The sequence below is a fragment of the Rhizobium sp. NPDC090275 genome (genome assembly GCF_044772225.1).
GTDB lineage: Bacteria > Pseudomonadota > Alphaproteobacteria > Rhizobiales > Rhizobiaceae > Rhizobium.
Genome location: NZ_JBIVYL010000003.1, coordinates 553,234 through 661,269, shown reverse-complemented (window position 1 = coordinate 661,269; position 108,036 = coordinate 553,234). Strand labels below are relative to the sequence as shown.

Here is a 108,036-nt window from a genome sequence, read left to right as displayed (position 1 = left end):
ATGGTCGTGGCGCCGAGCGAGGGCGAGACCAGCGGCGGGGCCGTATAAGTCCCCAGCGGCTCGACCATCCAGTACCAGCCGGTCTTCGGCTGGGCGAAGCGCAGGTCACCGAGCTGCGGGCTGCCCGACAGCGCACCCTGATCGCCGATCGCCACCGAGTTGATGACGTTATAGAGCTGCGCACGAAGCAAATCCTGAAAGCCGCGCTCGGCGCTCTTGCGATAGAGCGTCGAGATCAACAGGCCGATTACGACAAGCGCCACGGTCGACCAGATCGTGGTCAGAAGCAGGACGCGTGCGGTAAGAGACTTAATTCGCATTGGTCGGCGCTTGGATGCGGTAGCCGAGACCGCGCACCGTTTCGATCAGATCGACGCCCATCTTCTTGCGCAGGCGACCGACGAAGACTTCGATCGTGTTGCTGTCGCGGTCGAAATCCTGGTCGTACATGTGCTCGACCAACTCGGTGCGCGACACCACCTCGCCCATGTGATGCATGAGATAGGCCAAGAGACGGTATTCGTGCGAGGTCAGCTTCAGCGCCACGCCGTTGACCACCGCCTTCGAGGTCTTGGTGTCGAGGCGAACGGGGCCGCAGACGATCTCGGACGAGGAATGGCCGGCGGCGCGGCGGATGAGCGCGCGGATGCGGGCGAGCACCTCTTCGACGTGGAAGGGCTTGGTGACATAATCGTCGGCGCCTGCGTCGATGCCGGCGACCTTGTCGCTCCAGCGATCGCGGGCCGTCAGGATCAGCACCGGCATGCCGCGACCGGCGCCGCGCCACTTTTCCAGAACGCTGACGCCGTCGAGTTCGGGCAGGCCGATATCGAGGATGATCGCGTCATAGGGTTCGGTGTCGCCGAGGAAGTGTCCCTCCTCGCCGTCGAACGCCTGGTCGACGACGTAGCCGGCCTCTTTCAGGGTTTCGCTCAGCTGACGATTCAGATTGACGTCGTCTTCGACTACCAGGATGCGCATCGGTCCGCTCTACTCCGCGTTATGTCTTCGATGTCTAAATAGGGCGATTCTGCCTACATCGGAACCTTGACGGTTACTTTACGCGGTCGCTGGCCGTTGCCCTGGACGAGCACGGTGATGATGCAGCTGTCGCCGGAGGGCTGAACGGAGAGCAGCTGCCCCCCGGTCTTCTCGACAACCTGCTGGGCGGCTTCACTGCAATCGCCTGCTACGCGCACCAAAAGGTTGTGCGTATTATCCGGTGAGGGCGACGGTACCGTCAGCCAAACGGCCAACGCTGCGACGCTCAGAGGAGAGGCCATGTGCTATGCTTTCAATGGATACCAACTTGACCTGACTATGTACTCAGGAGACCTGAATGGCAAATGAATGCAAGGTAATGTCGGGTCCCTGGGGGTGCCTGAGGGCATGCCGCAAGGCACCCGACGCCGCGGCTGTGGCCGGAAAGGCACGGTTGACGGCGGCATTCGCGCCACCGTGCCGCTATCGCCCCCGGACTCAGGGCTTGATCGCGGACTTCGCCGTCACCCGGCCATAGACCGCCAGCAGACCACCCAGCGCGCCGGCGATATTGACGATCGCATCGACGATCTGGCCGCGATCGCCGGATGCGATATCCACACCCGTAAAGTGCAAAGCCGAAGCGAGGATCGCAACGACCGCGCCCCAGATGGTCTTCGAGCTGTACCAGTTTTTCAAATCAGGCATCGTCCTTCTCCTTGGGTTGAAATGTCACGTCTGAAAGATCGCCCGGGCGGGCAATCCCAGCGGCACGCGCTCGCCGAGCTGGCGGATCGTCACCGCAAGGCTCGCCTGCCGCCCGCCGAAATCGAGCACTTCGTCGGCCAGCGGATAGGTCCATTCCGGCGTCTGGACCTCAACGGCGCGGATTACGGCGTCGGCGCCATCAAGCACTTCCACCCGGTAGCGCTCGAAGGGCTCGTCGAGCGGGATGTCGGCACCGGTCCAGCTGTCGGCATTGTCGCGCCCGCGCCGTGTCCAGGAAATGAGCGCATCGTCGGCATCCGTACGCCGGCAGCGCAGATGAACCGGGGCGAGCGGTGTGGCGGCGCGCAGGCCGCCCGCGAACACGAACGGCCCCGCCATCGCAAGCGAACCGGCCGCCTCGGCGATCCAGTTGAGCGACAGGCCAGCCTCGTCGCTACGCAGGCCAAGCGGTTTGACCGCCTCGTCGAGCAGTACAACGGCAGCACCCTCGGGAATGCCCGAGACCATCGCATCCTCGGTGCCCGCAAGCCCGCGCAGCAACCCGCCGAGCCGCCATCGCCCGGCCGCGATCTCTTCGGCCTGCAGGAAGGACAGGATTTCCCATACGCCACCCACTGAGCGCACGGCCAGCCGATTGGCCCCGTTCAGCACCGATATTTCGGCCGCCGAGGACAGCTCGCCATAAGCCAGATCAACGATCAGCGCCTGGGACCAATCGAATCGGCCGGTAACACCCGGTGCCAATGCGGACACAAGAGCCCCCATCGTTGCCGGACGGTCGAGCACCGCCCTGCCCCGATAGCCCTCCGTCGTCGCCGATGACGACAGGCCGACAGTGCGCCACGGTCTGGCGAAGACCGCGCCGCGCGCGAAGCTCGCCGCCGCCTCGCCGTCGAAGCGCGGCAGGTCCATGAGATGCACCAGCGGCTTGAACAGGTTCGACGCGGTACCGCCGCCATTGCGGCCGTCGGTCACGGCAGGCGGGGCGCCGCCCGAGGACGGTGCGAAGGCTCGCGCCTCGATGCGGCGTGCATCGCCATCCTCGATGCGCGAGACCAGGAAGCGGCCATCGGGACCATCGGTCAGCGAGACGACGTCGCCCGGCTGCACATCCAACCGGCCGGGCGCCAGCGAGAAGCGCAGCGAGCGGCGAGCAATTCTGACGTCGCGCAACAGCGCCTCGGCCGCATCGAGCGCCGTCTCTTCGGAAACGACGGCTGGCAGGTCCTGCTTGATCAGCCGGCTCGTCGCCTGCCCGGCGCGGTGCGAGCGGGCGCTTGCCTGCTCGTAGTCGAGATCGGGATTGTAGAACGTCATCACCGCCTCGGCGGCGAAATCGCTGTCGTGGCCGCGCGTCTCCTGCCAAAGCGGCTCATTCTCGCTGTCGACAAGCGTCTCGATCGGAAGAGCCGGCAAGCTGGCGCGTGCGCGCGAACGGAAGCGCAGGAGGCCGGCATCCTCGAAGGCATCGATCTGGAACGCCTGCAGCAGCGGTTCGATCAGATCGCGAGCCGAACCGAGTTCGCCCTTGACGTAACCGATCAGGTCGCCGCTCACCTCGGAGACGTCGAAATCCGAAAAGCCGTGGTCGCGCAGTACCGCCGCCACGATATCGGCCAGGGTGCCCGCGCCAAGCCGACCATTCAGCCAGTGGCCGGTACGCCAATTGCCGCCATCGGACCAGACATCCGTTGCCAACGGAAAGGCCGGGAACGGCCGCGCATCCCAGCACCAGACGAAGAGATGCGACGGATCGACCATGCCATCAGGCGCATCATCGCCGGCCCACCAGAGATGGTGCGCTTCGAGGAAGCGCCGTTGCATGCTGTCCGAGCGCATGCCGGTGGAGAAATACGGCGCTCCGCTTTCCACCGACTTCGGGTCGGCGAAGACATTGGGCTGGTTGGCGCCCTTGTCGACCGCGCCGCAGCCGAGTTCGGTGAACCAGATCGGTTTGCCCGACGGTATCCAGGCCGTGGGCGCCGCGCGCTCGGCGCCACCGCTGCGCTCGTAATGCGGATTGGCCCACCAGCCTGCGATATCCTTGTAGCGGAAGACCCAGGGCTTGCCGGCCAGACCATCGGTGATCGGGCTGCGCTGCCGGGCTTTGCGGGCATCGTCATCCGCATAGTACCAGTCGAAGCCCTCACCGGAGCTGATCGCTGCCATCAGTGCATCTCGACCGTCGGCAAGCCGGAAGCCATCGGGATTGGCGCTGGCGAGATCGTCGTCGCGCCAGTCGGCGAGCGGCATGTAGTTGTCGATCCCGACGGCATCGATGTCAGGCGAGGCCCAAAGCGGGTCGAGATGGAAGTAGACGTCGCCGCTGCCATCCGTCGGGTGATAGCCGAAATACTCGCTCCAATCGGCGCCATAGGTGATCTTCGCCGCCGGCAAGAGCGTCCTGACATCGCCCGCCAGCCGCACCAGCGTCTCCACGAAGGGAAAGGCATCGCCGCCATCGCGCAGTTGCGTCAGCCCGCGCAGTTCGGAGCCGATCAGGAAGCCATTGACCCCGCCCGCAAGGCGCGCGAGTTGCGCATAGTGCAAGACGAAACGCCGGTAGCTCTCCTCACCGCCGAGATAGGCCACATGGCCGCCCGCGATCGTGAAATCGCCCGCTTGCGCATTGCCCGCAAAGGCCTGAACCTGCCCGCGCGCGGCCGCCGTACGGTCGGCGCTAGCAGGCCGCCCCGGCGCCGGATCGCAGGTGATGCGGCCACGCCAGGGATAGGACGCCTGATGCGCGCCGCCATAGGGGTCAGCAAGGGCGTTATTGGCGCGAATATCCATCATCACGAAGGGATAGAGATAGACCTTGAGACCCCGCGCCTTGAGATCGGCGATCGCCGACAGCACGCTGGCATCATCGGGCGTGCCGCCATAGGCCGGGCCGCCATTGTTGCGGCTGACGAGATGGGCGGCACCACGCGCGATGCCGGAGACAGACCACGGTGTGCTTTCCTCCGCGCGGCTTGCCACCTCGACGCCGGGCACCACACGGCATTGGCCGGCGCGCAGATCGGTGCCGAACCAGGAGACGACGAGCGCCACGCGCTCGAGATTGGGGCAGAGCGCCATCAGCTCGTCGATCGAGATATCCCAATCGCTCGTGCCGCGCAGGCTGTTGCGGTTGAGAATGCGGGCGCTGCCGGCACCGAGGCTTTCCGAGACCTGCGCCAGCTGATAGCCATGCTCGGTGGCGCCGGGGATGATGCAGACGGCCTTGATCTCATTTTCCAGCTCGCCGACCGATCTTACGACCTCGAACTGCAGCAGCGGAATGCGGTTTCCATAGGCATCGAGCGGCAGGCGCTCGAAGACGACATAGGCAAGCCCGCGATAAGCGGGCGCGTTGCCCGCCCCCTGCTTGGCCTCGATCAGCGGATCGGGCAGCTGCGTGTCATCGCCGCGATAGACGCGCATCTCGATCCTGGTCAGATCCAGTTCCTTGCCATCGGCCCAAACGCGCCTGACATGCCCGATCGGCCCTTCCGCCAGACCGACCGCGAGATTGGCGAAGTAGCGAAAGCTCTCGACGCGGGTGCCGCCGGTGGCCTTGCCGCCTTGCCGCTCGCTGGTCAACTCCTCCTCGAAACGTGTTGCCCAGATCAGCGTGCCGCCGACGCGGACGCTGCCGTAGACGCGGTTGATCGCCGTGCCTTCGTCGGCGCCTGGAATGCGGGCGCTCGACAGATGCGCGCCGCGCACGGTGGAGCGGCCGTTGATCAGCGCGCGATCGACGACGCTTCCAGCCAGCGCGCCAGCCGCGCGGCCGATGATGGCGCCGACAGGACCGAAGACGCTGCCGATTGCCGCGCCTGCGGCCTGGAAGAGGAGCGTTGCCATCTATCTCTCCGGAAAACGAAAGACGCCCGATATGCGCCGGCGCCAGCTCGGCACCAGCGGTGAAGTGACCACCGCCGCCTGCTCATAGGCATGGATGAACTGCCGCTCGCCCGACAGAATACCGGCATGCTTGGCGGCGAGCTGCGGGCGCCAGCGAAATAGGAGCACGTCACCCGGTCTTGCCTCGACAAGCGGCAGCGGCGGGCCGAAATGCCGGAGTGCGGCCTCCATCAGCCGATCCCCGCCGCCACGCTCCGCCCAATCGGGCGCATAGGGTGGCGGGCGCTCCGGCTCGGTGCCGTAAAGCTCACGCCAGATGCCCCGGATCAGCCCGAGACAATCGCAGCCGACGCCCTTGAGCGAGGCCTGATGCCTGTAGGGCGTGCCGATCCAGCCTTCGGCCAGGCGCAGCACTTCCGTTGAAATGTCGGTCATTTGAACAGCGCGCTCCCGTCGTGAAGGGTCTCGCCATCGGCATAGGTGTAAGCGAAATCGGTGCCGGGGATGTGCGGGAAACCGCGAAAATTCAGGTGGTTGGCGAACTTCGTTCGGCAGGTCAAGAAGGCCTTGTCGCAACCAGCCGTGAGCAAGACGCGATCGCCCGCACTTGGGGTGGCCTCGAGCGGCAGCCAGAGGGTCACCTCCAGCAGACCGTCCTTCACCGCATGCGTCTCGATCTCCAACCGCTGGCCGTGATTGTGGCCATCGAGAAAACGGAGCACGCCGAAACGGAAGAAGCCGTCGGGCACGGCTCTGATACCGGAGAGCAAAAGCCGGCTGGCATCCGCGACCGCGACCACCACGCCTTCGGCGCGCATCGCGGGTGCCGGGAGATCGATGCCGCATCTTTGATCGCCAAGCGTCGCGTCGCAGCGCCGGCCATAGACGCGGCCCTGTGGCTCGCCGAGGCGGCTGGCGAAGCTGCGCAGTTCCGCCTGGAACTGGCCGGCATCGCGCGTGACATCGCCGATCTCCTGCACCTTCAAGAGCATGTGCTGGCCGGGGTCCGCCCAGTTGACGAGATGCACCTCGACGCGGGCGCCGTCATAGCGGCCGCGCGTTAGATCCTCCTCGGTGATCGCCGCGCTGGAGAAGCCACCGGCGACATCGCTGGTGGCGGCCGGCAATCCCGCCTCCGCTTCCGCCGCACTGGCGGAAAAGCCGCTCGCCGCCAGGAAGGTGGTGCCCGCGAATGTCAGGTCGTGATCGTGTTCGGTAAAGCCGAGCACGACGCCATCGCGGCGCGTCACCCGCCAGGCATGGCAGAGCGTCGTGGCGTCGCCTGCAAGATGCGCGGCGAGCCCGTCCGGAATATGCCTCATGGCATGATCTCCATCAGCGGAATGGTGGGAATGCGCCCGGCGTTGAAGGCCGAGAGGTTGACGTCGATGCGCCCGGTCGCAAAGCGCACCGGCACGTCGAACAGGAACCCGGCCGTCACCGGGGCACCCTCTGGCGGAACGGCATCGGCCGCGAAGGTGACGATGCCGGTCGTGGGGTCGCACACGAAGGCGGACGACGGCTGCGGCACACCATCCACCGCGACGACGACCGAGCCTTCGACCGGCTTGGCGATCCGCCGCGTGCTGCTGGCCCCGGCATCGCCATAGGTTTTCGCGAGCGGGAACGCGACAGTCACGCCGTTCCCGATGCCGATCGGCTGGTCGCCGGGTCCGATCTCGGCGCCCGGGCGGGTCGACGTGCAATCGATCGGATCTCGAAAACGGAAGCCATAGAGCTCGCCGCTACGGGCCTCGAAGAATTCCAGCACCTCGTAGAGATCCGCCACCGAGCGCAGGCCGGAGCCCGCATCATAACTGCGGCGCGCGTCGCGCCAGCGGCTGTTGCGGCTTTCGCGGCCATTGGAGAGATTGACGATATCGGTGCGCCTGACCGGCCCGCCGCTCGTCGACAGCGACAGGCGGAGCGGAAAGCGCACCTCGTGGAAACCGGATGTCATCTACTCTAATCCTCACAGGTTGCGCTGGCCGCGCATTGCGGTGCGCGCCAGCATCGAGGAAATCTGCGCCTCGCTCTTTCGGAAGCTCTCGGCATCCGTCGCGGTAACGTTGAAGACGATCTGCGGTGCCGCCCCCGCCCCCGATGCGGCGACGCCGAGCGAACCGTCGGCACCGCGCCGCAGGGGCAGGATCGCCTCGCTGCCCGCCTCGCCCATCAGCCCCATGTCGCCGCCGAGAGGGAAATAGGTGGGCTGCGAGACCACACCGCCATCGGCGAAGGGAAGCAGCTTGCCGGCGCCACCGAACAGGCTGGAGGCGGCGCCCGAGAGCATCGTTTCCAGCGGCTTCAGCCCGGCCTGCAGCGCGATATCCGTCATCCGATTGGCCAGCCCGCGCAGCACGTCATCAAGTCCCTTGCCGCCCGAGACCGCGCTGCGCAGCGCCCCTGATAGCGCCGAGCCGAAGGAGCGCGAGCGCCCCTCCAGATCGTCAAGCGCGCGCCGCAGCGTCGCCGCCTCGTCGGTCATGGCCGACAGGTCCGTCTGGTCATCGGTCATGGTCGTTCCTCGTTTCGTGTATCGCCCGGCTGTCCGGAAAGCGGGCCATCAGCCCGTCGAGATCGGCACGGGAGACGGCGGCACGCGGCGACGACAGCCCGCCGGCGGCGGCGTGAAACTCGACCGGCGTCATCGCCCAGAAGGATTGCGGGGGAAGCCGCAGCAGGCAGAGACCGACATGCAGAACCCGCGCCCAGGGGAAAGGCGTTGGCCCCGCACTGTCCGTCGTCCCGATGCCCGCTGCGGCTAGAGGGGGCGCGCGGAGGCGTCCGCGCCATCCCCCGAAAACGTCGCCACCAGCAAATCGCCGACGATCGCGGCATAACCACCGATGCCGCCCTCGATATCGGCCTCCGCCACATCCTCGTCGGAATAGAGATTGCCGCCGCCGCGCAGGCCGGCGCCGATGATGCGGATCATATCCGCCGCCTTCAGCCGGCCACCGGCGAAACGCTCGGCCAGCCCATTCAGGCTATCGACCGAAAACGCCGTCTCGAGCTCCGCCAGCGCCCCCAGCGTCAGGCACAACACCCGCCGCTCGCCGTCGATCTCAGCCTCAATCTCGCCGCGCCTGCGATTGGCCCTTCGCCCTGCCGCTTGTCCCACTGTCGTGCGGGCCGCCATCACAGCGCCTCGAAGGTGATCGCGCCGGCCGATTCCAGCGCCAGCTCGAACATCACCTCGCCATTATACTGGCCGGAATATTCGAGCGCGCTAGCCTGGAACGGTCCAGTGGCGCTGCCGAAATCCGGCACGATGATCTGCCAGCTCAGGATCGAGGCGTTGAAGAAGGCGTTGCGCACCAGCTGGTCGGAAGCCGCGTCCTTGAAGATGCCTGAACCCGAAACCGAGGCTCGCTGCACGCCGGCGCCGCCCAAGAGCTCGCGCCAGCGCCCGGCGCTCTCGGCATCGGTCACATCCACCGTCTCGGCATTGAAGGACAGCCGCTTCGAGCGCAGCCCCGCCACCGTCTCATAATCCGTGCCGTTGAAAACCCTCAACAGCAGATCCTTGCCCTTCTGCGCCACCATGGCCTCATCCCTTCCACGAAAAAAGGCGCCCCGATGGAACGCCCGCGATGTCATCGACTTGTCACTTTGAACCTGATGGCGAAGATGCTACGACCGCTTCGATCCCTTCCCTTCGCCGAAGTCACACCATGCCCGGGCCTTTTCCCCTGCGTTCGACACAGTTGATTGCCGTGCTCACCGTGACGCAGCTCATCGGCTGGGGCACGACATTCGACATGCTCGGCGTCATGGGTCGGGTGATCGCGCCCGATCTCGGGCTGGCGAATGAAATCGTCTTCGGCGGCCTGACCGTGATGATGGTCGTCCTCGCGCTCCTTGGCCCGACGATCGGCCGGCTGTTGCAGCGCCACGGCGCCGTGCCCGTGCTTGCCGCGTCATCCGTCACCTTCGCCGCCGGCCTTCTCATGCTGGCGGCGACACAGGGTATCGTGCTCTATACGATCTCCTGGATCGTCATCGGAATCGGCGGGGCGCTCGGCCTGACGACGCCGACCTATACCGCCGTCGTCGAGCGCGAGGGTCTCAACGGCAAACGCGTCATCGCCATCCTGATGCTCTTCACCGGGCTCTCCAGCGCGCTGTTCTGGCCGATCCTCAGCCTGCTCGATGCCCAGTTCGGCTGGCGGACCACGTTCGTCATCTGCGCCGCGCTGCAATTGTGCGTCTGCCTGCCGCTCTATCTCTTCGGTCTGCCGCGTCCGGCAGCCACGCAAGAGGGATCCGCCGAGATGCATGCAGCACCGGTCGATCTTTCGCCCGACGATCGGCGCAAGGCCTTCCTGCTGCTCGCGGCGGCAACGACGCTATCGAGCTTCGTGACCTTCGGGCTGGCGCCATCGCTGCTGGAGGTCCTGCGCCAATACGGCGCCGCGCCGATGCTTGCACTGCAGCTCGGCTCGGCGCGTGGGGTCATCGGCATAACGGCGCGCGGCATGGACATGCTGCTCGGCAAGCGCGGCAACCCGATCGTCAGCGCCATCGCCGGGATCGGCCTGATGGTGGCGAGCTTCGGATTGATCCTCATCGCCCCGCCCTCGACATCGCTGCTCGTCGGCTTCATCGTGATCTACAGCTTCGGCGCCGGCGTCATGGCCGTCGCCCGCGCGCTGCTGCCGCTGGCGCTGTTTTCGCCGCGCGAATACGGCCTGCAGGCCGCCCGCCTGTCGCTGCCGCAAAACATCGCCAACGCCGCCGCCCCCATCATCTTCACCGCCATCCTCGATCGCGCCGGCGCCGGCATGGTGATGGCCCTATGCTGCACGCTCGCCGCACTCGCCTTCGGCCTCGTGCTGATGCTGGCAAGCCTCATCCGCCGCGCGAAGCCGGTTGCTCAGGTCGCCTGAGCCAGCGAAGCCACGATGTCCTTCGTCGGCAAAAGCAGCGTGCGCTCGAGACCCTTGGCGGCGCGGAAGCCGAATTTCAGATAAAAGGCCTCCGCCTCGTCGTCCAGGGCATGAACCATGACGGCACGGAAGGCGACCGAGCGCGACGAAGAGACGACGGACATCAGCGCGTGCTTCAGCAGCGCGCTTCCCAACCCCATATTCTGATGGCGGCGATCGACCGCAAGCCGTGCCAGCAGCGCAACCGGGATCTCGCCCGGCGCCCGATGTCCCTTGACCTGTCTCGGCGCGCTGTTGCGGCTGATCATGCCCGCGCACAGCGAGTGATAGCCGACGACGCGGTAATCCTCGGTCGCGATGACGACGGTCCGGGTATATTCCTGCTGCTGATTGTAAAGCGCCATGTCCTTCAGAAAGCCATCCAGCGCCGGCTTGCCGCTGTCGAAATCATCGACCAGATGATGCTCGCCGAGAGGAACGGGCTTGCGAAACATCCGTCAGTCGATCCATTCGGCGTTGGATTTGAACAGCGCGACGAGCCTATCGTTGGCCTTCGCCGGTTCGCCGAGAAGCCCCTCGACGGCATCGAAGACGGCCGCATCGACGCCGATGAAACGCTGATCGAGCAACTCCTTCTGCGCCGAATAAAACGCGGCCTCTGTCATGAATGCCGTGAGCGACTTGCCGCTGACAGCGGCCGCGCGCGCGATGATCTCGCGCGTCTCAGTATCGATGCGCAGGTTGATGGTTTCGCTTTTCTTGACGCCGGGCATGTCAGTCGCTCCGCATGCGGATTCATGAACTCGTATGGACAATGTCTATACAGCAATACTGTATCGCCGTCCAGATTTGGGCTCTCAGCCGCCCGAAACCTCGACCGTCACCTCCGTCACCGCCCGGAACCGGATCTCGGCGACATGCAGCCTAGTCTTCTGTTCGCGCCGGGTGCGTGTCGAAAGATGCAGCAGGCCGACGAGATGGTGCGTTTCCAGCGAGAGCGGCGCGTCGTGCAGCAGCATGCGCAGGTGTTCGGCTATGGTCGCGGCCTCTTTACGGCCGCCGGCGTCAGTCCAGATTTCGAGCGTCAGCAAATGCTCGGCACCGGCTTCGGTCGCCGTGGAATAGTCGTTGCTTGCGAGATCGGCGACGATGATGGCGGGGAGTTTTCGGCCCGAGACTAGGCGGTCGCGCAGGCCTTCGGGGCCGATCATGGCCGAAAGTTCCGCATCGTCGGCAATGCGCGTCTGGATCGCCGTCAGCAGTTCATTGGCAGCGCTCATTGGGCTTCCTCCTCGCACAGGCAAACGAGATAGTTGCCGCGATCATCAGGATCGCGCCAGGCGCGGATCGCGAAGGTGCGCGTGCCCTTGCGCAGCCGCATGCCGGCTTGGATATCGTGGCGAAAGCGCAGCCAGATGCGGTGGGTGAGCGTGAAGACATCGGCGCCCGCCTGTTCCTCGCGCAGTTCGCTCACCGGTTCGATGCGGGCCCAGAATGAGGCGATCTCGGCAAACGAGACGGTGGCGCCGCCCTGGCCATCCGAGGTTTCGACGGGCGCTTCCAGCGCCAGCCGCGCCGTCATCTGGCCGGGATCGAAGAAGACCGAGCGCATCAGAGCCTCCTCACCATGAAGGGCGCGATCAGGCGGTCGTAGCCTGCCGGAATATCAGCCGGCTGGTCCTCGACCGCGACCGTGCCCCGGAATGCGAACATCTGTGCCACATGCATCAACATCGCCCGCTTCAGCGTCTCCGGCACCTCGGCGCCGCTCTCGCCGAAGCCGGCGGTGAAGTCGATCTCGATGCCGTTGATGGGCTGGCCGGCGCTGACAGCTCGGCCGAGCACGAGGCGCGCCGGGCGGGCGTGGCCGTCGAGGATGTGGCCGGTCAGCGGCAGGTTCAGCTCTTCGCCGGATGCGTCGTAAAGTGTCAGACTTTCAATGGCTTGGACGGGGCCTCTCGCGATCTGAATCACGCCGTCTTCAGGAATTGAATCAAGATAGAGGCGCCAGGTTTGGGTGATGAGGCTGAGGCCGGTTGCGCGCTCCAGGTGTTCGCGTGCGGTGCGGATGAGCGCGGTGAGCAGCGTGTCCTCGTTGGTGTCGTCGAGGCGGAGGTGGGATTTGGTCTCGGCGAGGGTGATGGGTTCGGAGGTGGGTGGGGTGATGAGGGCGTAGGTCATCGTGGGGTTCCTGGTGATGTTTGAGGTGGGTGTGCCGGGTTGGTGCTTTTGAGAGGCTGGAGCAGGCGGCCCCCTCATCCGCCTGCCGGCACCTTCTCCCCGCTGGGGAGAAGAGACTCGGAGTGGGCCGCTCGCTCCATCCCTTCTCCCCCGCGGGGAGAAGGTGGCCCGAAGGGTTCAGGTGCAACAAAGTTGCACCGGGGACGAGGGGGCTCCGGGCGCGACGCAAGCTACATTCGGGGCCACTGGGCACTACGCCAGCCGCATTCGAAGCGGCACAACGCCAACCGCACCGCACCCACCGCCCCCAACCCAATCAACTCACCGCAAACTTCACCAGCTTGATCGCCTCGAAGTTCTGCACCCCGCCGCCGACCCGCTTGGTCGTGTAGAACAACACATACGGCTTGGCCGAATAGGGATCGCGCAACACCCGCACACCCGTGCGGTCAACCACCAGATAGCCCGCACGAAAATCGCCGAAGGCGATGGCCATCGCATTGGCGGCGATGTCGGGCATGTCCTCGGCCTCGACGACGGGGAAGCCGACCAGCGAGGCGGCTTCGCCTGCCGTTGCCGGCGGCTGCCAGAGGTAGCGGCCTTCGGCGTCCTTGAGCTTGCGCACCTCGGCCTGGGTCTTGCGGTTCATCACGAAGTTGGCGTTCTGGCGATGGCCCGCCTTCAGCGAATAGATCGTGTCGATCAGCGTGTCGGAGGCGCCGGTCGCCTTGAAGCCACCGGCGGCGCCCGTGGTGATGTAGCCGAGATTGCCCCAGCTCCAGGCGCTGTCAGCGACCGAAGTGTAGGCCAGCAGGCCCTTCGGCTTGTTGACACCATCGCCGGCGACGAAGGCGGCGCCTTCCTGTTCGGCGAAGACGGTGTCGACCTCGCTTGAAATCCAGGCCTCGATATCGACGGCGGCATCGTCGAGCAGCGCCTGGGTGGCGGCCGGCATGGCGTAGAGTTCCATGGTCGGGAAAGAGAGCTCGGCAAGTTGGGCGCCATTGGTCTGCGGGCGTGCCGCGGTCTCCGCGACCCAACCGGACGCCATGCCGGAGATCGCGAAGGGCTTTTTCAGCACAGCGCCGGAGACCTGGCGGACGGTCGCGATCGAGCGGATCGGCGACACGACGGAGAGACGACGGCCGATGGCGCTGTCGGTCTCGTCGGGCACGAGATAGCCGCCATCGGCGCCGGAGCCAGAGGACATCGCCTTGGCCTCGATCTCGCGCAGGCCGACCTCGTCGCCACGGCGGATATACTGCTCGAAGGCGGCCTTGTGCTCGGTGATCTCGCCGCTGGCCGGATGCGTGCGGCCGAGCGGCGGGCGGGCCTTTTTCAGCGCCAGCTGGTCCAGCACCTTCTTCTGCTCGTCCATCGCGCGGCTGATGCGGTCCATCTTGTCGCGGGTGACGACATCCGGCGTCAGCTTCTGCTCGATCTCGCCGAGCCTGGCGTCGTTGGTTTCCTTGAAGGCCTCGAAGGCTTCCATGAATTCGTCGAAGGCGGCGGTCATTTCAGGCGCGGCCTTGATTTCGGGGGCGGTCTTCTCGGCAATCTGCATGTTGGTCATTGCGGGATCATCCTTTGTGAAGGTCTACTTGAATGTGTCTTGCAGTATCATCCGGGCGGCCCGGCGCATGGCGCGGACGAGCTCGGTCTCCTTGTCGCGGAACCACCGCGCATTCTTGATGTTCTGCACGCGGGCGGACGGCAGCATGGGGAAGGTCACCACCGAGATCTCCCAGAGGCCGGCCTCCAGGATACGGCGCACGCCGGATTTGGCGTCTGTCTTGGCGCGGACGGTGCGAAAGCCGATCGACAGGCCATCCAGCGCGCCGTTCTTCAAAAGCTGGTGCACCTCGCGGGCGCGGCTGACGCCATCGGCGAGCACACCCTCGACATAAAGCCCGCGGCTATCCTCGCGGATCGTCTTCCAGGCGCCGATCGGCTCGGCCGGATCATGCTGGAAGAGCATCCGCACGCCAGCCGCACCACGTGTCTTCAGCGAGCGCAGAAAGGCGCCGCGCTCGATCGCGTCCTTGCCGAGATCGACCTCACCGAAGACGCTGGCATAGCCGGAAAAGGTGCCGTCACGGCTGAGGCCGCGCAGCTCCAGATTGGCGAACTTGCGCGTATCCGCGCCGGGAATGGCCCGGGTGGACAAGCGCGTGGGGATGCGCGCCAGCGCGCGGCTTGCGGTCATGATCATGCTCCTCGTTTGATGGTTTTGTGGCCGGCGCTTTACCGGTTACGGGCGCCGTATCGGCCGGCGATGCGCTGGAGAATGCCGAGCCCCCACCATGCGCAGAGGCTGGCGGCTGCAGAGCCCGACAGCATCACTTCGACAGCAGAGAGCCGATCGACCAGATCCAGGCGCTCGGCGATCCAGATCCCCGTTGGGCCGCCGAAGACGATGCCGCAGGTCAGCCCGGTGAAAAACCGGCTAGCCGCCTCGCGCCGGCTCTTCGGCAAAAGATAGATCAGCGACACGGCGGCACCCGCCGACGCGCCCAGCGCCCTGGTCGCCCAGAGGCTGGTATCGTTGGAGAAATCGGCCATTGGTTTGGGCCTTTGTGCGTGGGTGTGTGGGTGCGCGAGACGCGTCTTCGGCGGCAGCGATGCTGCGGCCGGTTCAATTCTTGCTGTCTTTTGAATCTGTTGCGGGCAGCCGCTCCAAGATTGAGTCCGGCGGTTCACACGATGAATCAATTACCGATGAGATCGGCCCAACAAGGTTCAAAACCCGTGCGGTACTCGCGACGCGTCAGTCGCTCTCGTCGAGCCCGTCGTCCTTGTCCAGTTGCTCGCGCTGTCTACCGTGGGTGATGTCGGAGACCATGATGGCATCGCGGCCGATGCGGTAGGTGATGATATAGGGGCCGACGACCAGCTGGTGGCGTCCCGCCAGCATTGGCACAGGAGCGCCGATCTGCGGGTAAGCGGCGAGCCTCCTGATGCCGCCCTGAATTCGCGCCATGGCGGCGTCGGCAGCGCGGGAATTAAACGCGCTCAGATAGCCATATTCGTGGCTGAGATAGTCTGCGGCATCCTTGGAAAGAATGACCTTCATCATGCCGCGTCATCTCTGGGAGACGATGTCAGTTCCCGCATGAACTCCTCGAAATCGACGGTCTCGCCATTGCGGATCTGCTCTTCGCCCTTCAGCGTCTGCAGAACATCATTCCCCTCTTCCATCAGATAGTATTTCAGCGCCCGGACGATGACCCAGCTGCGGCTGCGGTCGGTGGCCTTGGCGATGGTCTCGATGTCCTTCAGCATGTCTTCTGGAATGCGCAGGGCAATCGGGTCGGAGAGAACGGGCTTGGTCATCGGCTTGCTCCTCGATCTGTAATACGCTGTATAACAAATTTCCGAGCTGGCCTCAATGTCGTCCCTCACCCGTCGTCTTGACCGCATTGCGAAACGTCAGCGATATCCGCCGCCGCCGCAAGCGCTTTTCGCTGTCGACGATATCGGCAAGCCGCGCCGGAATCTCATGCGTCCATTCATAGCGCGCTGGGCCATCCATCTTCAGCAGCGAGCGGGGCTCGAGCGTCAATATCCGCTTCTCGCCGGTGGCGGGATGACGGAAGATCATCTCACACGGCGACAGCAGGCTGAGCGAGGCGATATTGTCGCCGAAACAGGGGAGGCAATCGACGTGGGCGCTGATCCCCTGCCCCGAATGATATTCGTTGGCGATGACCTGATCGGGCGGATGCGGGAAGTGCCCCGCCGCGACCAGGCGCGCGACAACCTCGCGGAGCCAAGGCGGTAAAGGCCCGAGATAGGCATCGCCGGTCACCGCCCTAGCGCGATAGTCATAGCGGTATCCAAAATGCTGGACGCGGCGTTTCAGGGTTTCGTCCCAAGGCGACCCATCCAACGCCGCGACGAGCGCGGTAGCTATCTCCTCGGAGAGGAAATCCGGCTGGTATGTCAGACCGTCGGGAAGCATTGAGTGCATCGGCATCATTTACACTCTATGCCTGCATTTGGCCAGACACTCCCCCCTCAATACCCCACCGCCTGCCGCTTCTCCTCATCCGTCAGAAACACCGCCTCGCCCACCCGCTTCCAGAGCTCACCGCGCTCGGCCGAGAGACCCGCGACCTTGTCGAGATCCGGCTCCAGCCGCAGCCCGTCGCCATAGCCTGCCGCCGCCCAGGTCGACAGCGCCGCCAGCGTGCGGGTCAGCATGGGCAGAACCGTCAGCCTATAGAAGGCGCGGTTGGCTTCCTGGTAGTTGGCGTAGGTGTTGTCGCCGGGGATGCCGAGCAGCATGGGGGGAACGCCGAAGGCGAGTGCGATGTCGCGGGCAGCGCCATTGCGGGCCTCGACGAAGTCCATGTCCTTGGGCGAAAGGCCCATGGATTTCCAGTCGAGCCCGCCTTCGAGCAGCAGCGGCCGGCCGGCGCGCATCGGGCCGGAATAGCCTTCGTCAAGCTCCTGCTTCAGCCGCTCATACTGGTCCGGCGAGAGGTTGCCGCCCTCCTTGGGCTGGTAGACGAGCGCGCCGGAGGGGCGCGCGGAGTTGTCGAGCAGCGCCTTGTTCCAGGTGGCGGCCGCATTGGAGAGATCGAGCGCCACCTGGGCGGCCGCCAGCGGCGGAAAGCCGAGATGATCGTCGAGCGGATGGAAGAGCTTCAGGTGCAGCAGGCCGAGCCCTTCGGTCTCGACGGCAAAGCGGCGGACGAGGCCGCCGGCGCGATAGTCATAGGCCTCCGGCCAGCCGTCGCGGCCCTCGACGATGCCGATGCGATCGGGCCGCAGCAGATGCAGCTCGCGCAGGGTGGCGCCGATCTCGACCGGCTCGACATAGGCGTTTCCCGAGAGCAGCAGATGGCCGTAGAGCGCCTCGAAGAAATCGGGACCGCTCATGCGGGCATTCGGCTGGCGCAGAAGATGAAGCAGCGGGTGGTCCGGCCGTTCGCGGTCCTGCTCGTAGAGCAGCAGCGGCACCGAGGCCGCTGCCTCCGACACCATCCTGACGCAGCGATGCGCCACCGGATTGCGCATGAAGCCCTCGCGCGACAAGGCCGCGTAGGAGCGGCCGGTCCAACTCGCCCTGCCCTCCGATGTCAGCGACAGGAAGCCGGCCGCGGCCTTGCGCTCGGTGACGTCGTGGCGGGCGGGCACGGGATTGCGGCCCGCCGCGGAGCCCCACGGCAGGAGAGATCGAAGGTTCATGATCCGGTTTCCTGGTTTGCGTTTGGTGGCGACGTGGACAGCCTCAAAGCTGCCGAAGCGCACGTCACAACCTGCTAATAAGTTAGCATCATGTTAAAGCTCGACTGCTATTTCTTGCACCGGCGCAGAACCGGCACCCCCGCCGGCGCGCCCCGGGTGGAGAAAACCTTTGAAGACTGTCTATAACGCGCTGCGCGCATTGCTTGTTATTGCCAATATTGCCTCGCCTATCTCAGGATATTCAGCCGCTCACGCCGCGACCCCGCCGTCGCATGGCCTGCCCGCGCCGCAGATATCGAGAGCGCTCGACGCGCTGCTGCTGCCCGTTAACAAGGCCGTCATCAAGAAGTTCAAGCTCGCCAAGGGCGAACACGGCGTTCTCGTGCTATCGGTCAAGAAGGGCGGCGTCGCCGACAAACAGGGCATCAAGCCGGGCGACGTGCTGTCCGAAGTGCATGGCCACAAGGTTCACAAGCCCGTCGATGTCGATATCGCCGTCAGCCGCGACCTGAAGGCCGGTAAGTCCGATATCGCGCTCGCGGTGCTGCGCGATGGCGCACCGGTTGCCGTTGCCGCCGTGATCACACAGGAAGAATACAACGAAACCGTCTCGATCACCGAGGTATCGAGCTGGGAAAGCGATACGTCCGAGACGTCGTTCTCCTATTCCGAATATGTGTCGGAGGAAACGCAGACGATCGAATCCTCCTATGAGAGCGAGGAGACCACCGTCGAGGAAGCCATGACGCAGGAGGAGAGCTCCAGCGAAGAGGAAACGAGCGAAGAGGCGAGCGACGAGAGCTCCGATGACGCAAGTGACGACGGCGCCGATGACAGCGGCGGCGACGACGGCGGCGAAGAATAAACCCAAACGACAGGAGGCCGGACAACGCCCGGCCTCCGCACATGAATGGTTGCCTGCGCAGTGAATGTTACAGGCTCAGTCCAGCATCAGAGCGCCGAGCCGATGATGTTGCAAAGCCCGGTGCGCACCACTTCCTTGGTGGTCAGCTGGCCTGCCTGGATATCGAAGACGGCATCGACGCGTACGCCGGCACCCTTCTGGCGGGCAACGACGCGCAGGGTCTGGATGCGGCCGCTGCCTGTTGTTTCCTGGAAGGCGTCCACCGAGGAGAGTTCCTTGTTCACCTTGATGCCGGAGAAGCCCTCGGCGGCGACCGCCTGGGCGAGGTTTTTCAAGACGGCTGCGGATTTCGCCTTCGGAAACTCCTGCCACGTCTTGTAGCTCAGTGCCGTCACCATCGGCACGCCCGACACCTTGAAATTCGCCTCGCAGGAAGCCGCCTCGGCCAAGCCCGCCCCCGAAAGCAGCAGCGCCGCCGTCATCACCATGATCTTCAATTTTATCTCCTGAAACGTGTGCTTTCCCAACTCAATGGGAATATCCGACTTCAGGTTGAATTAAAACCGGAAATATGCACGCGGCGGCAACCGGTGCGTTTGTGACGTCCGAGAGCGTCAGCTGCGAAGATCAGGCAGCGAGATCAATGCGGGTTTGGATGTAGTCGTCGATCAGTGCCCGCGCGGCCGCTTCCACGAGCCTCGAATTCTCGCACTCTGCCAGCGGGAGATCGTCGGTATGCAGTATCTTGATGAACAGCGTGCCATCCTGACGCTCGACCGACGCCTGATAGCCCTTGTAAGTGATCGGCTTCATAGATCTTTCCCGTCGGTCAGATAGTTGCGTATCTGGTTGACACGATTGATCGCCCATCATCGCAACTGAATTCCAGTCGCAATGATTTTACAGGCAGTTCTTGTTAGCAACAATCCAATTTCCAAGGCCGCCTCGTTGGCGAAGCACAGGCACGAGCAGCTAAGCCCCAATCACCCCAGCGGCTGCTTCACCGCCAGATCACTCTCGTAATCGGCCGCGATGCGCATCTCGCGGATGGGGCGGACGAGGCTGGTGGAGAGATCGTAGTTCGGATGCGCCTTGTAGGCGGCCAGCGCCGCCTCGTCGTCGAACTCGCCGTAGACGATAAGATCAACCTCGGTGCCGAACTGGTCCGTCTTCACGTTGGTGCCGATCTCGAGCAACCGCGCGTGCGGTATGGCCGTCAGGATCGACAGGCCCTCGCGGACCTTGTCCATGTTTTCGATCGGCGCCGTGAAGAAGACGATGTGACGGATCACGCGGAACTCCTGTATGTCTGATTGGGCTCAGCCCGTAAGCCGGGCGATACCACGGCAAAGCCACTGCTTCAACCGGGCGAACCAGCCGGAGGGGCGCTCAGGGCGAATGGCGGCAAGGAAGGTCTTGCCGAAGCCGGCCAGTTTCTCGGCACGGTCGGTGCCGTTGACGATGCGGCGGGCGTTGATCCAGTCGTCATTCGTCGCGTTCAGATGGTCGGCGAGCTTGTGCTTCGAGAAGCTGCCCTGAACCATGCCCTCGATTAGGATCGACACCGCCGGTCCCATCTCCATCGCCCGGTCTGGCTCGGCGACGAGATCGATGCCCGTAAGCGCGCTCATCGCCTCGTAATTGCGCTTGTGGGTGAGCTGCACCAAGCCGCGGCCAAGCCAGCTCTTGCCGTCCTCGTCGGGCCGCCAATAGGGCGTCTTCACCCACGAGAGCTTGCCGCTCGCGAATGCATTTTCCAAGATCTCGACGGCGCGCGCATCGGTCGTCGCCAGCGTCTCGCGCACGGGCTGCATGGTGTAGGCCGTCTCGTGGAAGGCGGTCGCCAGAATATAAGCCAGCCAGCGCGGATCGGCGTCGGCCATGCGCTCTTCCCAGAAATTCAGAATCGCCGTCATGCCCTCGACCTGCGGGGCCGAAAGCGTGCCCTTGAACAGCGCCTCGCGCACCGTGTCGAAGAAAAACCGCCTGTCGATGTGGATAACCATAGCGTGTAATCCTAAAAGCTGATGAGGACTTGATGTCCTTAATCGATTAAATTTATTTTAATCGTTTAAAGCGTTTAAGGCCCTGATTTACAGACCGTTTGGCGCATGGCAGTGATGATCCATCATTCAATTCGTCTTCGGAGGACCGCATGACGCAGCCCGTTCACAGCAATCAGCCGATCATTCCCCAGCACGTGACGGACCAACTCGAAAGCGAGTGGCGTCAGGTTCGCCCCGTGCCGCAGGCACAACGTCCGGCGACGCAGCAACAGCAGCGTTAAGCGCAAGTGCCTGGGGGTGTCAAACACCCCCTCACGGCCACCCTCTCCCGGAGCGGCAGTTACAGCCGCAAGGCTTCAAATACCCCGCACACGCGGCTCCCCGCCGCCCTCAAGCATCAAAGCCGTCAGCGCCCAGACCAGCGCATCCAGCCGGTCGGGCGAGCGGCCCTGGGATAATCCGTCCGGGCCGAAATCACACATCTGATCTTCCAGCGCCATGAAGCGTCCGGCATGGGCGACACGCCCCTGCTCGTAGAGTGCGGCGACCGGTTCAGCGCGCAGGAATTTGCCGCGCGTGGCGCGCACCGTCGTCACCGGCAGCGTCTCGTCGATACTTTTCAGCATCGCGGTGACCATGTCGCCGCCCTGGTTGATCTCGGCCACGACGCGGTCGGCGGCGAAGCGGCGATAGGCTTTCGCCACCGCACCCGCCCAGCCCGCCGGGCTTGCGCCCTCCACCGAGCAATCGGCCAGCACCACCGCACGGCCGCTCGCATCCAGCCCGGCGACAACGATGCCGCAGCAGGAATTCGCCCCTGCCGCCGCCGGCGGATCGACCGCCACGACGATGCGGCGGAGATCGCCGGAAAGGCGGATCGTCACGGCATCGAACATCTCGCGGCGCCAGAGCGCATCCTCGCGATCCTCGATCAGCTCGCCATCCAGCTCCTGCCGCCCCAGCCGCGTGCCGCCATAGCGGTTGGCGAGCGCGTCGATGAAGCCGGGCGCCAGGTTTTGGGCATTGGCGCGGGTGCTGATACGCGTCGTCAGCGTCGTCGGGTCGGATATCAGCGCCTTCAACAGCGGCACCGGGCGCGGCGTCGTCGTCACCAGTTGGCGCGGCGCTGAGCCGAGCCGCAGGCCAAACTGCAGCATGTCCCAGGTCTCCTGCCCATGCTTCCACTTGGCGAGCTCGTCGCTCCAGGCGAAATGAAACTGCGGCCCGCGCAAGCTTTCGGGATCTTCCGAGGAGAATATCTGCGCCACCGCGCCGTTCGGCCAGACCAGCCGGCGGCGGGAGATCTCGAATTCGGGACGACGGCTGCGGGCGATCCGCATGATGCCCGAGATGCCGTCGATCATCACCTCGCGGGCATCGCCCAGCGTCTCGGCAATCAGCGCGATGCGCAGATCCGAGGAGCGACCGGCGCTGGCAATCGCATGCACCCATTCGGCCCCCGCCCGCGTCTTGCCCGAGCCGCGCCCGCCCATGATAAGCCATGTGCGCCAGTCTCCCGGCGGTGGCTGCTGTTCGTCGCGGCCGGTGAAGGCCCAGAGATTGCCGAGCGAGGGCCAGAGTTTCAGCCGTTCCGCCAGGTCCTCGGCGGAAAGATCGAGCATGTCGGCCAGCGAGAGATTGGGTTCGCCGGTATCGGCAACGGCGCCAGCTTCGGCATCGGCGTTGGCCGTGGCGGGCCGGTGCACACCGTTCGTCACAGCGTCAACCACCGGCGCCTCATTGGAAACCGCCGCTGCCACCGTCCCGTTATCCGGTTGCGACATCGCCCCGATCAACGCGGCGGCGGGCCTGCCGGCACCCAGGATTACCGCGCGGTCATCAGCCCGTTTCGCCACGATCGCATCCATTTTATGACTGTAGCCCAGCAAGGCGCCAGCGACCTTGCCCGTATTGGCGTCCGCGACGCGTCGCTCAACCCGGTTCGGCTTCGCGGCTGGCGAGCGCTGGTCCGTCGTCAATGTTTGGGGGAGCGCCGTCGCGCTGCCATTCGGCCAGCAATTGTCGGGCGCGGGCTTCGGCTCGCTCTTCGATGCGTGCGAGGAATTTCGCTTTGACATGGTCGAGCCCCCTCGCCGCTTCGCTTTCCTCGGCCGCCTGCTCGCGGTCGCGGGCAAACTGGCGCTGCAGCTGGTCGATCTTCTCCAGCGTGCGGACGATCAGCGACATGGCATCGGTCGCGGCCTTCAAATCGGCGCGGGCCAGCTTGGCGGCAGCATCGTCGCCACCGCTGGAAGCCGCCTGCTCGGCCGCCCTTCGCAGATCACGAAAGGCCGAAAACTGCTCGCGCATCTCGGCCGTCATCTCGTTCAGGAGCACCCGCAGCTCTTCGGCCGGCGATGCTGCGGACTTGGTCTCGAGCATACATGCCTCGGCCACCACCTTTGCCCTGTCCGCGTCGAGAGCCTGGGCGGGATCGCCGTCATAAGCCTGGTATTGGGGAGCATGGTGAGCCGGCCAGAGGCCAAACAGCTCCGGCGCGAAATCGTCGATATCGGTCATGGGGAAATCCCGTTGCAACAGGCGTTGCGTGGAGAAGCGGCGGTGCCGGCAGCAATGATAGATCGGCCAGGAGACCGTGCCCCTCGCCGCGTCCTGCCCGCAACTTTCCGACTATGCCATAACCCTATCAAAGCACCGTTACGCCATCAAGGATTATTTTCCTATTGTCGGAAAATCCTCCTGCACTTCCCCGTCGAATTGCAATTTATCTATGTCTAATCTATTGATAAATATGGGTTTTCTGGTCTTTCTCCTGGCTATTTCAATGAATCCTCAAGAAAGCCACGGCTAGAACGGATCGCAGCAAGGGGCGATCGACATGCAGGCCATCCAGATACGACTAGCGGAGATTATCGAGGCGTTGAGCAAGGCGCTCGACCTCACGGAGGGCCAGCCGCCCGGCCATTGCATCCGCGCCTGCTATATCGGCACCCATATCGGCCGCGAGATCGGCATGGCGGATGAAGCGCTGCAGGAGCTTTATTACACGCTGCTCCTCAAGGATCTCGGCTGCAGCAGCAATGCGGCGCGGATCTGCGAGCTTTACATGGCCGACGATCTTTCCTTCAAGCGCGACTTCAAATTGGTCGACGGCAGCCTCAGCCAGGTGCTGCGCTTCGTGCTTTCGCATACCGGCATGCAGGCCGGCCTTGCCGAGCGCTTTCGCGGGATCGTCAACATCCTGCAGAATGGCGGGCGCATCGCCACCGACCTGATCCAGACCCGCTGCCAGCGCGGCGCCGAGATCGCCAGACAGATGCGCTTCTCGGAAGGCGTGGCCGATGGTGTGCTCAGCCTCGACGAACACTGGAACGGCGGCGGCAAGCCGCTCGGGATATCAGGCGAGGACATCCCGCTCTATTCGCGCATCGCGCTCATCTCGCAGGTGGCCGATATCTTCCAGATGAGTGCCGGGCCGCAGGCCGCCATCGCCGAGATTGAAAAGCGCGCCGGCAGCTGGTTCGACCCCGCGCTTGCCGCCGCCTTCATCCGCATCGCCGGCCGCGACACCTTCTGGCAGACGCTGCGCTCCGAGGCGCTGGAAGCCATCGTGCTCGACAGCGAGCCCGGCCAGCAGGCGATCATGGCCGATGACGATTATCTCGATGATATCGCTGCCGCTTTCGCCCGCGTCATCGACGCCAAGAGCCCCTATACGTCGGGCCATAGCGACCGCGTGGCGCTGTTTACCGACCTGATCGCCGAGGAGATGGAGATCGACGAAAAGGGCCGCCGGCTGTTGCGCCGCGCCGCCCTGCTGCACGATATCGGCAAGCTCGGCGTCAGCAACAGCGTGCTCGACAAGCCGGGCAAGCTCGACGACGAGGAATGGGGCCAGATGAAGCGCCATGCCGAATTCTCCGAGATGATCCTCTCCCACATCGGCGCCTTCTCCGACCTCGCCCGCATCGGTGGCGCCCATCACGAGCGACTGGATGGCAAGGGCTATCCGCGCGGCCTGATGGCCGATGAAATCCCGATGGAAGTGAGGATTGTCTCGACCGCCGACGTGTTCGACGCGCTCACCGCCGACCGCCCCTATCGCGCCGCCCTGCCGATCTCCAAGGCGCTGTCGATCCTCTGGGAAGGTGCGGGCCAGGCGCATGACCCTATCTGCATCGAGGCGCTGCAGCGGGCGCTTGCGAGAACCGAGCTGGAGCGGCCGGACAGCGCGTCCGAAGACCAGCGCGCGGCTGCGTGAGTTTTTCTGATTGGCCTCGCAATATTCTATTGTGCTAAAATAAAAATCATGACCCGCGAAGAGCTTGCATCCTTCGCGCTCAGCCTGCCCGAAGCGGTCGAGAGCGCGCATCACGGCACACGCGATTTTCGCGTGCGGACGAGGATTTTTCTCACCATGCCGGAGCAGGATTATTGCGTCGTCAGGCTGACGCCGGAGCAGCAGCACATGACGCTGGCGGTCTCGCCGAAGGAGACGATCGCGGTTCCCGGCGGCTGGGGGCTGCGCGGCTCGACGCGGCTGTTCTTTCAGCTGGCGAGCGACGCGCTGGTGCAGGATCTGGTGCGCCGCTCCTGGCAGAACGCCGCGCCGAAAACCCTGCAAAGACAGTTCGTTGTCATCCCTTCCCCATAAGTCGATTCAGCCAGAATCCACTCAGCGATTGCCCACCTCATCCGGCGTCTTCGGCGCATCGTCGCCCACCGTCAGCGGCCAGTCGACGACATAGTCCTCGTAATTGTCGACATCGATGCCCGTCTCGTCAATGGTGCGGCCGCGCGCCGAAATGCCGGCGATGTGCACCGTCTCCGGGTCGCCGGATACCAGCGGATGCCACCAGTAGAGGTCGCGGCCTTCGTTCAGCAGCCGGTAGCCGCAGGTCGGCGGCAGCCAGGGGATCTCGTCGACATTCTGCTTGGTCAGTTGTACGCAATCGGGCACGAAGTCCCAGCGATTGCGGTAGCTCGAACACTGACAGCTTTCACTATCCAGCAGTTTGCAGCGGATCGAGGTGAAGTAGATATCGCCGCTATCCCACTCCTCGAGCTTGTTGAGACAACAGAGACCGCAGCCGTCGCAGATGCTTTCCCACTCGGCATTGGTCATCTCGTTCAGCGTCTTTTGCTTCCAGAAGGGTTGCTCTTCCATCATTCCGTTCTTGCAACAGCACCCGCAAAATCGCGTGAGTGCTTTCCATTTCTCTTGTTCTTCGGTGGCAAATCAACCAAAGATTCACCCTGCGCCGGTTACCCCGGATGCGAGCGGCAGATTTGCCATAGTTCGACCTCAGGCTACCAGACGTCGAACTGACTGATCGGGCGGGAATATAAGACGTGACGGATCCGGACAATCCAGAAAAGCAGCCGCACAAGAAACGCCACTTGCTGCTGAAGATCGATTCCTGGATCGATTCCACGATCTGGAACGCCGGTTTCCGTTCCGCCGAAATCTGGGAAGACATCACCATCTTCTTCCGCCGCTTCCGCGTTCGCGGCTGGAAGCGCGTCGTGTTCGAACTCGCCGGCGAAGGCCTGACATGGGGTTCGGTCGGTGCCGTCTTGATGCTTGCCCTTGCCCAGCCCGCATTCGAAGCTACCAAGGAAGATTGGCGCAATCGCGGCGATTATGCCGTCACCTTTCTCGACCGTTACGGCAACGTGATCGGCCATCGCGGCGTCATCCACCAGAATTCCGTGCCGATCGACGAGCTGCCGGACAGCCTGATCAAATCGGTGCTGGCGACCGAAGACCGTCGCTTTTTCAGCCACTTCGGCATCGACGTGATCGGCCTCTTCCGCGCCATCGTCACCAATGCGCAGGCCGGCGGCGTGGTTCAGGGCGGCTCGACGCTGACGCAGCAGCTCGCCAAGAACCTGTTCCTCTCCAACGAGCGATCGATCGACCGCAAGATCACCGAGGCCTTCTTGGCGCTCTGGCTCGAGGCCAATCTGTCGAAGAAGGAAATCCTCTCCACCTATCTCGACCGCGCCTATATGGGCGGCGGCACGTTTGGGGCGGCGGCGGCGGCGCAGTTCTATTTCGGCAAGAACATCACCGATGTGAACCTGGCCGAATCCGCCATGCTCGCCGGCCTCTTCAAGGCGCCGGCGAAATACGCCCCGCACGTCAACCTGCCGGCTGCCCGCGGCCGCGCCAACGAGGTTCTCACCAACCTCGTGCAGAGCGGCATGATGACCGAGGGCCAGGTGATCGCGGCACGTCGCAGCCCGGCCACCGTCGTCGACCGCAACCAGGTGGAATCGCCCGACTTCTTCCTCGACTGGGCCTTCGACGAAACCATGCGGCTTTCGCCGCGCTTCCACCAGCATTCGCTGATCGTGCGCACCACCGTCGACATGGGCCTGCAGCACGCGGCCGAGGATTCGATGGAAACGTCGCTGCGCGAGTATGGCGAGAGCTATCACGCCAAGCAGGGCGCGATGGTGATGATCGAAAACGGCGGCGCCGTGCGCGCCATGGTGGGCGGGCGCGATTACGGCGAGAGCCAGTTCAACCGCGCCACCAAGGCGCTGCGCCAGCCGGGCTCCTCCTTCAAGGTCTACACCTATTCGGTGGCCATGGAGAACGGCATGACCCCCGACAGCATCGTCGTCGACGCGCCGATCTCCTGGGGCAACTGGAGCCCGCACAATTACGAAAACCGCTATGCCGGCCGCATCACGATCGCGACCGCGGTGGCGCAGTCGATCAACACCATCCCGGTCCGTCTCGCCAAGGAGAAGTTCGGCATCGCGCCGATCCGGGCCATGGCCACCAATCTCGGCGTGGAATCGCCGGTTCGAAACGACGTGACGATCCCGATCGGCACCTCGGAAGTCACCGTCATGGACCAGGCGACCGCCTATGCGGTCTTCCCGGCCGGCGGCTACCAGTCGCGACGCCACGGCATCACCCAGATCCTCGATTACGGCGGCGACGTTCTCTACGATTTCGACAAGGACGAGCCGCCGGCCAAGCGCGTGCTCTCCGAGCAGGCCGACGCCTACATGAACCAGATGCTGTCGCGCGTGCCCTATGTCGGCACCGCAAGGCGCGCGGCCCTCGACAACGGCATCCTCACGGCAGGCAAGACCGGCACGACGCAGGCCTATCGCGACGCCTGGTTCATCGGCTTCACCGGCAATTTCACCACCGCCGTCTGGTTCGGCAACGACGACTATACCTCGACCAACAAGATGACCGGCGGCACGCTGCCCGCCATGACCTTCAAGCGCCTGATGGACTACGCCCACCAGGGCATCACCCTGCGTGCCATACCCGGCGTCACCGCGCCCCCGCCCCCCAAAACCATCGCCGCCACCAAACCCGCCGCCGGCGCGCCGCCACCGCTGGTCCGGCCGCGGATGCTTTCGGTGGAATCGACGAAGTTGCTGAAGGATATCGGCGAGGAGCTGAAGACGGCGGCACCGCTGGCGGCGCAGAAGGTGGCGAGCGCGGAGTGATCCCACACGCGACGTCATCCTCGGCCAACATGCCGAGGATCTAAACACGCCTCCCGGAATGCAACGGTGCGGATGCACGCTACGGCGCCAAGTGTCCACTACCGTCGCCCGAGAGGCACTGTCGGCAGATGCTTGGCACAAGACCGAGAATGACGTCGAGGATGGGGTTGCCGTCGGCGCTCACAGCGGATGAAGACAACCGTCAACCGCTTGTTTCCGCAGCGAAAACCACACACACGACGTCATCCTCGGGCCAGTCCCGAGGATCTAAGCACGCCTCCGAGAGTGCAACGGTGCGGATGCACGCTACGGCGCCACGTATCCACTACCGTCGCCCGAGAGGCACCGTCGGCAGATGCTCGGCACAAGACCGAGCATGACGTCGAGGATGAGGTTGCTGTCGGCGCTCACAGCGGATGAAGACAACCGGCAACCTCTTGTTTCCGCAGTGAAAACCCCACACGCGACGTCATCCTCGGGCTCGTCCCGAGGATCTAAGCACGCCTCCGAGAGTGCAACGGTGCGGATGCACGCTAGGGCGCCAAGTGTCCACCACCGTCGCTCGAGAGGCACCGTCGGGCAGATGCTCGGCACAAGACCGAGCATGACGTCTAGGGTGGGGTTGCCGCTCGGCAGACGGCGGCGAGCGCAGAGGCAGGCTAGGCTGCCCTTGGCGCGATGGCCTGAAGGTCTTCGTCGATTTCCCGGCGCCGCTGCATCAGATCGTGATCGGCCTGCAGGCCGAGGAAGAAGCCTTCCGACAGGCCGAAATAGCGCGCCAGACGCAGGTCGGTATCTGCGGTCACGCTGCGTTTGCCGAGAACGATCTCGTTGATGCGGCGCGGCGGGACCTGAAGCGCGCGGGCCAGTGCGTTCTGGCTCAATTCCAGTGGCTTCAAGAACTCCTCCAGCAGTATTTCTCCCGGATGGGGACTTTGCAGGACCTGACAAGCCATGATGCGCGCTCCAACAATTGTGATTGCATTATACGACTTGATCAACGCGGATCAAACCACCCCACCTTTTCCCCCTCCACCATTCCGCCCAGCCAGAATCAGTGGTAACCCTTTCAACTGATTTGGCTATCAAGGGCGACCGGTGTTTCGATTTCCTCTCTTTATCGCGATGACGCTGATAATCGCTTTCGGCGGCGGGATACTCGTTTCGCTTTATGCGCTGAATGCGACCGCGGGCTTCGGTGCCATCAAGCTTGGCGCGTGGGAGGCGTTTCCGGAGTTGCAGACGGAGAATGCCGATCCTTATGCGAAGTCGCACCGGGCGCGCGCAGGCCGGCTGCTTTATGGATCGGCCGAGGGGTTGATGTTCACCGCCAAGGTGGATGACGCCGGCAATCGGCTGGAGGCGGGGTGCAGTTACAGGATCACCGGGCAGACGCCGCCGGCGCGGATCTGGACGTTGTTCACATCGGACAATTCGGGCAATCCTGCCTCGCTGCAGCCGGGGCTGCCGGGTGCGCTCAACTCGTGGACGGTGCTGCGGCAGCCGGACAGCAGCTTCACCATCGACATCTCGACCCGGGCTCGGCCGAACAACTGGCTGGCGCTTCCGGCGGCCGGCACGTTTCAGCTGGTTCTGACGCTGTTCGACACGCCGACGGCAGGCAGTTCCGGCGTCATCGATCTGGCGATGCCGAAGCTTGAGAAGACAGGGTGCGGCAATGCTTAGGGTCCTGTTCGCGCTTCTGGCCGGCCTTTTCGGTGCCGCCCTGCTGCATCTCGTCATCATCCTGTCGCTGCCGCATTTCACCGGCAAGGATGCGGCGACGCGCGTCGCATCCGAAGGCGATCTCGACACGTTCTACCTGCTCGGGGGTACCGAGGACACGGCGGGGCTTTCCAACGACGATCCCTTCGTGCGGACCGCCGTCTGTTCCTTCGATATCGAGGAGAACCCGGTGCGGTTCACGGCCAGAGGCAACGTGCCCTTCTGGTCGATCGCGCTGTTCGACGATGCGTCGAACGAGATTTTCAGCATGAACGACCGGACCTCGGTCGGCGGCGCGGTGGATATATTGATCGGCAGCCCGATCCAGTTGACCGAATTGCGCAAGTCGCTGCCGCAGGAGCTTCAGAGGACGATCCTGGTCGAAACGACGCGGTCCGGCGGATACGCGGTTTTGAGAACGCTGGCGCCGCAGACAAGCTTCGACGCGGCAGCCAAGAGCTTCCTGTCGGAAGCCGGTTGCGAGGAATTCGCTCCCTCCAACTAGAGCCGTCGGGACTACTTGGTCTTCGAGCGCGAGGCGCGGCGAACCGACGCCGGCTTGTCGGGGTCGGTCAGGCGTTCGTAGCGCACGCCGGTGTAAAGCAGGATCTGCGCCTCGAGCGGCGATCCTTCCACGCTTGATGATCTTTCCTTGCGGCCTGGCGTCCGAGATAGACGATCAGCCAATGCGATGACTATTGCCATTGTCGTCTCCCTGCACTGCCCGAGACGGATGAAGCTCAGATCTCACCCTGCCCGCCTGCGCGGACCGGCGCACCCTTGGCCGGGCTTGCCGGCATCGGGTCATTCGCGCCTTTCTCACGGCATATCGTGAACAATACCGTGATGCGTATGATGGCGCCCCTCTCAAGAAGCGCGTTCTGCTTCCCGGATTGAGACAGACGGTGGTTAACAGAATATTAAAGTTGGGCCGGAGAATCCTTGTCGATCGACGTCTCCATTAAAACGCAGGGGCCCGCCCTTTGGTTGCATGCCGATCGCAAAGATCCGCCATTTCCATCGGTCACAAATTTTAGCTTTAAATCATATAGTTAGCGATACAGAGCCGAACGCCGGCTCCGCCATCACCAATGTTGCAAATTTACCTCACAAAAATATTAATTGCAGTTCGCAGAGATGCCGCTAAGGTCGCATTATCGGCTGCAGGGCAAAACGCGGCCGACCCTGGATTGATCCGGGGACTGGGTCTGACGGTTAACCAGGGTGGGCAGACAGATGTCTCTGATGATTGGGTCGACATTTTCGCCTGAGGATCTCGATATATTGCGCCACGCGCTGGATGCCTGGTGCGCGGAAAAGCGTATCGACATCAAGAGCTCGAAGGCGCAGGTCGCCGCCTCCACGGCGCTCGATCTCTACCAGTCCGGCTATGACGACCCCGACAAGCTGCTCACCGCGCTGCGCGGACACCGGGCGCTCTAAGCCGTCCATGTAAGTCATCCACATCACTCGTTTAACGGGCAAAGACCGGGCCGGCGGACGCCGCGCCCGGTGATGTTGCACAGCACCATTTCGGGACGTTTCCCCTCAAATCTTCAGCAACGGTTAACCGTGTCCCTGTAGGATTTGTTCATATCCCGTATGTGGTAGAGGCGTCTTCGCGTCCAGGCCAGCGGCATCCCTCTAGCGTGTTCAGGGTGTGTTTTGTGCGTGACCGGTTTCGAGACCTAGAGGCCCCCTCCGCGAGCCGGAAGAAGGACGTGGTTCTCATGGCGACAGTGAGCAGTTTCGAGGGATTGCAGCCGCCGACCCGATCGGAGCTTCGCCAGTTCGCCGAATTGTTCACCCCCCTCTTCGTCGCCTCCTCCGACGACGCCAAGCGCCAAGCCGTGGCAGCGCTCTCGCAATGCGCCGCCATTCCGCAGGCGGTCGCCCTGTTCATCGGCTGCCAGCCAATTGCCATTTCCGCCCCCTTCCTCATCTCCTCGCCTGCGATCGACGACGATACGCTGATCACCGTTGCCCGCACGCAGGGCGTCGAGCACATGCGCGCCATCGTCAGCCGCGATGCGCTGTCGCCGCGGGTGATCGACGTGCTGGTCGGGCTGCGCCATGCGGCGCCGAAGCGGCAGGTGGAAACGATCGAGCCGGCGACCGCCGTCGACAGAGCCGAGGTTGCGGAAGCGCTTGCCAGTGCGGCGATGCCGTTCGTTGTGCCGGAGGCTGGACAGGATAAGGCCATCGCGGAGACCGCGAGCGTAAAGGTCGAGATCAGCGAGCCGGTTGCCGTGGGTGTCGAGCCTGTCTCGCCTCTGGTTGTCGAGGTTGCGCCGGCGGTCAACAAGGTGGTGGTCGTTGCCCCAGAGGCTGCACCTTTGGTCACCGAAATAGTGTCCGAGGCCACCGGTGCGGCGTCCGTCGTCACCGAGACGGTATCCGCTGTTGCCGCCACGCCTGCGGTCGTGGAGATGCAGACCGTAGCCGTCGAAACCGGCGCCGAGGTCGTGGTGGTCGAGACGATCGTGGTCCATCCCGTCGAGCCAACGCGGACCGCCGAACCCGAACAGCCGAGCGCTCAGTCGATGGCTTCCGCTGCCCTGGCCGAGACCGTCGAGACACCCGCCAACGGCGGCGCGCGGGAGGAAGAGGTTCGCGACACGCTGCGCGGTCTGGCACGCCATCTCGGTCGCGACGACAACGACCGGCTCGGTCTTCGCACGCTCTCGACGCTGCAATCGGCGCTTTTGGTGCGCTTTGCCCGCAGCCGCGAGGCCGTTGCCTTCGCAACGGCGCTTGCCGATACGCTGTCGGCCAGCCGCTGGCTTGCCGAGCGCATCATGCTCGACACGTCGGGCCAGCAGATGGCGACGACGCTGACCAGCATCGGCATGGATTTTTCCGATGCCGTCTTCGTTCTGGAAAAGCTCTATCCGCATCTGGCCGAGGCGCAGCACAGCGTCACCCGCGCCTGGATGGTGCTCGATGCGCTGGATCCGGAAGAATGCCGCGACCGCGTCGAGGCATGGCGCCGGGCCGACAGCTATACCTATCTGCCGGAACAGGCGCCGGCCGCGGCCCATCCGGTCACGCAGCAAACCTCGCATGCACGCGCCGTCCACCAGCCGCCGGCGCGCGCCATGCGGCTCGTCGGACGTTCGCGTTGATCTGAGTTAAAAACGGTCGTCGCGCTCCCTGGCGAGCGGCACGATATCGGCGACATCATCGGCTTCGAGCTCGACGATCCAGAGGTCGTTATCGAACTTGCGCTCGCGCTCCAGCATCGCCCTGACGTCATCCGCATCCTTGCGCTCGAGCCTGATCTCGAACAGCCGCTCGCCGCTGTCTTCCTCGTCGAAGAAGCTCTGCGGCGCCGGGCCATAAAGGGTCTCGGAGCCATCGCGAAAATGCTGGCGGATGAAGACCGCGCCAGCCTCGTCGGCGCCCTTCTTCTCGACGGCGGCGAAATCGCCCTTGGCGAAGACACGGCGCAGCAGCGCGGATACGAAGATGTCGGTGCGAAGTCTCATGCAGGCGGTATAGACCGGTGAGCGCGGGGCCGCAACGCGGCGGCGACGCGCATTTGATCGCCGCTCAGAGCGCGCCGATATCCTTGAGCTTCTTCAGTACCGCCTCGCTGGGCTCGCCGTTTTCGGGCAGGTTGTAGTGCTTCTGGAAATGGCGGATGGCGACACGGGTCTGTTCGCCCACGACGCCGTCGACGCCGACATTGGTGTAGGCCATGTTGGCGAGGCCCTGCTGGATCTTCAGGACCAGATCGACGCTGTTCAAGGTCGATGACGGCGAGGTCGAGGGCGTTGCGGCGGCGCGGGCGGCAGAGGTTTGCCTGGCCGGAACGGGTTCCAGCGCGTTTTTAGGAGCCGAGATCTTCTGGACCGGGACCTGCCTGACCGGCACCTGGGCTGCCGGGGCCGAAACCGGGGCGGGCTTGGGGGCCACTTTCGGCGTCGGGGCGGTCTTCACCTGATGTTCGGCGCTGCGGATGGCGGCGGCGACCGGGTCTTCGGCAAGCGCCTGGGCCGAGACATCCTCGCGCGGGCGCTCGGTGGGAATGGCGGATGGGCCGATGGCGTCGGTTCTGAGTGCCGCCAGCACTTCGGGCGTGGCGTCGCCGCTCTGCGGCATGCCGACGGTTTCCTCGAAGAACAGGATGGCGGCGCTGGTGCGCGGGCCGATGACGCCGTCGGGCGCGCCGTTATAGAGGCCGCGACGGACGAGTTCGGCCTGGATATCCATGACCAGCTGGTTGGCCGGCTGGCCGGCGACCGGCGCCGGCGGGACGGCGTTGGTGGTCTCGGCGCTATTCGCCTCACCCTCGCCTTCACGCTCTATCTTGAAGGTGGTGACCTCGCCGGTGTGTTCCTCGACCGGGGGGCGGCCGATCAGCGCGCTCGGAAACAGGCTGTCGCGGGTGCGCAGGAACGGGTGCGGGTGCACGCCCGGCTGATACCAAAGCGCGTTGGCGGCGACGAAGGAGAAGATGACGAGGAAAGCGGCCGTGCCGCCTGTTATCGACGGATTGCGGCCAATGACGCCGCCGAGCACGCCAATGCCCTGCAGCCCCAAACCGCCAACGGCGGCAGCCCCGGTGAGAAGAAGGCTCGGCTTCTGCCTGCCCCTCTTTCCCTTAGGCGATTTTCGCTTGCTCGCGGCCATCGAAAAGCCCCTCTTCCAAGATGTCGGTCATGCCAGTCGACGCTTTCAGCCGCGGCGGAAACTCGACCGGGTGATTGGCCGAGAGATCCACGACGGGAACGCCGGAGCCATCCGCCGCAATCGAGATCGTGATGATGGTGCCGGAACCCGGCGTGCTGGCGATGGCGAAATCGCCGCCGTGCAGCGCGACCAGGCCCTTGACCAGCGACAGGCCGAGGCCCGTGCCCTCGAACCGGCGGGTGTAATCGTTCTGGATCTGCACGAAAGGCTGGCCGAGCAGCTGCAGCTTGTCGGCCGGAATGCCGATGCCGGTATCGGAGACGCAGAGCGTCAGGATGCCGTCGCGCACCGAGGCGTCGAGCGAGATCGCGCCGCCGGCTTCGGTGAACTTGACGGCATTGCCGACCAGATTGATGAGGATCTGCTGAATGGCGCGCTGATCGGCCACGACCTCGTCGAGACCGCGCTGGATGCGGCTCGTCAGCGACACGCCCTTGGTCTTGGCCTGCAGCCCGAGCATGGCCTCGCAGGAGCGCACGACGGTGGCGATATCGAAGGGTTCCAGAACCAGCTCGTAGCGGCCGGCCTCGATCTTGCTCATGTCGAGCATGGTGTTGACGACGGAAAGCAGATGCGCGCCGGAATCGCGCACAAGGCCGACATATTCGCGCTGGCGCTCATTGGCGAGCTTGCCGAAATACTCGCCGATCAGAATATCGGAGAAGCCGAGAATGGCGTTGAGCGGCGTGCGCAGCTCGTGACTGACGGCGGCGAGGAACCGCGATTTGGCATCATTGGCCGAGCGGGCATCGGCGGCATGGGCTTCGGCCTCGACGCGGAGCTGATGCTCGGCGGAGACATCGCGCAGCTGCGCAACGACGCTGATCAGCGCGCCATTGCTATCGCGCCGCGCGGTGAGATCGGTTCTGAGATGGGAGAACTGGCGATTGTCGACCGAGACCGACGGACGCTCGAGCCTGAGATCGACAGCCGCCTGCTCCTCGCCCTGGCGCAGCCGGTCGAGCGCCTGGAGGAAGAGGATGCGGTCGGAGACGTGGATCTGCTCTATGAAGCCGCGACCGTCAGGCGCGCGCATCCAGGCGAGATAATCGCGCTTGTCACGGCCGCCGACATTGACGACGGAGCCTTGCGGATCGAGGAACAGGATGAGGCCGGCCGAGGCTTCCATGAAGAACTCTTCGGCGGACTGGGTGGCGACACCCGAGGTGACGATGCTCTGGCGCGACAGCGCGATGCTGCCGACGGCCGAAAACAGGAAACCACCGACGACGGCGGCGACGCCAACAGGAAGGGCGACGGCCGGGCTGGTGACGATGGAGAGAGCAGCAGGAGCGACGACAAGTGCTGCCGAAGACAGAAGCGCAAGCCGGCGCAGGATGGTCAGCTCGCGCTGGCGCACCGCGGCACTTCCTCCCGTCCGGGAGAGCCAGCGATCCGCCGCCCGGTCCACGAGGGCTGTCGCCCGATCCACGATGTCACTCAATACAAGCACGCAATACCCGCCCTAAAAAGGCTCTTCACAGAGGCCCAAGAATAGGCCCCGGGCGCTTAAGGAAAGAATAAGGGAAACTGCCGCTCCCCGGCCGGAAAGCGTGAAAAGTCCCATTTTGGGCCACCGGAAGGGCCCTTTGTTTTTTACGGTTAACAGCGAGTAAGCGACGGATTTCGCTCATTTTTCGGCAAGTCGTTAACGCTTGGGGCGAGCGCGCTTCAAGGAAAGCCTGCAATTACAGGAGGTGGCTCATGGCATGCTTAACGCCAATGGCTACAATTCGACCGAAATGCGCCGAATGCGGTTTCGATTAAAATTTGAACTAAATTTGACGCAAATGCCACCGAGTTTCGAAAACCGGCATTCGCAAGTTTTGGCTAGGGTGAAATCACACCGGAAGACGGACCTGATTCGGCGGCAAGACCGAGCGGGAAAACAGGATGGGCAACGAACATGTGGTTTCTATTCAAATCATCGATCTGGCTCGGGCTTCTCTTCGTCGCCTTGTCGTTCTTCAGCGGCGAGCGCCAGACGAACACGCAGACCGGATCGACATTGCAGATCGCAGACGCCTTCGTCGCCGTGACCGGCGCCTATGACTATCTGAGCGGCATGTGCGGCGAGAAGCCTGAGGTTTGCGCCAAGGGCGCCAATACGCTCGGCGTTCTCGGCGAGCGGGCACGCTCCGGCGCCCTCGTTGCCTTTGAACTGCTCGACAGCAAGTTCGGCAGCGGCAAGAGCGCCACTGTTGCCACGACGGCAACGCCTTCCGTTGGCCTGGCGCCTGCGACGACCGTACAGCCGGCAACGACAGCCGCTCCGCAGCAGCTGCGCGATGACCGCACCGTGGCGCTGAACCAGCCGATGCCTTACCGCCCGCCTGTTGACGACGGCGAGGACAGCCCGGTCGCCGCCCATGTCGCGACCGATCGGGTCACGACCGGCACCATTCCGCTGCCGACCCCGCGTCCGGCGATCTGACGAATTCCGCGGCGACGCCGCACCCAAAGCTTGCACCGGCGCCGGCCAATGGCCCCGCCCTGTGCCTGACGTGCCTGCCCTGTTTATTCTTCAGCAATTTGCTGCGCCGCGAGGATGCCCATCCTTCGCGGCGTTTCTTTTTAACAGTTCAAATCTGGCCGCATCTCCCCTATATGATCGGGAGACAACGAAAGGCCATTTGCATGACGTCCCTCGATCAGATCATCGACGATTTCACCTTCCTGGACGACTGGGAAGATCGCTATCGCTATGTGATCGAACTCGGCAAGGCGTTGCCTGATCTCGCGGACGAGAAGAAGACGTCATCAAACAAGGTGATGGGCTGCGCCAGCCAGGTGTGGCTCGTAACGCATGTATCGGATGACAGCGACAATCCCGTCATGACCTTCGAGGGCGATTCCGACGCACATATCGTGCGCGGGCTGGTGGCGATCGTGCTCGCCACCTATTCCGGGAAGACCGCTTCGGAGATCGCGGCATTGGATGCCTTCGAGGTGTTCGGCAAGATGGGTCTTGTCGAGAACCTGTCGGCGCAGCGCTCGAACGGGCTGCGCTCGATGGTCAACCGCATCCGCGAGGAAGCGCGGCTGCGGGCGGCGGCGTAACGCCAGCCTTTCTTTTCAGCTCGACCGATCAGGACCAGAGCTCCGGGCGATAATCCGGCGCGCCCCAATGCTCCATACGCTGGCGGTGGGATGGCGTTTGCGGATTGTAGTGGCGCGAGAGCGCCATGAGTGCCGTGCGCAGCATCAGCTTGGCGGAGCGCACCGGCCATTGGCGCTCGCGCTCGACCGTCTCCAGCCCCTTCATGAAGCAGCAGACATCCAGCGCCACGCCTGACAGCTCCGGCCCCAGCGCCTCCAGCGCGCGGTTCACGGCAAGGCGGGCGGCGACGGCGCTGTCGGTCAGATCCGCCATGCCGCCGCGTCCGCCGCTGGCGCGGCTTGAGAGCCGCGGTTCCCAGGAGGCGGTGACGCGCGGCTGCAGCTGGGCGCGGGTGAAATCGGCATGCAGCCTCTCGCCCGCCTTGATCGCCGCCTCGGGCATGAAGGCTGCGCCGTCGCGGTCCTTCAGACGTTCGAGGCTTGCGAGCGGCGATTCATCCTTGTTGATCCGCAGCCGCCTGACGACGCCGTCGACCTCGCGGGCGCTTGTCTCGATCTCCGCATGCTGGGTGAGAAAGGCCTCATCGGCCTCGGCGGCGGCGCGGCGCAGATAGGCGCGGGCCTGATTGGATGCGCGCAGCAGATCGCCCTGTTCGTCGATAAGGCCGGAGGCGCGGGCTTCGGCGATGATGCTCGAGGGAAAGCCGGCGGCGGTTCCGTCGGCGAAGAGGATATCGATATCGCTCCCCTCGCCCGGCTGCTGGCGTGCCTCGCCGCGGATCAGCAGCTTCAGCAGTCTCACCATCGGCTTTTGCGAGGCGGCCAGCTTCGTCTTCGTCTTCGTCTTTGGGGATTTACTCATGGCCGTATCCTCCGCCGGACCGGAAGATGGAATTGACGGTGCGCTCGACGGCGGCGACGAATTCGTCATAGGCGGGATCGTCGCGGCGATCCTCGACCACGTGGCAGGCATGGCTGACCGTGGTGCGATCACGGCCGAAGCCGGTGCCGATCTCATGCAGCGGGATTTGCAGCGCGACATGGCAGACATACATGGCGATCTGCCTGATGTGGCAGAGCGTGCGGCGGCGGTCGCGGCGCATCTGCACGCGCTGGCCGGCGATCATCACCATCTCGGTCGTGACTTCCTGGCAGATGCGGCAGACGGTGCGCACGGCATCCGTGGCGGACTGTGGGCGATCATCCCTTGAAAGGGTGGTCTGCTCTTCCCCATAAAGCGGGGACAGCGGCGCATTCGCGGCGCCGGGCGGGGAAAAATGTCCAATCGGCATATGAATACTCCTATGAATAGGAATTCATTCATACACGCTATACAGGAACGGGGATAAACGAAAGCGCGCCTTGATCGATTTCGGCTGATTTCGCTCACGAATTTTAACGGGGATTGAAATTTTTTGGGATTATTTTCCTCGCATCTCAAATCCCAGACACGAAAAAGCCGGGCTCTCGCCCGGCTGATCGTGATCGTTCAATGCGACAAATCTATCAGCCGCGGCCGCGCTTGCGGCGCTGGCCGAGACCCATTTCCTTGGCAAGGCGCGAGCGCGCCTCGGCATAGGCAGGCGCTACCATCGGGTAGTCGACCGGCAGATCCCACTTTTCGCGATATTCTTCAGGCGAGAGGCTGTGGTGAGTCATCAGATGGCGCTTGAGCGACTTGAAATTGCCGCCGCACTCGAGGCAGGTGATCTGCTCATCCTGGACGGACTTGCGCACAGAAACAGCAGGCTTCTGCTTTTCAACGACAGCCATGGCCGGTGTCGGCGTCGATGTGTTGCTCAACGCCGAATGCACGTCCGAAATAAGATTGGCGAGGTCGCCAACCGGCACGACGTGGTTGCTGACATACGCTGCGACGATATCCGCGGTAAGCTCGACCAGCAATTCTGGCCCGCTTCCGGCTGCAGTATCCGTCATATTTCGTTTCTCCTGTTTGCATGCTCAAAAGGTCTAGAGCCTCCTTGGCCCAGGACCGCTATCGTAGAGCGAACAGCAAAAAACTCAGTCTGCGGCTACATGTTTCGAAAAACTGAAATCCACCCCTAGATTCCTGAGGCCGAAACCCGTTCTTATACTGCCTGATCTTGCATTAGTACGCACACACCCGCACACGACCCTCAATTAAACATTGAAATTCAAAGCGACCGAGGAATTATGCAATGTGATTCTAATTCAATATCAGAACTCTACTTGAGCATCAATTATCACCGTTTTGCGAAAACGCCAATTAATATTTCATATATATCTGTCAAAAAACGCCTCTATCCCAAGAATTAATATAGCGCGAAGGAAACATTAATCATCCTCACATCTGCTTAAAACTGCAAAAAACTGCTTAAAATCTTGAATATATAGCACTCTTACCTTTCAAGAAGATCGTCGCGCACCGAAGGCGGTAACAGACGATAACCTGTCTTGTGTGCCGCCCTGGCCAAGAGATGAGCGGCGACCGGAGCCGTCAGTATAAAAAACACGAAACCAGCAAGCGAACGTGCAAATACCGCGATTTCTCCTGATTCGATGCCGGCCGCAAATAATAACAGCCCCGAGCCTACCGTTCCGGCTTTCGAGGCGGCGTGCATGCGCGTGTATAAATCCGGCAGTCTGACTATACCAAGGGCGGCCACCAGCGCGAAAAGCGCGCCCGACAACAGCAGCACGGAAACGACGATGGCGACGACGTAGTCCATCATGTCCGGTCCTTCTTCGTCTTGCGCACGGGCGCGGTCTTTAATTTAGCATCGGGTTTCAGCTTGGCATCGCTCTTCACCTTCGCATCGGGCTTTTTCGAGGCCGGGCGGACGGTTTTATCCGTTTGCGCCGCCACGGGTCCAGTCGAGGCGGGCAGCGGGCCGCGTGACAGAACGAAGCGGGCGAAGGCGACGGTGGCGAGGAAACCGACGAGGCCGAGCGAAATGGCGATATCGATATAGAGCGCAAAGCCGGTCTTGACCGCGACGACGGCGAGGAAGCCGATTGCCGTGCCGGACAGCGTATCGAGCGCCAGGATGCGATCCGGCAGGGTCGGGCCGACGATGACCCGCCAGGATGCGACGAGGAAGGTGGCGGCGAGGATGACGAGGGCCACGGATGCGGAGGCGGAGACGATCGCGTCGGGCGTCATCGGAAGGCCTCCATGATCTTGCGCTCGAAGCCATTGGCGATGTCTCGCCTGATCGCATCCGGATCGGCGCAATCGAGCGCATGGACGTAGAGCGTCTTGCGGTCGTCGGAGACATCGACCGACAGCGTTCCCGGCGTCAGGGTGATCATGTTGGCGAGCAGCGTGATTTCGAAATCGCGATCGACGGTCAGCGGAAAGGCGAAGATACCGGGCTTCAGGTTCATCTCAGGGCTGAGCACCGTCGTCGCCACCTTGATGGCGGACATTGCGAGCTCCTTGATGAACAGCAGCGCCAGCGACGTGATCGCCCAGAGGCGCCAGAGATAGGCCTTGCTGCCGAAGGGTTCACGCACGAGGAAGAGCGCCAGCGCGCCGAGCGCGAAACCGAGGACGAGATTGTGGGCCGAGGTGCTGCCGCTGAGTGCGGCCCAGGCGATCGCCAGCAGAAGATTGAGAAGCAAGGCGATCATGGCGCGACGCCTCCCGGGAAAACGGATTCGATATAGGGATAGGGGTCGGTGAGCTCGGTGGCGACCGATTGCGTCAGCGCCAGCAGGCGTTCCGGCAAGAGGCCGAAGCCGACGATGAAGACGGTGAGAAGCAGAAGCGGCAGCATCGTCCGCCAGCCGGTGGCGACGTGGGTCTCGGCGCTTTCGGTGGCCGGGCGCCAATAGGCGAGCAGGAAGACGCGGCCGAAGCAGATGGTCGTCAGGAAGCCGCTGACGAGCACTGCGGCCGCCAGCCACCAGGCGCCGACATCGAGCGAGGACTTGACGAGGATGAGCTTCGGCCAGAAGCCGGAGAATGGCGGCAGGCCGCAGGCGGCGAAGAAGAGGATGAGCGAGATGGCGGCGAAGAGGCCATTGCGGCGATAGAGCCCACCCAGCCTCGTCAGCGAGAAACTGCCGCCGAGAAAGGCCATCTGGCCGGCCGCGAGATAGAGTGCGGTCATCAGCAGCATCGAATGCAGCGCATAGAAGACGGTGCCGGACAGTGCGCCTGTCGTGCCGATGGCGATGCCGATCAGCATGTTGCCGATGCCTGATATGACGACATAGCCGAGGAGCTTTCTCACATCATCCTGCGCCAGCGCGCCGAGCGCGCCGAGAATGGCGGTGGCAGCACCCGTGATCGCGATCAGCAGGCTGAGTTCCTCGCGCTCCAGCGGCAGGAGCACCACCAGCACGCGGATCAACGCGTAGATGCCGACCTTGGTGAGCAGGCCGGCAAAGAGTGCCGACACGACGATGCGTGGCGTGTGATAGGAGGCAGGCAGCCAGAAATTGACCGGAAAGGCGGCCGCCTTCATGGCGAAGGCCAAGAGGAAGAGAGCCGCCAGCGTCGTCAGCGGCGCGGTTTCGCTGAGTTCGCCTGCCTTGGTGGCGATATCGGCCATGTTGAGCGTGCCGAAGATGGCATAGAGGATGCCGACGGCGATCAGGAACAGCGTGGTGCCGAGGAGATTGAGGACGGCGTATTTCATCGCGCCGTCGATCTGCTTGCGCTCGGAGCCCAGGATCAGCAGGCCGAAGGACGAGATCAGCAGCACCTCGAACCAGACGTAGAGATTGAAGATGTCGCCCGTGAGAAACGCACCGGTGACGCCGGCCATCAGCATCATGAGAAACGGGAAGAAGCCGTAGCGCCGGTTGGTTTCGTCGATATCGGAGAGCGTGTGGATGGCGCCTGACAGAGCCGCGATCGCCGCCGTCAGCGCCATGACGGCGGAGAGCGTATCGACGGTAAAGGCAATGCCGAAGGGCGGCAGCCAGCGACCCATGACCATGGTGAGCGGGCCGTCCGTCACGACTTTCACGAGGAGTGCGGCGTCGAGGGCGACGAGCAGGGCGAGACCGGGGATGGCGAGCCATGCCTGAAGGCGCACGGAGCCGCGGGCCATCAGGAGGATGGCGCCGAGGGTGATGCAGAGCGCTACCGGGGCGATGACGAGCCAGTGGGCGATCGGCACGGGGGATGTGACGAGGGCTGCGGAGAGGTCGGTGATGGGTTGGGTGGGGGTGGCCATTTAGGGGGTGGCCTCGCATAGGCGTGGTGCGGGTGGGCGTGGTGCGGATACACCCCGTCCTTTCCACGGTGCTGCCGCTGAAGAGTGCGGTGCTGGCAGTCGGCGGGGTGCGGATACACCCCCCTCTGCCCTGCCGGGCATCTCCCCCACAAGGGGGGAGGTTGGCTGGGCTCGGCCGCTCGCTCCACATTCATTGTTTGGGGATGCCGTCGCAACGAGTCGATCTCCCCCCTTGTGGGGGAGATGCCCGGCAGGGCAGAGGGGGGTAACCCGCGGCACAACACCCACCATCATCAATACCCCACCGGCGGCAACGTCGGTTCATCTGGCTCGGCGACCCGCATCTCGTCGGTGTTGTCAGTGCCGATGTCCTGATAGGCGCGGTAGGTCAGCACCAACAGGAAAGCCAGCAGCGAAAAGGAGATGACGATCGCCGTCAGGATCAGCGCCTGCGGCAGCGGGTTCGCGGCGCCCGAAGGCAGCGCGTCGAGGCCTTCGGGGATGATCGGCGGCACTTCGCGGGTCAGGCGGCCTGATGTGAAGAGCAGGAGATTGACGGCGTTGCCGAGGATGGCGATGCCCAGCATGATGCGGATCGAGAATTTCGACAGCATCAGATAGACGGCGGCGGTGAAGAACAGGCCGACGAGGATGGCGAAGAGCGGCTCCATCATTCGACCTCCCGCTCTTCCAGCGACAGCGCGATCGAGGTGACCGCACCGACCACGACGAGATAGACGCCGATATCGAACAACATGACCGATGACAGCGGCACCTCGACGCCTGCAAGCTTGGGATAGATCCAGAGGCCGGTCATGAAGGGCACGGCGAACAGGATCGAGATGAGGCCGGCCACGGAGGACATCAATAGGCCTGCGCCCGCTATCGACAGCGGATGGAAGACGATGGCGCGGCGCACGGCGCCGGTGCCCCTGATGATGCCGAAGATCGCCAAGGCGGATGCCGCGATCAGCCCGCCGATGAAGCCGCCGCCGGGTTCGTTATGGCCGCGCAGCAGCACGAAGACGGAGAAGAGCAGCATCAGCGCTGTCAGCACGGGGGCGATGGTGCGGGAGATCAACGTGTTCATGGGCGCTCCACTCCGAGATCATCGGGCGCATCGGGGTCGTTTGCGGCAAGCTTGCGCTCAGCCCCTGCCCGGACACGGATCAGCGCCAGGATGGCAAGGCCGGTCATGGCGACGACGGCGATCTCGCCGAGCGTGTCGGTGCCGCGGAAATCGACGATGATGACGTTCACGACATTGGCGCCGTGGGCGATGGTTTTCGAATAGGTGTTGAAGAAATCGCTGAGCGTAGCGCTGAACGGCGCTTCGGTCGCCTTCATCAACAGCAGCGTCAGGCCCACGCCGCAGGCGAGTGCCACCGCGCCGTCGAAGATCATCTGGCCGACAGGGCGCGGATCGGTGTGCGATAGGCGAAGCCGCGTCATGACCAGCGCGAGGATGACGACCGATAGCGTCTCGACCATGAATTGGGTGAAGGCGAGATCCGGCGCGCCGAAGAGCAGGAAGATCAGCGCCACGGCAAAGCCCTGGATGCCGAGCGAGACGATCGCCGTCAGCCGGTCGCGAGCGATGATCACGGCGACGAGCCCGATGACTGCGAGCAGGACGACGCCCCATTCATGGATCTGCACGCCCACCGGCCATGCCGGCAGCGACGGCCCCTCGCCGAACAGCCAGAGCGGCAGAATGAGGATGGCGGCGACCGCGAGGAAGGTGCAGGTGACGTAAATCTCCAGCCGGCCGGGCTGCAGGATGCGGGTGACGCGCACGGAGAAGGATACGAGGCCCGATATGGCGTTGTCGAAGCCCTGGTCCGGCCCCGGCCCCAATCGCTGCAACAGCGCGGCCATCAGCGCGCGGGCGCGATCGAGCTGCCAGTAGACGGCGATGCCAAGCGCGATGGTGAAGAGCGACAAGAGCAGCGGCAGCCCGATATGCGGCGCAAGCGAGCTCTCGATCGTGGTCGCTGTTCCCCTGACGGATGAAGCCATCGGCGAGGAGATGAAGTGGTGGGTCGTTGCCGAAAACAGCGCCGCGAGAAGGCCGAGCAAGGCCAGCACGGCGGGGCCGAGCCAGAGAAGCGGCGGGGCCTCGTGCGGATGCCTGGGCGTTTCGACCGGGGTTCCGAGGAAGGGTTTCAGGGCGACGGCGAAGGCGATGGCGAACATCAGCACGTTGGCGGCAATCACCAGAACCGCGAAGAGGATCGAGCGCGGATCGCCATGGGCAAGGGCCGCGTAGATCTCCTCCTTGGCGAGGAAGCCAGCGAACGGCGGCAGGCCGCCCATCGAAAGGGCAGCGGCAAGCGCGATTGCGAAGGTGAGCGGCATTGCCGTTCTCAGCCCTCTGAGGCGGGTGACGTCGCGGGTACCGGTCTCGTGGTCGATGATCCCTGAGACCATGAACAGCGCGCCCTTGAACAGCGCATGGGCCACCAGATAAAGCACCGCCGCCTCGATGGCGTAATCGGAGCCGAAGCCGGTGAGCAGCACCAGAAGGCCGAGCGAGGACACCGTGGTGTAGGCGAGCTTCAGCTTCAGATCGGTCTTGCGAACGGCGAGCAGCGCGCCGACCACAAGGGTGACACCGCCGAAGAGCGGGAGGATGGTTTCCCAGGGCGTTGTGCCACCCATGGCGGGATTGAGGCGCATCAGGAGATAGACGCCGGCTTTGACCATGGTCGCCGAATGCAGATAGGCCGAAACAGGCGTCGGCGCTTCCATGGCGTTGGGCAGCCAGGCGTGGAATGGATATTGCGCCGACTTGGTGAAGGCGCCGCCGAGGATGAGCAGCAGGATCGGCATGTAATAGGGGTTGGTGCGGAGCAGATCGCCGGATTGCAACAGCACCGAGAGATCGGACGCGCCCGTGGTGCTCCAGATCATCAACAGGCCTGCCAGCAACAGCAATCCGCCGCCGCCGGTGATGACCAGCGCCTGCAGGGCAGCACGGCGCGACGCCTCGCGGCGGTGATCGAAGCCGATCAACAGGAAGGAGGTGATCGACGTCAGTTCCCAGAAGACGAAGAGCATCAGGAAATTGTCGGAGACGACAAGACCGAGCATCGCGCCCATGAACAGGAAGATGAAGGAGAAGAAGCGGCCGAGATCGGGATGGCCCTTGAGGTAGCCGCCGGCATAAAGCACGACCAGCGTGCCGATGCCTGATATCAGCAACGCGAAAGTGACCGACAGGCCGTCGAGCATCCAGGCGAAATCGAGATTGAGGCTCGGCGCCCAGGCATAGCCCCCGCGAATGACGGTGCCGGCAGCGATCTCGGGGAGAAGGCTTGCGAAGCGCAGGAAAGCCAGAAGCGGCGCAAGCGCCAGCAGCCAGGCGGCATTGTGACCGAATGCGCGGACGAGAAACGGTGCAAGAACGGCGCCAAGAAATGGCAGGCACAGTGCCGCAAACGTCAATGCCGTGCCATCGGCCATCCGCTCTCCTTTTATCCTTGAAGACCCCGAATCCGAAACAAATCAGATGCCATAGGTTTAAAAGAAGAGCGCCGCCATCTCAAGCTAGATCGGCCAAATGAGGGTTGGACGTCTCGCGCGCGGGGACGGATGGCGGCGCAAAGAGGCTGTTTCAGGCGGCTCTCGTCAGACGCGGCATGCGTCTCGGCGCGAGCAGTGCATGCAGGAAAAACGCGGTCAGCAGCAGCGGCCAGAGCGAACAGGCGGCGAGGCCGAAGCCACGCGCCAGCGTCCATCCACCCCTGATGGCCCAGCCTTCGAGCGCCGTCATCAGCATGAAGACACTCGAGATCGCGCAATAGGCGCTGACGACAATGGTTTCACTCATCTTCGCATCCCCCCGATGCTCGCGATTGGCCCCGATGCTTGCTTTTCATCAAATATAGCCAGGATCAGGGGCCACATTAGCTGGCTCTTATGATGAACCGGCGTTCATCCGAACGGGCGATGCGATGAAAGGCGCGATGGCCTCGCTAGAAACGAGCGGCAGACGCCGTTTCGTGGTATTCTCGTCGCAATAGCAAATGCCAATCATCAAGGGAGGATGAGGCGATGCTGGAAGCGGACAAGATCTTTGCCGGCTCCGTTCCTGAGAATTACGACCGCCACATGGTGCCGCTGATTTTCGCGTCCTATGCCGCCGACCTGGCGCGGCGGGCAGCCGCCCTCAAGCCGAAGGCGGTGCTCGAGATCGCGGCCGGCACCGGCGCCGTCACACGGGCGCTGGCGCCACTGCTCCCGCCCGGCGCGACCTATATCGCGACCGATCTCAACCAGGCCATGCTCGACTACGCCCGCTTGCACCAGCCGGCCAACGACCGTGTCGTCTGGCGACAGGCCGATGCCATGGCGCTGCCTTTCCAGGATGCGAGTTTCGACCTCGTTTGCTGCCAGTTCGGGGCGATGTTCTTTCCGGATCGACCGGCGGCCTATCGCGAGGCACGGCGGGTGCTGAAACCAGGCGGGCGGTTCCTGTTCAGCGTCTGGGACCGGATCGAGACGAATGTGTTCGCCGACGACGTGACGAAGGCGCTCGCCACCGTGTTCCCCGACGACCCGCCACGATTTGCCGAGCGCACGCCGCACGGCTATCACGACCGCAACCAGATCCGCGACGATCTCGCGCGCGCCGGATTCCGCGAGATCGAGATCGACACCCGCCCCGATATCAGCCGCGCGCCGTCCGCCCGCGAGGTCGCCGTCGCCTATTGCCAGGGAACGCCGTTGCGCGGCGAGATCGAGGCGCGGAACCCTGCGAAGCTCGAGGCGGCCACCAGGGCGGCGGAGGCGGCGCTCGCGAGCAAGCACGGCAACGGCGAGATCGCCGCCAAGATCCAGGCGCATGTGATTTTGGCCTCGGGGTAGGTTTGCCTCATCCAGCCCATTGCGCGGTCCGGCCTCTCTGGCGCATAGGAAGATTCAAACGGAATCAATCCTTTAGGGAATCGCAATGAACCTTATCGAAGAGCGCGTCGCGATGGCGCGGGCGGGCACGAACCCTTATGCGATCTGCCGCATGCGTTCCGGCTGGCTTGTGATCGGCGATGTGCAGCCGCTGCCCGGCTACTGCCTGCTGCTGGCGGATCCCATCGTGCCGAGCCTCAACGATCTCTCCCCCGAGGCGCGCATCGCCTTTCTCGGCGACATGGCGCACGCCGGCGACGCGCTGCTTTCCGCCACCGGTTGCGCCCGGGTGAACTACGAGATCTGGGGCAATGCGGAGCCTGCGCTGCACGCGCATATCATGCCGCGCTATCTGACCGAGCCCGAGGACAAGCGCCACCGCCCGGCCTGCATGGGCTATTCGTGGAGCGAAGCGGCGAAATCGGGCGGCGGCGAGGCCGCGCTGGTCGCCAAGCTAAGAGCGTATATCGAGGCGCAGGGGGCTGTGATCTGATGGACACGGCGGCCGCGAACTCGACTTTCGGACGCGCGCGGTCCCTTGATCGTTTAAGACAACAGCACCACATTCTCGAAGAAATCAAAAACACTCGCCGCAAGCCACAGCTGCGTGAAAGGAGCACTCCATGGCCGATACGACGATCGCCAAGGTTCACAAGACCGATGCCGAGTGGAAGGAACAGCTCACCCCCGAGCAGTACCGCATCACCCGCCAGCACGGCACCGAACGGGCCTTTACCGGCCCCTACTGGGATTCATTCGAAACGGGGCTCTATAGCTGCGTTTGCTGCGACGCGCCGCTGTTTCGCTCCGACACCAAGTTCGACGCGGGCTGCGGCTGGCCGAGCTATTTCGAGGCGGTTTCGCCAGACGCGGTGACCGAATATCGCGATACCAGCCACGGCATGGTGCGCACCGAGATCCGCTGCGGCAATTGCGAGGCCCATCTCGGCCACGTCTTCCCCGACGGTCCACCACCGACAGGCCTGCGCTACTGCATCAACGGTCACTCGATGGTGTTTACGCCGGACAAGTGATCGGCGATGCCTCCTGTTGATCCACTGGCGTTCAGTCCGTTGCGGCGTGATTAGATCCTCGGGACGAGCCCGAGGATGACGTCGAGAGGGAGGAAGCGCTGGTGTTTCAATGGGTTGCTAAACCGGAATTCCATCGCTTCATTGGTTTTCTGACGCTCGCAACATACTTAGCCGTCATCCTCGGGCTCGTCCCGAGGATCTAAGCACGTCTCCCGGAATGCAACGGTGATGGTGCTTTCGACGGTCCCTCATGCGATGCCAGCGCGCCTACCGGGTGATCCACTCACGTCCAGCCCGTTGCAGAGTGGTTAGATCCTCGGGACGAGCCCGAGGATGACGGCGCGAGGAAGGAAACGCTGGTGTTTCAATGGGTTGCCGGGTCGAAGCTCCGCCGTTTCGATCATTTACTGGCGCCGGCCACATACTCAGCCGTCATGCTCGGCCTTGTGCCGAGCATCTAAGCACGCCTCCCGGAATGCAACGGTGATGGTGCTTTCGACGGGCGCCCATGCGATGTCGGCACGCGCACTGGGTGATCCACTCACGTCCGGCCCGTTGCGGCGTGCTTAGATCCTCGGGACGAGCCCGAGGATGACGCCGAGAGCGAGGAAACATTGGCGTTTCAACGGGTTGTCGAATTCATGCTTCACCGTTTCAACGGTTCCGGCGCGCGCAACACCCCCGCCGTCAGCCCGGCACCCGCAGCTCCATGAACGTCAGGTCCAGCCAGCGGCCGAACTTGATGCCGACTTCGTGGAAGGTGCCGCCGTTGCGGAAGCCGAGTTTTTCGTGCAGCGCGATGGAGGCCTTGTTGCCCGCTTCGATGCCGGCGATCATGACGTGGATGCCGTTTTCGCCGGCGCGCTTGATCAATGCCGTCATCAGTTGCTTGCCGATGCCGGCACCTTGGTGGTCCTTTTCGACATAGACCGAATGCTCGACCGTGTGGCGGAAGCCTTCGAAGGCGCGCCAGTCGCCATAGGAGGCGTAACCGGCGATCTTGCCATCCTTCTCGGCAACCAGAACCGGAAAGCCGCGGGCGCGGCGCATGGCGAACCATTCGCGGCGGTTGTCGAGATCGACCACCGTTTCGTTCCAGATCGCCGTCGTGTGCTCTACCGCATGATTGTAGATATCGCGGATCGCGGCCAGATCGGCCTCGCTGGCGTCGCGGATGAGGGTGGCTTGCGTCATGATGGTCTATCCACTATAAATTCACTATGTCCACTATATCAGACAATTTCGATCGCTGTCTAGGCGATCGCGTCCGCGCCGAGCGGGAATTTCGGGGATGGTCGCTGAGCGATCTCGCCGACAACTCCGGCGTATCGCGGGCCATGATCCACAAGGTGGAGCGCGGCGAGAGCAGCCCGACGGCCTCGCTGCTGGGCAAGCTCTGCGGCGCCTTCGGGCTGACGGTGTCGTCGCTGATCGCGCGCGCCGAGGCGGGCAGCCAGCGGCTGCGCCGGCGCGAAGACCAGCCGCTGTGGACCGATCCCGAGACCGGCTATACGCGGCGGCATGTTTCGCCGGATGGCAGCCCGTTCGATATCGTCGAGGTCGCACTGCCTTCGGGCGCCCGCGTCGCCTACCCGGCCGCATCCTTCGTGTTTCTGCGGCAATGCATCTGGGTGACCGAGGGGGCGCTTACCTTCGTCGAGGGCGAGATGGTGCATGCGCTTGAGAGAGGCGACTGCCTGCTGCTCGGGCCGGCGGTGGATTGCGAGTTTCGCAACGATAGCGACGCGACCTGCCGCTATGTGGTGACGCTGACGAAGACTGGCTGAGGTTCCGTGAGCCTAGATCGGGCTCATGCTGAAACATGTGAGCACCGCAGTGTAATGGACCGCCGCGGCGGCAACGACGAAACCGTGCCAGATGGCGTTTTGGAAGCGCAGCTTTTCCCAGACGTGAAAGATCACGCCGAGCGAATAGATGATGCCGCCGATGACGATCAGGAGCATCGAGGCATAGGGGATGCGCTCGGCGACCGGGCCCGCGACCATGACGCCGCTCCAGCCCATGGCGAGATAGAGCAGGATCGCCAGCCGGTCGTAGCGGCCGGGGAAGACGCATTTCAGGAACACGCCCATGAAGGCCACAGCCCAGATGCCGATGAGCATGCCGAGCAGTAGCGGGTTGTCGGCGCCGCGCTCAAGGAACGGCGTGTAGGTGGCGGCGATCAGGATGAAGATCGAGGAATGATCGAGCCGGCGCAGGAACCATTTGGTGCGCGAGACGGGCCAGGCGTTGTAGGAGAACGAAATGCCGAGCGTCAGCACCAGGCCGAGGCTGTAGATCCAGGCGGCGGCCAGTTCGCCATGCGAGGACCAGACGGTGGCGTAGAAGATCAGCACGGTAGCGCCGACCAGCGCGAGCGCCAGACCGATGCCGTGGACGATGCCATCGGCAATCAGCTCGTATTTGTCATAAGCCCAGCGGATGCCGTTGAACTCGCCCATGCAGACCATGCCCCATTCGTTGGACCGGGATCGTCGCATCGAAATGGTTTGCGCGCAACACAAGCGCTGTGTGGGGAGGATAAATCTTCGTGAAGCCGGATGACACGGGAGGCCGTGGCAGCCTCCCGCATCTCCGCCTCCCTTTTATAGGCTTGCGCTCACGCCTTGCGGCGGTCGACCAGCACCGAGCATTTGGCGTGGCGCACGACGCGGTCGGCAGTGGCGCCGATGAAGTAATTGCTGAAATCGGGCATGTGCGAGGAGAGGATGATGAGGTCCGCCTGGTTGGCCTCGGCCGAGGCGATGATGCCGCTGGCGGGCCGGCCGTGGCTGATTTCGACGCGGGCGGGAATGCCGGTGCTGACGATCAGCCCCTGGAGCTTCTCCTGCGCATCCTTGGCGGCGTTTTCGATGAGGTCGACGGGGATATCGACGCCGAGATAGGTCGGGATGTCCTCGACGACGTTGAGCAGGATGATCTCGCCGCCGCTATCGAGCAGCGAGGCGGCCTTGCGGAAGGTCATGTCTCCATTTGCGAGCGCGCCGATTTCGACCGCGACGATGATCTTCCTGTACATGATGCAACTCCTCTATGACTGCATGTAATGGTGACAATATCCTCCTGAAATACATATGGCGCTTTGATCAGGATCAAGCTCGCGCCGTTGATCGGATCAAGCTGGCAGCTCGATCGGGATCAAGATCACGTGCGGCAGTCGTCAATGGATATCGAACGCTTCATCGTCAAAAACGGGACTTCTGTGAACAATCGCGATGCGCCATATAGGATGCAAGTACAGCGGCCAGAGGACCCATCACACGCATGAACCGGCGAACCTTCCTTGGCATCGCTATGGGCAGCAGTTTGCTGCCCGAGGGCAGCATCTTTGCTGCCGGCGCCGGTACGCCCTCCGTATCCCGGGCAGGAGACCCTAAGATGATCACCACACAGACTTCCTACGCGCTGACGCGCCCTGCCTATGTCGATCACTCGCATCTCGTCGTGACCGACCTCCCCACCGTTTCGGCCTTCTACCAGTCGATGCTCGGGCTCAAGGTCATCGAGAAGACGGCGAGCGGCGAAGTGCTTGGCGTTGGCGAAACGCCGCTTCTGACACTGACGACGGGCAAGGATGTGCGCACCGCGCCGCGCAATGCCGCCGGCCTCTTCCACACCGCTTTCCTGATGCCGTCACGCGTCGAGTTGGCGCGCTGGCTGCGCCATGCCGCGCATAACAATGTGGTTCTCGACGGCGCGTCCGACCATCTGGTCAGCGAGGCGATCTATCTCTCCGATCCCGAGGGCAACGGCATCGAGATCTATTCGGACCGCTCGCCGATGCAGTGGAAATTCCACCAGGACGGACAGGTGGAGATGGCGACCCACCGGCTCGACCTGCAGGCGCTCTATGAGAGCGCGCCTGACGATACGTGGACCGGCATGGCCGATGGCTCGGCGATCGGCCACATTCACCTGCAGGTCGGCAACATTCCCGAGGCAGACCAGTTCTATCGCGACGTTCTCGGTCTGAAGATCATGGCGCGCTATCCCGGCGCCAGCTTCTTTGCCACCGGCGACTACCACCACCATGTCGCCGCCAACATCTGGAACAGCCGCGGCGCCGGCGCCCGCACCGAGGCGATGACCGGGCTTTCCGACTACGCACTGCGCTTCAACGATACCGCGGCCCTCGACAAGGCCGTCGCCAAGCTCGACGAACTCGAGATCAAGAGCGAGAAGCGCGACGGCGGCGTGTTCCTGCGCGATCCCTGGGGGATCGGGCTGACGCTGTCGGCGTAAGTTCCTCTCCAAAGATGATTGTTGCAGCGCCCACCTTTCGGTGGGCGTTTTGCATTCCAACCCCTCACGTCGGCCATGCCGGCGCGGCCGGGCTTTCGAAGTGGTCGGCGAAGAGGGTTTCGGTGAGGTAATCGACCAGCACGCGGACCTTGGGCGACAAATGCCGGTTCGAGGGCCAGAGCATGTGGAACTGGCCGGGGCCGTCGATATGATCGTCGAGCACGGTGCGCAGCCGGCCTTCCGCCAGCCGCCGCCGGGCCAGAAAATCCGGCATGCAGCCGATGCCGAGACCGGCTTCCACCGCACCGCCCAACGCTTCCATGTTGTTGCAGACCAGCAGGCTGCGGATCGGCAGTTCCGGCGCGCCTGATGGCATGGAAAGCGGCCAGTCCTGCAGCTTGCCGCTGTTGGGAAAGCGAAAGCGGATGGCGGCGTGGCCGGCGAGATCGGCCGGGATCTTCGGCGTGCCGTGCGCCTCCAGATAATCGGGTGCTGCGCAGAGCAGCATGCGGAATGGCCGCAGCGCCCGCGACATCAACCGGGAATCCTGCAAATGACCGCTGCGGATCGCCACATCCACGCCCTCATCGATCAGATCGACGATGCGGTCGTTGAAATCGAGATCGAGCTCCACCTCCGGATAGAGGCGGACGAAGCCGGGCACGACGGGCAAAAGAAGATGATAGCTGACCAGCGGCAGGCTGAGGCGCAGACGGCCGCGCGGGGTGGCGACGGCGGCCGCAAGCGAGGCCTGCGCGTCCTCGAGATCGTCAAGCACACGGCGGCAGCGCTCGTGAAACAGCCGCCCCTCCTCCGTCAGCCTTATGCTGCGCGTCGAGCGTTGGAAGAGCCGCACGCCGACCTGCCGTTCCAGCGTCGTCACCGCCTTGCCGACGGCGGAGGCCGACAGGCCGAGCACGCGCCCGGCGGCGACGAAGCTGCCGAGATCGGCGGTTTTCACGAAGGCCGACAAGCCGCTGAGCTGATCCATATTGCGCTTTCCACGCTCCCTATTCGAGCGAATTTTTCCATGATGAACGGCATCATAGGCCGCTTATCGCGATATTGAAGCGAATTTATCTTGTCTGTGTCCTTGGCGATAGGCCTCCCGCTATCGCCGCGCTTCACCTTTCACACAGGCGGATTTCTCATGACACGACAACTCTCGACACCGCTTGGCGCCGCCGGCGCAAGCCGAACCGGCGGCGCCCGGAAGATCATGGCGCTGGTCGGCATCTGCGCTGCCGCAGCCGCCATGCCGCTGACCTTCACCGGGCCGGCGGTGGCACTGCCGGCGATCAGCCGCGATCTCGGCGGCAGCCCGATCGCGCTCAACTGGGTGACCAACGCCTTCATGCTGACCTTCGGCAGCAGCCTGATGGCATCAGGCGCGCTCGCCGACAGCTATGGCCGCAAGCGCATCTTTCTCATCGGCCTCGTCGCCTTCCTGCTGTTTTCCGCAGGCCTCGCCTTCGCCCCCGATATCGTCTGGTTCGACGTGCTGAGAGCGTTGCAGGGCATGGGTGCGGCGGCAGCCTTTTCCGGTGGTATGGCGGCGCTGGCGCAGGAGTTCGACGGCAATGCGCGGATGCGGGCCTTCAGCATCGTCGGCTCCAGCTTCGGCGTCGGCCTCGCCTTCGGGCCGATCGCCTCTGGCTTTATGGTCGACAGCTTCGGCTGGCCGGCGATCTTCGCGCTCGTCGTGGGGTTGGGCACGATCGCCTTTGTGCTCGGCTCCATCTTTCTGCACGAGACGCGCGATCCGGAGGCCAAGGGGCTCCACTGGCCGGGTGCTGCAAGTTTCACGCTGGCCTTGGCGCTGTTCACCTATGGCGTGCTGCTGGCGCCGGAGAATGGATGGGGCAGCCCCTCCGTCGTGGCGCTGCTCGTCGCCTCGGCAGCGCTTTTGGCGGGCTTCTGGCTGATCGAGCGGAGAACGGCGCGGCCGATGCTCGACCTGACGCTGTTTCGCTATCCGCGCTTCGTCGGCGTGCAGCTTTTGGCCGCCGCACCGGCCTACGCCTTCGTGGTGCTGCTCATTTTGCTTCCCGTGCGCTTCGTCGGCATCGATGGCATGAGCGAGGTGGGCGCCGGGCAGATGATGATCGCGCTATCCGGCCCGCTCCTGGTGCTGCCCGTCGTTGCAGGGCTCTTGACGCGCTGGTTCACCGCCGCCGTCATCTGCGGCGTCGGACTGCTGATCGCGGCGGGTGGGTTGTTCTGGCTGTCGACCATTCCGGCAGGCGTGCCGGCCTCGCAGCCGCTGCTTCTGATCGGGCCGCTTCTGACGATCGGCATCGGCATCAGCCTGCCCTGGGGCCTGATGGACGGGCTTGCCGTCAGCGTGGTGCCGAAGGAACGGGCCGGCATGGCGACCGGGATTTTCAGCACGACCCGCGTTGCCGGCGAAGGGGTGGCGCTTGCCATCGTCAGCGCGGTGCTTTCGGCGCTGGCTGGCACCCGGCTTGGGTCAGGTCTTGGTGGGTCAGGTGAAGAGGCGGCGCGGGCGGCGCAACGCTTGGTGACCGGCGATCTTGGCGCGGCGGCAGCCGTCATGCCTCAGATGAGCCGCGAGGCGCTGGCGCTGAACTACGCGCAGGCCTTCAGCACGCTGCTAATCCTCTTGGCGAGCATCACCATTTTCACGGCGGTCGTGGTGGTGGCGTTTCTCGGCCGCAAGGAGCCGGAGACGGCCTCGGAAGCCGCCGTTTGTGACAGTCCGGCAGGCTGACATATCGGATCTGGCAGGGCCGCGACGGTGCTCCGATCGGGCACGAAACGCAGCGGCCCTGCCTCCCCGCCGTTGCGTTCCTGATGATGCGCCTCAGATGAGGCGAGAATTCGGCATTCCCACTTTGACACAGGCGGAACCGGAATGAGTTTCGCGGCGTTCTAGGTGCGAAGCACAGGGGCTTCCGGGGAACGACTTTTCATGGGTATTGCCAACGGCATTCGCAAACAGGCGAGCAAGATCGCAATCGGAGAGCGGCGGGTCAGTTCATGGGCGAAAAACATGACTGACGCAGAGGAAGCCTTAATACAGGCGCCGGTGCGGCGGCTGGAGAAGGATGGCCTAGACATTTCAATGGCCTGGGCGATCATCGGCATCTTCGTGATCCTCGCTCTTTCCGCCGTCTACATGATGTCGCTGGTTCTGATCCCGCTGACGCTTGCCATCGTCGTCGGCATGATCCTCGGGATGCTGGCGGAGAAGCTGACGAAGATCGGCGTGCCCCGGATTACCAACGCCGTGATCCTGTCTTCAGCCGTGGCGCTCATCATCTTCCTCGTCGCCAATTCGCTTGCAGGCCCGCTGACGACGCTTGCCAACGAGGGACCGGACTTTGCCGAGAAGACGGCGAACCGGCTGATGCCCTACCTCGAGCGCATCAAGTGGCTGCACATCACGCCCGAAACCTTCCAGAGCGGCCCGATGTCGGCAGAGAAACTGCTGGAGAATACCGGCAACATCCTGCATCTCGTGACAGCGAACCTGACGCCGGCCCTGGTACAGGCGCTGATCTTCTTTGCGGCGCTGCTGCTCTTCCTGATGGGCCGCGTCAGCCTGCGCAAATCGATCATCATGGTGTTTCGCGAGCGCTCGCAGCGCCTCGCCGCCATCCGCGTCATCAGCAGCGTCGAGCAGGTGCTCGGCTTCTACTTCGCCACCGCCTCCGTCATCTATGCCTGCCTCGGCGTCGTCATGACCATCATCGCCTATGCCGGCGGGTTGCCGTCGCCGGTGCTCTGGGGCTTCTTCGCGTTTCTTTCGAGCTTCATCCCCTATCTCGGGATCACCATGATGACGCTCGCGATCGCGATTGCCGGCATCATCACGCATGATGCGCTCGTCCTCGGGCTGATCCCGGCAGCGGCCTTCTTCACCGTCCACCTTCTGATGGAAAACCTGATCTTCCCGGCGGTGATGGGACGGCGGCTGGAGATCAACGCCTTCGTGGTGTTCCTGGCCATTCTGTTCTGGACCTGGATGTGGGGTGCGGTCGGCGCTATGCTGGCGCTGCCCTTGTCGCTGATCGTCATGACCATCATCGACGAGCTGTTCATCGAAGAAAAGCAGCAGCCGCAACTGCCGAAGTGAGGCCGCCATGTCCGAGATAGAGCTGAAAAGCCTGAGCCAGGATCGATTGACCAGTGGCCGTTCGCCCTGGGGAAACGGCGTGAGTCGCCCCGTCTTCGCACCGCTCACCGATCATCTCCAGGTCGACGCACTCGTCATCGGCGGCGGCGTGACCGGGGCGCTGATGGGCCAGCATCTGGCCGAGCGCGGCATGTCGGTTGCGATCGTCGACCGCGAGCATCCGGGGCTGGGAAGCACCGCCGCCAGCACCGCGATGCTGCAATGGGAGATCGACAAGACGCTGACGGAACTCGAGCAATTCTACGGCTTCGAGCGCGCCGTCGGCATCTACAGGCGCAGTGCGGCCGCCGTTTCCGGTCTCGCCAAGCTGATTGCCGCCTACCGCATCGACTGCGCCTTCCAGCCGCGCCGGTCGCTCTATCTTGCCAGGAATCACGAGGGCGCGCGCGATCTCGCGGTCGAGGCCGAACTCAGGCAGCGCGCCGGGCTGCCGAGCCGCTATCTCGAACATTGCGATCTCTTCACCGAATTCGAGATCGACCGCGACGCCGGCATCCTGTCGCGCGGCTCGGCGGAGGCCGACCCGCTGCTGCTGACATGGGCGGTGCTGCGAATGGCTAACAAGGATGGCGCGCGGCTCATCGATGCGTCCGTCACGAGGCTGCACAGCGAGGGCAACCGCGTGACAGCGGAAACCGACGGCGGCTTCATGATCGAGGCGAAGATGGCAGTGCTCGCCACCGGCTACAGCCTGCCAGATATCGCGATGCCGAAGCTGCACCGCACGACATCCAGCTGGGCGATGGCGACCGTGCCGCAGGAGCCGGGCACGCTGTGGCGCGACCAGGCACTGATCTGGGAGGACAGCCACCCCTATCTCTACATGCGCACCACGCATGACGGCCGCATCGTTGTCGGCGGCGAGGATGACGACACGGTCGATCCGGCCGCGCGCGACGCCAAGGCGCCGGAGAAGATCATGACCATCCGCGAGAAGATGAAACTGATCTGGCCCCGCGCCGACACCCGCGTCGCCACCGCCTGGTGCGGCACCTTCGGCGAGACAGTCGACGGCCTGCCGCTGATCGGGCCTGTGCCGTCATTGCCGCATGTCTATGGTGCCTATGGTTATGGCGGGAACGGGATCACGTTCTCGTATCTGGCGACGCAGGTGATCGGGGCGATGATGTCGGGGACGTATCGCGATTGGTTTGATGATTTCGCGATGGATCGGGATGGGCCGGGCGGCGGTTCGCGGCGGGATGAGGCGGCGCGGGTGGAGATGGTGGTGAGGTAGTGGGGTTGGCGGGGCTTAGGTTCTAACGGGGGAGTTCTCTCGCTAGGTTTTACCGTGCGATACCCCCCTCTGCCCTGCCGGGCATCTCCCCCACAGGTGGGGAGATTGGCTGGGCTTGGCCGCTCGCTCCGACATCAACGTTTGGATGGGAAGCACGTCACGAGTCGATCTCCCCCCTTGTGGGGGAGATGTCCGGCAGGACAGAGGGGGGTAACACGGGTTCGGATCTATCGACTGTCGTTTCCGCAAGTTAGCGCCAGTAGAGAGCCACCCTACTCCGTCGTATCATCATCCCCACGATCCTCGACATCCTGCAGCCGCACGAATTCCGTGCCCTTGGCCTTGAGATCGAGGATCGCCTTCGCGACCCCCTCGCCGGCGGCATGCGTCGGCTGGTTGATGTGGGAGATGACGACGTCGCCGTCCTTGGCGGACGAGATGCGTTTCTCGGTGATCGCAGCACCGAGAAGCGAGCCGCCGTCGCCGTTTACCGAGTAGCCGGCGATGCGGTAGCCCATGGCGCGGATCTGGGCGATCGAAGAGAGGTCGTATTTGGCGGTCGAGCCGCGGAACCAGCGGGGGGCCGGGATGCCGGAGGCGAGCATGGCGTCGGCGCCGCCCTGGACTTCGAGGCGCACGGCTTCGGGAGAACCTGCGGACGCGATGCCGTAGATCGATACCGGCTTGTCGACGGCGGGGATATGGTTCTGGCCGTGATTTTCCAGTTCGAACAGATCGGGATTGGCGAGCATGACCTGCAGCGCTTGCGGATTGTGCTTCAACCAGCGGGCGGTGACGAAGATCGTCGCCGGAATGCGTTCAGACACCAGCACCGAGAGGATGCGCTCGTCGGCCTTGCCCATGCAGGCATCGAAGGTGAGCGCGACGCGGGCATGGCCCTTGATCTCTGAGCGGGCGACGCGCAGGTGCGGCTCGACGAGCTTTGTGGATGATGTCTGCTTGGGCGGCGTCTGCCTGGGCGCGGCCTTCGGCGCCGTGTTCGCGGTCCCCGGGTTCGACGATAGCGGGACAACGGGCGCCGGCATGGTGGCCGCAACAACGGGCTGGATCGTCGCCGTTTGCCCGGCAGCGGCAGTTGCGACCGGGGCAAGGAGCAGCGCCGAGGCGAGGACGAGGTTTTTCATTGTGCCGGGACCGTGGAGTTCAAACCGAGTTCAGATGGCAGCAGCCGTATAGTGATCGCATCGGCCGCTTCCACGGCAAATTTACGGCCGGTTCGGCGCATTGCTGTTTCTGTCGATAAATAAGTAGCTGCCGCGCGGCAAGTGCGGTCAGCCGGCCGAGCGCTCGTCGAAGGCGGCGCGGGCTTTTTCCACATCCGGCAGGTAGTCGATCGTCCAGGCATAGAGCGCCTTGAACGGCGTCTGCAGCGAACGCCCGAGCGGGCTGATGCGGTATTCGACCGCAACAGGCGAGACGGGAATGACCTCGCGCGTCACCAGCCCGTTGCGCTCCAGGCGGCGCAGTGTCTGGGTCAGCGCCTTCTGGGTGATGCCGCCGAGCTGGCGCTTGATGGCGTTGAAACGCAGCGGGCCGCGATCGAGCACCGTCAGGATCATCATCGACCATTTGTCGGCGATCTGGTCGAACAAGAGCCGGCTCGGGCAATCGACGACGAAGCTCTGCTCGATCGCCTCGGGGCGGTCCGCCCGGCAATTGACGGGGGCTGCGATCGGCCGATGTTCGTTCATGGCGGTTTCCTCGATGCTACCTAGGCGCTCCGCAGTGCCTCATTGACACTAGGTATATAGAATATACTTAAGGCGCGCCACCTTTCTACAGGAGTTTGCCCGTAATGAATGCAGCTGACGTCAACGCGCTGTTTGCGCCGTTCAAGATCAAATCGCTCGACCTCAAGAACCGTATCGTCATGGCGCCGATGACGCGGACCTTTGCGCCCGATGGCGTTCCGGGGGCCGATGTCGAGGCCTATTATCGCCGCCGCGCCGAAGACGGCGTCGGGCTGATCCTTTCGGAAGGCACCGTCATCGACCGGCCGGCGGCCAGCAACCATGAGCGGATCCCCTTCTTCCACGGCGAGAAGTCGCTTGCCGGCTGGAGCAAGGTGATCAAGACGGTTCACGACAAGGGCGGCAAGATGGGGCCGCAGATATGGCATGTCGGCTCGGTCGCGCATCCCGCCGGCGACTGGCCGGCGAGCGGCGTCGAAAGCCCGTCCGGCCTGCTTGCGCCTGAGACGCCGCGCGGCGAAGCGATGAGCGAGGAAGACATCGCCGACACGATTGCAGCCTATGCGCGGGCCGCCGCCGACGCCAAGCGCTTGGGCTTCGACACGTTCGAAATCCACGGCGCGCACGGCTATCTGATCGACCAGTTCTTCTGGGCCGGCACCAACAAGCGCACCGACCGATACGGCGGCGCCACGCTGAAGGAACGCGCCCGCTTCGCCGCCGATGTGGTGAAGGCGATGCGCGAAGCTGTCGGTCCCGATTATCCGATCATCCTGCGTCTCAGCCAGTGGAAGCAGCAGGACTACAAGGCGCGGCTCGCCGAAACGCCTGACGCGATGACCGACTGGCTGATGCCGCTGGTCGAGGCCGGCGTGGATGTGCTGCACTGCTCGCAGCGCCGCTTCTGGGAGCCTGAGTTCCCCGAGATCGACGGCGAACAGGGGCTGAATTTCGCCGGCTGGGCGAAGAAGCTCACGGGTGCCGCAACCATCAGTGTCGGCTCTGTCGGCCTTTCCGGCGATTTCATGGCGGCGTTCGGCGGCGAGAGCTCGAGCGTCGTCGGGCTGGACAATCTGGTGCGCCGCATGGAGCGCGAGGAGTTCGACCTGATCGCCGTCGGCCGCGCGATCCTAAGCGACCCGCAATGGGTGACCAAGGTGCGCACCGGCGACAACGAAAACATGCGCCCGTTCACGGCAGCAGCCTTCGGCGAGCTGGTGTAAGGCGTCTTAGCCCATATGAATGCGAAACGGCGGCTCCATCAGGGCCGCCGTTTTGCTTTGGTCTGGACGAGAGGCTCTCAGGCTACTCAGTCGTAGAGGTAATATTTGGTCCACTTGTCGCGCGGAACCTTGTCGCCGATCTGGTAGCTCAGCTCGCGCACATTGATGTGCTGCGGACCGGTGATGCAGCTGTAGGACAGGTGATACCAATCGCCCTTGCTGCGGAAGACCGCGCCGGGGGCTTCCAGTCGGTCGTCGCTCGGGACCGGGTCCTTGAAGGTGTAGGCGATCACCTTGTCCGGCTTGTAGCCGGTGGCGTCCTTGTTGATGCGGCTCATCGCCTCGGTGTCGCAGCTCTGTTCGAGGCGCGTCGCGGGGTCGAGCTTTTCGAGCTGCTTCTTGATCGCCGGATCGACGGCGAATGCGGTGGGTGCAAAGGCGGAGGCGGCAAGGCTGAGAGCGGTCAGAACGAGGGCGATACGTTTCGGCATTACTGAAGAAATCCTTTGCAAGCTCATTCCGGAATGCTGCGCGGCCGGCTCAGTAAGGGCAACCTTGGAGGCCGCCCGGCCATGGCAGAATTCCGCACGATGGGAGCGGACTTTCTTAAATATTGTGGTCACATCAAGGCAAGGTGAGGATTGCTTGGGTTTTGCACAGTCACCATTTAGCGAGCGTCGCATGGCACTCTTGCGCGTGGCTTTTGCCGCTTGATCGACAGCGCTTGCGTCTCTATCTCTTCACAACCTGAAATGCCGACCCCGGAGCTCCCCTTGTCCGTCTTCAAAGATCTGCCGAACCCGCCCGTTGCGCCGAAGAAGCCGCATTCCGACACGCGTCACGGCATCACCCGCACGGACGATTACGCCTGGCTGCGCGCCGACAACTGGCAGGCGATGTTCAAGGATCCCTCGATCCTCGACCCCGAGATCCGCAAGCATCTGGAGGCGGAAAACGCCTATATGAACGCGGCGATGGAAGACACCAAGCCGCTGCAGAAGACGCTGTTTGCCGAGATGCGCGGGCGCATCAAGGAAGACGACAGCTCGATCCCGATGAAGGACGGGCCTTTCGCCTATGGCACCTTCTTCGTGACCGGCGGCGAGCAGCCGCGCTACTTCCGCATCCCGCGCGACGCCGACATCAAGGACGAGAGCCAGCGTACCGTGCTGCTCGACGGCGACAAGGAAGCCGAGGGCAAGGCCTATTTCCGGCTGGCCGGCATCGACCACTCCACCGATCACGATCGCGGCATCTGGGGTTATGACGACAAGGGTTCGGAATTCTACACGCTGAAGGTTCGCGACCTCAAGACCGGCGAGGACCTGCCCGACCTCATCGAGAACACCGGCGGCGGCGGCGCCTGGGCGCCCGACGGCAAGAGCTTCTTCTACTCTGCGCTCGACGAGAACCACCGCCCCTCGAAGGTGTTCCACCACATCATTGGCACGCCGCAATCGGAAGACCGTCTGGTCTACGAGGAAGAGGATGCGGGCTTCTTCATGGGCGTCGGCGGTTCGCTGCTCGACGACTTCATTTATATCGACATTCACGACCACGAGACCTCGGAATATCTCTTGATCCCGACCAGCGACCTCACCGCCGAGCCTAAGATGGTCGCGGAGCGCCAGGAGGGTATCGAGTACACGCTGACCGAGGGCGGCGACGTGTTCTACATCCTGACCAACGACGGCGACGCCAAGGATTTCAAGATCATGGAAGCGCCGGTCGATAATCCCGGCAAGCAGAACTGGCGCGAGGTGGTGCCGCACAAGCCGGGCACGCTGATCATCAGCCACATGGCCTATGCCCGCCACCTGCTCTGGCTGGAGCGCAAGGACGGTCTGCCGCAGATCATGATCCGGGACCGGGCGACCGGCGAGGAGCACGCGATCGGCTTTGCGGAAGAAGCCTATTCGCTCGGCCTGCAGGGTGCGGCCGAATACGACAGCGACGTGATCCGCTTCTCCTACTCCTCGATGACGACGCCATCGCAGCTCTACGACTACAACATGGTGACGCGCGAGCGCACGCTGTTGAAGACGCAGGAAGTGCCGTCGGGCCACAACATCGACGACTATGTCACCCGCCGCGTCTTCGCGCCTGCCTGGGATGGCGTCGAGGTGCCGGTGACGCTGCTTTATCGCAAGGACACGCCGCTCGACGGCTCCGCCCCTTGCCTGCTCTACGGCTACGGCGCTTATGGCGTGACCATTCCGGCGAGCTTCAACACCAACTGCCTGTCGCTCGTCGACCGCGGCTTCGTCTATGCCATCGCCCATATCCGCGGCGGCAAGGACAAGGGTTTCGCCTGGTACGAAGACGGCAAGATGGAGAAGAAGACCAACACCTTCAAGGACTTCATCGCGGCGGCCGACTATCTGAATCAACAGAAGTTCACCTCCTACGCAAACATCATCGCCGAGGGCGGCTCGGCCGGCGGCATGCTGATGGGGGCGATCGCCAACATGGCGCCGGAGAAATTCGCCGGCGTCATCGCCGCCGTTCCCTTCGTCGACGTGTTGAACACCATGCTCGACGACACGCTGCCGCTGACCCCGCCGGAATGGCCGGAATGGGGCAACCCGATCGACAGCCGCGAGGAATACGACCAGATCGCCGCCTATTCGCCCTATGACAATGTGGAGGCCAAGCCCTACCCGCCGATCCTGGCGCTGAGCGGCCTGACCGACCCGCGCGTGACCTATTGGGAGCCGACCAAATGGGTGGCGAAGCTGCGCGACAAGTCCACCAGCGGCGCGCCGGTGTTGCTGAAGACCAACATGGACGCCGGCCATGGCGGAGCGTCCGGGCGGTTTCAGCGGCTGGAAGAGGTTGCGTTCGAGTATGCGTTTGCGGTCAAGGTGGCGGGGAAGATGTAATCCGCTTGCGGGGTGCCGTGGGGTTACCCCCCTCTGCCCTGCCGGGCTGCCGGGGCCGAGCCGCTTGTCTCGGCCCGCGCTTCGCGCCCCCCACAGGTGGGGAGATTGGCTGGGCGCGGCCGCTCGCTCCTACCTTGATTGTTTGGCGTAGACCTTAATCGCGAGTCGATCTCCCCCTTGTGGGGGAGATGTCCGGCAGGACAGAGGGGGGTAATTCTTGCTCCCCCGCCAACGGAAGGAGCCCCCAATGCCCGTCTACATCGCCCTCCTCCGTGCCATCAATGTCGGCGGCACCGGCAAGCTCCCCATGACCGAGCTGAAGGCGATCTGCGAACAGCTCGGCTTTACCGACGTCAAGACCTACATCCAGAGCGGCAACGTGCTATTTCGCGCCGACGCCAACGAGGCCGACGTCGCACGCGCATTGGATGCAGCACTCGGCGAGCTGCTGGGCAAGAAGCCCGGCGTGATGGTGCGCAGCCGCAAGGAGATGGAGGCGATCGTCGACAGGGCGCCCTTCCCCGATGCCAAGCCGAGTTTTCTGCTCATAAGCTTCCTGCCCGAGAATGCGCCGAAGGATGCGCTCGACAGGATTGTGGCGCCTGACGGAGAGGAGGCTGTGGTCGATGGGCGGGAGATCTATGTGCACTATCCCATCGGCTCCGGGAAATCGAAGCTGAAGCTGCCGGCGCTCAATGCCGGCACCTCGCGCAACATCAACACCGTTCGCAAGCTCGCCGAAATGGCGGCCGCGATGGAAGATGGCTGAGACCCGCTTTACGGCGGCGGCTCATTATTTTAGTCTTCCCTAATTCACAGTAGCATCGCATCTGTTTCCTGTTTGCCGGGAGGGACCGATATGGCGAAGTACAGAGCGCATCTGCCGCAGATCGACGGCGGGTTTTATGCAAGTGACGGGGGCATGGAGACGACCTTCATCTTTCACGACGGGATGGAGCTGCCGCATTTCGCTTCCTTCGTGATGGTTGACGACGAGGAAGGGCGGGACCGGTTGCTGGTCTATTATCGCCGCTATCTCGACATTGCCCGCAAGCACCGGACCGGTTTCATCCTGGACACGCCGACATGGCGGGCCAATGCCGATTGGGGTGAGAAGCTCGGCTACGACGCCGAGGCGCTGCACCGAGTGAATTTGGCGGCGATCGACCTGCTGCTGCCGCTTCGCTACAAATACGAGGAACCGGGGCGGCCGATCGTGATCTCAGGGGCGATCGGGCCGCGTGGCGATGGCTACAAGGCGGGCAACATGAATGCCGCCGAGGCGAAGGATTATCATGGGGCGCAGATCAAAAGCTTTGCCCAGAGCGAGGCCGACATGGTGGCCGCCTATACGCTGACCAATATCGACGAGGCAATCGGGGTGGCGCGTGCGGCGGCGGCCAATAATATGCCCTGCGCGATCTCGTTCACGGTAGAGACCGACGGTCGGCTGGTGACGGGGCGGAGCCTGCAGGATGCGATCGAGACCACGGATGCGGCGACCGGCGGCTCGCCCGCCTACTACATGATCAACTGCGCGCACCCGACGCATTTTGCAGGCGCGCTAGCCGCGAACAGCGGCTGGACGCGGCGCATCCGTGGCCTGCGTGCCAATGCTTCGCGGATGAGCCATGCGGAACTCGACGAAAGCGAGACGCTCGATGCCGGCGATCCGTCAGATCTCGGGGAGCGGTATCGGGTGTTGTTGCGCGATATGCCCGAGATCAGGATCGTCGGTGGCTGTTGCGGCACCGATCACCGCCATGTGGCGGCGATCTGCGAGGCTTGTGTGCCGGCAGCTGCTTGAGTTCAGTGCTCGGCGTGGACCGCCTTGTTGCCGCCGTGGCCGCTGATATCGGCGCCGGCCGTGCGCGAAAAGCGCAGGTTCCAGAAGGTGGCGGTGAGCGAGACCGCAGTCACGAACAAGAAGGCGGCCGAGAAGTCGTGCAGTTGCGGCGTGTCGCCGCTGCCGGTTGCCGACATCGAGATATGCAGCACGAAGGCGCCGACGCAGATGCCGAGCGACAGCATCAGCTGCTGGAAGGTCACGTAAAAGCTGGTAGCGGCGCTCATGCGGTCGCGCTCGATCGCGTCATAGGCGACCGTGTTATAGGCGGTGAACTGGAACGACATGAAGAAGCCGCACATGACGAGCACGGCGAAGATCAAGCCGAGCGGCCAGTCAGGCCGGAAGAAGGCGCAGAGCGCGTAGCCGAAGGTGGCGGTGAAACCATTGAACACCAACGCGTTGCGGAAGCCGAAGCGGCGCAGGATCCTCGGCGCGAAGGCCTTCATCGCCATGGAGCCGATGGCCGCTGCCGTCACCAGCTGGCCGGCCTTGGCGGCGGAGAGGCCGAAGCCGAGCTGGAAATAGAGCGGCAGCAGGAATGGTTGCGCGCCCTGCGTGATGCGGGTGAGCGAGCCGGCGATGACGGACGTGCCGAAGCTCGGCACCTTCATCAGCGAGAAATCCATGATCGGCGCGGGATGCTTTCGCGCGTGCTTGAGATAGGCGATGCCGAAGAGCAGGCCGATCGTGATCAGGAACAGCGCGAACATCCCCTCGCCCGGACGGCTGGAGCTTTCGAAGCCGAAGAGCAGCGAGCCGAGCGCGATGCCAGACAGGATGAAGCCGATGGTGTCGAAGCGCTTCTTCGTCTCGCCCTTGAAATTCTCGATGAAGATCGAGACCAGGACGAAGCCGAGGATGCCGATCGGGACGTTGATGTAAAAGATCCAGCGCCAGTCGAGATAGGTGACGATCATGCCGCCAACGGGTGGACCGAGGATCGGGCCGATCAGCGCCGGCACCAGCAGCCACGACATGGCATTGACCATGTCCTTGCGGGCGACGCTGCGCAAAAGCACGAGACGGCCGACCGGCATCATCATGGCGCCGCCGAGACCCTGCAGCAGGCGGGCAAACACCAGACACCAGAGATTGGGCGACAGCGCGCAGCAGATGGAGCCGAGAACGAAGACGACGATGGCCCAGCGAAAGACGGTGCGCGAGCCGAAGCGATCGGCAATCAGGCCGCTTGCCGGAATGAAGATGGCGAGGCTGAGCAGATAGGATGTCAGCGCGATACTCATTGACGGTGCGCTGACGCCGAAATCGCGCGCCATGGTGGGAAGTGCAGTGGCCAGAACCGTGGCGTCCAGCTGCTCCATGAACATGGCGCTGGCTACGATCATCGCAATCAAGCGGAAATTGAGTTGCGGGCGTCCAACGACAGCCGCCTGGTAGATCTGATCCGACATCGTCAGGGATCGCTCGCGAATACGCGGCTCAAGCGCGAAGGCAATCGCCGCGGGCATGAAATGGCAAAGCGCCAAGGGTGAATGAAGTTTTTATATACGCCCGCAAATGTGGCGGGGTTATGCTGAAATGGCAAGGCTGATGTGAGCTCAGCGTATGGGTATATTAGCGATGATCGCGCATCAGCGTTTCGTAGTCGCGACCGCCGGAGAAGATGTTGGTGATGAGGATGGTGTCGGCCTCGACGCGGTAGAGTATGATCACCTTGCGCTCGAAAACCGCCATCCTGAGATCGAGGCCCAGGTCGGCGCGCGAGACGCCGCCGAAAGGCGCGTCGGCGATATTGTTGCAGCGCTCATAGATACGGTCGATATACCGCTCTGCCGTCACATGGTTCTGGCTACCGTCCAATACATATCTGAAGATCTCCTCGATACCGCTGAACGCCGCTGGCAGATATTCCACCCGGTAGCCGCTCATCGCTCACCGGTGCTTTTCATAGAGTGCGTCGATTGCGGCCCGCATCTCCTGGCTGCTCAATCTGGGCCGGGGATCATCGAGCGATTCCTGCACGCGCGCCCTTATGGCGGCGATGCGTTCCTTGTGCTCTTCCTCCTGGCGCATCCAGGCGCGCATGGCGGCGCGGATGACTTCGCTGGTGGAGGCGAAGGCGCCGGCATCGATCTCGGCATTGATCACATCGACCATTTCCGTTGGCAGCGTGATGCTGAGCTTTTCCATGTGTGTCTCCCGCGTTTGCGTCTGGAGGTGCGATTTAATCCTACCACTGCGGCCAGGCGGCAGCAATCGGCGCGGGCGCTACACCCTATTTCCGAATTGCTTTCCACACCAACGCGCGCAAGCTCTTGGTAAAGGAGCGCCGGGGCGCCTTGGCCGCCGGCGACAATGGGAGAGAGGGGCAGATGCGTCTACATCTCATCGCGGCGGCAACGGCCGTTCTGATTGCCGGAAGTGCCGAGGCCTATCAGAAATGCGGCGGCAGCCCTTCTGTCGATGTCTACTGGGAAAAGTCGGTCCTTAGCGTCGGCGGCACCTTCTACCAGATGAAGAGCGAGAAGCTCGGAAAGAAGAGTGCGCGGCTCGTTGGCCACGACATGACGTTCGTCAAAAGCAAGGGCGGCAACGACGTCCTGATCCGCAATGGCGGCAGCACCCACTATACTTGCCAGAAGACCGAGGGTGAATTGGGCGCGGCAAACATCGTTCCATATCGGGCGAAAACGATCGTCAAATCCACGGCGGAGGTCGAATTCCCTGAAGACACCGGTAGTGGCGCGCAGGCGTCTTCCCGCAATGGCCGTGGCAAGGGCGGTGGAGGTGGTGGCGGTCACGGCGGTGGCGGTGGTGGAGGTGGAGGTGGCGGCGGTGGCGGGCGCAACCGATGAACTTTGGGCCAACACACGGCGCATGAGCGCTTGCGCCGGCATGGCCTGAGCCCTACCTAAAGCCTATGATCATTGCACCTGCACAGACGTCACGCCCCTTCCCCTTCGACAACAGCTATGCGCGGTTGCCGCAGAATTTCTTCGCCCGGCAGGCGCCGTCCGCGGCCGCCGAGCCGTGGCTGATCAAGCTCAACGAGCCACTGGCGCAAGAGCTCGGGCTCGACGTCGAGCTTCTGAAGCGCGATGGGGCGGCGATCTTTTCCGGCAATCTCGTACCTGAGGGCGCAGATCCGCTGGCGATGGCCTATGCGGGGCATCAGTTCGGCAGCTTCGTGCCGCAGCTCGGCGACGGGCGGGCGATCCTGCTTGGCGAGGTGATCGACATCAAAGGCCGGCGCCGCGATATCCAGCTGAAGGGCGCGGGCGCGACACCGTTTTCGCGGCGGGGCGACGGGCGCGCGGCGCTCGGGCCGGTGTTGCGCGAATATATCGTCAGCGAGGCCATGCATGCGCTCGGCGTGCCGGCGACGCGGGCGTTGGCGGCGGTCTCGACGGGGCAGCCTGTCTATCGCGAGCAGATCCTGCCGGGTGGTGTCTTTACCCGCGTGGCAGCAAGCCATATCCGGGTTGGCACCTTCCAGTTCTTTGCGGCGCGCGGCGATACCGAGGGCGTGCGGGCGCTCGCCGACTACGTCATCGATCGGCACTATCCCGAGCTGAAGGACGGGGCCAATCCCTATATCGCGCTGTTCGAGGCTATCGCCGAGCGACAGGCGGCGCTGATCGCCAAGTGGCTGCATATCGGCTTCATCCATGGCGTGATGAACACCGACAACATGACCGTCTCGGGCGAGACGATCGATTTCGGCCCCTGCGCCTTCATGGATGCCTATGATCCCGGCAAGGTGTTTTCCTCGATCGACCAGAACGGCCGCTATGCCTATGCCAGCCAGCCCGGCATCGGGCAGTGGAACCTGGCGCGGCTCGGCGAAACGCTACTGCCGCTGATCGACGCCGATCAGGACAAGGCGGTGGAGATCGCCAATGTGGTCATCAAGGATTACGGCGAGCGCTTCCAGCTGCACTGGATGCGGGGAATGCGCGAGAAGATCGGTCTTGCTGATGTGGAAGACGACGATCTCTCGCTGATCCAGTCGCTGCTTTCCACGATGCAGGTGGGACAGGCGGATTTCACGCTGAGCTTCCGGCGCCTGTCGCACCTAGCGGCCGACGATGGCGCTGAAGACGCATTCCTCGAGACGTTCAGCGACAGCGCGGCGGCGAAGGAATGGCTGGTGCGCTGGCGGGAGCGGCTTGCGCGCGAGACGACGAGTGCTGCCGAACGCAGCGTCTCGATGCTTGGCGTCAACCCCGCCTTCATCTCGCGCAATCACCGCATCGAGCAGGCGATCGCGGCCGCCGTCGAGGATGCGGATTTCTCGCTCTTCGAAGCGCTGCTCGACGTTCTCGCCAAGCCCTATGAGGATCACGCGGAGTTTACCGCCTACATGCAGCCGCCCAAGCCCGAGGAGCGGGTGCTGCAGACATTTTGCGGGACGTGACCGGCCGCATTCCACTACCAGGGCGCTAGCGCGCCTCCAGTGGCTTGTCGCGGCCAAACGCCCGGTTTTCATGGCTTTTTCGTGACGGGAACCGAGGTTCAGATTCAACGCGCGCCCTTAAATCCGGATTCTGTCGCATATTTTAGCCACTTCTGAGCCCCCCATATTGTGGCGGTTGAAAGGCAGATGGGGCCGCTCTATTTCCGCTGATGACGCTTGCGGCAAAATGTCTTGTTCGCCGTTTGCGTGCATTCCTGACCACTCCCGATACCCCTCGGGAGCTTTATGCATTTCAGTTGGAGACCGGCCTGATGGCGATCGTCTTAACATCCATCCTCTTCATTCTGATAGGATTGGCACTTGGCGGAGGCGGGCTCTGGCTCGTGCTGCTCGGTGGCAACTTCTTCTATCTCTTCGCAGGCATCATGTTCCTGCTGACCGCTGCACTGCTCTTGAAGCGCAAGGCGTCGGCCCTTTGGGTCTATGCCGTGCTCGTCGTCGTTTCGCTCGTCTGGGCGATCAACGAAGTCGGCTTCGACTGGTGGCAGCTCGGACCGCGCGGTGGCCTGATCATCCTGCTCGGCCTGTGGCTGCTTACGCCCTGGATCCGCCGTCCACTCGGCTTTTCCGGCACGACCGGCGCGCCCTACCCGGCCAGCCCTTGGCCGCTCGCCATTCCGGTTCTGATCGCGATCGTGGTCGCCGGCTACTCGATGACGACGGACCCGCATGACCAGAACGGCAGCCTGCCGACGGCCATGACCGGCACCACGACATTCGGCGGCACGGTGACCGACGGCGAGTGGCACCAGTATGGCCGCACGCCCTTCGGCCAGCGCTATTCGCCGCTGGAGCAGGTGAACGTCAGCAACGTCAAGGACCTGAAAGAGATTTGGCGCTACCAGACCGGCGACGTGAAGCGGCCGGACGATGTTGGCGAGACGACCTACCAGGTCACGCCGCTCAAGGTTGGCGACACGCTCTACATCTGCACGCCGCACAACCTTGCCATCGCGCTGGATGCCAAGACCGGCAAGGAAAAGTGGAAGTTCGACGCCAATTCCGGCATGAATCCCGACCGACAGCACCAGACGTGCCGTGGCGTTACCTACTACCACGACACGGCAGCGGCTGCCGGCGCACCCTGCGTCGACCGCGTCTACCTGCCGACCGCCGATGCCCGCCTGATCGCGCTCGACGCGCTCGACGGCAAGGTCTGCACCGATTTCGCCGAACAGGGTACGCTGCACCTCGAAAAGGGCATGAAGTACAACCCCGCCGGCTACTACTATTCGACCTCGCCGCCGGTGGCGATCGACGGCAAGCTGATCATCGGCGGCGCCGTCAACGACAACTACTCCACCCAGGAGCAGTCCGGCGTCATCCGCGCCTTCGACATCCACACCGGCGCGCTGGTCTGGAACTGGGATTCGGGCAACCCCGACGTCACGACGCCGCTGCCCGAGGGCCAGACCTACACGACCAACTCGCCCAACAGCTGGTCGGTTCTGTCGGCTGACGAAGGTCTCGGCCTGATCTACGTGCCGCTCGGCAACCAAGTCCCCGACCAGCTCGGCATGAACAGAAGCGCCAATGTCGAGAAATTCTCGTCGTCGGTCGTTGCTCTGGACATGAAGACCGGCCAGTTGCGCTGGGTCCAGCAGTTCGTGCATCACGACTTGTGGGACATGGACGTTCCGGCACAGCCCGTTCTCTTCGATATGAAGAAGGCTGACGGTACGGTCGTTCCGGCACTCGTGGCTCCCACCAAGCAGGGCGACCTCTATGTGCTCGACCGCCGCACTGGCGAGGCGATCATTCCGTTCAAGGAAATCCCCGCGCCGCAGGGCACGATCCCCGAGGACCATGCTGCGCCGACGCAGCCGATCTCCGACCTCACCTTCTCGCCGCCACCGCTGCAGGAGAAGAACATGTGGGGCGTGTCGCTGTTCGATCAGCTCGTGTGCCGCATCGAGTTCCACCGCTTGAAGTATGAAGGCCGCTATACGCCGCCATCGCTGGAAGGCACAATCGTCTATCCGGGCAATTTCGGCACCTTCAACTGGGGCTCTGTCGCGGTCGATCCTGAACGGCAGATCATGTTCGGCATGCCGACCTATCTCGCCTTCACCTCGCGCCTGGTTCCTGCAGCCGACATCCCGCCGAAGAGTGCAGGCGAAAAGGGCAGCGAACAGGGCCTGAACCGCAATGACGGCGCGCCTTACGGCGTGGTCATGGGTCCGTTCCTCGGCCCGCTCGGCATCCCCTGCCAGGCACCGCCATGGGGTTACGTCGCCGGCGCCGATCTCACCACGGGCAAGACCGCCTACAAGCTGGTGAACGGCACGGTTCGCGACATGAGCCCGCTTCCGATGCCCTTCAAACTCGGCGTTCCCGGCATCGGCGGCCCGATCATCACCAAGGGCGGCGTTGCCTTCCTCGGTGCTGCGGTCGACGACTACCTTCGCGCCTACGACGTGACCAACGGCAAGCAGCTGTGGCAGGCCCGCCTGCCGGCTGGTGGCCAGTCGACGCCGATGACCTACACGACCTCGGACAACAAGCAGTATGTCGTGATGGTGGCCGGCGGACACGGATCGATCGGCACCAAGCCGGGCGACTACGTCATCGCCTACACGCTGCCCTAAGCGGCTTCAACGACCACCGAAATGGCCGCCTCCGGGCGGCCATTTTGCGTTTGGGCCTCCGATGGCAGCGCGTGATCATGACAACGAAAGGCTGGCGCAGGCTTTCGACGCAATTCTTCCGTGCGTTGTCTCAGGGGGAATTTTCATGAAGATCGGCGACAGCATCTCAAGCACCTATGGCTTGGGCAATCTTTTCCAGCAATCCGGCCAGCGCAACAAGCAGCAGCCGATGACGATCGAAGACAGCGTTCGCCAGAGCGGCGCATCGCTTGCGCCCAGCACGACGCCGACATCCATCTCCGGCACGATGTGGGCGCTGCAGGCGACCGACGAGAGCCAGACGATGTCAGGCGTGGAAGACGACGCCAAAGCCCGCCACGACGCCATCGTCAGCGAATTCAGCGACCTCGCCAACATGACGCTCGCCGAACGCATCCGCAAGCAGGTGCTCGACAGCCTCGGGATGACCGAAGACAGCCTGAAGGGTATGTCGATGGACGACCGCGCGGCGATCGAAAAGCAGATCGCCGACGAGGTGAAGCGCCAGCTGACGGGCAATGACGACAAGGGCGAGAGTGCTGCGGCGGATGTCGGCGCGGTGTGAGGGGTCGGCGGGTCGCAGCTGCCGGGACGCGAGGTCGCGGCCCATGTTTGCTGCCGCCGCGATAGGACTCTCCCGGCGCCACAAACTCCACCCTCATTCCTGTCGTTGTGACAGGAATCCAGCCACGGCGCGTCTGCGCCGTGAATGACCTGCTCCCAGCATTTGGTCGAAGAAGAGTCTTCTCGCCGCGCGGACGCGCGTCGGCTGGATTCCCGCCACAAGGGCGAGAATGAGGGAGAGGATGGGGGCGCTTCGCCTGCACCTCAAGGGTGGAGCCAACTGCTAAGAGATTGATTCAACGAGATGCGAGCAAGATTCACTTTCTTGCTTTATCCTATTGATCCACATACTCTATTTCCAGCCTCTCCTCACGCCATCTCCGCCACGATCCGCCCGACCTCGGCGAACACCGGGTTGATCTCGGCGGTTGCAACCGTGGCGTTGGTGACGTAGACGGCGATCAGGATGGGGCCGTGGCCGGGGGGCCAGCAGATGGCGATGTCGGCGGCGGAGCCGTTCTTGCCGGTACCGGTCTTGTCGCCGATCTTCCAGGTTTCCGGAAGGCCAGTGCGCAGGCGTTCGTTGCCCGTGGTGTTGGCGACCATCCACTCGATCAGCGTCTTTTGCGAGGGTTCGGACAGGACCGAGCCGAGCGCGATGTTGCCGAGCGTGTCGAGCATGGCATCGGGCGTCGTGGTGTCGCGCGGATCGTCCTTGGCGATATCGTTGAGATCGGGCTCGATACGGTCGAGCCGGGTGGAGCCGTCCCCGAGCGTGCGCAGCCAGTTGGTCAGTTCCTTCGGGCCGCCGAGGCTTTCGAGGATGAGATTGGCCGCGGTATTGTCGCTCAGCGTGATCGCCGCCTTGCAGAGATCGCCGACGCTCATGCCCTCGCCGCCGACGTGCTTCTCGGTTTCGGGCGAATAGGCGATGAGCTGCTCTTTCTCGTAGACCACGCGGCGTTCGAGATTTTCCTCGCCCTTGTCGACGCGCGACAGCACCATGGCGGCGGCGAGCACCTTGAAGGTGCTGAACATCGGGAAGGTCTCGGTCTCGCGATAGCCGAAGGAGATGTTGGTCTCGGTATCGATGACCGATACGCCGATGCGTCCGCCGATCTGCTTTTCCAGCGCGCCGATGCGGCGGTCGATCTCGTCGTCGCTGTCTTCGGCGCGAACGATCCCCGGCAGGAACAGCGCCGGGGCGAGCAATGCAGAGCCGAGCAGCGTGCGGCGGCGGATCGAAAAGCGATGCATGAAAAGACCTCTGCCAGAATCGATGAAGGCATCAATTAAGAATGGTGGGAACCGGGTTAAAGCGGGATTGTGGCCCGCTTGCGTCGCCCGCGCCTTCGCCATCGGAATGCGTTGATCTTTCAGATTCGCATTCCCGGCATCAAGCCCTTCTCTGGCATGAACTATCTCAGGCGGCCTTTTTGGCCGCCATCGGCGTGACCTCGACCGTCACATGCGACAATTGGCCGAGCGTCGCGAGCTTCTCCTTGTAGAAGGACGGCGCGCGGGGGGCCGATGTGGCGACCGCGACGATGGCCGCATGGTGGCCGGGGCCGACCTGCCAGACGTGCAGGTCGGTGATCTCGTCGCCATCGGCCTCGACGACCTTGCGGATCGCCTTGGGCAGATCGCCCGCCGCAGGCAGTGTGTCGAGCAGAACGGCGCCCGACGCCTTCATCAGGCCCCAGGCCCATTGCGCGATGATGACGCCGCCGACGATGCCCATCAGCGGATCGAGCCAGAGCCAGCCATAGAGGCTGCCGAGCAGAAGTGCCGCGATGGCGAGCACTGATGTCAGCGCGTCGGCGATGACGTGGACATAGGCGGCGCGCATGTTGTTGTCGGTGGCGCGCGGGGCGTGGCTGGCGTGGTCGCCATGATGGACGTGGGAGCCATGGTGCGCATGATCTCCGTGATGGGCGTGGGAGCCGTGATGTGCGTGATCGCCGTGGGGCGCGTGGCTCCCGTGGCCGTGGCCATGCGCGTGGCCGTGGTGATGATGATCATCCTTCAGCAGCCAGGCGCTCAGCACATTGACGGCGAGGCCGAGGACCGCGACGCCGATGGCCTGGGAGAAGCTGATCGGAACCGGATTGGCGATGCGCAGCACGCTTTCATAGGCCATGAGCAGCGCGATCAGCACCAGAATGATGGCGCTGGCGAAACCGGCGAGATCACCGAGCTTGCCGGTGCCGAAGGTGAAGCGCGGATTGTGGGCCTGGCGGCGGGCATAGAGATAGGCCAGCGCCGAGATCAGCATGGCGCTCGCATGGGTCGACATGTGCCAGCCATCGGCGACCAGCGCCATCGAGCCATACCATGTACCGGCGGCGATCTCGGCCACCATCATCGAGGCGGTCAACGCGATGACCAGCCAGATGCGGCGGGTATTGCGGTCATGGTCCTCGCCGAGGAAGACGTGCTCGTGCTGCAGGCTGCTTGTCTGTGCGCTCATCGCACGCTCCTTGTCGGTGGTCTCGTCAGTGGTCTCGCGCCCTCAGGCGCATCAGCGGATGTAGGTTCTCAGAACCTCGGAAATTTCCTCGACGGCCTCGCTGCGCGCCTTCTCGTCGGCAGCGTGCAGGACATGCTCGTGCAGGTGATCATCCAGCACCTCGCCGGTCAGCCCGTTCAGCGCGCCGCGGATGGAAGAGAGCAGCTGCAGGATCTCGCCGCAGGGCTTTTCCGCCTCGAGCGCCCGCTCCACCGCATCCATCTGGCCCTTCAGCCTGTTGATGCGGGCGATCAGCTTTTTCTTGTTGTGCTGGGTGTGGGACATGATCTTCTCGATATAGGATAGGGGGGTACCCTATCATACAAGGGAAAGCTTGGAAAGCCTGCTCGGAATTGTCGACGAAGTGGTGGGAGAGGTTTGCGAGGGCGGACGCTGCGCGATTGGCGAGACGGTGGCGTAAGGGCGGGCAGAGAATCGCATGAACAAAAGACCCCTCCCCAACCCTCCCCACAAGGGGGAGGGCTTAACCCAGCCACATCGGCCGAGCCCAATTGAGGCAGACGCGCGCCACGGGTCTTCTCCCCCCTTGTGGGGAGATGGCCGGCAGGCCAGAGAGGGTCTTTGACTGCCTCGAACAACCCAACGCAAAAGAGGCCATTGACAAAAGGCGCGTTCTGGATGATTCATCTGCTCATGATCAAGAACGCGCACATCAACCGCTCGTATTTTTGGCTGTACCTGTAAAGGGCGGCTGGACAGATCTTATTGTCAACAAGCCGCCGTCAGGCGGTTTTGTTGTATCTCAAGCGTCCTGACGGCAGAACACCACGAAACGCCAGACTGGGACGCAAAGACATGACCGACATCGAAGACAGCGAAATCTCATTGATCCGTCCGCCGGTGATCAATATCCGCGCCGCCAAGCCGCGCGACCTTCCCGAACTCAACGACATGATCGCGCTGCTCGCCAAGCACCACGGCGACGCCGCCGGCTCGACGCCGGAGCAGCTCGAGCGCGACCTGTTCGGCCCCCTGCCCTGGATCACCGCGCTCGTTGCGGAGACCGACGAGGGCCTGATCGGATACGCCATTCTCGTGCCGCTCTATCGTGCACAGGAAGGCGCGCGCGGCATGGATCTGCACCACCTCTTCGTGCGCGACGGCCATCGCGGCCACGGCGTCGGCCAGCATCTCGTCAACCGCGCCCGCGATACCGCCCGCAACGCCGGCTGCGGCTACCTCTCGGTCAGCGCCGCGACCGGCAATATCCAGGCGCACCGCTTCTACGAACATATGGACTTCATCCCGCGCCCGGTCACCGGCATGCGCTATCTGCAGGCGCTGGCTTAGGCGCCTGCGATCGCTGGTCAGGCAACGGCCTTGGCGACGATCTCGGGAAACTGCTGGATCACCCGCATGTAAGCGACGGCGAATGCCGGTGCCGTCGCGCGAGCCTGCTCCCAATCGCGCAAGGTGCCGACTGGCACGCGGAAACGGCGCGCGAACTCGGATTGCGACAGCCCGAGCTGGGTTCTCGTCCGGCGGATGAGGCGGGCGCGCTGGGCGCGATCCAGCGCTTCGGCCGTTACGCCGAAATCGTCGGCGTCAGCAGGATCAGCCGGCAAAGCCCCGTCCTTCCTGGGATCGAACCTGTCTGTAGTCATCACTAGACCATACGGGATTTCCGTATGGTCCGCAATGTCCGCCAGATTGGCTGCGCTCGCTAGCGCAGCACCGGTTCGCCGTGGAAGCGGCGGCGGGAGGGTTTGGAGACGCCGAAGCCGATTTCCATCATCAGGCGCGGTTTTTCGGTGGCGACGGTTCCCATGTGGAATCCGAAGGGGTCTTCCACGAAGCCGGAGCCGGCCCTGCCGGTCAGCGTGATCGGGCTGTCCTTGCCGTAGTAATCGATGATCTCGTCGGCGGGGTGGCCGACCAGCAGGGTCAGCTGGTGCTTCATGCGGCGCTTGTTGTGGCTGCCGCGGACGAAGACGTGCGGGCCGGTGCCCTGATCGACATCCACGAGATAGAAGAAGAACTTCAGCATCCGCCAATCGTCGAGATCGAAGTGATACTTGTCGAGCGATGCAAGGCTGCGGTCGGCTTCGCTGGCCTTGGTGGGGAAGCTCCACCATGTGCGGGTGGTGATCAATTGCGCCTGGGCGCCGAGATAGCGGCGGGCGATCTCCGACAGAAGCGGATCGCGTTGCACGGTCAGCACCGCCGGGCAATCCAGCGCCCGCTCGAAATGGTGGCCGGAGAGGATGGGGCGGCCGAGCCGGTCTTCGGTGGCGCGGTGGTCCGATGCGGTGAACTCTATCTTGCGGTCGAAATTGCCGAAGCACGGGGTGGCGTGGCCGAAGGCGGATATCTCCTCGGTGATATCCGGCGGCAGCTGCAAATCGGGGAAGATGCCGTCTCGGTTCAGCGCATCGACGGCGGTTTCGGCGTTCACGCCTTGGAAGATCGTGGGCAAGTTGTCGATCGCGCCGTTGCTCTTCTTGGCCGTCAGCCAATGGGCGCGGCGGCCGGGAATGGTGCGGGCGAGCAGAAACATCGGCAGCCAGGCCGGGTTCTCGCGGATATCGGCCATGTAGGTGGGGATGCGGACCGCCATGCGCTTGAGCTTGCCGCCCTTGCGCGCGACCGCTTCGAGATCATTGGCGGAAGCGTTCGAGGCGGCACCACGGGCGGGAGATACTGATGAGCTGTGCATTTCAGCTGGCCTTTCGCAAGACGTTTGAGGATCGTCATTCGGCAGCGGCATGTGCCACTGCGGGGCATTCAGTCGAAATTGCTAATAAATGCTGCAATGCGGCGATTTTGGGGTATTTCTACCCTCAATGACCAGGCACCGCCTTCAGGTAGGCGGCGATCGCCTCCAGATCAGCCTTGGGTAGGTGAGCGACGTTCTGCTGCACCTCGGTCATCGATCCGCCGGCCGAATCGAAATCGGGCGTGAAGCCGGTTTCGAGATAATTGGCGATGTCGGCCTCGCTCCATTCGCCGATGGCTTTCGAGCCCGGCGTGATGTTGGGGATCGTGCCCTGCCCTTCCGGATTGGGCGCGCCGGCGAGCCACAGATCGGGCTTCAGGCCGCCCAGCGCGTCGCGCGGGGTATGGCATTCGCCGCAATGGCCGAGGCCCTCGACCAGATACTGGCCGCGTTTGACCTTGTCGTCGGCATTGGCAAGCACGACGCGTGGGCTGTCATTGAAATAGAGGAACTTCCAGCCGCCGAGCGCCAGCCGGATGTTGAACGGGAATGGCAGCTCATGCGGCGGCGCGACGTTGCTGCTCTTCGGCAGGGTCTTCATGTAGGCATAGAGGTCGTTGACGTCCTTGTCGGTCATTCTGACGTAGGAGGCATAGGGGAAGGACGGGTAGAGATGGGCGCCATTGGGCGCGACGCCGCGCTTCATGGCATTGCCAAATTGAGCGAGCGTCCATTTGCCGATGCCGGCCTGTTCGTCGGGCGAGATGTTGGGAACGTGGAAGGTGCCGAAGGGGCTCTTCAACGCCAGCCCGCCAGACAGCGTCAGCTTGGCATCGCCTTCAGCCCCCGGCGCCGCGTGACAGCTGACGCAGCCGCCGGCCCAGAAGACCATTTCGCCGTTCTTGACGTCAGGAGCGCCGAGGTTTGCCCAATGGCTCTCAGGCAGCGGATTGGGCGCGGTTACCAGGTAAAAAACGGCGCCACCGACCACGGCAACGCCGACGAGACAGAGAACGAACCTGATAAACCTGCGAAACATGCACTGCTCTCCCATCGTCCTTGACGCTTACTGGACATAAAGCGATCCGCCCGGCGGGCAAGGCCAGGCGGATCGTAGAAGACCGGTCGATGTGAGAGACTATTCCTTCTTCACGCGGTAGTTCTGATGACAGCCGCCGCAGTTGGCGCCAAGCGTCTTCAGGCCGGCGCCGACGCCTGCGGCGTCTGCCGGAAGCTGGGCGAGCAGCGTGTCGGCATCCGTGCCGAGCTTGGCCGAGCGAGCCTTGAAGTCATCCATGTTTTCCCAGATCTTCGGGCTCGCCTCGGAATCGGCGGATGCGTTTTCCGTGCCGGGTCCGAACTGATCCGGGAAGGCCTTGGCGGTTTCCGAGATCGTGGTCAGCGCCGCCTTCACGGCTTCGGCGTCGTAGGGCTTGTCGCCCTTGGCGATGCCCGAGAGCGCACCGGTGGCGCCGCCGATCTTCTTCATCATGGCAACGCGTGCGTCATGCGTGCCCTCTCCGGCCGCCAACACCGACGTCACCCCCATGCCGGCGACCAGAACGGCCGCGACGATTGCTTTTACTCTCATGTCTCCACTCCTCTTCGATACCGAGATTTTCGAAGCCCGGCGCTTCGTTTTACGCGGGCATGATGGCAAATTAATCTCAGCTAAAAAGTAACAAGTGGGTGAGAGTGCAATAAATTCAGGAATTTGCGGCTTTCTCGCTTTTCACGCCGGCGCCCGCCAGCCGTGCCAGGCGGTAAGGATCGCGATCGCCACCAAGAGGCCGCCGGCGATGCGGCCGACGAGGATGGTGGCGCGTGGGTTGGAGATCAGCAGCGTGCGGCTGCGCGAGGCGGTGACGGCGACGGTGCCGTAGATCGCCGCCTGGGTCGCCATGGTCATCAGCCCCATGACGATGCCCTGCAGCCAGATCGGCCCATAGACGGGCTTCAGGAACTGCGGATAGACCGCCAGCATGAAGAGATAAGCCTTGGGATTGATGAGGCAGGTGATGGCGCCCTGGCGAAAGGCGCGCCAGCCGGAACCGCTCGTGCCGCCTTCGACGGATGAGACCGTGATCGAGCTTGCGATCAGCGTATAGCCGATCCAGGCCATGTAGGCGGCGCCGATGAAAAGCAGCGGATTGAAGAGCGCCGGCAGAAGCGTCGCCAGAAGGCCGACGCCGATCGCGCCATAGAGCGAATGCACCGCCCCGCCCGCCATGATGCCCGCCGTCGCCGCCATTCCGGCGCGCCGGCCAGACGTCAGCGAATTGGCGAGCACGAAGAGCATGTCCATGCCCGGGACGATGATGATGCCGAAGAGAAGGGTGAAATAGAGCCAGAGGTTTTCGCTGTAGGTCATGTCAGTTGCCCATCGTCGATCCGCGATGCAGAGCTTGCGGATACCGTTGAATTTCAATTCGATAGGGTGATCTGTACGACGGCCCAACTGACAGTGTAGTGTCAGGAGCGTTTGGCGGAGGAGAGGATATGCGCAAAGCGTCCCGGCTTTTCGAGATCATCCAGCTGCTGCGGCTGGCGAAGCGGCCGGTGACGGCCGCCGTCATGGCCGAGGCGCTGGAGGTGACGGTTCGCTCGATCTATCGCGACATCGCGGCGTTGCAGGCGATGCGCGTGCCGATCGAGGGCGGACGCGGCATCGGCTATATACTGAGACCCGGTTTCGACCTGCCGCCGCTGATGTTTACGATCGAGGAAATGGAGGCGATCGTGCTGTCGCTGGCGCTGGTGGAGCGGACCGGCGACGCGGCGCTGAAGCAGGCCTCCAAGAGAGTAAACCAGAAGATCGCGGGCGCCGTCCCGCCCCCGCTGAGGGAAGCGATGGAGGGAAAGGCGCTCTACGCCTGGGGCACGATCGCGCCCTCGCCGGAGGGGCTGGACCTTTCGCTGGTGCGCGGCGCCATCCGCGACGAGCGGAAGCTGACGCTCGATTATCGCGACGAGCTCGGCCGGGCCAGCCAGCGCACGATCCGGGCCGATCGCGCTCATCTATTATTCGCAGAACTCGAACATCGTCGCGTGGTGCGAGCTGCGCGAGGCGATCCGCAATTTCCGCAGCGACCGGGTCGGGCGCTGCGTGGAGGCCGAGGGCTTCTTCAAGGGTGAAGGCGACGGCTTGCGGACGCTCTGGACCTCGGGATGGACGCAGACGCCGGGCGCCGTTTCGGCCATTTGAGGCCGTCCCCGCGACTGGGATCGCGGGGACGGCCGTTTCTCATCCTCAGAGGGCGGCGCCACCGGAGACTTCGATGCGCTGACCGTTGACCCAGCGATTGTCTTCAGCCAGCAGCGAGGCGATCATCGGGCCGATATCGTCGGCGACGCCGGGGCGGCCGAGGGCCGTCATGTCGGAGACTATCTTGTTGACCACGGGGTTGTCGCGGACGATACCGCCGCTGAAATCAGTCATCACGGCGCCGGGCGCGACCGTGTTGGCCGTGATGCCGCGGGCGCCGAGCTCCTTGGCGAGGTAACGGGTGAAGACCTCGATGGCGCCCTTCATGGCCGCGTAAGCCGAGCTGCCGGGAACGCTGAAGCGGGCAAGGCCGCTCGAGATGTTGATGATGCGGCCACCATCGGCCATCAGCGGCAGAAGCTTCTGGGTCAGGAAGAAGACGCCCTTCAGGTGGACGTTGAAGAGGCCGTCGAAGGCTTCCTCGGTCGTCTCGGCGATCGGGGCGTGGTAGCTGGTGCCGGCATTGTTGACGAGATAGTCGAAATGCTTGGCTCCGAAGGCTTCCAGCGCCTGGCGGACGCTTGCGACGAAGGCGTCGAAGGAGGCTGAATTGCCGGTGTCGAGCTGGAGGGCGACAGCTTTGGCGCCTGCGGCCTCGATCTCGGCGACGGCGCTTTCTGCTTCTGCCTTATTCGTGTTGTAGGTCAGGATGACATCGACGCCACGCTTGGCGAGGCTGACCACCGTGTTGCGGCCGAGGCCACGGCCGCCGCCGGTGACGACGGCGATCTTGTTCTTTGAATTTTCTTGGTTTTCACTCGGCATGACTGGCTCCTTGGGGCTCATTCGATGGCCTGATGCTACGCCCGCACGCCCTCTTTGCTGAATGCCGGAACTCTCGAATTTCTTGCCTATTCCTCCAATCGGCTTGCGGCCTGAAGCCAGTGATCTAAGATCACTCCCAGTGGTTTTGATGGAGAGCAGCATGGCGGAAGCGCTGAAGGACATGGTGTCGCGCTATATCGATGCGGTCGGTGGCGGCGATGGGTCGTTTGCCATGCCGGTGCCCGTGCCGGGGCTGGCGATCTCGCGCGTCAGCCAGCCGGTGATACCGCATCACCGCATCTATCGGCCGACCATCTGCGTGGTGCTGCAGGGGGCCAAGCGGATCTTGAGCGGCGACCGGGTTCTCGACTATGGCGAGAACCAGCTGCTCATTGTCACCGTCGAGCTCCCCGCCTCCGGCCAGATTGTCGAGGCCAGCCCCGAGCAACCCTATCTCGGCCTCAACATCGACTTCGATCCTGTCCTGATGCGCGAAGTGATGGACGATCTCGAAAACCCGCCCAAACCATCCGGCGACGGCATCGCCTGCGTCTTCGTGCAGGATTTCGACGAGGCGCTGCAGGATTGCGTGCGCCGGCTGCTCAATCTCATGGAGACGCCGAAGGCCATTCCGGTGCTGGCGCGGTCGATCATGCGGGAGATCTGCTACTGGCTGCTGACCGGGCCGAACGGCCGCGAAATCTGCAAGCTGGCGCTTCCAGGCAGCCATGCGCGGCGGATGAGCGATGCGATCTACCGGCTGCGCGACAATTTCGCCGAACCGGTGAGGATCGACGAACTGGCGGCCGTGGCGCGCATGAGCCCGTCCTCGTTCCACCAGCATTTCAAGACGCTGACCTCGATGACGCCGCTGCAATACCAGAAGCACATGCGTCTGCTCGAAGCGCGCCGGCTGATGGTAACCGACGGCGCCAACGTCGCAAGCGCCGCCTATCAGGTGGGCTATGAAAGCGCCTCGCAGTTCAGCCGCGAATATACCCGCATGTTCGGCACGCCGCCGAAGCGGGATGTGAGCGAGATGAGAGCGTCGCCGATGGAGACGGCGGCGGCTTAGGGGCTGCTTGGGCTTAACCCCGCAGCGCCAGCACCCTGCTCTCCTCGCGGCCGAAGCCGCGGATCTCGATGCGGTCGGCATGGACGTCGACGATGGCGAAGGTGTTTTCGGTCTCGGTGTCGACCATGCCTTTGAAGTTGACGAAGTGGCAGCCGTCGACCGCGCCGTAATTGCCGACGTGGTTGTGGCCGTTGAAATAGGCCATGACGTTGGGGCTTTTTGCCAGCAGCTCGATCATGCGTTCGCGGTCCCAGCAGTCGTGCTGGTTGGGCGGGTAGACCGGGTAGTGGTTCAGGACGATGACGCGTTCGCCCCGCTCGGCGGCGTCTTCGATCTCGGCTTTCAGCCAGTCGAACTGGTGGTCGCTGATCATGGCGTTCCAGGCTTCGGCGTTGATGGCGCCGGCGGCGCGGAGTTCGGCGAGCTTTTCGGCGGCGATCTCGCGGTAGGGGTGGCCCTCCGGCGGGGCGAAGGTGCTGACTTCATTGCCATCGAGCATGATGAAGCGCCAGCCGTGATTGGCGAGGCTGTAATAGGGCGCCGGCATGCCGAGGCGGGCGGCGACGTCTTCCAGGTGCTCGGGTGCGACGGCGAAGTCGTGGTTGCCGAGCAGGAAGAGATTGTCGTGCTTCAGGGAGTCATAGACGGGAAGGATGGCGTCGAAGCTTTTGAAATCACGGTCGATGATGTCGCCCAGCGTGATGACGAAGCTCAGATCTTCCGCATTGAAGACCTCGATCGCGGCTTTCAGCTTGGCGGGGCTGTTTTCGTAGTAGCGATCCATGCCAGCATGCGGCTCGCGGGCGGCGTATTGCGGGTCGGCGACGACGCCGAAGCGGAACAGGGGGAGCGATTGGGTCATGGCGCCGGATTAGGTGGGGTGGGTGACAGGGATGTGACACAAAACAAAAACACCCGGCGTCTCCACCGGGTGTTCTCATCACTCTCTCAAAACCGGCTTACTTGGTTGCGGCTTCGTAGCGTTCCAGGACGTAATCCCAGTTGATCAGGCTGTCGACGAAGGCTTCGAGGTACTTCGGACGGGCGTTGCGGTAGTCGATGTAATAGGAGTGTTCCCAGACGTCGACGCCGAGGATCGGGGTGGCGCCGTGGACGAGCGGGTTTTCGCCGTTCGGGGTCTTGGAGATTTCGAGCTTGCCGTTCTTGACGGAAACCCAGGCCCAGCCGGAGCCGAACTGGGTGGTGCCGGCAGCGACGAAATCGGCCTTGAACTTGTCATAGCCGCCGAGATCGGAGTTGATGGCCGCTTCGAGCTTCGAGGGCAGCTTGTTGCCGCCGCCGCCCTTCTTCATCCACTTCCAGAAATGGACGTGGTTGTAGTGCTGGGCAGCGTTGTTGAAGAGGCCGGCATTGGTGCCGAAGGACTTCTTGACGACTTCTTCGAGCGAGAGGTCGGCGAGACCGGCTTCCGCCGCGAGCTTGTTGCCGTTGTCGACATAAGCCTTGTGGTGCTTGTCGTGGTGGAACTCCAGGGTTTCCTTCGACATGAAAGGCTGCAGCGCTTCGTAGTCGTAGGGAAGTTCAGGCAATTCAAAAGCCATGGTCGTCTCCTTTTGGCAATAGTTTGCGTAATCGGCAGGTGTGCGGGAACATAGGAGCGCAAGCTTGGTGAGGCAACCTGCGAAATGTCAAAAAAGACCGCTGCGGAAGAAAATTTAACCGCGCTAAGGGCTTGGCATGCAAGGCGCAAATCAATCATGATGACAGTGCTTTATGGCATGGCCTTCCAAGCGTGGGCGCGAGGGCCGAAAATGTGCGAGGGCTCAATATGAGGCTTGGCGTTACAGGGCACCCTATGCTCCACCCGATCGGCTTTGCGGCCGTCTTCATCGCGGCTCTTCTCATCGCGGGCGGCACAAGCTCGGCCTCCTCGGGTGACGCCTGGCAGGACTTCGCCGCCGAGGTGCAGGGAAAATGCGAGATGGCGGCGCGCGCGCAGGTGGAACTGCCGCATGCCGTGGTCGATCCCTTCGGCAGCGAGAATTTCGGCATGGCGCTGGTGACGGGCAAGCCGAAGGGCGCCAACGGCTTCGTCAGCTACTTCTGCATCTACGACAAGAAGACCAAGGCGGTGGAGCTAGGCACGGAGCTTGAGACCGAGCGGATGGGGATCTTGCCGGACGAGTGAACCTCGGCACCTGATGCGCCACCCTCCCCTGTTGCGCAAATCCCACAGAATATCAGACAGAGATTTCGCGCTGCGAGAAGGCTGTTGATTGTCATCATCCGTCTTTTGACAAAAACACATAGGCGTCTCACGATACAACCCATGGCATCGATTTTATGATTCCGACACAATCTTTAATATATGTTACTTGATTAGTCTGGGAACATATTTCGAATGCGTCCGTGGTGTGGTGTTTGGGGACACGAGATATGGTCATGAGTTTTTTTCGTCGCGCGGAAGACGGCCGGTTGCTGCCGGCCGCCGGGCAACAACAACAGGCGTCGATCGCCGATAGCAGGCCGAATACGATGGAGCGGCCGACCTATTCGATGCCCGATGTCAGGGATCTCTCGGCCTTCGGCTCGGCGATCGAGGAAAACCAGCGCAATTCGGACGAGCTCTTGTCCAGCCTGACATCGCTGCAGACGCGCGTGGCGACGCTGATCGGCACGCATAGCCAATCGCTCAACGAGACCGGCGCGCTTCGCGCCGAATGCGCGCGCATCGCTTCGCTGCTCGACTATGAAAGCAGCGCCCGCGAGAAGGCCGATCAGGACAATGTGCGGCTGACGGGCGAGAACAAGACGTTCCGCAACGACAATGCGCAACTGCGCTCGGAAAGCGCCACCCTGCGCGAGGAACTCACCACCCTGCAAGGGCTGCACGAGATCGCGCTCGAGGAATTCACCATCATCGAGACGCGGCTGCTCGACGCCGAACGCGAACTCAACGACCGGACGATCCAGTTCGACGAGGCATCGACCTTGCTGAAGCGGGCGCAGCAGGAGCTGGAGCAACGCAGCCGCGAGCTGGCGGCAACCAAAGCGCGCCTCGACAACGAGACGACCGCGCATGAACTGCTGATCGAGACCTCCCGCCGCGACAACGGTGTCCACAGCCGCGAGATGGCGCGGCTGACCGAAGAGCGCGGTCACCTGAAGCGCGGCCTGACGGAACAGGAGGCGCTGGTGCGCAACCTGCAGGCCGCGTCCTCAGGCATGAAGCAGGAGCTTTCGCTGATCGAGGAACGGCACAAGCGGCTCGAGGTCGAGTTCGAGACGCTGCAATCCTCCTCGGCGCTCGAGATCGCGCATCTGACCACGCGCCATGACGCCATCGGCTCCAAGGCCGAGCTCGTGGAAAAGCTGCTGGTGACGGCAAACGGCCGCAACCGGATGACCGACGAGGAGCTGCAGGCGGCGCGCAACGAAGCCAAGCGGGTGAAATCCGAGCTCGCCAACGCCCTTTCGCGCGCCGAGCGGCTGGGCGAAGAGCTGCAGCGGGCGCGCGCCACGGGCAGCGAAAGCGAGACGGCGCGGCGCGAGCTTGCCAGCGAAAACAACGAGCTGACGATGAAGCTGCGCGAAATCGACAGTCTGCGGATCCGCCGCGACCGGGACGCCGATGCGCTGCGCCGCGACATGGACACGCGGATCGATTCCGACCGCCACGAAATCAGCCAGCTGCGCACCAGCCTTGAGATCGCCAAGTCCGAAATCCGGCAGCTGCGCGCCGAACGCGCCATCATGAACGGCCAGCTGGAAGCCGCTCGCGGAGGCGCGATCGCGCTTGAGACGCGGGACGAGAGGATGGGCGAGGTGCGGATGAATGAAGCGCGGATGCCGGCCGCAACCTATTCGCCGCTGATCGATATTTCGGAAACGTCGCTGCTACAGACGAGGACGAGTGGCGGTTCCGACACAAGCGAGACCACACGCATTCCGCCCGCCGAATAAGATGCTTTCAGCGATCGGGCGCAAGGCGCGCCGGGTCGACGTGGCTGACCCCCATGCTGTTAGGCAGGCCGGCGGCTGCGCGTTCCTCTTATAGAGGTTCGCCTGACCGGCGCCGGCGCGAGATGGCCACGGATGCGACACTCTCCTCGGCCATCACGCCCTGCCAGTCACGTTTCTGTGCGCCCCGTTGACGACCGACCAACTAGTCGGTAGATATCCACTCATGGCTTCGGATACATACACACGCATTCTCGACACCGCGCAGGCGCTGATCGTCACACGCGGCTACAACGCCTTCAGCTACGCGGATATCTCCGCGGTGGTCGGCGTCGGCAAGGCGACGATCCATCATCATTTTCCCGGCAAGGCCGATCTCGCGGTGGCGGTGATCGCCCGCTACAGGCAGGCGACCGAGGATGGGATGGGGGCGATGGCGGCGCATGAGCCGCGCGCCGACAAGCGGCTTGCCGGCTATGTCGGTTTCTGGGAACAATGCATCCGCGACAACAACGCGCCGTTCTGCATCGCGGCGCTTCTCGCCGCCGAACTGCCGAGCCTGCCGCCCGAGGTCGCCGAACAGGTGAAGGCGCATTTCGACGAACTGATCGCGAGGCTCACCGGCTTCATCGACGAGGGGCTGAAGAAAGGCGAGCTGACGAGCGCCGAGGACGCGGAGCGCAGCGCCCGCATTCTCGTCGCTACCGTGCATGGCGCCATGCTGGCGGCGCGGGTCGCCGGTGGCGACGCCGAACTCTATGCAAGCATTACAGAGCCGGCGCTACGGAGACTTACCGGCTAGATCGCTACTATCTCAGACATGACGTGCATGCGCATCTTTTGCCTCTCATTTGCCCATCAGACCGACCGACTAGTCGGTTCACAAAAGGAAACAGACATGGCCAACCCGCTTTCGCTTCTCGGTGAGATCCACACCGCCATCAGCATCGTCCCGGCCGTCGCCGGGCTCTACAGCTTCGCCAAGTATCGGGCCATTCGCCCGGAAACGACGGTCGGCAAGGTCTACCTTTCGACGCTGGCGCTTTCCGCCATCAGCGCCTTCGGCCTGTCCTCCACCGGCGGCTTCAATCCTGGCCATGCGCTTGCCATCATCGTGCTTCTCGTCTCCGGCATCTGTCTTGTGCTGCCCAAGCTCGGCTTCCTCGGGCGGCTGATCCCCTATCTCAGGAACCTCGGCTTCTCCTTCACCTATTTCCTGCTCTGGGTGCCCGGGATCAACGAGACCCTTTCGCGGCTTCCCCCATCGCACCCGATCGGCAACGGCCCGGATTCGCCGCCGGTGCAGACGGCGCTTTTGATCTGGGTGGTGCTGTTTGCGGCGGGCAGCCTGGCGCAGGCTTTCCTCGTCTCGCGCGGACAGGCGCGGCGGGTGGTTGCGTAAGGCCTCAAGCCTCTCCGACTAAGCCTCACGGCCGAAATAAACCTCGACGGCGGCCAAGCTGTCACCCCTGAAGCGGAGCGTTTCCATGTTGCGGAACGCTCCGCCTTCGTGCTTGACGGCTCGGTAGCGCACCACGGCCTCATCGCCTGACAGGCCGAGATATTCGATCTCCATTGTGCTGAAGGGCGGCGGCGACGGCCAGCAGCGTGCGAAATAGGCGTCGCGGTCGATATGATCGTCGCGCGGGCTGGAGAAGGTGAAATCCTCGGTCAGCATCGCCGCGACGATATCCTTGCGGCCATCGATATAGGCGGCGTAGAGGGCGCGGACCGTGTTCTCGCGCCGGGTGTCGGTTTCATCCGTCATGGTGCTTCTCCTTCTGCTCATAAGGTGTGGTCGCGGGCGCAAAAGGCGAGCCGCATTGCGCCGTTCGGCGCGGATCACTGCTGCATAATCGCCATCTCTTCGTGCTTGGCCCGTGCCTGGCGGCTTGGAAAATCGGCGGCGATGGTTAGGATCGCAGTTACACCAACCACGGGTTCCCCCATGTCTGACGTCGAACACATATTGGAACGGTTGCTGAAATTGGCAGCCAGGGACAATCGCCCGTCCGCGCTGCCTGACGGCGCCTTGCGGGCCTCGGCCTTGTTTTCCTTTGTCACCCGCGAGCGCGAGCGCATCGCCGGCTGTTCCTTTCCGCGCGCTTCGATCGTCGTGATCGTGGAGGGGTCGAAGGAGGTCGTGACGATGGGGCGGCACTTGCGGTTTGCAGCAGGCACCGTTCTGGTCTTGCCGGGCGGCTGGCGCGGCGACGTGGTCAACGATCCTGATACGGCAACGGGTGTCTACCGCGCCATCTTCATCGATTTTCCCGACGAACTGGTGGCGCGCGCAAACCGTGCCTTTCCGCCACGCCGCAAGGGCGGGCAGCTGGACCTGCCGCTCGATGCGGCACTTTCCAGCGCCATTCACCATGCCGGCGAAGGCATTGTTGCCGGCAACCTGCCCGCGGCGCTGATCGAGCACCGGGTGATGGAAGTGCTGATGGTTCTCGGCATGCGCGGCGCGTTGCCCTTCAAGGCGCGGACGACGGGGGACGCCGTTCGTGGGCTGGTTCGCTGGCAGCCGGACAGAGCCTGGACCGCCGACATGATCGCCGCCGAGCTTGGCACCAGCAACGCGACATTGCGACGGCGGCTCGCCGGCGAAGACACATCGCTGCGCACGCTGCTTTCCGAAGTCAGGATCGAGCTTGCTACCGCGATGCTGGCCGACGATGGCGTTTCGCTGCGCGAGGCAGCACTGGCAACGGGATACCGCTCGCCGCGCCGCTTTGCCGAGCGCATGCGCTCCGAAACAGCCGAGAAGCGACCCGCCGACGTTTGAGCGCACGTGGGCGATTTTTGAGCGTTTCTGTACATCCTGCAATGACCGGGATTGCTAGAGCTCGTCCATCGAACGAGAGGACGAACTCATGCACATCGCAACCATCGCAACCGCCGCCGCCATCCTGTCTTTCTCCACGCCGCTCATGGCCGCCGATATCACGGTGACCTTCCGCAACAGCGGACCGGACGGCACGCTTGCCGCCGAGAACGCATCCTGCGTCGCGGCTGACGGCAAAGCGGCCGCGGGCAGCAACAAGAGCCCTGCCCTTTCATGGACAAGGGGTCCCGCGGGAACCCACTCCTATGCCATCGTCATGACCGACCCCGACGTTCCGGCCGATCTTTCGCTGCTGAACAGGCAAGGAACCGAGATCGACAAGGATGCGCCGCGCATGGAATTCACACACTGGATCCTTGCCGACATCCCCGCATCGGTGACCGAACTTGCCGAAGGCGCGGATGGTGACGGCATGCCGTCGGGCGGCCTTGCGCTTGAGATGACCAAGCACGGCCGGCGCGGGCAGAACGGCTTCGCCGCCTTCTTGAAGGATGGGCCGCATGGGGGCTATATGGGCGCGTGTCCTCCCTGGAACGACTTGCGCATCCACCGTTACCGCATCACGGCCTATGCGCTCGATACCGACAGGCTCACACTTCCCAAGGCCTTCACCCGCGCCGATTTCCTCGCCGCGGCAAAGGGCCATATCGTTTCGTCCGGCGCGGCGGAACTGACCTACACGATCAATGCGAAGGCCACGAAATGACCGACACGAAATGGGATGCAGCCGCTGCCGAACCAGGCTCGATCCATTGGAAACGCAATCTGGCGGTTTCGCTTGTCGGCTCGTTCACGACGATCGTGGCGATGACGCTGCTTCTTCCCTTCCTGCCGCTCTACGTCGAGGAGCTCGGCGTCAGCGACCATGCCGCGATCGTGCAGTGGTCGGGGATCGCCTACGGCGCCACCTTCTTCGCCGCCGCCTTCGTGGCGCCGCTGTGGGGGCGGCTCGGCGATATCTACGGGCGCAAGCTGATGCTGGTGCGCGCCAGCCTCGGCATGACGGTGGCGATCTCGCTGATGGGCATGGCCGGAAATGTCTGGCAGCTGGTGGCGCTTCGGCTCTTCGTCGGGCTGGCGGGTGGTTACTCGTCCGGCTCGATGGTGCTGGTGGCGACGCAGACGCCGAAGGATCGGTCCGCCTGGGCGCTGGGGACGCTGGCCTCAGGCATCATGGCGGGCAATCTGGTCGGGCCGCTGATCGGCGGCGTGCTCCCGCCTTTGATCGGCATTCGCGGCACGTTTCTCGCCGCCGGCGCGATGATCTTCCTCGCCTTTCTGGCGACGCTGTTTCTCATCAAGGAAGAAAAGTCCCCTGCCCGCAAGAAGGCCGCCAAGCAAAGCGGCGGCTGGACCTCGATACCGGACAAGCGGCCCGTCATCGCCATGCTCTTTACCGGCATGCTGCTGATGCTCGCCAATATGTCGATCGAGCCGATCATCACCGTCTATGTCGCGCAGCTGGTGGACGACGCGGCGCGGGTAACCATCATTGCCGGCATTGTCATGTCGGCGGCAGCCCTCGGCAGCATCCTTTCGGCTTCGCGGCTGGGCAAGCTCGCCGACCGCATCGGCCACTGGCCTGTCATCGCAGGCGCGCTCGGCATTGCCGGCCTGCTCCTAATCCCGCAGGCCTTCGTCACCTCGTCCTGGCAACTGATCGTGCTGCGCTTCCTGATGGGCGTGGCGCTCGGCGGGCTGCTCCCCTGCATCTCCGCCGTCATCCGCCACAGCGTCCCCGACAGCGCGGCGGGCAGCATCCTCGGCTGGTCGGTCTCCTCGCAATATGTCGGCCAGGTCGCCGGCCCAATCCTCGGCGGCTTCGTCGGCGGGCATATCGGCATGCGGGCGGTGTTTCTGGGCACCTGCGTGCTGCTGATCGCCGGGGCGGCCTATTCGTGGATGGTGCGGCCGCGGGGGGATGTGCACTCGTAAAGTGTTGGAGTTGCTAGGCTGCCACGCGCTCGACGTCTTCCTCGGGCTTGTCCCGAGGATCTAAGCACGCAGCAGCGGGCTGGACGTGGGTGGATCGACCGGGGCACGCGCCAGTGTTTGCGGCCACGGTTGCCCTAGAAGTCGCACCGTTGCATTCGTGGAGACGGCCGAGGATGATGGTGGAGAACATCCCCGTAAGTTATTGATACAAAAGGATTTCATCTCGCGCGACGTCTTCCTCGGGCTTGTCCCGAGGATCTGCCGAGGCGGCAACGGGCTGGACATCAGTGGATCGACCAATGTACGGGCTGGCATTACCGGGCTGCCGTCGCGCGCACCGGCACCGTTGCATCCGTGGCGGCGTGTTTAGATCCTCGGGACGAGCCCGAGGATGACGATGGAATGTGGGGCGTCCACCAGCAACCCTTTGAAACGACGCGGTTTCCCCTGGCACCGCCATCCGCTCGCAAACGTACCCCTACATCAACAAATAATCCACCGCGACCGGCAGCGGCGGCAAATCCTTCTCGCCCATGGCCTCGCGCAAATTGATCTCGACCGTGTCGGCGATCGCTTCGATCGGGAGTGCGTTGGGTTGCTTGCCGAAGGGCTCCTCCAGCTCGTCGCCGAGCGCGTCGAGGCCGAAGAAGGTGTAGGCGACGAGCGCGGTGCCGAAGGGCATGAACCAGCCGAGCACGTCGTCGAAGCCGAAGGGCAGCATCAGGCAGAAGAGGTGGGCCGTGCGGTGCAGGAGCAGCGTGTAGCCGAAGGGAACCGGCGTCCAGCGGATGCGCTCGCAGGAGGCCTGGGCGAGCGTGAGGTCGGCCAGTGTGCGGTCGAGCATCTGGTAGTTGATGTCGGTCAGCATACCCTTGGCGCGGAGATCGGCGAGTTCGCGGGCGATTTCCAGCGACAGCGCTTCGGGCGGGTTGCGGCTGGCGGCATAGTGGGCGTTGATATCGTCAGGCAGCAGGCGCTCGACCTTGTGGCGGGAGATGCCGGTGCGCAGGTGCGGAACGAGCGACTGGACGAAGGCGATGACGAGCGTCAGCACGCGCTTGCGGGCGTCTTTGCCGGCTTCGCCTGAGGTCGTTTCGAGGATCAGGGTCTGGCGGGCAAAGTGGCGGGCGGAAAAGACGATCACGCCCCATTGCCGGCGCGCTTCCCACCAGCGGTCGTAGCAGGCGTTATTGCGGAAACCGAGGAAGATCGACAGCGCGATGCCGAGCAGCGCGAAGGGGGCACCGTTGAAGACCGGCAGCATGCCCGGCCACAGCGTGTGACAGAGCACGACCAGCGAGGAGAGCACGGCGGTTAGGATGATCTGCGGCAGGACGCGCTTGATGATCGAGCCGCGGAGGATGAAGAAGAGTTGCAGGAGGGTTGGACGGGGGCGCACGATCATGACGCGGCACTTTACTTGCTTGCTGGTTGCGGGACGGCTGGCTTCTCCTCCCAGCCATGAAAAATGGCCGCGACCGGCGCGACCATCGTTCCTGACTTCTATCAACTGCTATAGCAGATCAGCTGTCGCTTGCGCTGCGACCAAATGCCCAGTTCATGTAGATTTCAAGCGCCTTTCGGGTGACCGGGCCTTCCTGCAACTCGCGGCCATCGAGGCGGTTGACGCCGACGACCTTGGAGTAGTTGCCGGAGGTGAAGATCTCGTCGGCCGCCATGAAATCGTCGACCGAGAGCGTCTCCTCGCGAACCTCGAAGCCGGCCTGGCGAAGCAGACCGATGACGCGGGCGCGGGTGATGCCGGCGAGGAAGGTGCGGTTGGCGACAGGCGTCTTGACGACGCCGTCCTTGACGAGGAACACATTGGAGGACGCGGTCTCGGCGACATTGCCGTTCATGTCGCGCATCAGGGCATTGTCGAAGCCACGGCTTCTCGCTTCCGCGATGGCGCGGCCGCTGTTCGGATAGAGCGAGCCAGCCTTGGCATCGGTCATCGCGGTCTCCGGCGACGGGCGGCGGAAAGGCGAGACGGTGAGCGAGTTCGGCTTGTTGTTGCCGAGCGGGGCTTCAAACAGGCAGAGCGCGAAGCGGGTGCTGTCGCCATCGACGGTGACGACGCTGCCGGCCGAGCCATGCTCGCCCCAGTACATCGGTTTGATGTAGATCGGCGTCTTGCCGTCGAACTTCTTGATGCCTTCCCAGGCGAGCGCCTCGATCTCTTCGGCGGTCTTGACCGGCTTCAGGCCCATGTTGACGGCGGAGCGGTTGATGCGCTGGCAATGCAGGTCGAGATCCGGCGCGATGCCGTCGAACCAGCGGGCGCCGTCGAAGACGGTGGAAGCCAGCCACATGGCATGCGAGGTCGGCCCGATCAGCGGCGGGTTGCCGGTCAGCCACTCTCCCTCGACATAGGTCCAGGTGTTGGAACGGGGCGATGTATCGACGGCCATGAGACTCTCCTTCAAGAAATTGCAGGGAGACAAAACCCCGCGCGCAGACCGGGTCAAGGAGAAATATGGCGCGGTGAACGCTAAGCAAGAAACGGCATGCGCGACCACTAAAGGCTGCAATATTCATGCGCGCGAATTAAACGGCGGCGATGGATGTATCAGTGAAACTCATGGGTGACGGTTCGACGGGCACCGATGTCGGTCCCTTGCACCTTCTCCTTGCCAGTGATGCCAATCGAGAGCCGCGACCCAATAACGGCGAAACACGATACGGTGATCAGGCAGCGCAGAGGCCGCTGATAGCGCGGGGGTTCCGCTATGCGCATCGGAGCCTTGCATTTTAGCGGGTTGCCATTGCCCGGCTAAAGGTCTATCGCGCTCGCCGCTAAGAAAAAGAAAAGCGAGACATCATGTCCAACTCATTTGTGAACACCCATGCGCCCGACGGCGCACAGGCCGGTTTTATGCCGGAAGGCCAGCTCGAGCGGCACACGCGGCTTGAAGGAACCTGGCTGAACATCTTCGACGTCACGGTGCCTGCGGGCGGCCGTACGCCGCTGCATCGCCACGAAAGCCCCGAGATCCTGCGCATCATCGAAGGCTGTCTGACCATCCGTCGGATGACGGACCAGGGACTGGAAGAATTCGAAGCCACCGCCGGCGATATCGTCCGCATCGAGGCCGATCAGGCGCATGGCTACTCCAACCGCGGCCCTGAAACCGCACGGTTTTCGGCAACGATCGACAGCGACATGTCGGACTTCTTCGAAGCCGCCGAATCGCGCACTCGCGATTTGCTGACCGTCGTTGCCAACAGCGACAGCACGCGCATTCTGGCGGCCTGATCGCCGTCTTGGAGCCGTCCGGATCTCCGGGCGGCCATCTCCCCGGCCGTTCACAATGGCCTCGATCGCAAGCATGCGAACGAATTCCGCGCCGCCCCTCTTGCGCTTGATCACGTTACCCTTCAAAATTGAAGCATGCCTGACAGTGACCCTTCCAGTACCAGCTCCACCCCGTCTTCCAGCGACATGTCCGCTGATGGCGATGGGGATGGCTGTAGATGGCGCACTGTTCGCCGCATCGGCGTCAGGCCTGATATAGCCGCGTTCAAGGCGGCTCTTTTCATATCCATCGCGGAATCTGAGCGCCGGTCGTTTGCGGCCGCCGTCATCCGCCTTTCATATTTTCATCGCAAAAGGAGCGGTCCCATCAACGTGGCCGCGTTACAGCATTGATGTTCTTCGACTGGATGTCCGACCCCTCCGCCTGGGTGGGTCTCGCAACCCTGATCGTGCTCGAGATCGTTCTCGGCATCGACAATCTCGTCTTTATTGCCATTCTCGCCGACAAGCTGCCGCCGCATCAGCGTGACCGCGCGCGCCTCGTCGGCCTCGGCCTTGCATTGTTCATCCGTCTCGGCTTGCTCGCCTCGATCGCCTGGATCGTGACGCTGACGACGCCGATCTTCTCGGTCATGGAGTTCAGCTTCTCCGGCCGCGATATCATTCTCCTCATCGGCGGCGTGTTCCTGCTCTTCAAGGGAACGATGGAGCTGCACGAACGGCTGGAAGGCCATGTCGAGACATCGGAGAAGAAGGTGGTGCATGCCGTCTTCTGGCAGGTGATCGTGCAGATCGTCGTGCTCGACGCGATCTTTTCGCTCGACAGCGTGATCACCGCCGTCGGCATGGTGCAGCACCTGCCGGTCATGATGATCGCCGTCGTGATTGCCATCGGCGTCATGCTGCTTCTGTCGAAGCCGCTGACGAGCTTCGTCAACAAGCACCCGACGGTCGTCATCCTCTGCCTGGGCTTCCTGATGATGATCGGCTTCTCGCTGATCATCGAGGGCTTCGGCGTGCACCTGCCCAAGGGCTATCTCTACGCGGCGATCGGCTTCTCGGTCATCATCGAATCGCTGAACCAGCTGGCGCGGCACAATCGCGAGCGGCTGATCACGCCCACCAACATCCGCGAACGCACCGCAGACGCCGTGCTCGGCCTGCTCGGCGGCAGACGGCCGCAGGTGACGCTCGGGCCGACGGCGGAACATATCGCCGAACAGGCTGCCGAAGAGGATGTGTTCTCCAACGAGGAGAAGGACATGATCCAGGGCGTGCTGACGCTGGCCGACCGCTCGGCCAAGTCGATCATGACGCCGCGCATCGATATCGACTGGCTGGATCTCGACGCGCCTGAGGCAGAGCTGCAGCGCCGCATCGTCGATCTCGGCCATTCGCGCTTTCCCGTCGCTCGCGGGAGCCTCGACAATTTCATCGGTGTGGCTAGCGCCCGCGACCTGTTGCGCGACCTGATCGTCGATGGCTCGATCAATGTCGAGCGCTCGATCCGCGAGCCCTTCGTGGTGCATGAGAGCATCAGCGCGCTGAAGCTGATGGAGCAGCTGCGCCATTCCAGCGAAGCAGTCGCCATCGTGCTCGACGAGTACGGCGATCTCGAAGGCATGGTGACGCCCACCGACCTGCTCGAGGCGATCGCCGGCGAGTTTCCGGACGAGGACGAGGAGAAGCTGTCGATCGAGCGCGGCGAGGACGGCTCGCTGACGGTCGACGGCTGGATCGACATCCGCCACGCCTCGAAGCTTGTTGATGTCGATCTGGTGGACGAAGGCGACCGTTTCTCGACGCTGGCAGGCTTCATTCTCTGGCGGCTCGGGCATCTGCCGCATCAGGGCGAGACGATCCGCTTCGAGGAACTGACATTCGAAGTGGTATCGCTCGATGGCCGCAACATCGACAAGATCAGGATCAAGCGTATCGAAGACGCGGATTGAAAAAGGGAGAGAGACGCCATGGCATGGTCGGCAAGCCAGTATGTGAAATTCGAGGACGAACGGACGCGCCCAGCGCGTGATCTTCTGGCGCAGGTGCCGATGGAGCGCATCGAGCGCGCCATCGACCTCGGCTGCGGCCCGGGCAACTCGACGCAGCTGATCATCGACCGCTATGGCGCTTCCGGTGTCAGCGGGCTCGACAGCGATCTCAACATGCTGGAAGCGGCGCGCAAGCGGCTGCCCGGCACCGATTTCCTTGAGGCCGATCTCGCAACCTGGCAGCCGAAAGAGCCGGTCGATCTGCTCTTCGCCAATGCCGTCTTCCAGTGGCTGCCCAATCATCTCGATATCTTCGACAGGCTGATGGACGGCCTGAAGCCGGGTGGCGCGCTTGCCGTGCAGATGCCCGACAATCTGACCGAGCCGACGCATGTCCTGATGGAAGAGACCGCCCATGCCGGCCCCTGGAAGGCCGCCTTCGAGGCCAAAAGTGTGCGCCGCAACCCTCTGCCACCGCCCTCCACCTATTACTCCCGGCTGATCAGCAAGGCCAAGCGCGTCGACATCTGGCACACCGCCTACAACCACCCGATGGCGGACGCGGCGGCGATCGTCGAGTGGGTCAAGGGCACCGGCCTGCGCCCCTATCTCGACCACGCCGGCGATCAGCATCGCGAGGCGTTCTTGGCGGATTATCTCGGGCGGGTGGAGAAGGCTTATCCTGAGATGTCGGATGGGCGGGTGCTGCTGAGGTTCCCGCGGATCTTCATGGTGGCGGTGAAGGGGTAGAGTTGGGAGATGTCCGAGGCGACTTAGTCCACGGCATTTCAATGGGTTACGGGCGATTGCCAACACTCCGGCGTCATCCTCGGGCTCGTCCCGAGGATCTAAACACGTCTCCACAAATTCAACGGCGCCGGTGCTTTCGACGACCACCCAAGCGATACCTGCCCGCGCCCCGGTCGATCCATCCACGTCGAGCCCGTTGCTGCGTGATTAGATCCTCGGGACGAGCCCGAGGATGACGTCGCGAGAGTGGATACCTTTTTATTTCAATAATTTACGGACGGCCGACCAGCTCTCCAGCGTTATCCTCGGCCTTGTGCCGGGGATCTAAGCACGTCTTCACAAATTCAACGGTGCCCGCGCTCTCGACGGCCACCCGCCCTCCGTCTACCTGCCCACGTCGGATGCATTGCGAAGTCACGACCGCCACTATATCGTCTGCTCACAGATGGAGGTAACCGTGCCTAAGGATACCATCGCCACGCCTGCGACCGGGCCTTCCCTGCCCGGATATGTTGAATTTCTCAAAGCCAAGGTCGCGATCGCCAGGCAGTCCGTGGCATCCGGCGAAGGGCGCTCCAACGATGAGGTCGAAGCCTCGTTCGCCGCGCTTCGCAAGCAAGTCGAAGACGCCAATCGTTGACGCTCGTCGTGGTCCGACGGATCCTAGATCTGCATTTCGATCCATAGCGACGCATCGCATCTCTTCCCCCCACCCCCGCTTGGCACCCCAACCGCCCGCTCTATCTTCCCCCTCCCATATCAAGGAGATCATCATGGACGCAGCTCCCAGCCCGCCGGTCACGCTTGTTATCTTCGGGGCCACCGGAGACCTCACGCGGCGGCTGCTTGTTCCCGCGATCATCAACCTCACCCAGAGCGGCCTGACCGGCGAGGATCTCCGCATTCTCGGCGTCGGCATCGAGCCAGGGGATGATGCGATGCTGGTGGCGCGGCTTGATGATTTCCTGAAGACGCTCGATGATGGCGGGGCGCATGCGCAGAGCGACGGCTGGAAGAGCCTCAGCAAGCGGATCGCCTATACGTCGGGCGATTTCACCAGGGACGAAATCTATCTCGACATCAAGGCGCGGCTCGAGAAGGCGTCGAGCGGCAATGCCGCCTTCTATCTCGCCGTGCCGCCGCAATTCTTCGGGACGATCGTCGAGAAGCTCGCCGAACACGGGCTGACCCAGGAGACCGACAGCGCGTTTCGGCGGATCGCCATCGAAAAGCCGTTCGGGACCGATCTTGCCTCGGCCAAGGCGCTCAATGCGCGCATCCTCTCCAAGGTCTCGGAAGCCCAAGTCTACCGGCTCGATCACTTTCTCGGCAAGGAGACGGTGCAGAACATCCTCACCACCCGTTTCGCCAACATGATGATCGAGGCGCTGTGGAACAACAACTATATCGACCATGTGCAGATCACCGCCGCCGAGACGGTCGATGTCGGCAGCCGCGGCAAGTTCTACGATGCGACCGGCGCGCTGCGCGACATGGTGCCGAACCATCTGTTCCAGCTGCTGGCGATGATCGCCATGGAGGCGCCGAACGGGTTCGGGGCCGAGGCGATCCGCAGCGAAAAGAGCAAAGCCTTGAGCGCGCTCAGGATCTATACGCCCGAGGAGGCGGCCGAGCATGGGGTGCGCGGCGTCTATACAAGCGGGCCGCTTAACGGCAACCCGGTCACCGCCTTTCGCGAGACCAAGGACGTCTCGCCCGACACCAGGACCGAGACCTTCGTGGCGCTGAAGCTTTATGTCGACACATGGCGCTGGGCGGGCGTACCGTTCTATCTCCGCACGGGCAAGGCGATGAAGGCGCGCGATACCGAGATCGTCGTCACCTTCCGGCAGGTACCCTTCGCGCAGTTTCGCGAGACCGACATCAAGCGCAGCCTGCCGCCGAACCGGTTGATCATCCAGGTGCAGCCGGATGAGGGCTTGAGCGTCGAGCTGTCGATCAAGTCGCCGGGGCTTTCGGTCGATACCGTGCCTGTCTCGCTCGACTTCCGCTATGCCGACAAATTCGATATCGGCAAGATGACCGGCTACGAGTCCCTGCTCTACGATCTCTTCATTGGCGACCAGACGCTGTTTCAGCGGGCCGACGGCATCGAGGCGGGTTGGGCGGCCGTGCAGCCCTTCCTTGATCTCTGGGGCACAAGCCACGACCAGCCGGAGCCCTACCTGCCGGGAAGCATGGGGCCGACCTGCGCCGACGAGCTGATCCGCAAGGATGGCCGGCAATGGCACGAGCTCGGCGTTATTCTACACAACCCAAAAAGCGCACATAAATAAAAATACACTCTTATGTTAGTATATCCGGAACAATCATGCTCACGCGCTAGCCTTCCGAAATAAACCCATAATATTTACGGGAAACGGCTCGCTTCGCCGCTGAAAGGCGGTACCAAGTACAAAAAAGGTAGAAGTTGACCGGTTACTTCCTGGGATCCAAGCTTTTACTGCTGACAGCGTTGCTTTTCCAGTGCGACAAAGAAAGCGGGGGCCCGTCACACCCCGACGGGCCCTTCCCGGCCTTCTAGTTGTTTTTTTGCTTATGTCGGGCAAAAAAATCGAATTGTTAATGACCGATTAACATATTTACTTGCGCTCTTCAGCGGCCTTGCTAAATCTAACCTCTAATCTGGGGTATTGATGATGACGGATATTCAGTCTTCCAAGAATCGATCCAATTCAGACCAACGAATGGAGACCTGCCGGTCCGAGTTCGAACCCATGCTCTTCGAACTGATCCGTGACGGAGAGAAGAGAGGGTGGAAAGCCGCCGAAATCGCCATGGCTCTCGCCGACGCGGCTGATGACGTCATCCTGAAGCTTGCCCGCGAGACAAAAAGCAAGCACTGACCCCCATCCGGCCGCCTGAACCAGGACCGCGTCAGGATCGATTTTCCGGGCCGAAACCCACTTTCGGCGAGCGGCGATAACACATACACTCACGACTGATTTGGCATTCATCACTGATTTGGCCTGTCGTGAGCTATCGTCCGATGTCTCCCAGCAAGCAGTGTGGTCGCGCAACGGCGGGAGGCGATATTGCAGTGGTTTGCGGCAGCACTTCTGGCTTGCGGATGCGTCAACCTCGCCGAATTCCCCGACTTTCCACCGGCGAAGGATTATGTCGCCACGATGTCGTGTGACCTGAGCGCTGACCCAGCCGGATGCCGGGATACGCGCGCGGGGTGGGCGGTGACTTACGCGGGTGCGGTTGGTGGGGGGTATGAGAGCCAGAACAGGGTTGCGCTGTGCCTCAGCACCGGGTGCGATACGGCGATCGTCGAGGACAAGGTCTTGGGTTGCGCGTGGCGGCATGTGATCGTTGGCGCGAAGCATGTGGCGACTGCGGAGAGTGACCGGGCGGCGGTGGAGCGGTTTTGTGGCGGGAGCGCGCTGGATGAGGCTGATCGGCAGACGGCACGAGATCAGGCGGCTGTGTGGATGCAGTTGGTTGGGGTGACGCAGTAGGGTTTGTTGGTGGCTTGGGTGGTGGATATCGCCGGGCCGTGAAGGTCGGCGTGCGCGGCCCCCTCATCCGCCTGCCGGCACCTTCTCCCCGTTGGGGAGAAGAGACTCGTGGCACCGCCTTGCACCATCTCAGGCGTTGAGCAAAGAGGCGAGCGGGCGCGGCATTTCCCTTCTACCCAACGGGGAGAAGGTGCCGGCAGGCGGATGAGGGGGCCGCCAGCACTACGCCAACCTCACCACTCACTCCACAACAAAACGGGCGGAAAACCCGCCCGCTGCATCATCCATCAACCCAATCCGATCAAACGAACTGGCTGAGCCCCGGCACCGAGGCGACGACCTCGTCGACGACTTCCTTGCCGGCGTGCTGTTCGGCAATTGAAAGAGTTTCCTTGGCGAGCGAGGTGATTTCGCCCATACCGAGGCCTTCGGACATCAGCTGCTGGCCGAGCGCCATGATGCCGCCGCCGCCCAGAGCGCCCATGATGCTGCCGAGAAGGCCGCCGCCGCCGGTTTCGCCGGCGCCATTATACTGGGCGACCAGATCGGAAGCGCCCGGAATGGCTTCGATCATCTTGGCGACCGGGCCGTCGGCCGCTTCGCGCTGGAGAAAGCCTAGCATCATGCCGAGCGCCTTCTCGGCCACTTCGGCTGGAATGCCGACCCGTGCGGCTATCTGATCCACGATTTCATTCATCGTCATCCTCCTGGTTTTATTGACGTTAACGTCAACGTTAATCGAGTTTGATTGGCAACTCAAGGCATCCGCGACGCGATCATCGCTTATCCAGTTTTCCTTTTAATGCAGACAGTTGTCGGCATTGCGGTCCCTGCTTATAACAGTCGAAGCATATTACAATGAACATGCGGATTATGCTCTCCGCATTTTGACGCAATCGGCGTCCGTCGCCGGCAGGGAGACCTTTCGCATGCTCGAGGATGGCAAGATCTACATCGGTACCAGCCGCAACCCTGATGACAGTATCAACACCCCCGAATATCTGGAACTCAAATACGGCAACCGCCACGGTCTGGTGACGGGCGCCACCGGCACCGGCAAGACGGTGACGCTGCAGGTGCTGGCCGAAGGTTTTGCCAGGGCCGGCGTTCCTGTTTTCTGTGCCGATATCAAGGGCGATCTCTCCGGCATTGCCATGAAGGGCCAGCCGCAGGACTGGATGACCAAGCGGGCCGAGCAGATCGGCTTCGACGATTACGAGGCCGATCAGTTCCCTGTCATCTTCTGGGACCTGTTCGGCGAAAAGGGCCACCGGGTGCGCACCACCATCGCCGAGATGGGCCCTCTCCTGCTCGCCCGGCTGATGGATGCGTCGGAGCCGCAGGAAGGCGTGATCAACATCGCCTTCAAGATCGCCGACAAGGGCGGCCTGCCGCTACTCGACCTCAAGGATTTCTCGGCCCTGCTCAACTACATGGGCGAGAACGCCACCGAGCTTTCCAGCCAGTATGGGCTGATCTCCAAGGCCTCCGTCGGCTCGATCCAGCGCGCTCTGCTGGTGCTCGAGCAGCAGGGCGCCGAGCATTTCTTCGGCGAGCCGGCGCTGAAGATCACCGACATCATGCGATCAGACAATCGCGGCTACGGGACTATCTCGGTGCTCGCCGCCGACAAGCTGATGATGAACCCGCGTCTCTACGCGACCTTCCTGCTCTGGCTGCTGTCGGAGCTCTTCGAGGAACTGCCCGAAGTGGGCGATCCGGAGAAGCCGAAGCTGGTGTTCTTCTTCGACGAGGCGCATCTGCTCTTCAACGATGCGCCGAAGGTGCTGGTTGAGCGTGTCGAGCAGGTGGTGCGCCTGATCCGCTCCAAAGGCGTCGGCGTCTATTTCGTCACGCAGAACCCTCTCGACGTGCCGGAGACGGTGCTGGCGCAGCTCGGCAACCGCGTGCAGCACGCGCTGCGCGCCTATACGCCGCGCGAGCAGAAGGCTGTGAAGACGGCGGCCGATACGTTCCGTCCCAACCCGGCCTTCGACTGCGCCACCGTGATCACCACGCTCGGGACCGGCGAGGCGCTGGTGTCGACGCTGGAGGCCAAGGGCGCGCCATCGATCGTGGAACGCACGCTGGTGCGGCCGCCATCCGGCCGCGTCGGGCCGCTGACGGATGCAGAACGCCAGCAGGTGATGGACAAGAGCCCGGTGCTCGGCGTCTACGACGAGGATGTCGACCGCGAATCCGCCTTCGAGATCCTGGCCGCGCGGGCGCAGAAGGCGTCCGATTCCGATGCCGCCAAGCAGGCGCAGCCGACACAGCCGACGGAGGGAAGCGCCTCCGGCCGCTGGACGTTGCCTGGCTTCGGCGACGACGACAAGGACGAAAAGCAGGCGCAAGGCCGCCCCCGCTCCGGCGGCTACCAGCGCGAGACGGTGGTGGAAGCGGCGATGAAGAGCGTGGCGCGCACCGTGGCGACCCAGGTCGGGCGGGCGCTGGTGCGCGGCATTCTCGGCAGCCTGAAACGGTAACCCTGATCCCTCAACCCTTTTCGGAAGCGACCGCGTTGATTTGGAGAGAGTTGAACCCCGCAGAAAAGCAGATCATCCAGCGTCTGGCGCGACACGCCGCGCGCGGCGAGGTGCCGCCAGCCTGGGACTGCGACCACTACCGCGCCGCCGAGATCGACGCATCCGGCTCGCTGCGCCTTCGCCTGCGTGACCGGACCGATTGGCCCGCCGACCTGCCGGCGCATCCCGTCGCGTCGGGCTATTTCGACGACAAGGAGGTCGCCGATCCCTACGGGCCGCTCGTCGATATCATCCTGTTTTCGGCCGCCGGCGTGCTTTCGGAATTGCAGATCTACCGCAGCGACGGCGGCGCGATCCTGAAGGCGATCGAGGCCGATGCGATCTTCCTGATCACGGTGCATGAGCATCACGGTTGAGTTTTCGCGGCCGCAATGCTATCGCTGGGATACTTGAGAAAGGAGGGTTGCGCGTGACGATACATTTCCGATTCAATCGCCAGCGTGGCCCCGTCAACGCCCTGCAAATGCGTTTGCAGGGCTGACCAGAGACCGTTTCTCGACACCCTCTTCCTGGTCCGCCCCTCGTGGCACTGCAGCCGTGAGCCTATGCTCGCCTGCATGTTTCTATCCCCCGAGCTTGAGCATACGCGCGCGATGAAGGCTGATGCCCGCGACGCGCCTGTGCCTGCTCGCAAGACCAGAGCAAGATCATGACGACAATCCATATCCGCGATCTCGGCATCACGCTTGGCAAGCCGCTGTTTGCCAACCTCACGCTTGCGATCGGCGCCGGCGACCGCATCGGCCTTGTCGCCCCAAACGGGCGCGGCAAGTCCACGCTGCTGCGCTGCCTGTCCGGTGCGATCGAGCCGAGCGAGGGCGACATCACCCGCTCTCGCGGGCTCACCATCGGCCATGTCGAACAGGACGTGCCGCCTGCCCTTCTTTCTCTGCCGCTGCACGAGGCGGTGCTGAGGGCGCTGCCCGAGGACCAGCAGCTCAACGAGAGCTGGCGGGTCGACATGGTGCTTGCCGGCCTCGATGTGCCTGATGAGATGCGCGAGCGGCCGGTGGGGCAGCTCAGCGGCGGCTGGCAGCGGCTGGCGATGCTGGCGCGCGTCTCGGTCACCGAGCCCGACGTGCTTCTGCTTGACGAGCCGACCAACCATCTCGACCTCGGGAAGATCGCCCGGCTTGAGGACTGGCTGAACGCGCTGCCGCGCGACATGCCCGTCATCATCTCCAGCCACGACCGCGCCTTTCTCGACGCCACGACCAACCGGACGCTGTTTCTGCGGCCCGAGCAATCGGCGCTGTTTTCGCTGCCCTATTCGCAAGCGCGGGCAGCGCTCGACGACAGCGACGCGGCCGACGAGCGGCGCTACCAGCGTGACATGAAGACGGCGGAGAAGCTGCGCCAGCAGGCCGCCAAGCTCAACAATATCGGCATCAACTCCGGCAGCGACCTGCTCGTCGTCAAGACCAAGCAGCTGAAGCAGCGGGCGGAAAAGCTGGAGGATGCGGCCAAGCCCGCGCATCTGGAGCGCTCCTCGGGCGCGATCCGGCTTGCCAATCGCGGCACCCACGCCAAGGTGCTGGTGACGCTCGAGGATGCGATCGTGGCGCGGCCCGATGGCACGCCGCTCTTCAAGACCGGCAAGCAGTTCATCTGCCAGGGGGACCGCATCGTTCTGCTGGGCGCCAATGGCATGGGCAAAAGCCGGATGGTGACGATGCTGCGGCGCGCGATCCTGGAGGCCGAGGGCACCGTCGAGGGTATCAAGGCGACGCCGTCGCTGGTGCTCGGCTATGGCGACCAGGCGCTGAACGAGCTGATCGACGAGGAGACGCCGATGCGGATGATCCTCAGGCGCTTCGATGTCGGCGATGCGAGAGCCCGCGCGCTGCTTGCCGGCGCCGGGATGACGATCGAGATGCAGGGCAAGCCGATCGGCAGGCTCTCGGGCGGGCAGAAGGCACGATTGGGGATGCTGGCGTTGCGGCTGACCAACCCGAACTTCTACCTGCTGGACGAACCGACCAACCATCTCGACATCGAGGGTCAGGAGGCGCTGGAGAGCGAATTGATGGCGCAGCAGGCGAGCTGCCTGCTGGTCTCGCACGACCGCGACTTCATCCGCAACTTCGGCAACCGTTTCTGGCTGATCGACGGCAAGAGGCTGGTGGAGGTGGAGAGCCCGGAAGGATTCTTCGTCGCTGCCGCGACGGCTGCCTGATCGGGCAGTCGTGGGCTTGCGTCAGAATGAAGCCGGCGCGGCGGCGAGCACGTTGAGCTTGCCGCCGCCGATGGCGTAGAGGCTGAGCCTGCGCTCGACCTGGCCGGATGGAGATAGGCGGAAGAGGCCGGTGACGCCGCGGAAGCCGACCTTGCTGGTCAGCGTCTCGGCGTTGAGGCCCGTCGGACCCTTGGTGCGGATGATGCCCGAGGCGATGGCGATGGCGTCATAGCCATAGGCAGCATCGGCCGAGAGCGGCCGCTTGTAGTGGCGCTGGTAGCGCTCCGAGATCAGCGAGGTGGCCTCGGGCTCGACCATGGCGATCAGCGTGCCGTTGGCGGTCGGTTCGCGGTAGGTCTGCGGCGGCCAGGCGCTGGTGCCGACGAAATTGAGATTGCTCTGGCCGCCGGCCTTGATCGCGCCTTCGATGGTGGTGGTGATCGCCGTGCGGCCGAGAATGAGCACCGTATCGGCCTGCTGCAGCTGCGGCTTGGCCGTCTGCACCGCGGCTGCGGCCGCTGCATCCGTCAGGTCATATCTGGTGATACCGAGAAAGGTGCCGCCCGAGGCGCGGATGGCGTCCGCCAGCCTGAGATCGGCCGGTTGCGGGAGATCCCGCTGCGCGAAGACGACGACCTTCTTGTGGCCGCTGGCGGCGGCTGTGCGCAGGCCTTCCAGCGCGCTGTCGGTTTCGCTCGATGCGAGATTGTAGACATTGCCAGATGTGGCCGGCACGGGTTGGCCGAGATTGAGGAGCGGCGGGCGCTGGTCGGATGGCATGGCGGCGACGGCTGCCGTGGTTGCCGGTGGCAAATAGCTGATGAGGATCGCCGAGCTTCTGGACTTGGCGGCGGCCACAGCGGCGGGTGCGGCGGCCGGGCTTGCGACGTCGATCACCTTGACGAAGGCCTGGTTGGCGCCGAGCTCGCCGATGCCGAGGGCCGCGGCATCCCTGACATCGCGTGACGGGCCTTCGAAGAGCCCGTTCGAGCCCTTCTGCATCAGCAGAGTGATCTCGGCGCCGTTTTCGCCGAAGCTTTCCTCGACGTCGCTCGACGGCGGCTTGATGTCGTTGGTCTTGACGTTTCTGGCAATGCCATCGACGTCGGACTGGCAGGCGGCAAGTGCGCCGCAGGAGAGCACGACGGAGA

Annotated in this window: 120 protein-coding genes and 2 pseudogenes (2 of these 122 cut by a window edge); 49 read left to right on the top strand and 73 right to left on the bottom strand. The window is 63.6% G+C overall.

The annotated features are described in order from the left end of the window. The 12 genes from ACIQUB_RS11280 to ACIQUB_RS11225 form a co-directional block, all read right to left on the bottom strand. Positions 1-320 carry the beginning of a HAMP domain-containing sensor histidine kinase gene (locus ACIQUB_RS11280; RefSeq protein ID WP_112980812.1) on the bottom strand. Its footprint begins 1,084 nt before the window's first position, so 320 of the gene's 1,404 nt are visible here — the first part of the coding sequence; the start codon lies at positions 318-320; the stop codon falls past the left edge of the window. Beyond that, on the bottom strand, positions 310-981 hold the full coding sequence (locus ACIQUB_RS11275) for a response regulator transcription factor (RefSeq protein ID WP_018898875.1): 672 nt from the start codon (positions 979-981) through the stop codon (positions 310-312). Before ACIQUB_RS11275 ends, ACIQUB_RS11280 begins: the two co-directional genes overlap by 11 nt. A gap of 53 nt (positions 982-1,034) precedes the next feature. Further along, on the bottom strand, positions 1,035-1,283 hold the full coding sequence (locus tag ACIQUB_RS11270; RefSeq protein ID WP_047513615.1) for a hypothetical protein: 249 nt from the start codon (positions 1,281-1,283) through the stop codon (positions 1,035-1,037). A 196-nt stretch (positions 1,284-1,479) separates the two neighbouring features. Beyond that, entirely contained in the window at positions 1,480-1,689 is a 210-nt protein-coding gene (locus ACIQUB_RS11265) for a hypothetical protein (RefSeq protein ID WP_113237405.1), read from the bottom strand. 24 nt (positions 1,690-1,713) lie between these two features. Further along, positions 1,714-5,559: a glycoside hydrolase/phage tail family protein gene (locus tag ACIQUB_RS11260; protein ID WP_113237406.1), complete on the bottom strand. Its 3,846-nt coding sequence runs from the start codon at positions 5,557-5,559 to the stop codon at positions 1,714-1,716. Next, positions 5,560-5,994: an NlpC/P60 family protein gene (locus ACIQUB_RS11255; protein ID WP_113237407.1), complete on the bottom strand. Its 435-nt coding sequence runs from the start codon at positions 5,992-5,994 to the stop codon at positions 5,560-5,562. Continuing rightward, positions 5,991-6,881, bottom strand: coding sequence for a DUF2163 domain-containing protein (locus ACIQUB_RS11250; protein WP_113237408.1), 891 nt, complete (start codon positions 6,879-6,881; stop codon positions 5,991-5,993). The genes ACIQUB_RS11255 and ACIQUB_RS11250 overlap by 4 nt, the downstream gene beginning before the upstream one ends. Continuing rightward, positions 6,878-7,519 (bottom strand): DUF2460 domain-containing protein, encoded by a 642-nt coding sequence (locus tag ACIQUB_RS11245; protein ID WP_113237409.1) that lies wholly within the window; start codon positions 7,517-7,519, stop codon positions 6,878-6,880. Before ACIQUB_RS11245 ends, ACIQUB_RS11250 begins: the two co-directional genes overlap by 4 nt. A gap of 12 nt (positions 7,520-7,531) precedes the next feature. Next, positions 7,532-8,077, bottom strand: coding sequence for a phage tail tape measure protein (locus ACIQUB_RS11240; RefSeq protein ID WP_113237410.1), 546 nt, complete (start codon positions 8,075-8,077; stop codon positions 7,532-7,534). Next, positions 8,067-8,312: a rcc01693 family protein gene (locus ACIQUB_RS11235; protein WP_113237411.1), complete on the bottom strand. Its 246-nt coding sequence runs from the start codon at positions 8,310-8,312 to the stop codon at positions 8,067-8,069. The genes ACIQUB_RS11240 and ACIQUB_RS11235 overlap by 11 nt, the downstream gene beginning before the upstream one ends. Positions 8,313-8,323: 11 nt before the next feature. Further along, the gene (locus ACIQUB_RS11230; RefSeq protein WP_113237412.1) at positions 8,324-8,701 is read right to left on the bottom strand and encodes a gene transfer agent family protein; all 378 of its coding nucleotides are present in this window, start codon (positions 8,699-8,701) and stop codon (positions 8,324-8,326) included. Next, positions 8,701-9,108 (bottom strand): phage major tail protein, TP901-1 family, encoded by a 408-nt coding sequence (locus ACIQUB_RS11225; protein WP_113237413.1) that lies wholly within the window; start codon positions 9,106-9,108, stop codon positions 8,701-8,703. Before ACIQUB_RS11225 ends, ACIQUB_RS11230 begins: the two co-directional genes overlap by 1 nt. Before the next feature lie 128 nt (positions 9,109-9,236). Here ACIQUB_RS11225 and ACIQUB_RS11220 point away from each other — a divergent pair, with 128 nt between their 5' ends. Then, positions 9,237-10,451: an MFS transporter gene (locus ACIQUB_RS11220; RefSeq protein ID WP_113237414.1), complete on the top strand. Its 1,215-nt coding sequence runs from the start codon at positions 9,237-9,239 to the stop codon at positions 10,449-10,451. Here ACIQUB_RS11220 and ACIQUB_RS11215 read toward each other — a convergent pair. From ACIQUB_RS11215 to ACIQUB_RS11160, 12 genes are all read right to left on the bottom strand, one after another. After that, positions 10,439-10,945 (bottom strand): GNAT family N-acetyltransferase, encoded by a 507-nt coding sequence (locus ACIQUB_RS11215; RefSeq protein ID WP_113237415.1) that lies wholly within the window; start codon positions 10,943-10,945, stop codon positions 10,439-10,441. The two genes, ACIQUB_RS11220 and ACIQUB_RS11215, sit on opposite strands and share 13 nt — an antisense overlap. Before the next feature lie 3 nt (positions 10,946-10,948). Then, a complete protein-coding gene (locus tag ACIQUB_RS11210) occupies positions 10,949-11,224 on the bottom strand; it encodes a DUF1778 domain-containing protein (protein ID WP_113237416.1) in 276 nt (91 codons plus the stop codon). A gap of 84 nt (positions 11,225-11,308) precedes the next feature. Further along, the gene (locus ACIQUB_RS11205) at positions 11,309-11,731 is read right to left on the bottom strand and encodes a DUF3168 domain-containing protein (protein ID WP_402929425.1); all 423 of its coding nucleotides are present in this window, start codon (positions 11,729-11,731) and stop codon (positions 11,309-11,311) included. Continuing rightward, the gene (locus ACIQUB_RS11200) at positions 11,728-12,063 is read right to left on the bottom strand and encodes a phage head closure protein (RefSeq protein ID WP_113237418.1); all 336 of its coding nucleotides are present in this window, start codon (positions 12,061-12,063) and stop codon (positions 11,728-11,730) included. Before ACIQUB_RS11200 ends, ACIQUB_RS11205 begins: the two co-directional genes overlap by 4 nt. After that, positions 12,063-12,632 (bottom strand): head-tail connector protein, encoded by a 570-nt coding sequence (locus ACIQUB_RS11195; protein ID WP_402929423.1) that lies wholly within the window; start codon positions 12,630-12,632, stop codon positions 12,063-12,065. Before ACIQUB_RS11195 ends, ACIQUB_RS11200 begins: the two co-directional genes overlap by 1 nt. Positions 12,633-12,948: 316 nt before the next feature. Beyond that, positions 12,949-14,205, bottom strand: a complete 1,257-nt coding sequence (locus tag ACIQUB_RS11190; RefSeq protein ID WP_402929421.1) for a phage major capsid protein — start codon at positions 14,203-14,205, stop codon at positions 12,949-12,951. A gap of 24 nt (positions 14,206-14,229) precedes the next feature. Beyond that, on the bottom strand, positions 14,230-14,838 hold the full coding sequence (locus ACIQUB_RS11185; RefSeq protein WP_402929419.1) for an HK97 family phage prohead protease: 609 nt from the start codon (positions 14,836-14,838) through the stop codon (positions 14,230-14,232). Positions 14,839-14,876: 38 nt separating this feature from the next. Continuing rightward, positions 14,877-15,194, bottom strand: a complete 318-nt coding sequence (locus ACIQUB_RS11180; protein ID WP_402929417.1) for a DUF6107 family protein — start codon at positions 15,192-15,194, stop codon at positions 14,877-14,879. A gap of 205 nt (positions 15,195-15,399) precedes the next feature. Next, positions 15,400-15,708: a type II toxin-antitoxin system RelE/ParE family toxin gene (locus ACIQUB_RS11175; protein WP_113239765.1), complete on the bottom strand. Its 309-nt coding sequence runs from the start codon at positions 15,706-15,708 to the stop codon at positions 15,400-15,402. Next, positions 15,705-15,965, bottom strand: a complete 261-nt coding sequence (locus ACIQUB_RS11170; RefSeq protein ID WP_111561014.1) for a CopG family ribbon-helix-helix protein — start codon at positions 15,963-15,965, stop codon at positions 15,705-15,707. The genes ACIQUB_RS11175 and ACIQUB_RS11170 overlap by 4 nt, the downstream gene beginning before the upstream one ends. Positions 15,966-16,017: 52 nt before the next feature. After that, entirely contained in the window at positions 16,018-16,608 is a 591-nt protein-coding gene (locus ACIQUB_RS11165) for an alpha-ketoglutarate-dependent dioxygenase AlkB (protein WP_402929414.1), read from the bottom strand. A 41-nt stretch (positions 16,609-16,649) separates the two neighbouring features. Further along, a complete protein-coding gene (locus ACIQUB_RS11160; RefSeq protein ID WP_113239766.1) occupies positions 16,650-17,825 on the bottom strand; it encodes a phage portal protein in 1,176 nt (391 codons plus the stop codon). Positions 17,826-17,994: 169 nt separating this feature from the next. On the opposite strand from ACIQUB_RS11160, the gene ACIQUB_RS11155 reads away from it, so the two are divergent. After that, positions 17,995-18,690 (top strand): PDZ domain-containing protein, encoded by a 696-nt coding sequence (locus tag ACIQUB_RS11155; protein ID WP_113239767.1) that lies wholly within the window; start codon positions 17,995-17,997, stop codon positions 18,688-18,690. An 86-nt stretch (positions 18,691-18,776) separates the two neighbouring features. On the opposite strand, the gene ACIQUB_RS11150 is transcribed toward ACIQUB_RS11155, so the two are convergent. The 4 genes from ACIQUB_RS11150 to ACIQUB_RS11135 all read right to left on the bottom strand — a co-directional run bounded on the left by ACIQUB_RS11150 (position 18,777) and on the right by ACIQUB_RS11135 (position 20,696). Then, positions 18,777-19,178: a hypothetical protein gene (locus tag ACIQUB_RS11150; protein WP_113239776.1), complete on the bottom strand. Its 402-nt coding sequence runs from the start codon at positions 19,176-19,178 to the stop codon at positions 18,777-18,779. A 139-nt stretch (positions 19,179-19,317) separates the two neighbouring features. Then, complete coding sequence (locus ACIQUB_RS11145; protein ID WP_113239768.1) at positions 19,318-19,503, bottom strand: hypothetical protein; 186 nt, start codon at positions 19,501-19,503, stop codon at positions 19,318-19,320. A 170-nt stretch (positions 19,504-19,673) separates the two neighbouring features. Then, a complete protein-coding gene (locus ACIQUB_RS11140; protein ID WP_112943737.1) occupies positions 19,674-19,982 on the bottom strand; it encodes a Dabb family protein in 309 nt (102 codons plus the stop codon). Between the two features lie 27 nt (positions 19,983-20,009). Next, a complete protein-coding gene (locus ACIQUB_RS11135; protein WP_113239769.1) occupies positions 20,010-20,696 on the bottom strand; it encodes a hypothetical protein in 687 nt (228 codons plus the stop codon). A 149-nt stretch (positions 20,697-20,845) separates the two neighbouring features. On the opposite strand from ACIQUB_RS11135, the gene ACIQUB_RS11130 reads away from it, so the two are divergent. Further along, complete coding sequence (locus ACIQUB_RS11130) at positions 20,846-20,977, top strand: hypothetical protein (RefSeq protein ID WP_018898946.1); 132 nt, start codon at positions 20,846-20,848, stop codon at positions 20,975-20,977. Between the two features lie 75 nt (positions 20,978-21,052). On the opposite strand, the gene ACIQUB_RS11125 is transcribed toward ACIQUB_RS11130, so the two are convergent. Together ACIQUB_RS11125 and ACIQUB_RS11120 are read right to left on the bottom strand one after the other, a co-directional pair. Further along, positions 21,053-22,318, bottom strand: coding sequence for a DNA-packaging protein (locus tag ACIQUB_RS11125; protein ID WP_402929480.1), 1,266 nt, complete (start codon positions 22,316-22,318; stop codon positions 21,053-21,055). A 310-nt stretch (positions 22,319-22,628) separates the two neighbouring features. Beyond that, complete coding sequence (locus ACIQUB_RS11120) at positions 22,629-23,216, bottom strand: hypothetical protein (protein WP_402929411.1); 588 nt, start codon at positions 23,214-23,216, stop codon at positions 22,629-22,631. 319 nt (positions 23,217-23,535) lie between these two features. Between ACIQUB_RS11120 and ACIQUB_RS11115 the strand changes: the two genes are divergently transcribed. Together ACIQUB_RS11115 and ACIQUB_RS11110 are read left to right on the top strand one after the other, a co-directional pair. Continuing rightward, entirely contained in the window at positions 23,536-24,918 is a 1,383-nt protein-coding gene (locus tag ACIQUB_RS11115) for an HD domain-containing phosphohydrolase (protein WP_113239771.1), read from the top strand. A 48-nt stretch (positions 24,919-24,966) separates the two neighbouring features. Further along, positions 24,967-25,311, top strand: a complete 345-nt coding sequence (locus ACIQUB_RS11110; RefSeq protein ID WP_018898950.1) for an MmcQ/YjbR family DNA-binding protein — start codon at positions 24,967-24,969, stop codon at positions 25,309-25,311. Positions 25,312-25,332: 21 nt separating this feature from the next. Here the strand turns inward: ACIQUB_RS11110 and ACIQUB_RS11105 are convergent, their stop codons facing one another. Beyond that, the gene (locus ACIQUB_RS11105; RefSeq protein WP_162737627.1) at positions 25,333-25,824 is read right to left on the bottom strand and encodes a YcgN family cysteine cluster protein; all 492 of its coding nucleotides are present in this window, start codon (positions 25,822-25,824) and stop codon (positions 25,333-25,335) included. Between the two features lie 185 nt (positions 25,825-26,009). On the opposite strand from ACIQUB_RS11105, the gene ACIQUB_RS11100 reads away from it, so the two are divergent. Next, on the top strand, positions 26,010-28,139 hold the full coding sequence (locus ACIQUB_RS11100; protein WP_402929410.1) for a transglycosylase domain-containing protein: 2,130 nt from the start codon (positions 26,010-26,012) through the stop codon (positions 28,137-28,139). Between the two features lie 659 nt (positions 28,140-28,798). On the opposite strand, the gene ACIQUB_RS11095 is transcribed toward ACIQUB_RS11100, so the two are convergent. Then, positions 28,799-29,095, bottom strand: a complete 297-nt coding sequence (locus tag ACIQUB_RS11095) for a HigA family addiction module antitoxin (protein ID WP_113239714.1) — start codon at positions 29,093-29,095, stop codon at positions 28,799-28,801. Positions 29,096-29,237: 142 nt separating this feature from the next. Between ACIQUB_RS11095 and ACIQUB_RS11090 the strand changes: the two genes are divergently transcribed. Next, on the top strand, positions 29,238-29,825 hold the full coding sequence (locus ACIQUB_RS11090) for a DUF1214 domain-containing protein (RefSeq protein WP_026283084.1): 588 nt from the start codon (positions 29,238-29,240) through the stop codon (positions 29,823-29,825). Next, complete coding sequence (locus ACIQUB_RS11085) at positions 29,818-30,369, top strand: membrane protein (protein ID WP_018898956.1); 552 nt, start codon at positions 29,818-29,820, stop codon at positions 30,367-30,369. Before ACIQUB_RS11090 ends, ACIQUB_RS11085 begins: the two co-directional genes overlap by 8 nt. A gap of 11 nt (positions 30,370-30,380) precedes the next feature. On the opposite strand, the gene ACIQUB_RS11080 is transcribed toward ACIQUB_RS11085, so the two are convergent. After that, the gene (locus tag ACIQUB_RS11080; protein WP_111561004.1) at positions 30,381-30,569 is read right to left on the bottom strand and encodes a hypothetical protein; all 189 of its coding nucleotides are present in this window, start codon (positions 30,567-30,569) and stop codon (positions 30,381-30,383) included. A gap of 531 nt (positions 30,570-31,100) precedes the next feature. On the opposite strand from ACIQUB_RS11080, the gene ACIQUB_RS11075 reads away from it, so the two are divergent. Beyond that, positions 31,101-31,307 (top strand): hypothetical protein, encoded by a 207-nt coding sequence (locus ACIQUB_RS11075; RefSeq protein ID WP_112945428.1) that lies wholly within the window; start codon positions 31,101-31,103, stop codon positions 31,305-31,307. Positions 31,308-31,594: 287 nt separating this feature from the next. Then, positions 31,595-31,943 (top strand): annotated as a pseudogene (locus ACIQUB_RS11070) (DUF2336 domain-containing protein); the annotation flags it as partial. A gap of 1,052 nt (positions 31,944-32,995) precedes the next feature. On the opposite strand, the gene ACIQUB_RS11065 reads toward ACIQUB_RS11070, so the two are convergent. The 3 genes from ACIQUB_RS11065 to ACIQUB_RS11055 all read right to left on the bottom strand — a co-directional run bounded on the left by ACIQUB_RS11065 (position 32,996) and on the right by ACIQUB_RS11055 (position 36,012). Beyond that, a complete protein-coding gene (locus ACIQUB_RS11065) occupies positions 32,996-33,352 on the bottom strand; it encodes a DUF1491 family protein (protein WP_113239715.1) in 357 nt (118 codons plus the stop codon). Between the two features lie 64 nt (positions 33,353-33,416). Continuing rightward, positions 33,417-34,499 (bottom strand): peptidoglycan-binding protein, encoded by a 1,083-nt coding sequence (locus ACIQUB_RS11060; RefSeq protein ID WP_402929406.1) that lies wholly within the window; start codon positions 34,497-34,499, stop codon positions 33,417-33,419. Then, a complete protein-coding gene (locus tag ACIQUB_RS11055; protein ID WP_113239635.1) occupies positions 34,471-36,012 on the bottom strand; it encodes a HAMP domain-containing sensor histidine kinase in 1,542 nt (513 codons plus the stop codon). The genes ACIQUB_RS11060 and ACIQUB_RS11055 overlap by 29 nt, the downstream gene beginning before the upstream one ends. A 453-nt stretch (positions 36,013-36,465) precedes the next feature. Between ACIQUB_RS11055 and ACIQUB_RS11050 the strand changes: the two genes are divergently transcribed. Both ACIQUB_RS11050 and ACIQUB_RS11045 read left to right on the top strand, forming a co-directional pair. Then, a complete protein-coding gene (locus tag ACIQUB_RS11050; protein ID WP_113239636.1) occupies positions 36,466-36,993 on the top strand; it encodes a DUF5330 domain-containing protein in 528 nt (175 codons plus the stop codon). Positions 36,994-37,196: 203 nt separating this feature from the next. Further along, positions 37,197-37,619: a SufE family protein gene (locus ACIQUB_RS11045; RefSeq protein ID WP_111561000.1), complete on the top strand. Its 423-nt coding sequence runs from the start codon at positions 37,197-37,199 to the stop codon at positions 37,617-37,619. A 28-nt stretch (positions 37,620-37,647) separates the two neighbouring features. Here ACIQUB_RS11045 and ACIQUB_RS11040 read toward each other — a convergent pair whose 3' ends face one another. From ACIQUB_RS11040 to ACIQUB_RS10990, 11 genes are all read right to left on the bottom strand, one after another. Continuing rightward, positions 37,648-38,481, bottom strand: a complete 834-nt coding sequence (locus tag ACIQUB_RS11040; protein ID WP_113239637.1) for a DUF6456 domain-containing protein — start codon at positions 38,479-38,481, stop codon at positions 37,648-37,650. After that, positions 38,474-38,911 carry a helix-turn-helix domain-containing protein gene (locus tag ACIQUB_RS11035; RefSeq protein ID WP_113239638.1) on the bottom strand — a complete coding sequence of 146 codons (438 nt, stop codon included), beginning with the start codon at positions 38,909-38,911 and terminating at the stop codon, positions 38,474-38,476. The genes ACIQUB_RS11040 and ACIQUB_RS11035 overlap by 8 nt, the downstream gene beginning before the upstream one ends. Before the next feature lie 214 nt (positions 38,912-39,125). Then, the gene (locus ACIQUB_RS11030; protein ID WP_018901192.1) at positions 39,126-39,557 is read right to left on the bottom strand and encodes a MucR family transcriptional regulator; all 432 of its coding nucleotides are present in this window, start codon (positions 39,555-39,557) and stop codon (positions 39,126-39,128) included. Positions 39,558-40,000: 443 nt separating this feature from the next. Further along, positions 40,001-40,333: a monovalent cation/H(+) antiporter subunit G gene (gene mnhG / locus ACIQUB_RS11025; protein ID WP_402929402.1), complete on the bottom strand. Its 333-nt coding sequence runs from the start codon at positions 40,331-40,333 to the stop codon at positions 40,001-40,003. Further along, positions 40,330-40,764, bottom strand: a complete 435-nt coding sequence (locus tag ACIQUB_RS11020) for a cation:proton antiporter (protein ID WP_113239639.1) — start codon at positions 40,762-40,764, stop codon at positions 40,330-40,332. Before ACIQUB_RS11020 ends, mnhG begins: the two co-directional genes overlap by 4 nt. Then, a complete protein-coding gene (locus ACIQUB_RS11015; RefSeq protein WP_113239640.1) occupies positions 40,761-41,234 on the bottom strand; it encodes a Na+/H+ antiporter subunit E in 474 nt (157 codons plus the stop codon). The genes ACIQUB_RS11020 and ACIQUB_RS11015 overlap by 4 nt, the downstream gene beginning before the upstream one ends. Then, on the bottom strand, positions 41,231-42,790 hold the full coding sequence (locus tag ACIQUB_RS11010; RefSeq protein ID WP_402929399.1) for a Na+/H+ antiporter subunit D: 1,560 nt from the start codon (positions 42,788-42,790) through the stop codon (positions 41,231-41,233). The genes ACIQUB_RS11015 and ACIQUB_RS11010 overlap by 4 nt, the downstream gene beginning before the upstream one ends. Positions 42,791-43,083: 293 nt before the next feature. Next, positions 43,084-43,461, bottom strand: coding sequence for a Na+/H+ antiporter subunit C (locus ACIQUB_RS11005; protein ID WP_113239655.1), 378 nt, complete (start codon positions 43,459-43,461; stop codon positions 43,084-43,086). Continuing rightward, positions 43,461-43,880 carry a Na(+)/H(+) antiporter subunit B gene (locus ACIQUB_RS11000; RefSeq protein ID WP_113239656.1) on the bottom strand — a complete coding sequence of 140 codons (420 nt, stop codon included), beginning with the start codon at positions 43,878-43,880 and terminating at the stop codon, positions 43,461-43,463. The genes ACIQUB_RS11005 and ACIQUB_RS11000 overlap by 1 nt, the downstream gene beginning before the upstream one ends. Next, positions 43,877-46,255, bottom strand: coding sequence for a putative monovalent cation/H+ antiporter subunit A (locus ACIQUB_RS10995; protein WP_113239657.1), 2,379 nt, complete (start codon positions 46,253-46,255; stop codon positions 43,877-43,879). Before ACIQUB_RS10995 ends, ACIQUB_RS11000 begins: the two co-directional genes overlap by 4 nt. 151 nt (positions 46,256-46,406) lie before the next feature. Then, positions 46,407-46,622 carry a hypothetical protein gene (locus tag ACIQUB_RS10990; protein WP_113239658.1) on the bottom strand — a complete coding sequence of 72 codons (216 nt, stop codon included), beginning with the start codon at positions 46,620-46,622 and terminating at the stop codon, positions 46,407-46,409. A 224-nt stretch (positions 46,623-46,846) separates the two neighbouring features. On the opposite strand from ACIQUB_RS10990, the gene ACIQUB_RS10985 reads away from it, so the two are divergent. The 3 genes from ACIQUB_RS10985 to msrB all read left to right on the top strand — a co-directional run bounded on the left by ACIQUB_RS10985 (position 46,847) and on the right by msrB (position 48,732). Beyond that, positions 46,847-47,659 carry a class I SAM-dependent methyltransferase gene (locus ACIQUB_RS10985; protein ID WP_113239659.1) on the top strand — a complete coding sequence of 271 codons (813 nt, stop codon included), beginning with the start codon at positions 46,847-46,849 and terminating at the stop codon, positions 47,657-47,659. Between the two features lie 85 nt (positions 47,660-47,744). Further along, entirely contained in the window at positions 47,745-48,191 is a 447-nt protein-coding gene (locus ACIQUB_RS10980) for a hypothetical protein (RefSeq protein WP_113239660.1), read from the top strand. 130 nt (positions 48,192-48,321) lie between these two features. Further along, positions 48,322-48,732: a peptide-methionine (R)-S-oxide reductase MsrB gene (gene msrB, locus ACIQUB_RS10975; protein ID WP_113239661.1), complete on the top strand. Its 411-nt coding sequence runs from the start codon at positions 48,322-48,324 to the stop codon at positions 48,730-48,732. Between the two features lie 687 nt (positions 48,733-49,419). Here msrB and ACIQUB_RS10970 read toward each other — a convergent pair. After that, positions 49,420-49,926 (bottom strand): GNAT family N-acetyltransferase, encoded by a 507-nt coding sequence (locus ACIQUB_RS10970; protein ID WP_113239662.1) that lies wholly within the window; start codon positions 49,924-49,926, stop codon positions 49,420-49,422. A gap of 26 nt (positions 49,927-49,952) precedes the next feature. Between ACIQUB_RS10970 and ACIQUB_RS10965 the strand changes: the two genes are divergently transcribed. Next, positions 49,953-50,519, top strand: coding sequence for an XRE family transcriptional regulator (locus ACIQUB_RS10965; protein ID WP_113239663.1), 567 nt, complete (start codon positions 49,953-49,955; stop codon positions 50,517-50,519). Between the two features lie 12 nt (positions 50,520-50,531). Here ACIQUB_RS10965 and ACIQUB_RS10960 read toward each other — a convergent pair whose 3' ends face one another. Together ACIQUB_RS10960 and ACIQUB_RS10955 are read right to left on the bottom strand one after the other, a co-directional pair. Beyond that, complete coding sequence (locus ACIQUB_RS10960) at positions 50,532-51,203, bottom strand: hemolysin III family protein (RefSeq protein ID WP_402929478.1); 672 nt, start codon at positions 51,201-51,203, stop codon at positions 50,532-50,534. Between the two features lie 149 nt (positions 51,204-51,352). After that, positions 51,353-51,772, bottom strand: a complete 420-nt coding sequence (locus ACIQUB_RS10955; RefSeq protein ID WP_113239664.1) for a universal stress protein — start codon at positions 51,770-51,772, stop codon at positions 51,353-51,355. Between the two features lie 362 nt (positions 51,773-52,134). On the opposite strand from ACIQUB_RS10955, the gene ACIQUB_RS10950 reads away from it, so the two are divergent. Continuing rightward, a complete protein-coding gene (locus ACIQUB_RS10950; RefSeq protein WP_113239670.1) occupies positions 52,135-52,995 on the top strand; it encodes a VOC family protein in 861 nt (286 codons plus the stop codon). Between the two features lie 64 nt (positions 52,996-53,059). Here the strand turns inward: ACIQUB_RS10950 and ACIQUB_RS10945 are convergent, their stop codons facing one another. After that, positions 53,060-53,986 carry a LysR family transcriptional regulator gene (locus ACIQUB_RS10945; protein WP_113239665.1) on the bottom strand — a complete coding sequence of 309 codons (927 nt, stop codon included), beginning with the start codon at positions 53,984-53,986 and terminating at the stop codon, positions 53,060-53,062. A 159-nt stretch (positions 53,987-54,145) separates the two neighbouring features. Here ACIQUB_RS10945 and ACIQUB_RS10940 point away from each other — a divergent pair, with 159 nt between their 5' ends. The 3 genes from ACIQUB_RS10940 (at position 54,146) to ACIQUB_RS10930 (ending at position 58,391) form a co-directional block, all read left to right on the top strand. Next, the gene (locus ACIQUB_RS10940) at positions 54,146-55,726 is read left to right on the top strand and encodes an MFS transporter (RefSeq protein WP_402929397.1); all 1,581 of its coding nucleotides are present in this window, start codon (positions 54,146-54,148) and stop codon (positions 55,724-55,726) included. Positions 55,727-55,927: 201 nt separating this feature from the next. Beyond that, positions 55,928-57,094: an AI-2E family transporter gene (locus ACIQUB_RS10935; protein ID WP_113239667.1), complete on the top strand. Its 1,167-nt coding sequence runs from the start codon at positions 55,928-55,930 to the stop codon at positions 57,092-57,094. Positions 57,095-57,101: 7 nt separating this feature from the next. After that, on the top strand, positions 57,102-58,391 hold the full coding sequence (locus ACIQUB_RS10930) for an FAD-dependent oxidoreductase (RefSeq protein ID WP_113239668.1): 1,290 nt from the start codon (positions 57,102-57,104) through the stop codon (positions 58,389-58,391). A 272-nt stretch (positions 58,392-58,663) separates the two neighbouring features. Here the strand turns inward: ACIQUB_RS10930 and ACIQUB_RS10925 are convergent, their stop codons facing one another. After that, positions 58,664-59,536, bottom strand: coding sequence for a polysaccharide deacetylase family protein (locus ACIQUB_RS10925; RefSeq protein WP_113239156.1), 873 nt, complete (start codon positions 59,534-59,536; stop codon positions 58,664-58,666). Between the two features lie 147 nt (positions 59,537-59,683). Then, entirely contained in the window at positions 59,684-60,103 is a 420-nt protein-coding gene (locus ACIQUB_RS10920; RefSeq protein WP_113239155.1) for a helix-turn-helix domain-containing protein, read from the bottom strand. A gap of 104 nt (positions 60,104-60,207) precedes the next feature. Between ACIQUB_RS10920 and ACIQUB_RS10915 the strand changes: the two genes are divergently transcribed. Next, positions 60,208-61,326, top strand: coding sequence for an NADH:flavin oxidoreductase (locus ACIQUB_RS10915; protein WP_402929396.1), 1,119 nt, complete (start codon positions 60,208-60,210; stop codon positions 61,324-61,326). A gap of 86 nt (positions 61,327-61,412) precedes the next feature. On the opposite strand, the gene ACIQUB_RS10910 is transcribed toward ACIQUB_RS10915, so the two are convergent. Then, entirely contained in the window at positions 61,413-61,817 is a 405-nt protein-coding gene (locus ACIQUB_RS10910; protein WP_018902520.1) for a DUF930 domain-containing protein, read from the bottom strand. Positions 61,818-62,099: 282 nt separating this feature from the next. Here ACIQUB_RS10910 and ACIQUB_RS10905 point away from each other — a divergent pair, with 282 nt between their 5' ends. The 3 genes from ACIQUB_RS10905 (at position 62,100) to ACIQUB_RS10895 (ending at position 66,015) form a co-directional block, all read left to right on the top strand. Further along, the gene (locus ACIQUB_RS10905; protein WP_402929395.1) at positions 62,100-64,208 is read left to right on the top strand and encodes a S9 family peptidase; all 2,109 of its coding nucleotides are present in this window, start codon (positions 62,100-62,102) and stop codon (positions 64,206-64,208) included. A gap of 247 nt (positions 64,209-64,455) precedes the next feature. Then, on the top strand, positions 64,456-64,977 hold the full coding sequence (locus tag ACIQUB_RS10900) for a DUF1697 domain-containing protein (RefSeq protein WP_113239824.1): 522 nt from the start codon (positions 64,456-64,458) through the stop codon (positions 64,975-64,977). Positions 64,978-65,067: 90 nt separating this feature from the next. Then, positions 65,068-66,015, top strand: coding sequence for a homocysteine S-methyltransferase family protein (locus ACIQUB_RS10895; protein WP_402929394.1), 948 nt, complete (start codon positions 65,068-65,070; stop codon positions 66,013-66,015). A 2-nt stretch (positions 66,016-66,017) separates the two neighbouring features. On the opposite strand, the gene ACIQUB_RS10890 is transcribed toward ACIQUB_RS10895, so the two are convergent. The 3 genes from ACIQUB_RS10890 to ACIQUB_RS10880 all read right to left on the bottom strand — a co-directional run bounded on the left by ACIQUB_RS10890 (position 66,018) and on the right by ACIQUB_RS10880 (position 68,208). Then, positions 66,018-67,469 (bottom strand): DHA2 family efflux MFS transporter permease subunit, encoded by a 1,452-nt coding sequence (locus tag ACIQUB_RS10890; protein ID WP_113239828.1) that lies wholly within the window; start codon positions 67,467-67,469, stop codon positions 66,018-66,020. Between the two features lie 163 nt (positions 67,470-67,632). Further along, positions 67,633-67,947, bottom strand: a complete 315-nt coding sequence (locus ACIQUB_RS10885; RefSeq protein WP_113239826.1) for a type II toxin-antitoxin system RelE/ParE family toxin — start codon at positions 67,945-67,947, stop codon at positions 67,633-67,635. Positions 67,948-67,950: 3 nt separating this feature from the next. Next, the gene (locus tag ACIQUB_RS10880; RefSeq protein WP_112820190.1) at positions 67,951-68,208 is read right to left on the bottom strand and encodes a type II toxin-antitoxin system ParD family antitoxin; all 258 of its coding nucleotides are present in this window, start codon (positions 68,206-68,208) and stop codon (positions 67,951-67,953) included. A gap of 182 nt (positions 68,209-68,390) precedes the next feature. Here ACIQUB_RS10880 and ACIQUB_RS10875 point away from each other — a divergent pair, with 182 nt between their 5' ends. The 4 genes from ACIQUB_RS10875 (at position 68,391) to ACIQUB_RS10860 (ending at position 73,687) form a co-directional block, all read left to right on the top strand. Continuing rightward, the gene (locus ACIQUB_RS10875) at positions 68,391-68,873 is read left to right on the top strand and encodes a hypothetical protein (protein ID WP_402929393.1); all 483 of its coding nucleotides are present in this window, start codon (positions 68,391-68,393) and stop codon (positions 68,871-68,873) included. A gap of 65 nt (positions 68,874-68,938) precedes the next feature. Then, on the top strand, positions 68,939-70,435 hold the full coding sequence (locus ACIQUB_RS10870) for a protein adenylyltransferase SelO (RefSeq protein WP_113239201.1): 1,497 nt from the start codon (positions 68,939-68,941) through the stop codon (positions 70,433-70,435). A 311-nt stretch (positions 70,436-70,746) separates the two neighbouring features. Then, positions 70,747-73,083 carry a glucose/quinate/shikimate family membrane-bound PQQ-dependent dehydrogenase gene (locus ACIQUB_RS10865; protein ID WP_113239202.1) on the top strand — a complete coding sequence of 779 codons (2,337 nt, stop codon included), beginning with the start codon at positions 70,747-70,749 and terminating at the stop codon, positions 73,081-73,083. Positions 73,084-73,228: 145 nt separating this feature from the next. Further along, positions 73,229-73,687 carry a hypothetical protein gene (locus ACIQUB_RS10860; protein WP_113239203.1) on the top strand — a complete coding sequence of 153 codons (459 nt, stop codon included), beginning with the start codon at positions 73,229-73,231 and terminating at the stop codon, positions 73,685-73,687. Between the two features lie 368 nt (positions 73,688-74,055). On the opposite strand, the gene bla is transcribed toward ACIQUB_RS10860, so the two are convergent. From bla to dmeR, 3 genes are all read right to left on the bottom strand, one after another. After that, complete coding sequence (bla, locus tag ACIQUB_RS10855) at positions 74,056-74,943, bottom strand: class A beta-lactamase (RefSeq protein ID WP_113239204.1); 888 nt, start codon at positions 74,941-74,943, stop codon at positions 74,056-74,058. Between the two features lie 166 nt (positions 74,944-75,109). Then, positions 75,110-76,156, bottom strand: coding sequence for a CDF family Co(II)/Ni(II) efflux transporter DmeF (gene dmeF, locus ACIQUB_RS10850; protein ID WP_113239205.1), 1,047 nt, complete (start codon positions 76,154-76,156; stop codon positions 75,110-75,112). Between the two features lie 51 nt (positions 76,157-76,207). Further along, positions 76,208-76,480, bottom strand: coding sequence for a Ni(II)/Co(II)-sensing transcriptional repressor DmeR (dmeR, locus tag ACIQUB_RS10845; RefSeq protein WP_018902506.1), 273 nt, complete (start codon positions 76,478-76,480; stop codon positions 76,208-76,210). 531 nt (positions 76,481-77,011) lie between these two features. Between dmeR and ACIQUB_RS10840 the strand changes: the two genes are divergently transcribed. Beyond that, positions 77,012-77,506 (top strand): GNAT family N-acetyltransferase, encoded by a 495-nt coding sequence (locus ACIQUB_RS10840; RefSeq protein WP_018902505.1) that lies wholly within the window; start codon positions 77,012-77,014, stop codon positions 77,504-77,506. 17 nt (positions 77,507-77,523) lie between these two features. On the opposite strand, the gene ACIQUB_RS10835 is transcribed toward ACIQUB_RS10840, so the two are convergent. The 5 genes from ACIQUB_RS10835 to ACIQUB_RS10815 all read right to left on the bottom strand — a co-directional run bounded on the left by ACIQUB_RS10835 (position 77,524) and on the right by ACIQUB_RS10815 (position 81,243). Then, positions 77,524-77,781, bottom strand: coding sequence for a helix-turn-helix domain-containing protein (locus ACIQUB_RS10835; protein ID WP_402929392.1), 258 nt, complete (start codon positions 77,779-77,781; stop codon positions 77,524-77,526). A gap of 98 nt (positions 77,782-77,879) precedes the next feature. Next, positions 77,880-78,872 (bottom strand): phytanoyl-CoA dioxygenase family protein, encoded by a 993-nt coding sequence (locus ACIQUB_RS10830; protein WP_402929391.1) that lies wholly within the window; start codon positions 78,870-78,872, stop codon positions 77,880-77,882. 124 nt (positions 78,873-78,996) lie between these two features. Continuing rightward, complete coding sequence (locus ACIQUB_RS10825) at positions 78,997-79,911, bottom strand: cytochrome c (protein ID WP_113239732.1); 915 nt, start codon at positions 79,909-79,911, stop codon at positions 78,997-78,999. Positions 79,912-80,010: 99 nt separating this feature from the next. Further along, a complete protein-coding gene (locus ACIQUB_RS10820) occupies positions 80,011-80,463 on the bottom strand; it encodes a cytochrome c (RefSeq protein WP_113196726.1) in 453 nt (150 codons plus the stop codon). A gap of 141 nt (positions 80,464-80,604) precedes the next feature. Further along, the gene (locus ACIQUB_RS10815) at positions 80,605-81,243 is read right to left on the bottom strand and encodes a LysE family translocator (protein WP_113196725.1); all 639 of its coding nucleotides are present in this window, start codon (positions 81,241-81,243) and stop codon (positions 80,605-80,607) included. A gap of 128 nt (positions 81,244-81,371) precedes the next feature. On the opposite strand from ACIQUB_RS10815, the pseudogene ACIQUB_RS10810 reads away from it, so the two are divergent. Beyond that, positions 81,372-82,077 (top strand): annotated as a pseudogene (locus ACIQUB_RS10810) (helix-turn-helix transcriptional regulator). 45 nt (positions 82,078-82,122) lie between these two features. Here the strand turns inward: ACIQUB_RS10810 and ACIQUB_RS10805 are convergent. Continuing rightward, positions 82,123-82,902, bottom strand: a complete 780-nt coding sequence (locus ACIQUB_RS10805; RefSeq protein WP_113239731.1) for an SDR family oxidoreductase — start codon at positions 82,900-82,902, stop codon at positions 82,123-82,125. 160 nt (positions 82,903-83,062) lie between these two features. Here ACIQUB_RS10805 and ACIQUB_RS10800 point away from each other — a divergent pair, with 160 nt between their 5' ends. Next, entirely contained in the window at positions 83,063-83,977 is a 915-nt protein-coding gene (locus ACIQUB_RS10800; protein ID WP_113239730.1) for an AraC family transcriptional regulator, read from the top strand. Positions 83,978-83,990: 13 nt separating this feature from the next. Here the strand turns inward: ACIQUB_RS10800 and ACIQUB_RS10795 are convergent, their stop codons facing one another. Beyond that, a complete protein-coding gene (locus ACIQUB_RS10795) occupies positions 83,991-84,839 on the bottom strand; it encodes a metallophosphoesterase (RefSeq protein WP_113239729.1) in 849 nt (282 codons plus the stop codon). A gap of 97 nt (positions 84,840-84,936) precedes the next feature. Next, positions 84,937-85,539 (bottom strand): superoxide dismutase, encoded by a 603-nt coding sequence (locus tag ACIQUB_RS10790; RefSeq protein ID WP_037180608.1) that lies wholly within the window; start codon positions 85,537-85,539, stop codon positions 84,937-84,939. A gap of 254 nt (positions 85,540-85,793) precedes the next feature. Between ACIQUB_RS10790 and ACIQUB_RS10785 the strand changes: the two genes are divergently transcribed. The 4 genes from ACIQUB_RS10785 to ACIQUB_RS10770 all read left to right on the top strand — a co-directional run bounded on the left by ACIQUB_RS10785 (position 85,794) and on the right by ACIQUB_RS10770 (position 89,300). Continuing rightward, on the top strand, positions 85,794-86,126 hold the full coding sequence (locus tag ACIQUB_RS10785; protein WP_113239728.1) for a hypothetical protein: 333 nt from the start codon (positions 85,794-85,796) through the stop codon (positions 86,124-86,126). 248 nt (positions 86,127-86,374) lie between these two features. After that, positions 86,375-87,901 carry a hypothetical protein gene (locus ACIQUB_RS10780; RefSeq protein WP_402929390.1) on the top strand — a complete coding sequence of 509 codons (1,527 nt, stop codon included), beginning with the start codon at positions 86,375-86,377 and terminating at the stop codon, positions 87,899-87,901. Positions 87,902-88,124: 223 nt separating this feature from the next. Next, a complete protein-coding gene (locus tag ACIQUB_RS10775; RefSeq protein ID WP_113239726.1) occupies positions 88,125-88,700 on the top strand; it encodes a TetR/AcrR family transcriptional regulator in 576 nt (191 codons plus the stop codon). 96 nt (positions 88,701-88,796) lie between these two features. After that, positions 88,797-89,300 (top strand): hypothetical protein, encoded by a 504-nt coding sequence (locus ACIQUB_RS10770; protein WP_113239725.1) that lies wholly within the window; start codon positions 88,797-88,799, stop codon positions 89,298-89,300. An 18-nt stretch (positions 89,301-89,318) separates the two neighbouring features. Here the strand turns inward: ACIQUB_RS10770 and ACIQUB_RS10765 are convergent, their stop codons facing one another. Then, positions 89,319-89,666, bottom strand: a complete 348-nt coding sequence (locus tag ACIQUB_RS10765; protein ID WP_113239724.1) for a nuclear transport factor 2 family protein — start codon at positions 89,664-89,666, stop codon at positions 89,319-89,321. A gap of 180 nt (positions 89,667-89,846) precedes the next feature. Between ACIQUB_RS10765 and ACIQUB_RS10760 the strand changes: the two genes are divergently transcribed. From ACIQUB_RS10760 to ACIQUB_RS10750, 3 genes are all read left to right on the top strand, one after another. Continuing rightward, positions 89,847-90,686 carry a helix-turn-helix domain-containing protein gene (locus ACIQUB_RS10760; RefSeq protein WP_113239723.1) on the top strand — a complete coding sequence of 280 codons (840 nt, stop codon included), beginning with the start codon at positions 89,847-89,849 and terminating at the stop codon, positions 90,684-90,686. An 88-nt stretch (positions 90,687-90,774) separates the two neighbouring features. Further along, complete coding sequence (locus ACIQUB_RS10755) at positions 90,775-91,452, top strand: YbhB/YbcL family Raf kinase inhibitor-like protein (RefSeq protein WP_113239722.1); 678 nt, start codon at positions 90,775-90,777, stop codon at positions 91,450-91,452. After that, on the top strand, positions 91,449-92,681 hold the full coding sequence (locus ACIQUB_RS10750; RefSeq protein ID WP_113239721.1) for a multidrug efflux MFS transporter: 1,233 nt from the start codon (positions 91,449-91,451) through the stop codon (positions 92,679-92,681). Before ACIQUB_RS10755 ends, ACIQUB_RS10750 begins: the two co-directional genes overlap by 4 nt. Positions 92,682-93,159: 478 nt before the next feature. Here ACIQUB_RS10750 and ACIQUB_RS10745 read toward each other — a convergent pair whose 3' ends face one another. Next, positions 93,160-94,086, bottom strand: a complete 927-nt coding sequence (locus ACIQUB_RS10745) for a bestrophin family protein (RefSeq protein WP_113239720.1) — start codon at positions 94,084-94,086, stop codon at positions 93,160-93,162. Positions 94,087-94,204: 118 nt separating this feature from the next. Then, positions 94,205-95,092 (bottom strand): branched-chain amino acid aminotransferase, encoded by an 888-nt coding sequence (locus tag ACIQUB_RS10740; RefSeq protein ID WP_112979789.1) that lies wholly within the window; start codon positions 95,090-95,092, stop codon positions 94,205-94,207. On the opposite strand from ACIQUB_RS10740, the gene ACIQUB_RS10735 reads away from it, so the two are divergent. From ACIQUB_RS10735 to ACIQUB_RS10700, 8 genes are all read left to right on the top strand, one after another. Further along, positions 95,091-95,270, top strand: a complete 180-nt coding sequence (locus ACIQUB_RS10735; protein ID WP_162737624.1) for a hypothetical protein — start codon at positions 95,091-95,093, stop codon at positions 95,268-95,270. The genes ACIQUB_RS10740 and ACIQUB_RS10735 overlap by 2 nt on opposite strands. Before the next feature lie 232 nt (positions 95,271-95,502). Further along, positions 95,503-95,937 (top strand): cupin domain-containing protein, encoded by a 435-nt coding sequence (locus tag ACIQUB_RS10730; RefSeq protein ID WP_113239719.1) that lies wholly within the window; start codon positions 95,503-95,505, stop codon positions 95,935-95,937. 392 nt (positions 95,938-96,329) lie between these two features. Then, positions 96,330-97,889 carry a TerC family protein gene (locus tag ACIQUB_RS10725; protein ID WP_018902479.1) on the top strand — a complete coding sequence of 520 codons (1,560 nt, stop codon included), beginning with the start codon at positions 96,330-96,332 and terminating at the stop codon, positions 97,887-97,889. Positions 97,890-97,907: 18 nt separating this feature from the next. Then, positions 97,908-98,678 carry a trans-aconitate 2-methyltransferase gene (gene tam / locus ACIQUB_RS10720; protein WP_402929389.1) on the top strand — a complete coding sequence of 257 codons (771 nt, stop codon included), beginning with the start codon at positions 97,908-97,910 and terminating at the stop codon, positions 98,676-98,678. Between the two features lie 457 nt (positions 98,679-99,135). Continuing rightward, positions 99,136-99,318 (top strand): hypothetical protein, encoded by a 183-nt coding sequence (locus ACIQUB_RS10715; protein ID WP_162737623.1) that lies wholly within the window; start codon positions 99,136-99,138, stop codon positions 99,316-99,318. 133 nt (positions 99,319-99,451) lie between these two features. Further along, a complete protein-coding gene (gene zwf / locus ACIQUB_RS10710) occupies positions 99,452-100,975 on the top strand; it encodes a glucose-6-phosphate dehydrogenase (RefSeq protein ID WP_113235704.1) in 1,524 nt (507 codons plus the stop codon). A gap of 441 nt (positions 100,976-101,416) precedes the next feature. Beyond that, positions 101,417-101,545, top strand: coding sequence for a hypothetical protein (locus ACIQUB_RS10705; protein ID WP_018896989.1), 129 nt, complete (start codon positions 101,417-101,419; stop codon positions 101,543-101,545). A 189-nt stretch (positions 101,546-101,734) separates the two neighbouring features. Continuing rightward, positions 101,735-102,163 carry a hypothetical protein gene (locus ACIQUB_RS10700; RefSeq protein ID WP_113235703.1) on the top strand — a complete coding sequence of 143 codons (429 nt, stop codon included), beginning with the start codon at positions 101,735-101,737 and terminating at the stop codon, positions 102,161-102,163. A gap of 301 nt (positions 102,164-102,464) precedes the next feature. On the opposite strand, the gene ACIQUB_RS10695 is transcribed toward ACIQUB_RS10700, so the two are convergent. Beyond that, positions 102,465-102,860: a hypothetical protein gene (locus ACIQUB_RS10695; RefSeq protein WP_047507717.1), complete on the bottom strand. Its 396-nt coding sequence runs from the start codon at positions 102,858-102,860 to the stop codon at positions 102,465-102,467. Between the two features lie 232 nt (positions 102,861-103,092). Between ACIQUB_RS10695 and ACIQUB_RS10690 the strand changes: the two genes are divergently transcribed. The 3 genes from ACIQUB_RS10690 (at position 103,093) to ACIQUB_RS10680 (ending at position 106,885) form a co-directional block, all read left to right on the top strand. Further along, positions 103,093-104,649: a helicase HerA-like C-terminal domain-containing protein gene (locus ACIQUB_RS10690; protein WP_113235702.1), complete on the top strand. Its 1,557-nt coding sequence runs from the start codon at positions 103,093-103,095 to the stop codon at positions 104,647-104,649. A 50-nt stretch (positions 104,650-104,699) separates the two neighbouring features. Beyond that, positions 104,700-105,065 carry a hypothetical protein gene (locus ACIQUB_RS10685; RefSeq protein WP_047507721.1) on the top strand — a complete coding sequence of 122 codons (366 nt, stop codon included), beginning with the start codon at positions 104,700-104,702 and terminating at the stop codon, positions 105,063-105,065. 293 nt (positions 105,066-105,358) lie between these two features. Beyond that, positions 105,359-106,885 (top strand): ABC-F family ATP-binding cassette domain-containing protein, encoded by a 1,527-nt coding sequence (locus ACIQUB_RS10680; protein WP_402929388.1) that lies wholly within the window; start codon positions 105,359-105,361, stop codon positions 106,883-106,885. Between the two features lie 21 nt (positions 106,886-106,906). On the opposite strand, the gene ACIQUB_RS10675 is transcribed toward ACIQUB_RS10680, so the two are convergent. After that, positions 106,907-108,036, bottom strand: the 3' portion of a protein-coding gene (locus tag ACIQUB_RS10675; protein WP_113235699.1) for an ABC transporter substrate-binding protein. The gene runs 103 nt beyond the window's last position; only the last 1,130 of its 1,233 coding nucleotides appear in the window; its start codon lies off the right edge, out of view; the stop codon is at positions 106,907-106,909.

What these genes read in the sequence shown, in the direction of transcription:
- ACIQUB_RS10930 (WP_113239668.1), top strand. Translation starts at nt 57,102, where the DNA reads ATGTCCGAGATAGAGCTGAAAAGCCTGAGCCAGGATCGATTGACCAGT.
- ACIQUB_RS10795 (WP_113239729.1), bottom strand. Translation starts at nt 84,839, where the DNA reads ATGACCCAATCGCTCCCCCTGTTCCGCTTCGGCGTCGTCGCCGACCCG.
- ACIQUB_RS10765 (WP_113239724.1), bottom strand. Translation starts at nt 89,666, where the DNA reads ATGACGGATGAAACCGACACCCGGCGCGAGAACACGGTCCGCGCCCTC.
- ACIQUB_RS11065 (WP_113239715.1), bottom strand. Translation starts at nt 33,352, where the DNA reads ATGAGACTTCGCACCGACATCTTCGTATCCGCGCTGCTGCGCCGTGTC.
- ACIQUB_RS11195 (WP_402929423.1), bottom strand. Translation starts at nt 12,632, where the DNA reads ATGACCTACGCCCTCATCACCCCACCCACCTCCGAACCCATCACCCTC.
- ACIQUB_RS11185 (WP_402929419.1), bottom strand. Translation starts at nt 14,838, where the DNA reads ATGACCGCAAGCCGCGCGCTGGCGCGCATCCCCACGCGCTTGTCCACC.
- ACIQUB_RS11165 (WP_402929414.1), bottom strand. Translation starts at nt 16,608, where the DNA reads ATGCCGATGCACTCAATGCTTCCCGACGGTCTGACATACCAGCCGGAT.
- ACIQUB_RS11075 (WP_112945428.1), top strand. Translation starts at nt 31,101, where the DNA reads ATGTCTCTGATGATTGGGTCGACATTTTCGCCTGAGGATCTCGATATA.
- ACIQUB_RS11145 (WP_113239768.1), bottom strand. Translation starts at nt 19,503, where the DNA reads ATGAAGCCGATCACTTACAAGGGCTATCAGGCGTCGGTCGAGCGTCAG.
- ACIQUB_RS10995 (WP_113239657.1), bottom strand. Translation starts at nt 46,255, where the DNA reads ATGGCCGATGGCACGGCATTGACGTTTGCGGCACTGTGCCTGCCATTT.
- ACIQUB_RS10920 (WP_113239155.1), bottom strand. Translation starts at nt 60,103, where the DNA reads ATGAACGAACATCGGCCGATCGCAGCCCCCGTCAATTGCCGGGCGGAC.
- ACIQUB_RS11010 (WP_402929399.1), bottom strand. Translation starts at nt 42,790, where the DNA reads ATGGCCACCCCCACCCAACCCATCACCGACCTCTCCGCAGCCCTCGTC.
- ACIQUB_RS10925 (WP_113239156.1), bottom strand. Translation starts at nt 59,536, where the DNA reads ATGAAAAACCTCGTCCTCGCCTCGGCGCTGCTCCTTGCCCCGGTCGCA.
- ACIQUB_RS10955 (WP_113239664.1), bottom strand. Translation starts at nt 51,772, where the DNA reads ATGTACAGGAAGATCATCGTCGCGGTCGAAATCGGCGCGCTCGCAAAT.
- ACIQUB_RS11230 (WP_113237412.1), bottom strand. Translation starts at nt 8,701, where the DNA reads ATGGCGGCCCGCACGACAGTGGGACAAGCGGCAGGGCGAAGGGCCAAT.
- ACIQUB_RS11005 (WP_113239655.1), bottom strand. Translation starts at nt 43,461, where the DNA reads ATGGAGCCGCTCTTCGCCATCCTCGTCGGCCTGTTCTTCACCGCCGCC.
- ACIQUB_RS11190 (WP_402929421.1), bottom strand. Translation starts at nt 14,205, where the DNA reads ATGACCAACATGCAGATTGCCGAGAAGACCGCCCCCGAAATCAAGGCC.
- ACIQUB_RS11215 (WP_113237415.1), bottom strand. Translation starts at nt 10,945, where the DNA reads ATGTTTCGCAAGCCCGTTCCTCTCGGCGAGCATCATCTGGTCGATGAT.
- ACIQUB_RS11135 (WP_113239769.1), bottom strand. Translation starts at nt 20,696, where the DNA reads ATGGTTATCCACATCGACAGGCGGTTTTTCTTCGACACGGTGCGCGAG.
- ACIQUB_RS10695 (WP_047507717.1), bottom strand. Translation starts at nt 102,860, where the DNA reads ATGAATGAAATCGTGGATCAGATAGCCGCACGGGTCGGCATTCCAGCC.
- zwf (WP_113235704.1), top strand. Translation starts at nt 99,452, where the DNA reads ATGGACGCAGCTCCCAGCCCGCCGGTCACGCTTGTTATCTTCGGGGCC.
- ACIQUB_RS10820 (WP_113196726.1), bottom strand. Translation starts at nt 80,463, where the DNA reads ATGAGAGTAAAAGCAATCGTCGCGGCCGTTCTGGTCGCCGGCATGGGG.
- ACIQUB_RS11095 (WP_113239714.1), bottom strand. Translation starts at nt 29,095, where the DNA reads ATGGCTTGTCAGGTCCTGCAAAGTCCCCATCCGGGAGAAATACTGCTG.
- ACIQUB_RS11035 (WP_113239638.1), bottom strand. Translation starts at nt 38,911, where the DNA reads ATGCCGATTGGACATTTTTCCCCGCCCGGCGCCGCGAATGCGCCGCTG.
- ACIQUB_RS10735 (WP_162737624.1), top strand. Translation starts at nt 95,091, where the DNA reads ATGAGACTCTCCTTCAAGAAATTGCAGGGAGACAAAACCCCGCGCGCA.
- ACIQUB_RS10985 (WP_113239659.1), top strand. Translation starts at nt 46,847, where the DNA reads ATGCTGGAAGCGGACAAGATCTTTGCCGGCTCCGTTCCTGAGAATTAC.
- ACIQUB_RS11260 (WP_113237406.1), bottom strand. Translation starts at nt 5,559, where the DNA reads ATGGCAACGCTCCTCTTCCAGGCCGCAGGCGCGGCAATCGGCAGCGTC.
- ACIQUB_RS11225 (WP_113237413.1), bottom strand. Translation starts at nt 9,108, where the DNA reads ATGGTGGCGCAGAAGGGCAAGGATCTGCTGTTGAGGGTTTTCAACGGC.
- ACIQUB_RS10760 (WP_113239723.1), top strand. Translation starts at nt 89,847, where the DNA reads ATGTCTGACGTCGAACACATATTGGAACGGTTGCTGAAATTGGCAGCC.
- ACIQUB_RS10725 (WP_018902479.1), top strand. Translation starts at nt 96,330, where the DNA reads ATGTTCTTCGACTGGATGTCCGACCCCTCCGCCTGGGTGGGTCTCGCA.
- ACIQUB_RS10840 (WP_018902505.1), top strand. Translation starts at nt 77,012, where the DNA reads ATGACCGACATCGAAGACAGCGAAATCTCATTGATCCGTCCGCCGGTG.
- msrB (WP_113239661.1), top strand. Translation starts at nt 48,322, where the DNA reads ATGGCCGATACGACGATCGCCAAGGTTCACAAGACCGATGCCGAGTGG.
- ACIQUB_RS11255 (WP_113237407.1), bottom strand. Translation starts at nt 5,994, where the DNA reads ATGACCGACATTTCAACGGAAGTGCTGCGCCTGGCCGAAGGCTGGATC.
- ACIQUB_RS10750 (WP_113239721.1), top strand. Translation starts at nt 91,449, where the DNA reads ATGACCGACACGAAATGGGATGCAGCCGCTGCCGAACCAGGCTCGATC.
- ACIQUB_RS10910 (WP_018902520.1), bottom strand. Translation starts at nt 61,817, where the DNA reads ATGCCGAAACGTATCGCCCTCGTTCTGACCGCTCTCAGCCTTGCCGCC.
- ACIQUB_RS11015 (WP_113239640.1), bottom strand. Translation starts at nt 41,234, where the DNA reads ATGATCGCCTTGCTTCTCAATCTTCTGCTGGCGATCGCCTGGGCCGCA.
- ACIQUB_RS11150 (WP_113239776.1), bottom strand. Translation starts at nt 19,178, where the DNA reads ATGGTGATGACGGCGGCGCTGCTGCTTTCGGGGGCGGGCTTGGCCGAG.
- ACIQUB_RS11045 (WP_111561000.1), top strand. Translation starts at nt 37,197, where the DNA reads ATGACGTCCCTCGATCAGATCATCGACGATTTCACCTTCCTGGACGAC.
- ACIQUB_RS11160 (WP_113239766.1), bottom strand. Translation starts at nt 17,825, where the DNA reads ATGAACCTTCGATCTCTCCTGCCGTGGGGCTCCGCGGCGGGCCGCAAT.
- ACIQUB_RS11080 (WP_111561004.1), bottom strand. Translation starts at nt 30,569, where the DNA reads ATGGCAATAGTCATCGCATTGGCTGATCGTCTATCTCGGACGCCAGGC.
- ACIQUB_RS11060 (WP_402929406.1), bottom strand. Translation starts at nt 34,499, where the DNA reads ATGGCCGCGAGCAAGCGAAAATCGCCTAAGGGAAAGAGGGGCAGGCAG.
- ACIQUB_RS10900 (WP_113239824.1), top strand. Translation starts at nt 64,456, where the DNA reads ATGCCCGTCTACATCGCCCTCCTCCGTGCCATCAATGTCGGCGGCACC.
- ACIQUB_RS10825 (WP_113239732.1), bottom strand. Translation starts at nt 79,911, where the DNA reads ATGTTTCGCAGGTTTATCAGGTTCGTTCTCTGTCTCGTCGGCGTTGCC.
- ACIQUB_RS11105 (WP_162737627.1), bottom strand. Translation starts at nt 25,824, where the DNA reads ATGGAAGAGCAACCCTTCTGGAAGCAAAAGACGCTGAACGAGATGACC.
- bla (WP_113239204.1), bottom strand. Translation starts at nt 74,943, where the DNA reads ATGCATCGCTTTTCGATCCGCCGCCGCACGCTGCTCGGCTCTGCATTG.
- ACIQUB_RS10740 (WP_112979789.1), bottom strand. Translation starts at nt 95,092, where the DNA reads ATGGCCGTCGATACATCGCCCCGTTCCAACACCTGGACCTATGTCGAG.
- ACIQUB_RS11000 (WP_113239656.1), bottom strand. Translation starts at nt 43,880, where the DNA reads ATGAACACGTTGATCTCCCGCACCATCGCCCCCGTGCTGACAGCGCTG.
- ACIQUB_RS11130 (WP_018898946.1), top strand. Translation starts at nt 20,846, where the DNA reads ATGACGCAGCCCGTTCACAGCAATCAGCCGATCATTCCCCAGCACGTG.
- ACIQUB_RS10815 (WP_113196725.1), bottom strand. Translation starts at nt 81,243, where the DNA reads ATGACCTACAGCGAAAACCTCTGGCTCTATTTCACCCTTCTCTTCGGC.
- ACIQUB_RS11200 (WP_113237418.1), bottom strand. Translation starts at nt 12,063, where the DNA reads ATGCGCTCGGTCTTCTTCGATCCCGGCCAGATGACGGCGCGGCTGGCG.
- ACIQUB_RS10860 (WP_113239203.1), top strand. Translation starts at nt 73,229, where the DNA reads ATGAAGATCGGCGACAGCATCTCAAGCACCTATGGCTTGGGCAATCTT.
- ACIQUB_RS11270 (WP_047513615.1), bottom strand. Translation starts at nt 1,283, where the DNA reads ATGGCCTCTCCTCTGAGCGTCGCAGCGTTGGCCGTTTGGCTGACGGTA.
- ACIQUB_RS10805 (WP_113239731.1), bottom strand. Translation starts at nt 82,902, where the DNA reads ATGCCGAGTGAAAACCAAGAAAATTCAAAGAACAAGATCGCCGTCGTC.
- ACIQUB_RS10870 (WP_113239201.1), top strand. Translation starts at nt 68,939, where the DNA reads ATGATCATTGCACCTGCACAGACGTCACGCCCCTTCCCCTTCGACAAC.
- ACIQUB_RS11110 (WP_018898950.1), top strand. Translation starts at nt 24,967, where the DNA reads ATGACCCGCGAAGAGCTTGCATCCTTCGCGCTCAGCCTGCCCGAAGCG.
- ACIQUB_RS10680 (WP_402929388.1), top strand. Translation starts at nt 105,359, where the DNA reads ATGACGACAATCCATATCCGCGATCTCGGCATCACGCTTGGCAAGCCG.
- ACIQUB_RS11030 (WP_018901192.1), bottom strand. Translation starts at nt 39,557, where the DNA reads ATGACGGATACTGCAGCCGGAAGCGGGCCAGAATTGCTGGTCGAGCTT.
- ACIQUB_RS11085 (WP_018898956.1), top strand. Translation starts at nt 29,818, where the DNA reads ATGCTTAGGGTCCTGTTCGCGCTTCTGGCCGGCCTTTTCGGTGCCGCC.
- ACIQUB_RS11115 (WP_113239771.1), top strand. Translation starts at nt 23,536, where the DNA reads ATGCAGGCCATCCAGATACGACTAGCGGAGATTATCGAGGCGTTGAGC.
- ACIQUB_RS11240 (WP_113237410.1), bottom strand. Translation starts at nt 8,077, where the DNA reads ATGACCGATGACCAGACGGACCTGTCGGCCATGACCGACGAGGCGGCG.
- ACIQUB_RS11265 (WP_113237405.1), bottom strand. Translation starts at nt 1,689, where the DNA reads ATGCCTGATTTGAAAAACTGGTACAGCTCGAAGACCATCTGGGGCGCG.
- ACIQUB_RS10990 (WP_113239658.1), bottom strand. Translation starts at nt 46,622, where the DNA reads ATGAGTGAAACCATTGTCGTCAGCGCCTATTGCGCGATCTCGAGTGTC.
- ACIQUB_RS10790 (WP_037180608.1), bottom strand. Translation starts at nt 85,539, where the DNA reads ATGGCTTTTGAATTGCCTGAACTTCCCTACGACTACGAAGCGCTGCAG.
- ACIQUB_RS10800 (WP_113239730.1), top strand. Translation starts at nt 83,063, where the DNA reads ATGGCGGAAGCGCTGAAGGACATGGTGTCGCGCTATATCGATGCGGTC.
- ACIQUB_RS11245 (WP_113237409.1), bottom strand. Translation starts at nt 7,519, where the DNA reads ATGACATCCGGTTTCCACGAGGTGCGCTTTCCGCTCCGCCTGTCGCTG.
- ACIQUB_RS10980 (WP_113239660.1), top strand. Translation starts at nt 47,745, where the DNA reads ATGAACCTTATCGAAGAGCGCGTCGCGATGGCGCGGGCGGGCACGAAC.
- mnhG (WP_402929402.1), bottom strand. Translation starts at nt 40,333, where the DNA reads ATGATGGACTACGTCGTCGCCATCGTCGTTTCCGTGCTGCTGTTGTCG.
- ACIQUB_RS10960 (WP_402929478.1), bottom strand. Translation starts at nt 51,203, where the DNA reads ATGGTCTGCATGGGCGAGTTCAACGGCATCCGCTGGGCTTATGACAAA.
- ACIQUB_RS10965 (WP_113239663.1), top strand. Translation starts at nt 49,953, where the DNA reads ATGTCCACTATATCAGACAATTTCGATCGCTGTCTAGGCGATCGCGTC.
- ACIQUB_RS10940 (WP_402929397.1), top strand. Translation starts at nt 54,146, where the DNA reads ATGACACGACAACTCTCGACACCGCTTGGCGCCGCCGGCGCAAGCCGA.
- dmeF (WP_113239205.1), bottom strand. Translation starts at nt 76,156, where the DNA reads ATGAGCGCACAGACAAGCAGCCTGCAGCACGAGCACGTCTTCCTCGGC.
- ACIQUB_RS11120 (WP_402929411.1), bottom strand. Translation starts at nt 23,216, where the DNA reads ATGACCGATATCGACGATTTCGCGCCGGAGCTGTTTGGCCTCTGGCCG.
- ACIQUB_RS10885 (WP_113239826.1), bottom strand. Translation starts at nt 67,947, where the DNA reads ATGAGCGGCTACCGGGTGGAATATCTGCCAGCGGCGTTCAGCGGTATC.
- ACIQUB_RS11020 (WP_113239639.1), bottom strand. Translation starts at nt 40,764, where the DNA reads ATGACGCCCGACGCGATCGTCTCCGCCTCCGCATCCGTGGCCCTCGTC.
- ACIQUB_RS10755 (WP_113239722.1), top strand. Translation starts at nt 90,775, where the DNA reads ATGCACATCGCAACCATCGCAACCGCCGCCGCCATCCTGTCTTTCTCC.
- ACIQUB_RS10895 (WP_402929394.1), top strand. Translation starts at nt 65,068, where the DNA reads ATGGCGAAGTACAGAGCGCATCTGCCGCAGATCGACGGCGGGTTTTAT.
- ACIQUB_RS10865 (WP_113239202.1), top strand. Translation starts at nt 70,747, where the DNA reads ATGGCGATCGTCTTAACATCCATCCTCTTCATTCTGATAGGATTGGCA.
- ACIQUB_RS11050 (WP_113239636.1), top strand. Translation starts at nt 36,466, where the DNA reads ATGTGGTTTCTATTCAAATCATCGATCTGGCTCGGGCTTCTCTTCGTC.
- ACIQUB_RS11170 (WP_111561014.1), bottom strand. Translation starts at nt 15,965, where the DNA reads ATGACCAAGCCCGTTCTCTCCGACCCGATTGCCCTGCGCATTCCAGAA.
- ACIQUB_RS10780 (WP_402929390.1), top strand. Translation starts at nt 86,375, where the DNA reads ATGGTCATGAGTTTTTTTCGTCGCGCGGAAGACGGCCGGTTGCTGCCG.
- ACIQUB_RS10945 (WP_113239665.1), bottom strand. Translation starts at nt 53,986, where the DNA reads ATGGATCAGCTCAGCGGCTTGTCGGCCTTCGTGAAAACCGCCGATCTC.
- ACIQUB_RS11180 (WP_402929417.1), bottom strand. Translation starts at nt 15,194, where the DNA reads ATGGCCGATTTCTCCAACGATACCAGCCTCTGGGCGACCAGGGCGCTG.
- ACIQUB_RS10785 (WP_113239728.1), top strand. Translation starts at nt 85,794, where the DNA reads ATGCTCCACCCGATCGGCTTTGCGGCCGTCTTCATCGCGGCTCTTCTC.
- ACIQUB_RS10915 (WP_402929396.1), top strand. Translation starts at nt 60,208, where the DNA reads ATGAATGCAGCTGACGTCAACGCGCTGTTTGCGCCGTTCAAGATCAAA.
- ACIQUB_RS10875 (WP_402929393.1), top strand. Translation starts at nt 68,391, where the DNA reads ATGCGTCTACATCTCATCGCGGCGGCAACGGCCGTTCTGATTGCCGGA.
- ACIQUB_RS11040 (WP_113239637.1), bottom strand. Translation starts at nt 38,481, where the DNA reads ATGAGTAAATCCCCAAAGACGAAGACGAAGACGAAGCTGGCCGCCTCG.
- tam (WP_402929389.1), top strand. Translation starts at nt 97,908, where the DNA reads ATGGCATGGTCGGCAAGCCAGTATGTGAAATTCGAGGACGAACGGACG.
- ACIQUB_RS11250 (WP_113237408.1), bottom strand. Translation starts at nt 6,881, where the DNA reads ATGAGGCATATTCCGGACGGGCTCGCCGCGCATCTTGCAGGCGACGCC.
- ACIQUB_RS10890 (WP_113239828.1), bottom strand. Translation starts at nt 67,469, where the DNA reads ATGTCGGATCAGATCTACCAGGCGGCTGTCGTTGGACGCCCGCAACTC.
- ACIQUB_RS11125 (WP_402929480.1), bottom strand. Translation starts at nt 22,318, where the DNA reads ATGCTCGATCTTTCCGCCGAGGACCTGGCGGAACGGCTGAAACTCTGG.
- ACIQUB_RS10745 (WP_113239720.1), bottom strand. Translation starts at nt 94,086, where the DNA reads ATGATCGTGCGCCCCCGTCCAACCCTCCTGCAACTCTTCTTCATCCTC.
- ACIQUB_RS11220 (WP_113237414.1), top strand. Translation starts at nt 9,237, where the DNA reads ATGCCCGGGCCTTTTCCCCTGCGTTCGACACAGTTGATTGCCGTGCTC.
- ACIQUB_RS10775 (WP_113239726.1), top strand. Translation starts at nt 88,125, where the DNA reads ATGGCTTCGGATACATACACACGCATTCTCGACACCGCGCAGGCGCTG.
- ACIQUB_RS10770 (WP_113239725.1), top strand. Translation starts at nt 88,797, where the DNA reads ATGGCCAACCCGCTTTCGCTTCTCGGTGAGATCCACACCGCCATCAGC.
- ACIQUB_RS11210 (WP_113237416.1), bottom strand. Translation starts at nt 11,224, where the DNA reads ATGCCCGGCGTCAAGAAAAGCGAAACCATCAACCTGCGCATCGATACT.
- ACIQUB_RS11175 (WP_113239765.1), bottom strand. Translation starts at nt 15,708, where the DNA reads ATGATGAAGGTCATTCTTTCCAAGGATGCCGCAGACTATCTCAGCCAC.
- ACIQUB_RS10690 (WP_113235702.1), top strand. Translation starts at nt 103,093, where the DNA reads ATGCTCGAGGATGGCAAGATCTACATCGGTACCAGCCGCAACCCTGAT.
- dmeR (WP_018902506.1), bottom strand. Translation starts at nt 76,480, where the DNA reads ATGTCCCACACCCAGCACAACAAGAAAAAGCTGATCGCCCGCATCAAC.
- ACIQUB_RS11275 (WP_018898875.1), bottom strand. Translation starts at nt 981, where the DNA reads ATGCGCATCCTGGTAGTCGAAGACGACGTCAATCTGAATCGTCAGCTG.
- ACIQUB_RS11205 (WP_402929425.1), bottom strand. Translation starts at nt 11,731, where the DNA reads ATGAGCGCTGCCAATGAACTGCTGACGGCGATCCAGACGCGCATTGCC.
- ACIQUB_RS10830 (WP_402929391.1), bottom strand. Translation starts at nt 78,872, where the DNA reads ATGCACAGCTCATCAGTATCTCCCGCCCGTGGTGCCGCCTCGAACGCT.
- ACIQUB_RS10705 (WP_018896989.1), top strand. Translation starts at nt 101,417, where the DNA reads ATGCTCTTCGAACTGATCCGTGACGGAGAGAAGAGAGGGTGGAAAGCC.
- ACIQUB_RS10730 (WP_113239719.1), top strand. Translation starts at nt 95,503, where the DNA reads ATGTCCAACTCATTTGTGAACACCCATGCGCCCGACGGCGCACAGGCC.
- ACIQUB_RS10970 (WP_113239662.1), bottom strand. Translation starts at nt 49,926, where the DNA reads ATGACGCAAGCCACCCTCATCCGCGACGCCAGCGAGGCCGATCTGGCC.
- ACIQUB_RS10880 (WP_112820190.1), bottom strand. Translation starts at nt 68,208, where the DNA reads ATGGAAAAGCTCAGCATCACGCTGCCAACGGAAATGGTCGATGTGATC.
- ACIQUB_RS10935 (WP_113239667.1), top strand. Translation starts at nt 55,928, where the DNA reads ATGGGTATTGCCAACGGCATTCGCAAACAGGCGAGCAAGATCGCAATC.